Here is a 114,323-nt window from a genome sequence, read left to right on the forward strand (position 1 = left end):
TGCCATCGAACGCTTGCGTTCAGACAGCGATGCGGACGTCTCCCTCGATGCGCTCGCATCCGATGCCGGCCTCTCGCGCTTTCACTTTTGCCGCGCATTCAAGGAAAGCACCGGGCTTTCGCCTCATGCCTGGTTGCGCCAACACCGGCACGCGCAGGCGATGACCATGCTGCGCGACACGGACGAGTCGATCGTTCAGATCGCGGCGGCGCTTGGCTATTCCTCGCAGACTGCCTTCGCTGCGGCCTTCAGGAAAATGACCGGCGAGACACCGCGCGACTTTCGTAGGCACATGCGTTAGCAGCAATCGCTCTACAGTGACGGCAATCCCTCTGGGGCAGCGGCAGGACTGATCGGTTAGACCATCATCATGTCCGAACCAACAGACGGAGACTAAGGATGACCTGGAGGAACTTCGTCAGCCGGCTGCCTATCACAGCACAGCGCAGGGGCCTCACCACAGCAACTCTGTACGGTCTTTCGTTGGCTGTCCGCTTCACGTCAGCAGCGGGACGCGACGACGAAGTACCCACGCAGTCGCTGCAAATGATCAAGCCGGTAACGTCCATCATGGTCCGAACCGCTCCGCGCCTTCCCTATGAGGACCTGGCGAAGGCTGCTCAGCCGATCGTCTTTCGTCCCGGCTGGCCGCTGGGTTCGCCAGGATGCCGCGCCGGCTTGTGAGTTCTCCATGCGGGTGCCATCGATACCGGACCGCCTCCGTCCGTAAGGACTGAGACCTTTCATTTCACCTCTTCGCGTCGTCGTCGTCGCGCGCTGCACAGGCAGCGAGCGGCAGCGCGCGGACTATTGGAAGTCCAACCACGGGAGCCAACACATGCGACTAGTCATCATCGGCGCCGGCTTTGCCGGCATGTACGCCGCCCTTTCCGCAGCACGCCTGCGCGACATCAAGGGCGTTTCGCCCGACGAGCTCGAGATCGCGCTGGTTGCGCCCGAGCCGACGCTGGTGGTTCGCCCGCGGCTCTATGAGCCGAAGCCCGAAACCATGACGGCACCCCTGCTCGACGTCCTCAATGCCGTCGACGTCGTCTACGTGCAGGGCAGTGCCGAGACGGTGGACACGAAGTCTCGGATGGTGCAGGTGGCCACAGCCAAAGGCACGCGGAAGACCCTCTCCTACGATCGCCTGGTCGTTGCCACCGGCAGCCGGCTGTTCCGCCCCAATATTCCCGGACTCGCCGAGTATGGCTTCAGCGTCGATTCGCTCGAAGATGCGGTTGCCCTCGACAAGCATCTGCATGGCTTGGCCGATCGGCCTGCAGCGAGCGGCCGCGACACAGTCGTGGTCGCGGGCGGCGGCTTCACCGGAATCGAGGCGGCAACCGAAATGCCCCCGCGGCTGCGCGCGATCCTCGGTAAGGGTGCCAAGCCGCGCGTGATCATCGTCGAACGAAATCCGGCTATTGCCCCCGATATGGGCGAAGGGCCCCGCCCCGTCATCGAGGAAGCGCTGCGAAAGGTGGGCGTGGAAACTCGGGTCGGCGTGGGCGTGGCCTCGCTGGACAAATCCGGCGTCACGCTTTCAAACGGCGATCAGATCGAGACGGAGACCGTGATCTGGGCAGCGGGCATTCGGGCGGCCCCGTTGACGCAACAAATCCCCGCCGAACGCGACAATTTCGGGCGGCTGCTGGTCGATCCGTGTTTGCGCGTGCCCAAAGTGTCCGGCGTATTCGCCACCGGCGATGCCGCTCGCGCCGCCTGCGACGACGATGGCAACTATGCGCTGATGTCGTGTCAGCACGCCACGCGGATGGGCGCTTTCGCCGGCAATAACGCCGCGGCGGAGCTCCTCGGTGTTCCGACCAAACCCTATCACCAGAAGGCCTACGTCACCTGCCTCGATCTCGGCGAGGCCGGCGCGCTCTTCACCCGCGGCTGGGAGCGCACGGTGGAGATGGTCGGCGAGGTCGCCAAGAAAACCAAGCAGGAGATCAACGGCGTCTGGATCTATCCGCCCAAGCCCGAGCGTGCAGCCGCACTCGCCTCGGCCGATCCGGAGCAAGTCACCAAGCTGTAGGAGCCCGACGCAACGGGCCGCGCCTCCGGGTGAAGCGCGGTCCGTCCGGACTCCAACATCAAGATCGAACGTCAACGTCTAACAATGGAGCGTTCAAATGAACCAGATGATCCGCAGCATCAAGCAGAAGATCATCAAGAACCTGGGCACGACCTCGCGCCACGGCCGAGCCGAAACCGACGAGCTAGTTCCGTCGCGCTATGCGCTGCGAGTCGGTGAGATTGAGGTGCTCGTGATCAGCGATGGGGTGCTAACGCCGCCATCCGAGTCCATGGCGACTAACGCCGATCCGGCCGTCCGGTCAGCCTGGCTAGACAACATGTTCTTATCCCGCGACGCGTTCGATTGGGCACTGAACGAGGTCGTGGTGCGCAGCGGCGGCCAAACCATACTCATCGACGCCGGGCTGGGAGAGGAGTACCCGGACTTTCCGCGCGCGGGACAATGGGGCCAGCGACTCGAAGCCGCCGGCATCGATCTTGGCTCGGTGACCGACGTGGTGCTCACCCACATGCACTTCGATCACGTTGGCGGACTGCTCGTCGACGGCGTGAAGAAGCGGCTGCGCCCGGACCTGAGGATCCACGTGGCGGCCGCCGAGGTCAAGTTCTGGGCCTCCCCCGACTTCTCCCGCACTGCCATGCCGCCGGCACTCGCGGACTTGGCGCGGCGGGCGTCCAAGCAATTCCTCGACGAATATCACAGCCACCTACAGCCGTTCGAAGACGAGTCCAAGGTTGCGCCCGGGGTTGTCGTCCGTCGCACTGGCGGTCACACCCCTGGGCACAGCGTGGTTCGCCTGGCGTCCGGCGACGACAGGCTCATGTTCGCGGGCGACGCCATATTCCCGGTCTCGTTCGATCATCCCGAATGGCACAACGGCTTCGAGCACGACCCTGAGGAGGCGACCCGCGTCCGGCTCAAACTCTTGCGGGAGCTGGTGGCGACCGGTTCGTGGCTGGTTGCCACGCACATGCCCTTCCCGTCCATCGGCCGCGTCGCGGCCGCCGGCGAGCTCTTTCGCTGGGTGCCGGCGTGGTGGGACTACTGAGCACTTGTTGGCTCGGCACCGAACGGGGCGCGGGCTCATAGCGCAAGACGAGTTCGCGCCTCCGTTACCGATCGGAAGCGCGTCACCGATACTCCAATAGATCACCAGCACCGGCCGCGCCTCGCAAGGCGCGCGGCCGCTCACATCACAGCATCAGCAGAGTTACTCCGATGAAACACGAGACCGTGCGCGCGAACGCGTTCGCCATGCCGCTAACGAACCCGGCCTTTCCGCCGGGGCCATATCGGTTCGTCAACCGCGAATACTTTATCATCCAATACCGGACCGATCCCGATGCTTTACGCCGGATCGTGCCGGAGCCGCTGGAGCTGGCCGAGCCGGTGGTGAACTACGAATTCATCCGCATGCCTGACTCGACGGGCTTCGGCGACTACACCGAAAGCGGACAAGTCATCCCCGTGAGCTACAAGGGCCAGGCCGGCAGCTTCGTGCACCAGATGTTCCTGAACGATCATCCGCCGATTGCAGGCGGCCGCGAGCTATGGGGGTTTCCCAAGAAGCTGGCGCAGCCGAATCTCGCGGTCGAGATCGACACCCTGGTCGGCACCTTGAACTACGGCTCGGTGCGCATCGCGACCGGCACCATGGGCTACAAGCATCGGGCCCTCGACGCGGCGACCGAAGCGCGCAAACTCGCGGCGCCCAATTTCCTGCTCAAGATCATCCCGCATGTCGACGGTACGGCACGTATCTGCGAACTCGTGCGCTTTCATTGCGAGGATATCACGGTGAAGGGCGCCTGGACCGGACCTGCTGCGCTTGAGCTCTACTCCCACGCGCTCGCGCCCGTCGCCGAATTGCCCGTGTTGCAGGTGCTCTCGGCCAAGCACGTGGTCGCTGACCTGACTCTCGGCCTCGGCACGGTGGTCCACGATTATCTGTCCCCGGCTGCAGTCTCACGGCGACGCGGTACCGAATCCGAAATCTTGATCGAAGGCAACGCCGGCTGAGCCGCATGCAAGGAGTCTTGGCCATGTTGAACGTGATGCGCGAGCAAACTGAACTGCAGCAAACAAGGTCGCTGCCATACGATGTCGTCGCCCTGGTGCTGCAAGGCGGCGGCGCGCTGGGCGCCTATCAGGCTGGAGTCTACGAGGGTCTGCACGAGGCCGGCATCCGGCCGAACTGGCTGGCCGGCATCTCGATCGGTGCACTTAATGCCGCCATCATCGCCGGCTCGCCAGAAGCCGAGCGCGTGGATCGACTGCGCGAGTTCTGGGAAACCATCTGCGCCTTTTCGATCGAGTGGCCCGCCGGTGAGGGACTGGCCAATGCCCTGCCCTTTGCTTTCGATATCAACTCGGTGCGCAATGCGATGGCGGCGATGCGGGCGCTGGTGCAGGGCCAGCCAGGTTTCTTCAAGCCGCGCTTTCCGTCGCCGCTGTGGTCGCCGTTCTCGGGCGACGCTGCGACCAGCTTCTACGACACCGCACCGTTGCAGAAAACGCTGGAGCGGCTTGTCGACTTCGACCGTCTGAACTCGGGCGACGTGCGCGTTTCCGTCGGTGCGGTCAACGTCCGCTCCGGCAACCTGACCTATTTCGACACCGCCGAGCGCCGGCTGGGGCCCAGGCATTTCATGGCTTCAGGAGCGCTGCCGCCCGGATTCCCTGCAGTCGAAATCGAAGGCGAGCACTACTGGGATGGCGGTGTGGTTTCGAATACGCCTCTGTCCCGCGTGCTCTCCGGTGAACCCTGCGACACGCTGGCTTTCCAGATCGACCTTTGGTCGGCCAAGGGCCGCGTTCCCTACGACATGATGGAAGTGTCGAGCCGGCAGAAGGACATCCAGTATTCGAGCCGCACGCGCGCGGTCACCGATCAGATGCTGCGAATGCAAAAGATGCGTCAGGCGCTACAGCGGACCATCGAGAAACTGCCGGAAGCCGCAAAGCAAGACCCGGAAATCCGCGCCATCGCGGATCTGGCGCGCCATCGCTCGCACAACATCATTCACCTGATCTATCAGACCAAGCCCCATGAGGGTCATTCCAGGGACTACGAGTTCGGACTGAGCGCGATGCGCGCCCACTGGCAGAGCGGACTGGAAGACATCCGCCGCACGCTGGCCGACGGCCGTCGCCTCGACCCGCCGCCACCCGAGCTTGGCATCGTCACCCATGACATTCACCGCCGCGACTGAGCTCTCGGCCCATTCATCTCCTGCTCATCGAAAGGAAATACCATGTTGAACGGCAAGGTAGCCATCGTTACCGGATCGACCAGCGGTATCGGACTTGGCATTGCGAAGGAACTCGCCAAGCTCGGCGCTGACATCGTGCTGAACGGTTTCGGCGACGCCGGCGAGATCGAGACTATTCGCAAAGGCATCGCGCGCGAGCATGGCGTGCGCGTCATCTATGACGGCGCGGACATGTCGAAGGGCGAGGCGGTGCGTGGCCTCATCGACGCCACCATCGAGAAGTTTGGGCGGGTGGATATCCTCGTCAACAATGCCGGCATCCAGTTCACCGCGCCAGTCGATGAATTTCCGCCCGCCAAATGGCATGCCATCCTCGACATCAACCTGTCCGCGGCGTTCCACGGCATCGCGCGGGCCCTGCCGCAAATGAAAAAGCGGGGCTGGGGCCGGATCGTCAACATCGCCTCGGCGCACGGCCTCGTCGCCTCGACCCACAAGGCGGCTTACGTCGCGGCGAAACACGGCCTGGTCGGCCTCACCAAGGTGGTGGGCCTCGAGACGGCCGGGAGCGGAGTGACCTGCAACGCGATCTGCCCCGGCTGGGTGCGCACGCCACTCGTCGAAAAGCAGATCAGCGACATGGCTGCGCAGCGAGGCATCAGCCAGCAGGAAGCGACCGAGGAGCTTCTCGCCGAGAAGCAGCCCTCACTGCAATTCGCTTCTCCGGAGCAGCTTGGCGGCAGCGTCGCTTTTCTCTGTTCGGCTGCGGCAGACCAGATCACCGGCACGGCGATCTCTGTCGATGGCGGCTGGACCGCACGGTAGCCGCGAGAATGGGCAGAGCTGTCAACGGTAGGAGGACATCGTGGCGCATCCCAACAAGAAGAAGGTTATCGGCTTGTTGCTATGCCTCGGCTCCGTCGTGACCATGCTGGCCGGATGGACCTATGCCCATTCGGGCGAGACGTCGACGGACAACGCCTATATTCGTGGCGACGTCACCTCGCTCGCGCCGAAGGTTGCGGGCTACGTCACGGCAGTGGAGGTTCGGGACAACCAAGCCGTCCATAAGGGCGATGTCCTGTTCCGGATCGACGATCGGGATTACCGCACGCGGCTGGCGCAAGCCGAGGCCAATGTCGAGGCCGCGCAGGCCCGCCTCGCTAATGTCGATGCGGAGATCCCGCTTCAGGATGCGCTGATCCGGCAGGCCGAGGCGCAGAAGCGTTCGAGTATGGCCGAGATGGCTCTGGCCACCAAAGCCTCCGATCGGCGCCGCGAGCTGATCCGTACGAATGCGGTCAGCCAGGCCCAGGTTGACGAAAGCGATGCGGCGCTGTCGAAAGCTGAAGCAGCTGTCTCCGCAGCGGCCGCCACGGTGGAGGCGCAGAAGCAGCGCATCGCCGTCCTCGCCAGTCAGCGCGAGGCGGCGCTGGCCGCCGTGGCACAGGCGCGGGCCGCCCGCGACCTCGCCCAGATCGATCTCGACAATACCATTGTGCATGCGCCAGTCGACGGCGTAATCGGCAACCGCCAGGTCCGTGTGGGCCGCCTTGTCGCGCCGGGCACTTCCCTGCTCGACATCGTACCGGTCAGCGATGTGTGGGTCGTGGCGAACTTCAAGGAGACCCAGATCGAACGGATCCGGCCCGGCCAGCGCGTCCGCATCATCGTCGATAGCTATTCGGACCAGCCTCTACAAGGTGTCGTGGACAGCTTTGCGCCCGGCAGCGGCTCCGCCTTCAGCATGCTGCCGACAGACAACGCAACCGGAAACTTCGTTCGCGTCGTTCAGCGCGTGCCGGTGAAGATCCGCTTCGCAATCAATCCGTTGCCCGGCCGGCTCGTGCCCGGCCTGTCCGCGCGCGTCGACGTCGACCACGGGAGCGGCTCATGATCAAGGTCGCGTGCACCATACCAAGCCGCGGACGATCCGCCGCAGGACCCCTTCTCGTCACGGGCATTGTGATCGCCACCTTAACGGATGCCATCGCGAGCACCGTGCTGTCGCTCGGGCGTGGCTATATCATCGGCGACACCCACACCACTCCCGATGAGTTCGCCTGGCTCGATATCGGATACACAGCGCTGAAGCTGATTGGCTTCATAGCCACTCCCTGGCTGATGCAGCGTGTCGATGCGTGCCGCCTCGTCATCTGTTCAACCCTGGTCATGGGCGGGGCGTGCGGCATCACCGCCACTAGCGCCGGGCTGGACCTGCTGATCGCGCTGCGCATGGTGCAGGGCTTCTCTGGCGCCCTCCTGCTTGTCGCAGGCCAGGCGATCATTTTCCGCGCCTATCCGCGATCCCAGCAGGCAATCCTTCAGGCGTTGTTTGCGATGGGATCGGTCGTGGCACCCGCGACCGCCGCTCCGGCACTGCAGGGCTGGTTGATCGACAATCGGTCCTGGACATGGATTTTCTTCAGCGTCGTTCCGCTGGCGCTGGCGGCTGCCGGCCTGCTCCTGATCGCCGGCAACCCGCGGTCCGGTACGCTCGTCCGCCGTCCGCTTGACTGGATCGGCCTCTCATTGATCTCGATCGCACTCTTCAGTCTGACCTATGTTCTCAATCAGGGCAGTCGCTGGAACTGGTTCGAGGCGCCCGGAATCCTCTGGCTCACAGTGACCGGAGCGGCCGCGTTTCTGGCATTTCTCGGCCAGCGATTAATGGCTGGAGGTCGCGGCCTGATCGACTTCACCCCATTTCAATCGGAAGACTTTTCCTTCGCGTTCATTGTCAGTTTTGTTGCGGGCGCCGCATTGTTCGGCAGCGCGTTCCTGATTCCCTCTTTTGCCGTCTCAGTGCTGGCATTCAGGCCCACCGACGCCGGCCTCTTGTTGTTGCCAAGCGGTGCGTTCTTCGTTGGCACGCTCCTCGTCGCCGTCTTCCTGATGCAGGTTCGCCGCGTTCCGCCGGTCGCCACGGTGCCCCTTGGTATTCTGACGATCATGGTGGCGATGTGGATGTTGTCTGGCTCGGCCAGCGAAAGCGGCGCGCACGACATGATGGCTGCCGTCCTCTTGCGCGGGCTCGGACTAGGCTTCCTGTTTCTATCGATCACCCTGATTGCTTTCAGCAACCTCAACCAAGGCAACCGCGCCTCCGGCATAGGCCTCTTCAATACTGGTCGACAGCTTGGCGGCCTCATCGGCGTGGCCGTCCTCCAGACCTTGATCGAGCACAACGTCGCTGGCAACGTCACCGTGCTGGGGGCCAGTCTGACTGCCGGAGTTCCTGCAGTCAGCGAGCGGCTAAGGATGACGGCAGCATTGCTCGCCGCTGAAGGAATGGACGCACTGGCCAGCCGGGCTTCGACGTTGCTGCTGGACCGCGCGGTCATTCGTCAGTCCACCGTGATCGCCTTCGACACGGCCTTCAACGCAGTCGCCTTGCTTTTTGTCATCGCGGCGCCGGTTCTGGTTGGCGTCAAGATTGGCCTTTCGCTATACTCGAAGCTGCGCACTGTACCCCGGACGGACCCGCCTAGCATTGCCGGCCCTGTTAGTTTGCCGCCTCGCCTGGCTAATTCTCCGCATACCCCTGACTGGCGACGGTCCTGCTTGCAAGACTGAAACCCGCCAGGCGAAGAAGCAGCCAATCTTCTGCGCTTTGGGTTCGGTCGATCAGGAGCAGTCAACACGTTCCGTGAACGCGTCATCGACGTCCAAAGGAGGACGGGCGCAATCTCCGGACTTGTCCTGCTCGTTCCAGCAGCTTTGGCCATGCAGGTGGAAGTTAGCGCTGGTGAGCTTGCAACGCTCGTATGGGTCTACTCGCAATTCGATCTGATCCACGCTGTGGTTCTATTTGCGCGACGGCAAAGCGGACAAAGGCGGCAGCATCAGAGCCGTTTTCTACGTCTCAGGAGCGCTGGAGACTATTGTTCTTATTGCCACGACGACCGTTGCAACCATCCGTTGACATATCAGGCAATGGGGCTGCTGGCGAGCGCGACAAAACGGGCTTCTTGCCTTTTGCCAGCCTCGCGTCAGTGTAAATGTCAGCTTTTGCGCCAAGAGCTGCCTCCATCGACTCAAACTTTTGCGAACAAACTGCCTCTTCTGCGCTTTCGCCGGCATCCAGCCGATAGCGTCAGCGGCCGCTCGGACACGCCCTTGATGGGCCAATTTACAGCTACTATTTCGGCCTGCGGGGCTCGAGACGTGCTCGCCTTTCGTCCCGCTCGGCCGCTGTCGCAAGAACCTAGCAATGGACACAGACCACGGTACGTGGCCTAGTCGCCAGTCGGGGTAATGCGAAACTCGATAACCTCTGGCAAACCGCGCAGATGTTTAGCAAGTCTTTCTGCATTAAGCCGGTCGCGGCTCTTGATCGTCATGCGGTATTCAAACTGCCGCCCGCGTTCGCTTAACCGGGACGACAGGTTGGCGATGGTAAACCCGTGAGCGCCGATCATCTTGTGGACTTCGTCTTCACCCATGACCCGATCTCGGGCAAACCGAAGCATATGATGGGCGTAAAACTCGCTAGGCAACCGAGCCTCGATATACCTGAACAAAGGCGAGCACAATCAGAGTCGCGAGAGCACCGACAACGGCAGCAAACCAGAACCCTATTCCGACCAGAACACCGATGGCCGCGGTAACCCAAATGGACGCCGCCGTTGTCAGTCCGCGCACGGTCAGGCCCTCCTTAAAGATGACTCCCGCGCCCAGAAACCCAATGCCGGTCATGATCCCCTGCGCCATGCGCGTCGGGTCGGTTCGGATCGCATCATGTTCAAGCAACGTCATCCACTGGTGCTGATAGACGGTTACGATCATCAGAATCGCTGATGCGACGCACACCAGAGAATGGGTTCTAAACCCTGCCGGTCGACCGTGAAACGTACGCTCGAATCCAATCATCGCGCCTATGACGAGGGCACCCGTCACTCTGACGACGATCACAAATTCATCGTGCCCCATGGCTCACGCCCCGTAAAATTACATTTGTCACACGTGATGATCATATGTATAGTCCACTAATTCAAGCTGCTAAATAGGGTGCGTCAAAAGAGGATAACGTCCGAACCTCAAATCGCGTGTTACAAAATCGTTCAACGCGCAGAGACAAGGCGCGAAGTCAATCCAGCGATAGACCGCGGGCGCGACGGATCTACAGCGGGAGGAGGTATCCAGCAGAGGCGTCATGGTCCGAATCATTCAGATTTCCGATACGCATCTCAGCCCGAGCAAGCAGCACTTCGATGCAAACTGGACGCCGCTTGCGCGATGGATCGCGCATCATAAACCAGATCTCGTCATACATACCGGCGATGTAACGGTCGACGCCGCCGATCAGGAAGCCGACGCAGCCTATTGCGCAACTCAACTGGCGTCGCTCGGCGTCCCGTTCGTGGCGGTTCCGGGAAATCATGACGTCGGCGAGGTGGGCAATCTGCATCAGCCGGTGAATGAGGAGCGGCTCGATCGCTTTCGTCGACATTTCGGCGACGACTGCTGGCTACGCGATCTGGACGGGTGGCGCCTGATTGGGCTCAATTCGATGATCTTCGGCGGCGGCCCCGAGGAGGCGCGGCAAACCGAATGGCTCAAAGCCGCGATGGCCGATGCTGCTGGGCGTCGCCTTGCCTGGTTCACGCATCGGCCACTGTTCATCGAATCACCGACCGAGGGCGACACCGGTTACTGGTCGGTCAAACCGGAGCCACGCCGCGCCCTGCTCGAATTGCTGCATCGCTACCGGGTCGAGATCGTAGCCAGCGGTCATCTGCATCGCTGGCACGAGATCCGGCTAAACGGAACGCACTACGTCTGGGGGCCGGCGGCCGGCTTTCTGGTCGGTGAGAAACTGGCGCCGCCAATGGGCGGCGCCGCCCGGCTCGGCGCAGTGGTCTACGACATCGAGGGCGAGAACATCGAGGTGAGCATTCGTCCGGTGCCTGGCCTTACCGATTACTGGATCGACGACGTCGTTCATGAAGTTTATCCGCCCCGAAAAGCTGAGGACTAATCCGCGATGGCCGGCCTCACATTGCGCGGCATCCATAAGACTTTCGGCGACACGACTGTCCTCAACGACATCGATCTAGACATTGCGGACGGCGAATTTCTGACGCTAGTTGGTCCCTCCGGATGCGGCAAGTCGACGCTCCTGCGCATCATCGCCGGCCTCGAATCGCAGGACGGCGGCTCGGTGTCGATCGGCGAGACCTCAGTCGATCATCTGCGGCCTCATGAGCGCAGAATCGCCATGGTGTTCCAGAATTACGCGCTCTATCCCCACATGTCAGTGTTCGACAACATCGCGCTGCCGCTCACCATGACGCGCCTCAACCTGTTCGAGCGCCTGCCGATCATGCGTCATTTGTCTCCCCGCCGCCGGCGCGTCATGGGCGAAATTGCGCGCGAGGTGCAGGCCGTCGCCGAGCAGCTTCGCATCGAAACCTTCTTTCATCGCAGGCCTGGGCAGCTCTCGGGCGGGCAACGACAGCGCGTTGCGCTCGGCCGCGCAATGGTGCGTCACCCGCAAGCCTTCCTGATGGACGAGCCATTGTCGAACCTCGATGCCAAGCTGCGTGTGCACATGCGCGGCGAGCTGACCGAGCTCCATGCACGGCTGGGCGCGACGATGATCTACGTCACCCACGACCAAGTCGAGGCGATGACGATGTCCGATCGCCTGGCCGTGATGGATCACGGCGACATCCTCCAGCTCGGCACGCCCGCCGAAGTCTATGAGCGTCCCGCCACGACCGCGGTCGCCCAGTTCATCGGCAGTCCGGCGATCAATCTGCTCCCGGCCCGCGCCGGCCCCGGTGGCCAGGTCGAGCTTCTCGGCCGCACGCTGCCGATCGACGTTCGGAACGCTCCTGCCCCGGAATTGATGGTTGGCGTGCGCCCGGAGGCGATGCGGATCGGAGGCGGACCGTGCACGATCACCTGCCGGTTCCGCCGCCGCGAGAATCTCGGCTCGGAGAGCATTCTTCATTTCGACCTCACGGCCTCACCCGAGGTCGCAGTGCTCTGCCGGATCGACAACGACGTGCCAATCCCCGAGGGCGAGGTCACGCTCTCCTTCGAGCCGCGGGACTGTCACGTCTTCGACAACAACGGCCGACGCATCGAGGCTGACAGCCGCGCCGCGGCTGGCCGCGACTTGCGCCGCGCGAGCGAGGTCCGATGACCACCGCCGCGGTCGAGATCGCCCCGCTCGGCGCCGCGCCGCCGGCCAGCCGCCAACGCTGGATCGAGCGGTTCGCGGGGCTGGGCTTTGCCGCGCCGGCCTTCATCCTGCTGGTGCTGACAAATCTGGCGCCTCTTGCCGCCCTCGCATTCCTGAGCTTCACCAATTACGAGCTGGGCGCGCTCGACTTCTCGTTGGTCGGCCTCAAGAACTTCAACTCGGCGCTCCAGGATCCCGTGATCCGGCGTTCGGTGACCAACACCCTGCTCTATGTCGCGATCGTGGTGCCCGGCGGCGTCCTGATCTCGCTGCTGGTCGCAATCCTGATCCATCAGCGCAAGCGTACGCGCAGCCTCTATGAGGTCATCTACTTCCTCCCGGTCACCTCGACGCTCATCGCAATGGCCACGATGTGGCAGTTCTTGCTGCATCCGACCCTCGGGCTCGTCAATCAGGTCCTCAAGAGCCTGGGTTTAGGGCCGACGGCATTCCTGAGCGAGCCCGGCCTCGTCATCCCGACCCTCGCCGCGATCGGCATCTGGCAGCTCATCGGTTTCAACATGGTGCTATTCCTCGCCGGGCTCTCGGCGATCCCCAGGGATCTCTACGAGGCGCTCGACATCGACGGCGCGAGCCATCCCGTCGACCGCTTCCTCAAAGTGACGTGGCCGATGCTCGGTCCGACCACGATGTTCGTGACGGTGACGACCTTCATCACGGCCTTCAAGATCTTCGACACGGTCGCGGTGATGACCCGTGGCGGCCCCGGAGGTTCATCCGAGGTGCTGCTGTATGCGATCTATCTCGAAGGGTTTCAGTATTTTCACATGAGCTATGCGGCGACCCTCACGCTGGTCTTCCTGGCGTTCACGCTGGTGTTCTCCGTGCTGCAGACCTTCGTCCTCGACCGCCGGGTGCACTACTGATGCATCAGCCAGCCACGATCCTCCGCCCTTCCGCTCCGGTCGCGATCCGGATACGCCGCCTCGTCTCGCTCGCACTCGTGCACGCGGTGCTGATCGGCGGCGCCGTCTTCATGCTGCTGCCCTTTGTCTTCATGCTGACGAGCGCGATCAAGCCGCCAGGCGAGATCTTCGAGGCGACGTTTCGGCTCTGGCCGCGTCAGTTCTATGGATGGCAGAACTTCGATTCCGCCCTGAGCACCGCGCCGTTGCTGCGCTTCCTGCTCAACGGACTGATCGTCTGCGGCGGAATTCTCATCGTCCAGCTGCTGGTCGCAATTCCCTGCGCCTACGCGCTCGCCAAGCTGAAATTTCCGGGACGCCCGGTCCTCTTCTCGCTGGTCCTGCTCGGGCTCTGCATTCCGGTCCAGGCGCCCTCGCTCCCGCTCTACATCGCGTTCGCCGAGCTCGGCATTCTCAACACCTACCTCTCGATGATGATGCCGTTCTTCCTGTCGGTCTTCGCGATCTTCCTGTTCCGGCAGTTCTTCAAATCCTATCCGGACGAGATCATCCAAGCGGCGCGGCTCGATGGCGTCGGCGAATTCGAAATCGTCTGGCGCATCGTCGTGCCGAGCGCCTGGCCCGCCATTGCGGCGTTCTCGATCTTCTCGGTCGTGGCGCACTGGAACGACCTCTATTGGCCGCTCATCGTCGTCTCCGACACCAAGCTCGCAACACCACCGCTCGGCATGATGTATTTCGCCGATTCCGAGCTGGGCTCGAATTACGGCGCGCTGGCCGCCGGTGCCACCATCATCACCGCGCCGCTGGTGATCGCGTTCCTGATCGCGCGGCGGCATTTCATCGCCGGCATCACGATGACCGGAATCAAGTGACGTCAACCACTGCCAGGGGAGACACTGTCATGCTGCATCGCCGAGACCTCCTGAAGAGCGCCGCCGCCGTCGGGAGCACCGCGGTTTCAAGCCCGTTTCTGGCGCGCTCCGCACAGGCGCACGAAGTGACGCTGGACGTCCTCTATGCCTTCCCCGCCTTCGCGAAATTCCACGAGCCGATCGCCCAGGAATTCATGAAGCAGCGATCGGGCATCAAGGTCCAGTTCCGGGCCCCGGCGGCGAGCTATGACGAAGGTCATCAAACAATGCTGCGGCAGGCCGTCACCAACCAGCTCCCCGACGTCTATTATTCGGGTTACCATCTGCTCGCGGAGCTCGTGCGCACACTGGTGAAACGCAACCAGATCACGGAAGTCGCGCCCTTGCTGCAGAAGGAGGATGCCGCCTGGCGCAAGGCCAACTACTCCGACGGAATCCTGGCGCTCGGCGCGGTCGACGGCAATATCTACGGTCTCGCGTTCAATGCATCCCTGCCGGTCATCTATTTCAACACGCAGCTCGTGAAAGCGGCCGGCGGCGATCCCGACAAGATGCCCGACAATTGGCCCGGCATGATCGACCTGGCGGCCAACATCAAGGCCAAGGGCACCGATGTCGCCGGCATCGCCTACAACATCCATGATTGGCCGGACGACTGGCTGTTCCGCTCCCTGATCCTGCAGGGCGGCGGCCAGATGCTCGACGCATCGGAAACCGCTGCCGGTTTCGGCAACGAGACCGGGCTCAAGGCGCTCAGCCATTGCCGCAGATTCGTCGCTGACGCCAAGATGCCATTGATCGATTGGGATTCCTCGCGCCAGCAGTTCATCGCCGGGAAGATCGGCATCTTCGCGGACACGCCGGCCCGGCTGCGCCAGGTCACCGACCTGATCGGCGACAAGTTCACATTGCGAACCTGCACGTTCCCGATCGACGACAAGCAGAAGGGCGGACTGCCGACCGGCGGCAACGCGGCGATCATCACGGCAAGGGACGCCGCAAAGCAGCAGGCCGCCTGGGAGTTCCTGAAGTTCGTGAGCGGACCTGAAGCGCAGAAGATCGTGGTCGAGACCACGGGCTACATGCCGACCAATCTGCGCGCCTCGGGGCCCGAATTCCTGGCCCCGTTCTACGAAAAGAACCCGAACTTCCGCACCGTTTCGCAGCAGATCGAGCGCGCGAAGCCTTGGCAGGGTTACCCCGGCGGGCAGTCCGTGAAGATATGGCGCACCCAGCGCGAGACTGTCCACGCCGTGATGCGCGGCGAGACCACCCCCGAGGCCGGGCTCGATCGCATGGTCAGGGAAAGCAACGCCTTGATGAAGAGCTCTTAAGTACTGGATCATCGATTGCCGCAACGGCCACGTGCCGGCCGCAACGCTTCAGGAGACGGAATTACGTGTTCATCATTGCCCAGCTGAGCGATCTCCATGTGCGATCGCGCGGCAAGCTCGCTTACGGCCACGTCGATACCAACGCGATGTTTCACGACGCCATCGACGCGGTTGTGATGCTGGACCCGCGGCCTGATTGTGTCGTAGTCAGCGGCGACCTTACGGATAGCGGGCTCGCGGAGGAATACGGGATCGTCGACGCCGGCCTCGCCAGGCTGCCGATGCCTGTGTTCGTCATTCCCGGCAACCACGATAACCGCGAACAGCTCGTCCGCTCGCTCCGGCCACGCCACCATTATCTGCCGCCCGATGGCTTCATCAACTTCGTCGTGGACGATTTCCCGCTGCGGCTGATGTTCCTCGACAGCGTCGAAGCAGGACAAGGCCACGGGACCTTCTGCGCGACGCGACAGCAATGGTTGCGCGACGCACTGGCGGCCGGGGGCGGCAAGCCGACGCTCGTGATCATTCATCACCCACCGTTCCTGGTCGGAGCCGACGGGATGGACGAGCTGCGCCTCATCGGGGCCGATCCGCTCGACGCAATTATCAAGGACCATCCCGAAATCGAACGCGTGCTGTGCGGCCACTACCATCGCTCGATCACGACGCGCTATGCGGGCACGGTGGGCTATGTCGCCCCCGGCACGGCACATCAAGTGGCGCTCGACCTGCGACCCGGGCGCGCCAACCGCTTCATCATGGAGCCGCCCGGATTTGCCTTGCATTGCTGGCAGCCGGACATGGGCGTCAGCAGCCACGTGGTCCCGATCGGAAACTACGGGTGCTCGCTCGAATTCGTATCCGATCGCCAGCCCAGGACGGATCGAGATGACGGCCTTTCGACCCTGCTGGCCCGCGCGGACACGGTCGTCGACGAGGCCGCAGCCAAGCTGGTCGCGATGCAATTCTCGCCCCTGCACACCGAGCGCAAGGAAGGGCTCGACATCGTCACCGAGGCGGACCTCGCCTCCGAGGCGATCGTCGTCGCCGGCCTGAAGCGCCTGACGCCGGATGCCGGCATCCTGGCCGAGGAGAGCGGCGCAAGCCCGGGAGATCACGCCGCGCGCTGGATCATCGATCCGCTCGACGGGACGATCAACTACGCGCGCGGGCTGCCGTGGTTTTCCGTCACGGTCGCCTACGAGGTCGGCGGCGAGACCAAACTTGGCCTGATCGACGCGCCGAAGATTGGATTGAAGGCGCGCTACCTCGCCGGGGAAGGCGCGACGATCGACGGCGTGCCGGCCCGCGTCTCCTCGACGCGTTCGCTGTCGGATGCGGTCATCTCCGTGATCCTGACCTCGCATTTCACGCCCGAGGAAGTCCGGCGGACGGCGCGTGTCATCGAACTGCTCGGCGAGGTGGTGCGCGGCGTGCGTATCGTCGTTTCGGGCGCCCTTGAGACGGCGATGGTGGCCTCGGGCCGCCTCGACGGCTTTGTCTCGCTGAAGGCCGACATCGTCTCGCACGCGGCCGCGATGCCAATGGTGTGGGCCGGCGGCGGCAAGGTCACGACGCTGACTGGACGGCCGTGCCGCAACGAAGATCTCGACAAGATCACCTCCAACGGATTGATCCACGACGAGTTGCTGGCGCTTCTGCGCCAGGCGCTGCAATGACGGAACGCTATCGCGGAAACAGCTTGTCGCGGATGTAGCGAGAGGTCGGGGTCAATCTGGCGCCGCGCGGCTTCCGCCAAACCGCGCGGTCGATCTCCTTCTTGTCGCCGACCTTCAGGCGCCCCGACACCTTCTTGGCCAGGAAGATCGCATCACTCATCCGCCGGCCGGTTCCGCCCTTCTTCGCCTTCACTTCCTTCCAGAGCTTCAACGGCCCGAGCTTCAGCTTGGGCAACTCCTCCTTGATCTCGCGTCGAAGGCAGCGCCTGTCGCTCTCGCCTGCCCGCCGTCTTCCCCCCGGAAACATCCAGAGCCCGTCGCGCCTGCGCCTCACCATCAGGACGCGGCCCTTTCTCGCGACGACGAGTTTGGATGATTTCGCCATGGCCTTACGGGCAGATGATCGCCTTGATGATTCCGTCGCGCCGCGCGACCTGCTGCTCGAACGCGGCAGGCGTCTGGTCGAGCGAGAAGCTATGGGTCGCCAGCGGCGCGAGCTTGACCTGCCCAGACTGCGCGAGGGCGATGGCGCGCGGATAGACCTCAGGCATGCGGCGTGAAAACTTGATCGACAACCCCTTCCGGCGCGACTCCGCGCCGCTGAGGACATACTGGTTGTTCTCGGGAATGCCGACCAGAACGACCCGGCCGCCGATGCGCGCACAGCGTGCGGCATGCTCGAAGCCGTGCGAGGAGTCGGTCGCTTCGATGACGAGATCGACGCCGCGGCCTTCGGTGGCTTCACCGACCTCGGCGAAGCTGCGGCAGGCAACATCCGCACCGAGGTCGCACGCCAGTGCCGTGCGCTGCTCGACGGGGTCGATCGCGATGATCTTGCCGCTACCCGCGAGCCGCGCCAGCTGCACCAGCAGCAGTCCCACCGGCCCGCAGCCGAGCACCGCCACGGTCTCCTGAAGCCGCGGTCGCGCCAGATCCATGGCATGGATCGCGACACCGAGCGTCTCCAGGATCGCCGCGCCGGCGGGATCGATGCTGTCAGGCACCATATGCACGGCGGATTTCGGCACGCAGACGAATTCGGCCATTGCCCCGTTGTGAGGCGCGTAGCCCAGAAATTTTACATTTGGGCAGAGATTGGTGTGACCGCGGTGGCACCATTCGCAATGGCCGCAGGGAATGGACGGATCGACCGCCACCAGCGCCTCGGCCGAGAACCCCGCCTTGCGGGCCGAGTCCGGCGTCAGGACGCCGGAGAATTCATGTCCCAGGACGAACGGCCTGACTTGCGTCGGGCCCGTCGTTCCGCCCTCAAGATAGGAGTGCAGGTCGCTGCCGCAGACACCGACCGCCTTGACGCGAATGATGAGCTCGTCATCCGCGAGCGGCCTCGGCTCGGGAATATCGAGGACGCGGATATCACGAATGTCCTGGAGCACCGCAGCGCGCATGTCGAAGCATTCCCTCTGAGTAATTGTCTCCGTTATATTACATATGTAATCATCAGGTGACAAATGCTTTCCACTGGCTCACGGCGCACGTGCGTGGCCATCGCGCTCCCGGTACCGAAGGCGCGCTCCCCTCTACGCTACGGAAATGCCGCTATTTCTGCTTGTCGAACAGCTTCAGCGCGGCGACGGCGGTGTTCTCGTCCGTCACCAGCACCTTGCCGATCCGGCCGCGCAACACCGCCGCGATGATCGGGGCCTTGTTCAGCCCCCCGGCGATCAGCATCGAGGTCGGCACGCGCGCCAGCTTTTCCAGCGGCATCGCAATGGCGCGACTGTTGATGCCGTGATCGATGGGCCGGCCGGCCTTGTCGAGGAATTGCGCCAGCACGTCGCCGACGGCGCCCGCCGCCCGCAGCTGCTCGGCACGCACGTCCGGCGGCAGTCCATGCCGCATCAAGAGCGAGCGCGGCGTCAAATCTCCCATGCTGAGCAGCGCCAGATCGATCTTCTCGACGCTGTTCAGCACCTCCTGATAGACCTCCTGGGCCAGGAAGGTGTCGCGGGAGCGGCGGCTGCTGACGAAAATCGGCGCCGCCAGATAGCTGCACTGGGCGTGCAGCCGGTGCGCGAGCTCGCCAGCGATTTCGAAGGTGTTGAGCTCCAGCCCGCGCGACAGGCCGCCCATCATCGAGACGATCGAGAGATCAGGATAGTCCGCCGGCGTGACGTAACGGATAGTCTCGCGCAAGGTCGCCCCCCAGCCGATCCCGATGATGCGCGGGCGCTTCTGCTCGAGGAATTTGGACAAATAGGCTCCCGCCGCCATCCCGATCAGGCTGCCGGTCTGCTCGGGATTCTCCGGGCTCGGAATGACGACGACATCCTCGAGGCCGCATTCGCGGCGCAGGCGGTGCTCCAGTTCCGTGCAACTCGCAAAGGCGGAGTTGAGGCGGATATTGACGATGCCGGTCTGCCGGGCATCCGAAAGCATGCGGTTGACGCGGGCGCGGGTCAGCCCCAGCCGCTCGCCGATCTCGGCCTGGGTCAGATTCTCCATGTAGTAGAGCCAGGCGACCCGCAGGATGGTTTGATCAGTCACGGCGCAGTCCCCAGCAGCGGCCTCGAAACAAGGTCGGACGTCGGAGCATTTGAGGCGATCTTTCGTTGGCCGTCAAATCGGCGCCCTGCGGAGATCGTCATGCGGCCTTCGCGCCCGGCACGCCGTCCTCGACTACGAAGCTCGTCAGCCGCTGCACGGCGCTGCCGGCGTCCTTGACGTGGTCGAGGGCCTCGAATCCCACGGTGCAATGCCGGGCGTCGAGCTCGACCGTCGCATAGCCGCGCTTGTCGCCACGCGCATAGATGAGGTGCGGATTCTCCGCCAGCGCCTTGCGGACTCCGGCTTCGCTCGGCCCGTCCGAGGTGATCGAGGTGCCGACGAACTCGGTCGCAATGGTCGGCCCGTCCGGCCGGGCGAAGTCCTGCTTCAGATCGGCGGTGAAGAAGGCGTGGCGGTCGCCGCCGATCACGATCGGATTGCGCCGTCGCTGCGCCACGAGCGAATCAAGTAGCCGGCGGCGGGCATTGGGATAGCCGTCCCAGCCGTCCATCCAGAAACGCGCGCCGTCATCCCCTTCCCGCTTGTCCTGTGCCATCAAGGTCTGCTGCGCGACGATGGTCCATCGGCCGCGGCAGTCGCGCAGGCGCGCATCGAGCCATCGTTCCTGTTCGCGGCCCAGCATCGTTCGCGCTTCGTCCGTCCGGTCCGCGCAGTCCGTCACCCAAGTCGGCCGTCCGCCTCCGACACAGGCCGACGCCGAGCGATATTGCCGGTCGTCGAGCAGCAGCACGTCGAGCATCTCGCCGAAACGATAGTGCTCGTAGATCGTGGCCTCGGCCCCCCGTGGCTGCGCCGAGGGCGGCAACGGCATGTGCTCGTAATAGGCCTGATAGGCTGCCGCACGGATCTTCAGGAACTGAGCGGCATCGCCCACCGTGTAGGAACGATCATTGGCATAATCGTCCATCACCTCGTGGTCGTCCCAGACCGACAGCCAGGGAAAGGCGGCGTGCGCCGCCTGCAGATCGCGATCGCCCTTGTAGAGCGCGTAGCGGTTGCGGAATTCATCGAGTGTCGTCGGAATTCCGACGACGTGCTGGCGGACGTGGCGCGATCCCCAGGACTTCTCATAGATGTAGTCACCGAGATGCACGACGAGGTCGAGATCGCGCGCGGCCATGTCGCGATAGGCTGCAAAATAGCCCTGCTCGTATTGCTGGCACGATGCGAAAGCAAAGCGGAAAGGCCGTTCCGACCCCGCCGGCGCGGTGCGCGTTCGTCCGACCGGGCTGAACGCCGGACCGGCGCGGAAGCGGTACCAATAGACGCGATCCGGCAGCAAGCCCGTCGCCTCGGCATGCACCGAATGCGCAAGCTCGGCGCTCGTCCGCACGATGCCGTGGGAGGCGATGCGCGCGAACGCCTCATCCTCCGCGACCTGCCATTCGACCTCGACCGGTGCATCCCTCATGCCGCCGCCGTCGAGCGGTTGCGGCGCAAGGCGGGTCCACAGGATGACGCGATCCTGCCGCGGGCATCCGGAGGCAATCCCGAGCGTGAATGGATCTGCGCTGAATGAGACCGGCGCTCCCCGCACAAACCCGGCGGGCGCGGCCAAGGCGGCGCTCGCCAGCGATCCTACGAGAAAGCGACGGCGCGGAATCATGGGCGGGCCGGCATCGTTTCGAGCTGGCGGCGAATGCTCACGGCGAGATCCGGCCGATCGGTCGTGATCTGCCGCACCGGCTGGGCAAGCCAGTAAGCGATATCTTCCGGCTCGTTGGTCACCCATGCACCGAGCCGCTCGGGGCCGAGCAGCCTGAGGGCGACCGGCAACGCGAGCCCCAGGAGCGATTTTTCGACCGCTACGATGCAGCCGGGAATGCCAGCCAATTGCGTCAGCGCTGGCTCTAGTCCGCCCATCATCTCTGCCGAACGACGGTCGAGCGAAACGAGCACCCGCGCCTCCGGCCACAGCCGCCGCACGGTCTCGATCACGCCGGGCACGAAGCAGGTGATGACGGCACGACGCTCCAGGCCCCGGCGCTTGATCTGCTCGATCAGCCGCGCCTCGAGTCCTGAATAGGCACTTCCAAGCGCATCCGTCTTGATCTCGATGTGGAGCTCGAGCGTGGTTTCGCTGAACACGTCGAGCACCTCGTCCAGGGTCGGAATGAACTCATCGCCGGCATCGCGAAGACGCGTTGCCGTCAATTGTCGCAGGCTGCGCTCGCCGACCGGCCCGCTCTCGAATGTGGTGCGGTCGAGCAGCGGATCGTGGATCACGACCACACCGCCGTCCGCGCTCTGATGGACGTCGAACTCGACCGCATCGACGCCCTGCTTGCACAGGTTGCGGAAACCCGTCAGGCTGTTCTCCGGCCAGAGATTGCGTCCGCCGCGATGCCCGGCGATAAAAACCATGATCAGTCCCTATTTGCTGCTGTCGACGAGACCCTTGATGAACCAGCGCTGCAACAATAGGACGACCAGCACCGGCGGCAACATCGTGAGGAGCGCACCACTCATGGCGATGTTCCAGGCCGGCTCGCTGTCGGAACGCGGGATCAGGCCCTTCAACGCAATGACCGCCGTTGCCATGTCCTTGTCGGTCGTGAACAGCAACGGCCAGAGATACTGATTCCAGCCGAACAGGAACAGGATGATGGCGAGCGCCACCATGTTCGGGACGGACAGCGGCAGCAGGATGCTCCAGAAGAAGTGCAGCGGCGAGGCGCCGTCGAGCCTCGCCGCCTCGCACAGCTCCTCCGGGATCGTCAGGAAGAACTGGCGGAAAAGGAAGGTGGCGGTGGCGGAGGCGATCAGCGGCAGGATCAACCCGGGATAGGTATTGACCATGTTCCATTCCAGCGCGATCGCGACCTCATGCCCGCTGATCCAGCGCCAGAGATCGGCGACATGCAGCTTGTCCAGGAGCCATTGCAGCGGCAGCGCCGCATTTGCCACGGCTTCGAAGGTTGGCACGATCCGGACCTCGATCGGCAGCATCAGCGACATGAAAATGAGCCAGAATGCCAGCATCCTGTAGCGAAACCGGAAGTAGGTGATGGCGAAGGCCGAGAGCAGCGATACCGCGATCTTGCCGGCAGTGATGCCGAGCGCCACGATGATCGAATTGGTGAAGGTGCGGCTGAAATTGCCCTTGCTCCAGGCCAGTTGCAGATTGTCGAAGAACTGGCCTCCCGGCAGCCATGGCAGCGGCACCTTCTGCACCTCGGCCACCGTGAGCGAGCCGGCCACGAACGCGAAATACAGCGGTATGCAGACCGTGAGCGCGCCCGCGATCAGGATCGCGTGACAGAGCACGTTGAGGACCGGTGAGCGTTCCACCATGCGGCTAGACCCCGTAATTGACCTTGCGATCGAAGTAGCGGAATTGCAGCAGCGTGCAGATCAGCGCAAAGCTCATCAAGAGAACCGACTGTGCCGCCGAAGAGCCGAGATCGAGATTGACGAAGCCGTCGACGAAGACCTTGTAGACCAGAATGTTGGTCGCACCGGCCGGGCCGCCTTTGGTCACGGCATCGATGATGGCGAAGGTTTCGAAGAAGCCATAGATGAAGTTCATCACCGTGAGGAAGAAGATGGTAGGCCCGAGCATCGGCAGCGCGATCGAAACGAAGCGGCGGATCAGTCCCGCGCCGTCCACGGCGGCCGCCTCCATCAGCGATACCGGCACTGCGAGCAGACCGACCACCAGGAAGATATAATCGTAGCAGATGTGCTTCCATGACGCGGCCAGCGTCACCAGAATCAGCGCATCGGTGGGATTGAGGTTGGGGTCCCACACAATGCCGAGCCGGTGCAGCACCTGCGCCAGCGGGCCGACCGCCGGATTGAACAGGAAGGCCCACAGGATGCCGGCGATCGCAGGCGCAATGGCATAAGGCAGCAGGATCATGGTGCGATAGACCGAGCGGCCGCGCACGATCCTGTCGGTGGCGAAGGCCAGCACCAGGGCGCTGCCCAAGGTGAGCACGTTCTGCGCCACCGTGAACCAGAACGTCATCGCGATCGATTGGCGGTAATCGCTGCTCGCGAGCAGCGTCCTGAAATTGTCGAACCAGACGAACTGGACGCTGGTTCCGAAGGGATCGCTGAGCAGAACGGACTGCATCAGCGCCCGCAGCGACGGAATGAAGAAGAAGAACAGCAGGATCAGCAATTGCGGCAGCAACAGCAGCGTCGGCAGGCCGGGACCGTCGCCGAAATTGGCCCGCTTCAGTCCGGCCTCCTCGCGCCGCTGCGTCTTTCCGGACCTGCGCGAGCTGCCAGCGGCTGCCGACGGCACGCCGCCCCCGTGCCTTGGTTGAAGCACAGGGGCGCGCGCGTCACGCCACGGGATGGACAGGCGCAGCGTCATGGACGCTCGGTTTCCGGAGTCTTCCCGGCATTCAGCTTTTCGAACTGCCGCAGGATCTCGTTACCCCGCTTGACTGCGTCATCCATGGCCTGCTGCGGCTGCTTCTGGCCGGCGAACACCGCCTCGACCTCCTGGCGCTGGGCCAACATCGTCTGCACGAAGTTGCCGAAGCGAAAGCCGCGCGAGTTCTCGTTCGGCGTGCCGCGCGAGAGCTGCAGCACCGCGATCTCCCTGGTCGGATGATCCTTGTAATAGCCCCGCTCCCGTGCGAGCGCATAGGCGCGGTTGGTGGCGGGAACATAGCCGGTTGCGCCATGCCACCAGACCTGGGTTTCCGGCTGCGCGACGAAATCCAGAAAGGCCGCGACGGCCTCGTATCGCTCGGGCGTGTGGCCCTTCATGACCCAGATGGCCCCGCCCCCGATGGTGCTGTTGAGCGGCGGATCGATGTCGCTCTCGTGCGGCAGGAAGGTGGCGCTCCAGTTGATGGTCGCATTGCGCTCGATGTTGCCGTGCGATGCGGTCGAATTCACGAAGGTCGAACACCGGCCCGACGTGAACAATTGTTCGGGACTGAAGCCCTGGCCTGCGATCTGCATCACCCCGTCATCAAGCCATTTCTTGAGCCGCGCGACTTGTGACACCACCTTCGTCTTGTTGTAGACGAATTCGGTGCCGAGCCCGTCGAATCCGTTTGCCAAAGTGCCGTAGGGCTGATTGTTGATGGCGCTGTAGTTCTCGAGCAGGCTCCAGTAGAAATCGCCGGGCAGCACCGTGCCGCACTCGCTGATCCCCTTGGACTTAATGGCATAGAGCTGCTTCTCCAGCTCCTGCCAAGTCTCGGCCGGCTTGTCGAAACCGGCCTTCTGGAAGTGATCCTTGTTGTACCAGAAGATCGGCGTCGACGAGTTGAAGGGCATCGCGGACATTCGGCCCTTGTAGCTCCAGAAGCTTGCCACAGGTTTGATGAAGTCCGAGAAGTCGATCTTGTAACCCTTTTGCTCCACCAAATCCTGCACGGGGACAATGGCTCCTGAGAGCAACATCGTCATGTAACCGCGTTCGGCGATCTGCACCATTTCGGGCGGCCGCTTGGCGCGATAGGCGGCGATCACCCCGTTCGTCACCTCATCATAGTTCCCCTTGGCGACGGCGACGACCGTGTACTTGTCCTGCGACTTGTTAAATTTCTCGACCAGCTCATTGAGTCGGTCGCCGAGGACGCCACTCATGGCGTGCCACCACTGGACCTCGACCCGCGCCTGCGCCGGACCAACCAATGCCAGCGCGCCGAACAAGGCCGCAATGAATGCGACTTTCCTACCCATGGCAGCCCTCCCTCGCCGGGCCAAAAGGCCCGATCTATACATTTGTATTCCTATCATGACATATGTGTCGACATGATGAAAGTGGGCGTACGCCCTCTCCTTCGGAGTGCCGGCGTCGGAGGTCAGCAGTGCCAAACGGATCCAGTTTGCAAAGGGAGCTACGACGCGTATCGAATTGCCCGGCCGACCTTCTGCAGGGCTTCGAAGGTTCCAAAGCGCCGGTCGGCCCAAGGAGCCAGGGCAACCTGGGGCCGATGGATCTCTCCCAAGACCGACATCTCCTGCATCGCCTCGCCGAGATTGGAATGGTCGCCGGAGGCAACCGATCCCAGCATCGCGGAGCCGAGCAGGACGGCCTCCGGGGACGCCGACGCGGCGACCGTCAGCCCCGTCATATCGGCGAGCACCTGTCGCACGAGGCGGCTCCTCCCGGCACCGCCGCTGACCACGATGGTATCGACCGCAATGCCCTTGTTCTGCTGGGCGCGAACGATCTGCCTCGCCCCGCAGCCGAGACCGCACAGCCCGGCAAGATAAAGCGACAGCAGACTCTCCAGATCCGAGCGCATATCGAGCCCGGCGATCAGTGCACGCGCGTCAGGATCCGCGAACGGCGCGCGATTGCCGAGGAATTCGGGGACGACATGAACCTCGCCGACCAACTGCGGAATCATTCCGGCACCGCCGCGGGATTCGCTTTCGGAGGCCAGCCAATCGGCAAGCGTCTGCTGCTTCTGGCGTGCAGCCTGCGTCGCTTGCGCGGAATGCGGATGCATCTGCAACAGATGCTCGATAGCAGCGCCGGCGGCGGACTGCCCCCCTTCATTGAGCCAGAGCCCGGGTACCATGGCCGAGAAATAGGGTCCCCACACGCCGGGGACGAAGGACGGAGCCGACGTGGTCGTCATGGTACAGGCGGAGGTTCCGAACACATAGGCCATGCGCGTCAGCACCGTGCCCGCCGTACCGCGCGCGCCCACCGTTCCGACGCCGCCAGCATGGGCGTCGATAAGGCCGGCGGCGACCGCCGTACCCGCAATGAGGCCGAGATCGGCCGCGGCCTTCGCCGTCAGGCCCGCCGCCAATCTCGTTCCCCCGGGCACGATCTCGGTGCCGATCCTGCGAAACTGCTCGTCCGCGAGCACGCCGAGGCCGACCTTGCGGAAGAATTGATCGTCCCAACGGTTTTCGTGACCCAGATAGGTCCACTTGCATGTCACGGTACATGTGGAGCGAGACAGGCTCCCTGTCGCCCGCCAGGTGAGAAAGTCGGTCAAGTCCATGAACTGCCACGCATGGCAGAACGTGTCTGGCATGTTTTCGGCGAGCCACAACAGTTTCGGCGTCTCCATCTCAGGTGAGATCATTCCGCCGACATAGTCGAGAACTTTTTCGCCCGTCTGGTTGATGCGGCGCGCCTGATCGGCGGCGCGGTGATCCATCCATACGATGACGTTGCGGGCGGGATCGCCGGACGGTCCGACGGGCAGCGGCGCGCCGCCCTCGCCCAGCACCACCAGCGAGCAGGTCGCGTCGAAGCCGATGCCGGCGATGCTGTCGGGCGCGACACCGGCCTGCGCCACCGCGCCGCGCACGCCGCGGCATACGGCACGCCAGATATCCTCGCTCGAGTGCTCGACGACGTCGCCGGCCTCCCGCCAAAGGGCGATGGGTGCGCTGTCACTCGCAAGGAGCTTGCCTGAGCGATCGAACACGCCGGCCCGTGCGCTGCCGGTGCCGACATCGATGCCGAGAAAATGGCGCTCATCGGATTGCTTTGTCATCTGGATCGCCGGTCGTAGAATGCTAGAGATCGTTGCTCTGCGGCAGAATGACGAGGTCGCGAATGGTGACGTTTCTCGGACGAGTCAGCATGAAGAGCACGGCCTGCGCGACTTCCACCGGCTGCATCAGGCCGCCGGCTGCCATCTCCTCCTCGATCTTCGCCTTGGGCCAGTCCTTGATCAGCGCGGTCACGACCGGACCGGGCGCAACGGCGCCGACGCGCAAACCATGTTTGGCGACCTGCCGGCGCAGCGTATGCACGAAGGCCTGCACGGCGTGCTTGGACGCGGTGTAGATCGGTTCCCAGACGACGGGGACAAGACCCGCGATCGAACTGGTGACGATGATGTCGCCGCTCTTGCGCTCGACCATGTGCGGCAGCACCGCATGCACCGACCGGAACAGCGCATTGATGTTCAAATTGAGCATGCGGTCCCAGGCGTCAGGATCGCCGCCAAGCACCTCACCGCCAACATAGGCGCCTGCGTTGGCATGAAAGATGTCCAGCCGGCCCGCCTTCTCCAGCACCTGCGGCATCATGCCTTGCATCCTGACGGGATCGGTCAGGTCGATGCATAACGGAATCGCCTGGTCGCCCAGCTCCGCGCAGGCTTTGGTCAGCGCCTCCGCCGCCCGATCAACCAGCACCACCCGCGCGCCGGCCCCGATCATTGTTCTGGCACATTCGAGACCGATGCCCGACGCGGCGCCGGTGATCGCGGCAACTTTTCCTGCAAGTTCTTGGGCCAAGTCTTGTCCTTTTCTTGTTTGAGTTCTTCAAGCTCGGCCATGGGACAGGCGTGAGCGCCGTGCCAGCGAATCGACGATGACCGCAATAGCAAGGACCGCGCCCGTGATCATGTACCGTAGCGACGAGGAGAGATCGAGCAGCGTGAGGCCGCTCGCGATGGACTGGATGACGATGACACCGAGCAGTGCAGAATAGGCGCTGCCGCGGCCGCCGAACAGACTGGTGCCACCGATGACCGCCGCGGCGATCGCGTTGAGGTTCACGTCCCCGGTCCCGGCCTGCTGACTGGACGATGCCAGCCGCGCAGCGGCCAGAATGCCGCCGGCGGCCGCCAGCGTAGAGCACAGCACGAAAGCGGTCAGATAAACCCGGCGAACGTTGATACCGGCCCGGCGGGCCGCCTCGCGATTGCCGCCCACCGCAGACATCGAGCGGCCCCATTTGGTCCGCGTCAACGCGTAGTTCATGACCATGCACAGGCCGACGAACAGGCCGAACATCCAGGGGATCCCGCGCCCCAGATTGAGATAATAGACGACGAATTCGAGCACGATGGTGACCAGCAGCGCCTTCAGCATCATGCGGCCGGGCGAACTGGCCGATAGCCCTGCCTGCCGCCGGCGCGCCGCCGTACGGTAGCCCGTCACAAACATCACCAGGCTCGCGGCTGCCGCCAGCACGTAGGATACGATTGGCGGCATGACGAGCATCTGCCCGAAACTGACCAGCGGTGATCCGTACGGAAGGTTGATCGAGCCCGAGGAGCCGAGCAGATACAGCTGCAGACCGAGCCATCCCAGCAGACCCGCCAGCGTCGAGACGAAGCTCGGCATTCCCAGGCGATTGAACAGAAACGCATAGAGCGCGCCGATGGCAGCGCCCAACGCCAACGCCGTGACGATCGCCACGGCGACCGGCCAATCCTGGCTGACCCAGAGCACGCCGACGAGCGCCGATGCAAACCCGCTCACCGAGCCGACCGAGAGATCGATCTCGCCGACCATCAGGATGCAGACGATGCCGAGCGAGATCACGCCCACCGTCGAGCAATCGAACAGCAAGTTGACCAGATTGTTCGGCGCGAGAAAAACAGGGTTGAGACTCTCGAAGGCCGTGCAGATCACAATGAGCCCGACGACCACCGGCAGCGAACCGAGGTCGCCTGATCGCACGCGGTCCACAAAGGCGCTGATCGTGTTGCCGAGCTTGTCCGCGTGCTTGACCCGCTCGTCACTGCGGTCGAGCAGCCGCGCCGACGAAACCTGTTGCGTGTCGTCGGTCATCGCCTAAGCTCCGGCGACTGATGGGCACGGCGCCGGCTGCCGCGGCGTGAGACCGAGTTTTCGTCCGCCCCGGTGATCGCGGTGACGAGATCCTGATTGGAAGCGTCGGGCTCGAACTCGCCGTTGTTGCGGCCGAGACGCAGCACCGCGATCCGATCGGCGACCGCGCGGACGTCCTCCATGTTGTGGCTGATCATAATGACGCCGAGACCTCGGGCGCGCACGCGCTCGACGAGGTCGAGCACCTCGGCGGTCTGAGCGACGCCAAGTGCCGCGGTTGGCTCGTCGAGCAGGATCAGCTTCGGCTCGGTGAGCAGCGAACGTGCGATCGCCACAGTCTGGCGCTGTCCGCCGGACAGCGAGGCGACCGGCTCACGTACGCTGGGGATCCGCGCCGACAATTCGTTGAGCAGCGTCCAGGCGCGGAGCTCCATGGAGACCTCGTCGAGCCGCATCGGATTGAGTTCGCGGCCAAGGAAGATATTTGCGACCACATCGAGATTCTCGCAGAGCGCCAGGTCCTGGAAAACCGTGGCGATGCCGAGGCCGAGTGCGGTGGCCGGATCGGACAGAACGACAGGTTCACCGCCGAAGGCGATCGTTCCAGAGGACGGTTGGTGCACGCCGGCCAGGATCTTCACCAGCGTGGATTTTCCCGCACCGTTGTCGCCCACGAGCGCGACGACCTCGCCGGCATGCACGTCGAGATCGACATTGGTCAGTGCGGACACGGCGCCGAAATGCTTTGAGATTCCGCGAAGACTCAAGACCGGCTTGCGCATTCCGCCCTGCGTCGAATCCGAGATCGTGGTCATGTGTCAGTCCGCCCTCTCGTTGCCCGTCCCGGCCGCGGCGAGCGGCCGGGACGAACGCGGTTACTGCGTGATGCCGAGCTTCTTGCAGCCCGCGGCATATCGCCCCGTGCAGAGTTGATCGGCGGTCTGAATCTTTTTGTCGATGATTTCCGCCTTCAGGTTCTCCTGCGTGACGACCGCCGGCACGAACAGCTTCGATGGCGCATTGAAGAGCGTGGTTTCCGCGTTGGGCGCCTCGCCGGAGAGGAACTTCACCGCCGCCTCGGCCGCCGCAGCGGCCACGATCTCGCTGGGCTTGGAGATCGTGTTGTACTGGTCGCCGGCGATGATGAGCTGAAGCGCGGCGATCGTCGCATCGTTACCCGTCACCGGCGGCACCGGATCGACGCCCGCGGCCTTGAAAGCGGCGATTGCGCCGCCGCCCGTGCCGTCATTGGCGGCCACGACGCCAAGGATCTTCTTGCCGAAACGGGTGATCTGGCCGCTCGTCCATTGTTGAGCCTTCGGGGGCGCCCAGTCCGGCGTGTCGTATTCGGCGAGAATGGGATAGCCGCTCTTGTCGAGGCCGGCATGGATGCCTTTCTTGATGAGTCCCGCTGCCGCATCGGTCGGTGAACCATTGATTTCAAGCACACCCTCGCCCTCTTTCGCCGTGACATTGGCCGCCTTGAGATGCTTGACGAGCGATTCGGAGATCGCCTTGCCAATGGCTTCATTGTCAAAGGACACATAAAAATCGACCTTAGCATCGGGGACCGGCCGGTCGTAGGCGATAACCTTGATACCCTGCGATTGTGCCATCTTGACCAGGGAGGCTGCGGCGGTCGAATCGACCGGATCGAGTACGATCACCTTGGCGCCCTGCGAGATTGCCGAGTTGAACTGCTGTTGCTGCCGCGCGGCATCCGCACTGGCGTTCTGGTAGATCACCTTGCAGCTCTCGCAGAGCTTCTTCATCTCTGCGGCGAAGCCCGGATAGTCATGTTGCTCGTAGCGCGTGGAGGCCTGGTCGGGCATCAGGAAAGCAACCGTCGCGTCCTTCAACTCCGCGGCCTGCGAGAGCGTGGCCGTCGTGCCCAGCATCGACAGAGCCAGGGCGAGCGTGCCTGTATGTTTCGGCGAGAACCTTTTCATTCGGAGTTTCCTTTCAGAACTAGAGTGCTGTGGTTGATCCTTGAAGATGGGCCTTCGCGGCTCCCGTCCCGGCGACGATGAGTGCCGGGGGCTCTGAAGCCGCACGGAATTCCTGGACAAGCGATTCCTGTCGCGGGCTGCCATCGGCATGCCCGCGTCATTCTTCCCGTTTTGGTCTCCTCCTTGCTTTTTTCGCCGGCTAGGCCGCGCGTGCCGTATCGATGTTCTGCGCGAGCAATCGCCTGAAGCGCGAAGGCGGCATACCTTTCTCGGCCAAAAACTGCCGATTGAAGTTGGAGAGATTGTTGAAGCCGACCTCGAAGCAGATGTCGGTGATGGAAGCCTGCTCGTCGCTCATCAGGATCTGACAGGCGAGATTGACGCGCAGGCGCTTGACGTATTGCACCAGCGACATGCCCGTGTGCCGGCGGAAGGAGCGCGAAAACGCGCTTGGCGACTGGCCGGCGATTGCCGCGAGCTCAGATTCACCAAAAGGCTGCGTCAGGTTCTGTCGGATGAAGGCGAGCGCCTTATTCATGCCCGCAGACATGTATCCAGACGGGTCGGGCAGATAGTTCGGGCTGGAAAGCGGACGCACATTGCGAGCGCGGCTGAGGGTTCCCAGGATCATCAGGAACAGTTCGATCCGGCGCACACCGTTCGCGGTCACGATCTCCTCCATCAGCGGAGAGATCTTGTCGCTCGTGCTGCGCGTAAAGAGCGCGCCGCGCCGGGAGAAATCCAGCAGCGCGGCGAGGCCCGACAGCTCCGGCATGACCTTCATCAGGTCGCCGATGAACTCTTCGCTGAACTGGAGGACGCGCCCGCGTAGCGGGATGGTGTTTCCGGCCGGCACATCACTCACCCAATTGTGCGGCAGATTGGGGCCGGTGAGCACGAGATTGCCCGGCTCGAACTCGCCGATGAAGTCGCCGACGAAATAGCGACCGCTGGTCGTCACAACCTGGTGGAGCTCGTATTCGGGATGGAAATGCCAGCGGACGGTGTGGAATGGGTAGCCGTGCGACCACGCCTTGAACGACTCGCCGCGCCGTATCTGGACAACTTCCAGGTCCGGTTCCATATCCGCTCCCTTCAGGCCAGTGCGGTTTGCAATGAGCCGCACCTGTTCCCTTATTGGCTGAATTTGCTTCAGCGCTTCCTCTCGCCCGAGATCGTAGCGAGCGGTATCTGGACCCGCCACCACGATTTCAATGTGCGACTGATACTTTTTTGACATGCATTGCGGCCCCGCGGGCATGTCGCGGCTGGGATTGCGCAGACGGATCAATTAGATCGGGCAATTCGGGCTATCAAGCCGCCGAATTCTCGTGCCACAACCGGAGGCCCTGCTGTCAAAAGCGCATGATGGCTGTATCCGGATCCTTGTTGGTCCGTCGGTGCACACGTCATCCACACGCAGCCCACCTCAGAAATTGAACATTCTGAATTCTTCAATCCATGCCCGAGGCGCTTGAGGCTACCTTGGCCAAAAGGATCGGTGCTAATCAACCCCTGTGGCCCGGACCTATCGGTGTCGAAGACTCTGAGTGCCCGACCTTTATGTACGATCAAGCGCGCGAAATTTCTCCATCAATGAAGAGACAATGGCTTTCAGATCTCTGCCGGGATAAGCCGAGCTCGCTGGCCGGCCCGCCTCTCAGCGCGACGGACGGAGAACAGTTCGACCAAATACGCTAAACTGCGCTATCCTCGCCACCCGCACTACTCCCACTCAATCATTCAGGATGATCTTTCGTCGTTGATCCAAAAGCACAAGTCCTCCATCTGACGGACAAATCCTGACGGTATACCCGCCAAAAATTCTTTCGGCTGAGTGACTCTGCAGGCGTAATCGCTAACGCTCGCACCGCCGCGGCATAGTTTCATATACCGTCAGATATCGGGAAAGCGCTGGTTCGCTACGTGCCATGAGCTGCCTTTCGCCGATAACCAGTTTGACCCGAAGCAAACAGGCTATGACTTGGTGCGTCGAGCAAAATATGCCTCAATCTTCTCCTTCACTCCTTCGGCGGGTGCCTCCCTGAATTTGACGGTGCTGGGATGAAGAGGGTGCCATGAAGGTGCGCGTGCGAGCCAAGTTTCAGCAGAGGGTTCAAACTTCGATGGATCATCGAGGCTGCCGACGGTAAGCAGCAGCAAATGCGGCCTTGTCGGCCAATGTGCGGAAATTTGACTGCCACAATGATTGCAGAACCCTCTCCGGAACAAACGTCCACTTTCTGCAACGGTTTCGAAGAAGGCTGGCTCTGACTTCAGATAGCGAAACCTGTCGCTCGCCATCATGATGAAGGCGGAGAATGCTGTGCCGCTTGATCGTTGGCAATCCCGGCAGTGACACATCAACTGAACAATCGGAACGTCTGTGCATTCATAGCGAACCTTTTCACACGCGCATCCGCCGGTCAGCATTTTCATCTTTCCGTTCACTGAAGGAGTTGATGTAAGATACGTAAGGAGGGATCGGTCAATGACGAGCTCCGGTTTTACTCCAGCAGACCCATCCCGCCCTATGACGCCGAGAGCCGCTTCTCGACCTTCTACGGCTTGGGTCTCACACCTGAATGCGTTTTGCACCAAAGACTGCTGGCGTGTGGCTTGCTTTCGACGCCTGCCCTTCTGTCCATCGGATGCGCCGCGCATTGCGAACGATAGCCGATCGCTCTACGGTGGCCTAACCGAGCGCGACTAAAAGCGTTTCGCCCGTCGCAACCAGCGATCGTTTGCCGGAACCGTCCTCCGCAAACAATTCTGCCCGAGCAAAGGTCTGCTTGCGTCCGGCGCGAACCGTCGCGCCTTTCGCGATAAAACCGCGACCGACCGCGGGCCTCAAACAGTTCATGGAGAAATGCGATGCTGTCACGGGCCCGATGAGAGTCGCGGCGGCAAATCCGCAGGCCGTGTCGAGCAGCGCCGCGATCGCCCCAGCATGCAGATGACCGGCATATTGTGTGAGATCATCGCTCCATGGCATTCGGAGCTCCGCCTCTCCGTCGGAGGCCAACACGACTTCGAACCTGAAAAGCCGATTTAAGTTTGCGGCAGCGTTCGCTGCCGTGAGTTCTTGGAGGTTCATTGCCGGGCCGCCTGTCATCGGTGTCTCCTTTACCAACATATCTCTTGCTCGACTTGACGAGCCCGGTGGGGGGCCTGCTCATCGGCAAACCGATCTGTTCTTTGCTCGAGCGCGCATCTCCGAAAGCGGCAAGACGTCCGAAGGGCCACTGTCTCCTCCAGATAATTTACCTCGAGACGATCGCGAGCCCCCCAGTGTGACATGCAGCTGCAACTACCTACGATGCAAATTTGCTCTGGCCGCAGGTACCGCCGGCGCGAACAAGGTTGCCACGCTCCGTCTTTTTGATCCCGTATGGGGAGGCCTGCGATTTCGTGTCTGCGCAGGCATCGGCCGGGGACGCCGACGCCGTGAGGACCAAAATCAGCCGGATGAAGTGTCACAACCAGCTGCTCTAAATCGTCCTGCCTTGAGAACGCCCGACAAGGTCAGAAAGGGAACGAGCATGTCGAAGAATATTCTTGTCATTGGCGGAGGTTTTGCCGGCTTTTGGGCCGCGATGGCAGCCCGGCGAGTTGCGAAATCGGCAGCGGATATCACTGTTGTTTCGAGAGAGCCAAGGCTGGAAATAAGGCCGCGACTGTACGAAGCCAGGCCAGACACTCTCGCAGTTGATGTTCTTCCATACCTGAACAAGGTCGACGTGAACTTCGTTCGTGGAGAGGCGGTCGGGCTGGACACGACTGCGAAGATCGTATCGCTCGATGACGCAACCTGCCTCACCTACGATCGCCTGATTGTCGCCACAGGCAGTCGAATGTGTCGTCCGCCAGTGCCTGGCGCCGCAGAGGCTTATTCCGTCGACACTCAAGCAGAAGCAATGGCTTTCGATCGGCGTCTGAACGAGCTCGCCCGCGACAAGAAAGACCCCACCCTCGTCGTCGTTGGTGCGGGCTTTACGGGCATCGAACTTTCGCTTGAGTTGCGCGACCGATTCGTGGCGCACGGCGCAGCCGAGGCTGCTGAGCGGATTCATATCGTCTTGATTGACCGCTCGGACGTGGTCGGACCCGAGCTTGGGCCTGGGCCACGTTCGGAGATCGAGCGTGCCTTGCAGTCTGCGCGGATCGAGCTCCGACTTGGCGCGACAATCACGGCGCTGGCTTCAAACCGTGTAAGCTTTGTGGACGGCAGCGCTCTTTCAGCGGACGCCATCGTGCTCGCGACGGGCATGAGAGCCTCGCCGTTCACGGATAATGTTCCCGGCGAGCGGGATGAGCTCGGCCGGATCGTCGTCGACGCAGAGCTCCGGGCTCCCGGCGCGCCGGATGTGTTCGTCGCAGGCGACGCTGCGGCGGCCGACACTGGAGATGGACACCGGGCTCTGCAATCCTGCCAACACGCGCTGCAGATTGGGCGGGTTGCCGGGGAGAACGCCGCGCGGGACCTGCTTGGGATGCCCGCTGTGCCGTATTCTCAACTAAACTATGTCACCTGCCTGGACCTCGGTCGATGGGGCGCGATCAGGACACAGGGCTGGGATCGGCGAGTTGAACTGACTGGCGCTGAGGGCAAGGCCCTGAAGCGAAAAATCAATACCAAGCTCATCTATCCACCAGCTGATGGCGGGGCTGAAGCTTTGCTTGCAAGCTCGACCATCGATATCGTTAAACGCTATGCGATCGACGGGTCGCGATAACATACGGACGCTTTCAAAGTCGAGTTCCGCCCGGATCCAGATTCCAGGCCATAAAGAGGCCGCCACCTGAGGCGGCCTTGGCTTGTATGGGTGGCTGCCTCCGAAAACGGCTTGGTCGGCTCTTCTTTTCATCTCCGGGACATCGCACCGATATATCGGTCGTTGTATCCGCAATCATTATTCATGCGACCAGTGGCGGCGGTCACGACCATTTACTCACAACGGGCGGCATTGCAAGTAACAGGATCACCTCAACCCATCCAAGAAAGGGATTGCGCGAGGAACGTAGATCCGCCGCTCCGCCGCCACTGCCCGTGCGCTATCACGACGCGCTCTGGCTGCCAGTTCAACACCTTCGCGCGCGCCTTGCGAGCGAGCCGACGGTCGAGAAATGACAGACGAAGGTCGAGCGGCGCTCGCGCACCAGTAAGTGCAGTGATGCCCGACAGACGCGCAAGGCATCGTTGCCATGGCTTCCATTTAGCTTTGAGGTAATCCTCGCCAAAGGCCTGAACGAGGTCGCCGAAAATCGCAGTACCAGATGCTTTGTGGAAGAATGCGAGCTCGTCCAGCAACGGCGAACCGCGAAACCAGGCCTGATCGATGTCACGGCTCCAGGCGGCCGGCGGCTGATCTGTCAGGCCGCGTTCGAAGGCCAGGTCGGGTCGCTTGTCGATCGTTGACGCTGGCCCCCAAAGATGAGCTTGCGGGAAGGATTCCTGCCACCGTGAGAGGAAGAGGTGGTGAAGCCTGTTCGGGCTGACGAGATGGTGCACGGGACCAAGGCTGGCCAGTTCCGCGCGCAGCTCTTCATTGAGGTCGATCGGCGACCAGACCCAGAGATCACCGTTTGAAAGTCTGACGATAACCATGCGGGTGGGATACGGAAATCCGTGGAAGCTCACGTCCGCCCCATCCGCTATCCAGATGTTGTCGGCTATCGATTGAAGCATCGCCGTGCTTCCAGAAGCATTAAACGGTGAGTGAGGTCTCGAGCCAGTATGTCAAGGACGTGCTGGCACGCCATCCCGTGGGAGAGCTCTCGTCCCGCTCAGCCGAGAACTCCGCATAGCCATTCAGTCGTTCGAGCTCTCCTGTTCCCGAATCGCCCACGATCTCCCAACGGCCGCGCACGACCGGGCCCGGCTCCATGGCCCCCTCGGCCTTTAGCAGAAATGATCCCCTCAGGCCCCCGATTGAGCCTGTGATGCGCTCATAGCAGATCAAGGTGCCCGTGCCGTCGGGACGTTCGAGCCTCAAGTGCGTGGCCCTCCCTTCGCCGACGATACCACCGATAAACTTTTCCACCAGGCGTGTCTCGACAATGGCAAGGCCGCTCGCGTCCGCCTCGTTGAGAACCGACCTCTCGTATTTTTCGACCTCGACCTTGCTCGCTACCGTGCGAGGCTCGCAGCTCCCCTGTCCGGCCGCCAAGCCGCCCTGAGACCTCGGAGTGGATCGCAAAGCGCCTTCGAGAGCAATCGTCGCTTCCCAGGCTCTTACTGTCGAGTATTCGGCGAGCACACGCAAAGCCTCGTGCATCTCGGCTGCTGTGATGCCTGCCCGAAGCGCCATCCAAACGTGCGCTGCAAAGGCCTGTCCGAGAGTACCGCTCACAATATCGATCGCAAAACTGGCAAACAGGCGCTCGCGGTGGTCCAGGCCGGGTCGTGCCCAAAGCTCAGACGATTGTCTTTCGATTGCAAGGGCAAGCTTGGGATCGGCAGATCTGAGTGCTTCAAGAGCATGTGCCGGGTATGGCGCTGCAAGATGAGGCGATGGACGGCGTGCTGCATGGCTGTCGGGGCTATGGCCGAGTTCTGCAACCACCTCCGCCAGTCGCTCGAATGCCCGCGAAGCCGGATTGAGACCGGCCGCTGGCGCCACATGACGCAACAGCTCGCGCAGGTCTTCAACACACATCCCGGCCTTGCTCAAGGCCATGGCGACATGCAGCTCGAACGGGAGGCCAAGCTCGTGCACCGCAACATCTCCAGCAATAAGCAGGCACGCCTTTTCACGCATTGAGAGCTGCGACGACGACCAGATGCTGCGAGCGGCCTCAAGACCCATGGATCCGAAAACAGGATCAAGCCGCAGGACACGGTCGGGGGACACTAGCTCCATAACGCACTCCTTGTCGTTGATGTGACGGGGTTCACAACGGTCTTCGATTAGTAGATGCCCGGCAACAATCGGGCCGTGCGAACTCGATAGGTCCGGTATTGCTCACCAAACGCGCCGATCAACAGGGCTTCTTCGGCATCCATCCGCGCGATCAGCGGCATGACTGTCGCCGCTGCCAGCAACACGCCCGCAAGTGAGCGGAAGGCAAGGGCCCAGCCCAGGACACATAGAAGCATGCCGAGATAACTGGGATGACGGATCCAGCGATAGGGCCCGGTGGTGACGAGACGGTGTTCTGGCTGGATCGCGACAAGTCCACTGAAGCGATTCCCAAGGACGAATACGGGCCACAGCCTCAGCCCTCCGCCCATCGTATAGATAACCACGCCACACCAGCGCGTTGTGTCGCCGTCAATCGTACCCCAGTCCAATCGGTCCGTGAGAGCCGGTAGCCAGCCGATCAGAATGCCAAGGGCCGCGAAAGCGGCAAGGACCCAGCGGTTTGACCGATCCTCACGCACGCCCGGGCTTAAATTGCCGGCGGTGAACATGGATGCGATCGTCAGCACGACCGTGACCACTGTCAGCACGGTGAGGGGTGCATGGGAAAAGAACGGGCGCAGCCCACCCCACCCCAGAATGGCCAGGGCGATAAACGCGGCCGTTCCCAGCCCTGCCGCGATGAGAAGGAGCAGCGAGTGCATATTGCTCATCTGGATCCGCTGTGAGGACGATCGAGCCTGCATTCGTCAGACTTGCCTCGTTGGTTGACTGCTCCCCCGGACTCCCGAGAGGACTGCGCACAGCGCCAGCACCAACGCCAACAATGTCAGCGCCGCACTCGCCGCGTGCCCATATTCCCATTGCAGGCGGACTACGCCGAGATTTGCCGGTATTTCGGTCCAATTCCGTGTGAGGGCGTTCATCGGATAGATAAAGCACCAGAAGATGACCTGGGCACCAATGAGCAAGGCAAGCGCTCCCAGCGAAAGCCAGCGCGCGACGGGAATGTCCCACATAGCGATGGCGTGGCCGAGCGTGCAGCCAACCGCGATGACGATCGCGACACCAAAGAGCGCCCAGCCATCATAAGCCCTTTGCATCGTCATGTAGTCGACCGACGACATCTTCAATTTGTTGAACATTTCAAAGAAGTGGGCGCCTTCCGGGATGAGGTAGATGGCGACCGAGATAACGGTCGTGATTCCAAGCAGGTCGGTCCCATATCTCCCTTGGCCGTTGGCATCCTCAGGCATCGTGGGGCCCTTTACTGTTGGCAACATGCGTCAGCTTGTCCGGATTCCGAACGACATAAACCCTGCCGATCCTGCCGCTCACGATCTCGAGGGCGATGGTGAGAAGTTCTCCATTTGCCAAAGTTGCCACGCATCCAGGGAGCCCGTTGATCATCGCAGGACGCAGGTCGACAACGGGCTGCACCCGCTTGCGCGCCAGACCGGCGAAAAGCGCAACAATCCTGGCGCGTCCGACAATCGGATTGAGAGCGGCTCGTCGCTTGCCGCCACCATCCGTGTACAGCACGGCGTCGTTTGAGAGGATATTCGCCAGGCCATCGACATTTCCGGTCCGATAGGCTGTCATGAACGCCTGGAGGATTTCATTTCCTTTGTCAGGTTCAACCTCGAATCGTGGTCGCGACTCCCGGATGTGCGCACGCGCCCGCGCGGCGAGTTGCCGGCACGTTACCTGATTGCGTCCGAGCAGCCGGGCAACCTCATCGAACTCGACATCAAAGACGTCATGCAACAGAAAGGCGGCCCGCTCGAGCGGTGACAGCCGTTCCAGGGCCAACATCAATCCGATGGATAAATCGGAGGCATAGTCGCTCGCCGTCTCCGCCCCCAGGGTCTCGGCATCCAGCACGGGCTCCGGCAACCATGGGCCGACATAGGTCTCGCGCTTTGCGCGGGCGGATTTCATCTGATCAAGACAGATGCGAGTGACGACCTTTGCCAGGAACGCTCGCGGCGACTCGACCCTCGCCCTGTCGGTACCGTGCCATCGAAGGTAGGCTTCCTGCACAGCATCCTCGGCTTCAGTCAACGAGCCAAGCATCCGGTAGGCCAAACCGGTCAAATAACGACGGTGCTTTTCGAACTGGTCTGCAGCCCTGCGCCCGCTCTCTTCAGGCGAGCTTTGCTCCTGTAAGGCGTCCGTCATGGTGCACTCCCGAGAAGTGATCGAGCTGAAACTCAGTTGGCCTGGGGTTCGTCTGGATGGTGAGCGCGCGCTCCTATGGCAAGGCGGTTGAAGGCATTGATGAGCGCGATTGCAACGGAGAGCGCGATGATCTCATTCTGCGAGAAGCATCGCTGCACTTCTTCGAACACTTCATCGGGCGCGTGAGTTTCTGCAATCCGCGTCAAGCTCTCCGTCCACGCAAGCGCCGCCCGCTCCAGGTCCGAGAACAGCGCCGACTCGCGCCAGGCGTCCAACAGGAGAAGCCGGGTAGGACTCTCGCCGTGCTTGAACGCCTCGCCGCTGTGCATGTGCAGACAGAAATTGCACCCGTTGATCTGGGAAGCTCTCACCTTGACCAGTGCGACCAGCTTCGGATCGAGAAGGCTCGCCGCCCATTGATTGGCGGCGCGCATAGCCTCAATGCCCTCATTCGGGCTTGCAAGATTGATGCGGGGTTTCATTTGGCGGCCTCCTTGACTGTCTAATGACAAAGAGACGACCGACGGCATCGATCGTGACATGTGCATTGCCTGGAAAAAACAGGGCTGCTTTGCAAAACGTTCCAGGCTCATGCGGACTGCCAGGAGCCGCTTCGCTTCTCCTCCGGCAACGCCGTCATCTTTGCCAGCGAAGCTCGATTGCAGCGTGTTAACGGATATCGTGCCGGGATCCAGCCCGTTGGAGATCGATCTTCCTCTGGCGAATTGCCAGGCCGTTTCGGCCACCCGCCGGCCAAGGAACCTGGCCGTGTCCAGGTCTGATCGGGTCGGAGCCAGATCCGGACCCTGATCCACGTTGGATTGGGCTCCTGCTCCAAGCCAGAATCCAAGCCGGTTCCGCTCTTCGTCGGATCCCTGAGATGAGTTGTTGGCGGGAGGAAGCCCCAGATTGATCCAATGCACCCCATGTTGGGCGGCAAATAGCGATAGCTGTACAAGATTCGAGAGCTTGTCTCCGGAACGGGCTCCAGAATTGGTAAAACTTGCAGCAAGCTTTCCGGACCAGGCGAAGCCCTTGGCCAGGACCGGCCGGGACGTGGCTTCCTGAAACGCCTTAAATTCCGCCGACGCACTTCCCATATAGGTCGGTGCACTGAATATGATGGCTTCGCACACCTCAAGATCGATCCACCGCTGCTGCGCTTCGGTTACGTCCATGAGCAGCGCGTGGACACCTCGAAGTTCTGCAGCTCCGTCTCGTACTGCTTCCGCTTGTTTTTTCGTGTGGCCGAAGCCGCTGTGATAGACGACAGCGACCTTGATTGTCGAATGCATTACAATCACCTCTTCCTGGCGTACAGACTGTTCAAGTACGCCGCCCTGCCGCGCTGCTTTCGTGAATGTCATTGACGTGTTTCGGCGGTTGACATTCTGCCGGCGATACTGATCAGACTGTCGCTTCTGGGTCCGGTTGCGCGACATGATCTACTGACCGGGGGCACCGCGTGGCGCGAGTAACGCTTCAGGATCTGCAAATCTCGCTGGCCGACCAGCCAGGTTCGCAGCAACAGCCTCGATATGATCCGGGGAGCCGATCAGGGCGTGTTGCTCCCGTCTCTCGCTCGCAAGACCGACACCTGCATCACAAGCAACGGCTTCGTTCAGGAGCCGCTTCGCAGCGCGGATTGCGAACGGGCTCCGGGTGGCGATTTCACGTGCGGTCTTCATAGCCGCGGCCTGAGGATTATCGACCACATGCGTGACGAGTCTGTAAGAAAGAGCCTCTTCGGGACTGAAGATTCGACCGGTATAGGTCAGCTCCCTGACGACATCTTCCGCAGCAAGGTGACGCATCAGCTGCGTGCCCGACATGTCGGGCACGAGGCCCCACTTCGACTCGAGCACCGCCAGTTTGGTTCCCGGCGCCACGTACCGAATATCCGCGCCGAGAGCGATCTGGAATCCGCCACCGAATGCCAGGCCATGAACTGCCGCGATCACCGGCACGGGAAGCTGCCGCCATAACCAGACGACATGTTGAGCCCAGTTGGCGATGCCGTGGGACGCTTGAGTAAGATCCGCAAACGGCAGCAAGCTTTCGCCTCGAGAAATTGCATCGAGCCGTTCGACATCCAGGCCAGCGCAGAAGGCACGGCCTTCGCCGGACAGCACGACTGCTCGAACTGTTCTGTCGCGACTGAGCCGCTCACCGGCCTCTGCGAGGGCCATGAACATGGAGGGATCCAGAGCGTTCATCTTTTCGGGACGATTCATGCGCACGTCAGCAACATTCTCCTCTACGGCAATGGTCACGCGATCGTCCATCATTCGGGCATCTCCGCGCTGGTACAATTCAAGCTAACTTCCTCGATGGACGAAACGATCGCGACAAGGGAACCGCCCGACCAACAAAGGGGAACAGCGCGGTGAGTATGCCCTCACCGGATGCTCTCTCTCGACCGCTGTTGACCCGTCTTATCCATCAAAAACACTGACGAGGTGGACGCAGGTGCCGTGACACGCCCTCGCAAAATTTTGTCAGGCAGCGAACCCAAAAGCGCGCTCTGTCAGCACCAATCCTACAGTCAAAGGAGGGACCATCGACCCAAGGCTGTTGGCGCGTGCAATTCAGCCCCTTTGACCAGATAATTAGTCTATGCTAATCATTAGTCGCAACTTATAATTTGCTTGGATGCGGTTTGGCGGGCGGACAAGGTCTCCTCCCCCGATTGCAGGCGTCAGAGCTTAGCCATGGTCAAAGATAGTGCGCAGCTTGCCGCCCTAGGGGATCCCACGCGAAGGCGAATATTCGAACTCGTGGGAACGCGGCCTCGCACTGTCGCTGAAATCACTCGAGAACTAACTGTCTCGCAGTCAGCCGTCTCCCAGCACCTCAAGGTTCTGCGCGAATCCCGTCTGGTTCGTGCCGAGCCGAAAGGTGCCAGCAACGTTTATCACATTGACCCGGCCGGGCTCGGCCAGATGCGCGCCTGGCTCGACCGGTTCTGGAGCAACACGTTGGCGGCTTACAAGGTAGCTGTCGAGAAATCATGAGAGGACTAGCATGAGCAGACACATATCGGCCGCACCCATCAAACAATCAATCGTGGTTGATGCCCCTATCGAGCGTGCGTTCAAGGTTTTCACTGAAGACTTCGGCAGCTTCAAACCACGCGAGCACAATTTGCTTTCTGTTCCCATAGCAGAGACGGTATTCGAGCCACGTGTGGGCGGTCACGTTTATGATCGGGGTATCGATGGCAGCGAGTGCCGCTGGGCGCGTGTGTTGGCTTTCGAGCCGCCTAATCGTGTGCTTCTGAGCTGGGACATCAGCCCACGTTGGCAACTCGAGACCAATCCCGACAAGACCAGTGAGTGGGAGGTGCGGTTCATCGCCGAGACGCAAAACCGGACCCGCCTGGAGCTTGAGCATCGTCACCTCGAACGCCATGGCGAAGGTTGGGAAGGCGTCCGCGAAGGCGTCAAGGGCGATCAGGGTTGGCCCCTCTATCTGAAAAGGTACCGCCAGCGGATCGACGGTGAGGCTTGATGCTCGCCTTCTCCCTGCGTCCCTATCATAATTGCGGAGGCCCTCATGGCAGCTTATTCGTTGAGTGTTATCGGAGTACTTCTCCTCTGCCTCATATCCAAATTGCTGGCGATTCATTCGGGATCGTCCAAAGGCAGGGCGGGCGTCCTCTCCGGACCTGTCCTGCCGGCCGACGACGAAAACTTGTTGTACCGGATTGATCGCGTGCACATGAACACGGTGGAGGCGCTGCCACCTTTTGTGGTCCCAGCCGTTCTGGCCATGATGGTAGGAGTCAGACCCGGTACACTTGCGACGCTCGTATGGATCTACGTTGCGATTCGTCTGATACACGTTGTGGTCTATTTGCGCGGCGGCAAAGCTGCCAAAGGCGGCAGCATCAGAACCATTCTCTATGTTTCGGGAGCGCTCGTAACTGTTATTCTCATTGCCACGACCACCGTCGCAGCTATCCGCTGAAGAACAGTGGGGCTACTGAGACCGCGACAGATTCGGCTACTTGCTCTCCTCGCATTCGTCCAGCTGTCCGCTTTTCGCCAAGAGCTGCCTCCTTCCACCCGGGCCACCCAAGCTTCGACCTTTGTGTACGCTGCAATGCGCCACTGTACTCATTTGTCGCAAGCAGGATGAAACTCCAACTGCGATACGATAATGTGGAACTCACCAATTTTGAGAGTGCTCGTCTATGAAAGGTGGAGAAACTGCCCCACCCAAACTTGCGCAAAACCACGCCATAGACGTCCTTCCTACTACTCCCACTCAATCGTCCCCGGCGGCTTGCTGGTCACGTCATACACCACCCGGTTGACGCCCTTCACCTCGTTGATGATGCGCGTGGCGGTCTCGCCCAGAAACTTCATGTCGAACTGGTAGAAGTCCGCGGTCATGCCGTCGGTGGAGGTGACGGCGCGGAGGCCCACGACGTAGTCGTAGGTGCGGCCGTCGCCCATGACGCCGACCGTCTTCACGGGGAGCAGCACGGCAAAGGCCTGCCAGATCTCGTCATAGAGGCCGTGCTTCCTGATCTGGTCGATGTAGACGGCATCGGCCTTGCGCAGGATGTCGAGCTTGTCGCGCGTGATGTCGCCGGGGCAGCGGATGGCAAGTCCCGGGCCCGGGAAGGGATGGCGGCCGACGAAGATTTCGGGCAGGCCGAGCTCGCGCCCGAGCTTGCGGACCTCGTCCTTGAACAGCTCGCGCAAGGGCTCGACGAGCTTCATGTTCATGCGCTCAGGGAGACCGCCGACATTGTGGTGCGACTTGATGGTGACCGAGGGGCCGCCGGTGAAGGAGACGCTCTCGATCACGTCGGGGTAGAGCGTGCCCTGCGCCAGGAAGTCGGCGCCGCCGATCTTCTTGGCCTCAGCCTCGAACACCTCGATGAAGAGGCGGCCGATGGTCTTGCGCTTAGTTTCGGGATCGGTGACGCCTTCGAGCTCGCCGAGGAACTGCTTGGACGCGTCCACGTGCACGAGCGGGATGTTGTAGTGGTGGCGAAACAGGTCGACCACGGTTTTGGCTTCGTCGAGACGCAGCAGACCATGATCGACGAACACGCAGGTGAGCTGGTCGCCGATGGCCTCATGGATCAAGACGGCCGCGACGGCGGAATCGACACCGCCGGACAGGCCGCAGATCACCTTGCCCTTGCCGACCTGCTGGCGGATCTTTGCGATCTCCTCCTCGCGGAAGGCGCGCATGGTCCAGTCCCCGGTGAGGCCGGCGATCTTGCGGACGAAATTGCGGATCAGCTTGGCGCCGTCGGGCGTGTGCACCACTTCGGGATGGAACATCAGGCCGTAATATTTGCGCGTCTCGTCCTGGATGATCGCGAAGGGCGCGTTCGGCGAGGTGCCGGCGACGGAGAAGCCCGGCGGCATCCTGGTGATGCGGTCGCCATGGCTCATCCAGACCTGGTTCTTGCTGCCTGATGACCAGACGTCCGCGAACAGCTGGCTCTCGGCCTTGACCTCGACGTCGGCGCGACCGAATTCGCGGTGATGGCCGCCCTCGACCTCGCCGCCGAGCTGCGCCGCCATGGTCATCTGGCCGTAGCAGATGCCCATCACGGGCACGCCGGAATCGAAGATGAGCTGCGGGGCGCGGGGCGAGCCGGCTTCATGCACCGATTCAGGGCCGCCGGAGAGAATCACCGCTTTCGGCTTCATCTCTTTGAAAGCCTGTTCGGCCTTGTTGAACGGGACGATCTCGCAATAGACGCCGTCCTCGCGCACCCGACGCGCGATCAGCTGCGTCACCTGGCTGCCGAAGTCGACGATGAGAATCTTGTCGTGCGCCGAGGCCACCGAGGGCGTCGACGCGGAGCGGTCGTTCTGTGCTGCTGTCATGGCAAGCCAATACGCGATGAGCCCCCTGCCCGCAACCGCGGCCGTAGGCGCTCCCACATGCTTCTTTGGGCATGGACAAAGCTATATAGGTAAGTATTATTGACCTAATTGGCCCATCGCTTGAATCAAGGGCTATCAGGGAGAACGCCATGTCCAGATTTCATCAGCCATCACAGCTTGTCACGCTCGGCCGGACCTGGGTCGAGGCCTGGAACGCGCGCGACCTCGAGCGCGTGCTGACGCTCTATGATGAGGACGCCGTGATGACCTCGGACCGAATCCCCGCGATGGGGTTCGACGCCAGCGGCACGGTGCGCGGCAAGGAGAGTTTACGCGCGTATTGGGGCAAGGCACTCGGATTGCTACCGGAGCTGCACTTCTCGCTGATCGATGTGTTCGTCAGCCCTGACAGCGTCATGGTGTTTTACCAGAACGAGCGCGGCAAGAAGATCTGCGAATATCTGCGGGTGAATGATGCGGGGCTGATCGTGCAGGGCTCGGCGAACCATCTGCCGCATTGAGAACTCTCGTCCCATCCGCCACTGTCATTCCTCCGACAGCGGAGAATCCAGTACGCCGCGGCTCCTCCGCATTACGGCATGGCCTCTGGAGTCCTGGATCGCCCGCTTCGCGGGCGATGAGACGGAGACTGCGGCGCGTACGTGCGCTAACACAGGCGCTGCCGGCTCTGAATTCAAGGACTCCTCTCCATGAAACTCCCCACCTCGCCATTCACCGTCACCGACTGGAGCAAGGTCGAAGCCACCATACATCCCGGCGAGACCGGCGAAGCAAAATGGCGCACCCTGAACATCGGTGATCTCAGGGTGCGGATGGTCGAATATTCGGCGGGCTATCTCGCCGATCACTGGTGCGATCGCGGCCATGTGCTTTACGTGCTCGCCGGCGAGCTCGACAGCGAATTGCGCGACGGGCGCAGGTTCAAGCTGACGCCGGGCATGAGCTACCAGGTCTCGGATTTCGGCGACGCCGCGCATCGCTCGTCGACGGCGGTGGGCGCAACGCTCTTCATTGTCGACTGACGGAACTATCCTTCCCGCGGCCGTGTGCAGCGCAAAATAGCAAACGGCGCGCGGCTCGCTGTCAGCGCGCGGCGCCTTGAAGTCGCCCCAAAAAATCTCTAGATTGTGATCATCGATCCTTGGCCGAACGACTGGGCCGCTCCGTCTCATTTCCAATGGGCGAGCACGTTTCAGGTATTTCTCCAAAATCGACCAATCGGGACGTGGGCGCAAACCATGCGCATTTGTCCCCCTGAGTGCATCGTCACAAAGAAGGAAATGACTATGGCAATGGGTACCGTGAAGTGGTTCAACAATCAAAAGGGCTTTGGCTTCATCCAGCCTGACAACGGCGACAAGGACGTCTTCGTTCACATCAGCGCCGTCGAGCGCGCCGGCCTCAGCACCCTCAACGAGGGCCAGAAGGTCTCGTTCGACATCGTCGCGGACCGCCGCAGCGGCAAGTCCTCGGCCGACAACCTCCGCGCCGGCTAGTCAGCCGCGCACGATCTGACCACGGACGTACCGGTTAGAATCGTTGAACTCGAAGACCCCGCGACCGGGATACGGTTCGCGGGGTTTTTGTTTGCGCTGTCATTCCGGGACGCCCCCAGGGCGAGCCCCGGAATGACGGCGGAGCGAGATCAGCCGACCTTCTTCAGAACCGAGACGAAAAACCCGTCCGTCCCCGTACGGCGCGGGGTCATCAGCCAGCCCTCGTCGGATTGCAGCGCGGCTTGCGCAAACTGCTCGGCCTTGTCCCAAAGCACGCTGGCGGTCTGCTCGGGCGGAAGGGCCGAAAACTCCGGATGCTTGGCGATGAAGGCCCTCACCTGCTCGTTGTTCTCTTCTGACAGCACCGAGCAGGTGATGTAGGCGATGCGGCCGCCGGCCTTCACCAGCGGAACGGCGCGCTCCAGCACCTCGGCCTGGTCTTTCAGGCGGATCTCCAGCGCACCCGGCCGCATGCGCCATTTGGCATCGGGGTTACGGCGCCAGGTCCCGGTTCCCGTGCAAGGCGCGTCGATCACGACGAGGTCGGCAGTCGCGCTGATATCGGCAAGCGGATCGGCTTCGCCCTTGGGCGTGCGGACATCGGCATTGTGGACGCCGGCGCGCGACAGGCGTTCGTGGATCGGCATCAGCTGGCGCTTGTCGCGATCGGTGGCAATGAGCCGGCCCTTGCCCTGCATCAGCGCGGCGAGCGCCAGTGTCTTGCCGCCGGCCCCGGCGCAGAGATCGATCACCTGCTCACCCGGTTTGGCCGCGGTGAACAGGGCCGCAAGCTGCGATCCTTCATCCTGCACCTCAACGCCGCCCTTGATGAAATCCTCTTCCGCCTGAATGCCGGGATTGCGCGCATCGGCCGACAGCTCGATGCGCAGGCCGTTTGGCGACCATGGCGTCGGTTTCGCATGAAGATGAGCAAGCGCCTTCAGCACCTTGTCGCGATTGGACTTTAGCGTGTTGACGCGCAGGTCGAGCGGCGCCCGGCTTGCCATCGCCATCGCCTCGGCGATGCGGTCATCGCCGAACACTTTGGCCAGATGCGAATCGAGCCATTCCGGATAGTCGCCGGCGATCGAGGCCGGTGCATGCTTCAGCGAGCGTTGGCTGAGCGCGGCCTGCTCCGCCTCCGTCAAAGGCGCCGGTGCGAAGCGGCTGCCGTCGAACAAGGCGGCCATGGTCGCGGTATCCATGTCGCGCTCGAGGCGGAGCATGCCGATCAGGCGCGCGCGGGCGGTATCGGAATCCATCAAATAGGCGCTCGAGGAAAAGCGGCGCAACACGTCCCAGACGAGGCCTGCGATGGCGGCGCGGTCGCCGGAGCCGGCAAAGCGGTGCGCGGTGCCCCACTCCTTCAGCGCCTTCGCCGCAGGCACGCGGTCGCGTTCGATGGTGTCGATCAGTTCGATGGCTGCGGACAGCCGGGCAGCGGGAGTCATTTGAGTCTTTCAGATCAGGATTGGCGCACCAGCGCCTAGATCAGCAGCAGGATTTTCAGTGCGAAGTAGACCCACATCGCCAGCAGCACGAGCACGCCGGCGAGCCAGATCGACGAGCGCTGGCCGAGATCGTTCGACGTGATGAACACGCCGGCATGGGCAAAGCGCGTCACCACGAACACCCAGGACATCAGCACGATGAAAAGGTCGGCGTGGCGCAAGGGCAGTGCCAGTGCGATCAGCGCATAGAACAGCACCGGCAGTTCGAACTGGTTGCGGTAGCAATTGGCGGTTTGCGTGGCGCCCTTGGGCCAATTGGGCTCGCCGAGCGCAATGTCGCGGATCTTGGTCTCGCCCGAGACCAGCGCTTTGCGGCGGGCGAACACCATGCCGATCAGGAGGGCGAAGGTGAGCCCGATCTGCACGAAGACAGGCAACAAAGCCATTTGAACTGACATCGGAACTTTCCCGTGAGGCGGCATGCCGCGGACCGTCAATAGCCGCGACTGCTCGCCCTGACAATCGGCGAGTTGAACCGGCGTTCCCGCTTCGGCGACCAACTGCTGATACTTGAAGCGATTTTGGCCCCTCAAGTCCGGCGGCGGCGCCGCCCAGAGCGCGACATGAATACCCTGTCCAATCTTTGGAGCGAAGCCGCCGACGGCGAGCTCGGCATCTGGATGTCGGCGCTGTCGGGCATCGCCGCGGCCCTCGCCGTGGCGCTGGCGATGACCGTCTACTTCCGCCTGTCCTACCGGACCTGGCGCGACGTCGTCAGGCATGGCCTCGCAACGCTCGCTGCCGTCGCCCTGTTCGGTTTCGCCGCTTACGACATGCGCCACGCCGCGCTGGCCTATCTCGGCCTCAACCCCTCCAAGCCCGCGGTCGAGTTCGAGATCCGCATGCCCCGGGAGACGCTGACGGCCGTCAGCGGCAGCCAGATCGAGCTGCACACCGACCGCAACCAGACGCTGGCGCTGGTCGACGGCGTGACCGAACTTGCCGACGGACGCGCGGTGCTACGCGGCGCGGTCGCCCTCAACTACCGCACCGCCGACCGGGTGCTGGTCCTGAACCTGCCCGGCAAAGGCACGTTCGAGTTTCGCCTGCGCCTCTCCGCCGAGCCGCATCCCAGCGAGCAGTTCGGCCCCTGGCACCTCGCCGACCGCATCACCCCCTCGGTCGCAAGCGGCGCCGCGCCGCAGGACGCTTACACGATCCGCTATCGCGTGCTTTAAACTTTGTTTCATCACGGTTCTTGTGCGCGCGTCATCGTTCCGACGTTTCGCCGGACGATACTTTGCCTATGTCCGAATTTCGCCTCACCCAGATTTCCGACACGCATCTCGGCCGGCGCTTTCCCGGCCTGATCGCCAACTTCCAGGCGATCAGCGAGCATATCGACGCGAGCAGGCCTGATCTCGTCATCAACACCGGCGACGTATCCTTCGACGGGCCGATCAGCCGCGACGACGTCGAGTTCGCGAAAAGCCTGCACGACGCCCTGCCCGTTGCCTGCCGCTACATTCCGGGCAATCACGACATCGGCGACAATCCGACCGCACTCGGGCCTGCGCCGAAACCGCCGGTGACCGAAGCCCACCGCCGGCAATTCCGCGACATCATCGGCGAAGACCATTGGTCGTTCGAGGCTGCCGGCTGGTGCTTCATCGGCCTCAACTCGCTGGTGATGAATTCTGGCCTCGCCTTCGAGGCCGAGCAATTCGACTGGCTCTCGGCCGAAATCTCACGCGCGAACAGAAAACAAGTCGCGCTGTTCATCCACAAGCCGCTGTTTCTCCACCGGCCCGATGACGCCGAGACGCCGGAGACCTCGATCCGTTACGTGCCGCAGCCGGCGCGTGCGCGCCTGATCGAGATGCTGGGCAGCGCGGACCTCCGCCTCATCGCCAGCGGCCATGTGCATCAGCGCCGCGACTTCACGTTCCGCCACGTCAGGCACGTCTGGGCACCGTCGGCCGGCTTCAAGATTAACGACGCGCGCCAGGACCGGATCGCGATCAAGGAGACCGGCCTCGTCGAGTACCGCTTTTCACCCGACAGTTTTGAAGTCCGCCACATCCGCGCGGCTGGTCAAGTCGATGTCGATATCGAAGAGCTCTTCGCCCAGATGGGCGGCGAGCAGTGAGCGCACACGCTCAAGCGACGCTCTTGAGATCCTGCTGGATCGCAGCGAGTAACGATTGCAGCGCTTCGCTGGTGACTTCTGGAGGCGCCGCCCCATCGACCGGCACGATCTTCGCGGGCTCGGCCGTCTTGAGCGACCGATTGGGAAAACGCGGCGGCGGCTTTGGCATGGCGGGGGCTGCGAACTCGCCCTCCTCCTCGCTGTGCACGAACTTGCCGTGAATGACGTCGTCGTGGCGGCCCATGACATACATGGCCACCCAATAGCCGGCCGCCAGAAGAATAACGCAGAAAATACCGATCTCTAACATCGCAGCACCTGAAATATGCGCGATGATTCAATGCCTTCGCCCGGACGTCAATCAACCCTCGTTCACACTCCGCCCTTTAGGGGCGAGTGTGGCCGATCGGTGACTCTTTGTTAACCATTGACGCCCGGGGCGCGGCGTCGGAGCAACTGGATGGCGCTCCAGGCCTGTCGGAGACGCAGCAGGCCTTGAAAGCTAAGCCTTATCCCCCCCGACCCGGACCAGCTGCTTGCCGAAATTGGCCCCCTTCAGCAGCCCGATGAAGGCAGCCGGGGCACTCTCCAGGCCCTCGGTGACGAATTCCTTGTACTTCACCTTGCCATCGCGGACCCAGGTCGACATGTCGCGCAGGAAGTCGCCATGGCGCGAGGCGAAGTCGGAGACGATGAAGCCGCGGAAGGTCAGCCGCTTGGTGAGGATGTTGCGCATCATCGCAGCGGCCCATTTGGGGGGCTTGGCCTCGGTATCGTTATAGTGGGCGATCAGGCCGCAGACCGGCACCCGCGCGAAGGGATTGAGCAGCGGGAAGAGCGCCTCGAACACGGCGCCGCCGACATTCTCGAAATAGACGTCGATGCCATCAGGGCAGGCATCCTTCAGCTTGGCCGCAAGATCGGGATCGCGGTGATCGATGCAGGCTTCGAAGCCGAGCTCCTTCACCACGTAGTCGCACTTGTCCTTGCCGCCGGCGATGCCCACGGCACGTGCGCCCTTGATCCTCGCGATCTGGCCGACGGCCGAGCCGACAGCGCCGGAGGCGCCGGCAACGACAACGGTCTCGCCGGCTTGCGGCTTGCCGATGTCGAGCAGGCCCGTATACGCGGTCATGCCGGGCATGCCGAGCACACCGATGGAGGTCGAGATCGGCCCGAGCTTGGGATCGACCTTGATGAGCCCCTTGCCGTTCGAGATCGCATGCGTCTGCCAGCCGGTGCGCGCACGGACGATGTCGCCGACCGCGAAATCGGAATTGTTGGAGGCTACGACCTCGCTCACCGCCTCGCCTTCCATCACGCCGCCAACCGGCACCGGGGCGGCATAGGACGGCCCTTCGCTCATGCGTCCGCGCATGTAGGGATCGAGGGACAGCCAAACGGTGCGCAGCAGGACATCACCCGCGCCGGCCGAGGGAATCGCGAATTCCTCGAGACGAAAATCCGACGGCTTGGGTTCCCCGACGGGGCGTGCGGCGAGAACGATGCGTTTTGCTTGGGCCATGATGGTTCCTCCGGATCTGTTTGTGGGCATGATTTAGAGGCAGCGTGGCGGCGAAGCAAACGCTCGCTCGATTAAGGCTTTGGTCGCGAATGCAAACTAAAATTGCGCAGCGTTTCCATGATCAAAGAGCCTAACCGGTGCCAGAGCTTTCCGTCCCGTCCGACCATCGCCGAGAGATCGGCGCGAAGGGCGGGCTCAGCCTGCGCTGGCGCGTCCTGGCCGGCAACCTGATCACGAGCCTTTTGGCCATCGCCTTCGCCGGCGCGGTCGCCTGGGGCGGATGGGGCGACCTGCGCAAGCGGGAAGCGGCCGCGCGCTCGCTTGATGCCTTCGAGCTGGTGATGAAAGCGAACAGCCTGATTCCGGTCGAACGCACCGCCTGGTATGCGGCCGCGACTCCCGCCGAGCCGGCCACGCCCGAGAAGTTGTCGGCGCTCGACAAGACCATCGCCAACACGGACGCTGCCATCGATGCGGCCAAGGCGGCCATTCGCGCGGCGGAGCTGCCGACGCGATCGGTCGAAGCCGCCGAGCAGATCTTGCAAAAGACCCGTAGCGTCGGACGCCAGGCCGCGGCCTTGCCCAAGTCGCAACGTCCCGCCGATAGCCAGACGGCGATCGTGGACGGCCTTGCGCGCTCCGTCGACGCGCTTACGGCTGCGACGAGCGAAGCCTTGATCAGCCTGTCACGCACCGGCAGCGACATCGAGAACCTGCTGCCATCGGCCGCGCTGGCGCAGAGCGCGCAAAGCATGCGCACCATCAACGGCGCGCGTGCCGCCGTGCTCGGCCTGTTCGCCCGCAATCAGCCTCTGTCGGCAGCCCAGCGCGTCGAGGTGACCGAATTGTCGGGTCAGGTCGCGCTGATCTGGACCCAGATCGAGCAAGGCGTTCACAATGCCGGCGATGCGCCGGTGCTCGTGAACGTCGCCAACCAGGTGCGCGCAAAACTGATGAGCGAAGGCGAGCCGCGTTTCCAGGAATTGGTCGCGGCGGCCCGCGAGGGGCGCCCCAGCCCGATCAGCGAGGCCGAATGGCCGCGCTGGCTCGCTCCCGTCCTGAACAGCGTGCTCGGTCTGCGTGACGCCGCCCTGACCTTTGCCCACGAGGCCAACAATACGGCGATCGGGCAAGCGCAGACGCGCCTGATCTGGGCGCTGGCGGCCCTGCTGGTCGTGCTGATCGCCTCGGTCGCCGTCGTCATCGCCGTGATGCGCCAGGTGATCAGCCCACTGGTGCGGCTGACCGGCGCGACCCTGCGGCTTGCTGACGGCGAGCTCGACGTCGCGATCCCCGACGGGCATCGCAAGGACGAGATCGGCACCATGGCCGGCGCGCTGCAGATTTTCAAGGATGCGCTGGTCGCGAAAAAGCGCGCCGACGCGGATGCGGCGCGTAACGCCGAAGCGCAGATCGAGCGCGGCCGTCGCGTCAACGTCATCACGCGCGATTTCGAGACCGTGATCGGCGAGATCGTCAGCACCGTCTCCTCGGCCGCGACCGAGCTTGAGGGGTCGGCCGGCACCCTGAACACCACGGCGGATCGCTCGCAGACGCTGACGACGGCCGTCGCGGCAGCCTCCGAAGAAGCATCGGCCAATGTGCAATCGGTGGCCACCGCGACGGAAGAGCTCACCTCGTCGGTCAACGAGATCAGCCGTCAGGTGCAGGAATCCGCGCGCGTGGCCGGCGATGCCGTCGAGCAGGCCCGCCGCACCAACGACCGCGTCGGCGAATTGTCACAGGCCGCGAGCCGGATCGGCGACGTCATCGAACTCATCAACTCGATCGCGGGTCAGACCAACCTTTTGGCGCTGAACGCGACCATCGAGGCCGCGCGCGCCGGCGATGCCGGTCGCGGCTTCGCGGTGGTCGCCTCGGAAGTGAAGGCGCTGGCGCAGCAGACCGCGAAAGCGACCGAGGAAATCCAGCAGCAGATCGGAAGCGTGCAGGCGGCGACGCAGGAATCCGTCGGCGCCATCAAGGCGATCAGCGAGACGATCGAGCGACTTTCGGAGATATCCTCGACGATTGCCGCGGCCGTCGAGGAACAGGGCGCAGCCACGCAGGAGATCGCGCGAAACGTGCAGCAGGCGGCGCACGGCACCCAGCAGGTCTCCGTCAACATCAACGACGTCCAGCAGGGCGCCAGCGAAACCGGCTCGGCCTCGTCCCAGGTGCTGACCGCCGCCCAGTTGCTGGCCTCGGATTCGAGCCGCCTCAAGCTCGAGGTCGGGAAATTTCTCGAAGCCGTACGCGCGGCCTGAGGCCGCGCGCAACTAGCCGCCGCCCGGATAGTTCGGGCTCTCGCGCGTGATGGTCACGTCGTGGACGTGGCTTTCGCGCAGGCCCGCGCCGGTGATACGGACGAACTGCGCCTTGTCGTGCAGCTCCTTCATGTCCTTGGCGCCGACATAGCCCATCGCCGCGCGCAAGCCACCGGCGAGCTGGTGCATGACGTTGCCGACCGGTCCCTTGTACGGTACCTGGCCCTCGATGCCTTCGGGCACGAGCTTGAGCGAGTCCTTGATGTCCTGCTGGAAGTAGCGGTCGGCCGAGCCCCGCGCCATTGCGCCGACCGAGCCCATGCCGCGATAGGCCTTGTAGGAGCGGCCCTGCCACAGGAAAACTTCGCCTGGGGTTTCGTCTGTGCCGGCGAGCAGCGAGCCGACCATCGCAATGTCGGCGCCGGCGGCGAGCGCCTTGGCCAGGTCCCCTGAGAACTTGATGCCGCCGTCGGCGATGACCGGGATGTCCGACTTCTTCGCCGCCTCGACCGCATCCATGATCGCGGTGAGCTGGGGCACGCCGACGCCGGCAACGATGCGCGTGGTGCAGATCGAGCCCGGGCCGATACCGACCTTGATGCAGTCCGCGCCCGCATCGATCAGCGCCTGCGCGCCGTCTGATGTCGCGACGTTGCCGGCAACGACCTGCACGGAGTTGGACAGGCGCTTGATGCGGTTGACCGCATGCAGCACGTGGCGGGAATGGCCGTGCGCGGTGTCGACGACGACGAGGTCGACGCCGGCATCGATCAGCCGTTCGGTGCGCTCGAACCCGGTATCGCCGACGGTGGTGGCGGCGGCGACGCGCAGGCGGCCCTGAGCATCCTTGCAGGCGAGCGGATGGGCGACGGCCTTCTCCATGTCCTTGACGGTGATCAGACCGACGCAGCGATACTGGTCGTCGACGACCAGCAGCTTCTCGATCCGGTGCTGATGCAGCATCCGCCGCGCTTCGTCCTGGCTGACATTCTCGCGCACCGTGACGAGGCCTTCGTGCGTCATCAGCTCGGAGACCTTTTGCCGGCGGTCGGTGGCAAAGCGCACGTCGCGGTTGGTCAGGATGCCGACCAGCTTGCCGGGCGTATTCTTGCCGGCGCCGGTGACGACGGGAATGCCGGAGATGCCGTGGTCGCTCATCAACTTGAGTGCATCGTCGAGCGAGGCCTCGGGGCTGATGGTAAGCGGGTTCACCACCATGCCCGACTCATAGCGCTTGACCTGCCGGACCTGGGCGGCCTGGCCTTCAGGATCGAAATTGCGGTGGATGACGCCGAGGCCGCCGGCCTGCGCCATGGCGATCGCCATGCGGGCCTCGGTGACGGTGTCCATGGCGGAGGCCATGATCGGGATGTTGAGCGGGATGGCGCGGGTGACGCGAGAGCGGATGTCGACCTCGCCCGGCATGACGTCCGACAGGCCCGGCTTCAACAGCACGTCGTCGAACGTAAAGGCTTCGCGGATGCCCTGAAGTTGCACCGTGGCCATATGCCAACTCCTTCCTGCGGCCGTGCCGCAAATGACGATGGATGAGCGCCGCCCTCGGCGTACCTTGCGGCATCGCCCTGAAGAATCGGAGCCCATCGGTGGGGTTGACGCGGGTCGATAGCACGGCCGCGTGACGAATCAAAGCAAATCGGACCGCCGGCCAGCCATGCACAGGTATTATTAGGTAAATTCCGCGGGAAAAGGCCGGCGGCGGCCCATCCAATCCGCCGTCATTCCGGGGCGCGACGAAGTCGCGAGCCCGGAATCCATCCCGCAGCTATGCCGGCGGCCCAATGGATTCCGGGCTCACGCCACGTGGCGCGCCCCGGAATGACTGAAAGAGCGAGCGCAAAATCTAGGTGCTATGCGTTGATCTGCAATGGTCCGACGCTAGCGGCGATGATAAGCCGCAATCCTCGCCCTTTCCGCCCCATTTCCAGTACCAATCGCTCATGGTCGACAAGCAACGCATCATTCCGCTGATCGTGGCCACCGCCTTGTTCATGGAGAACATGGACTCGACCGTGATCGCCACCTCGCTGCCGGCGATCGCGGCCGACATCGGCACCAGCCCGCTGACGCTCAAGCTTGCGATCACCTCCTACCTCTTGTCGCTCGCGGTGTTCATTCCGGCGAGCGGCTGGACCGCGGACAGGTTCGGCGCGCGCATGGTGTTCGCGATCGCGGTCGGCGTGTTCATGATCGGCTCGGTCGGCTGCGCGCTGTCGGGTTCGGTCACCGACTTCGTGTTCGCGCGCATCCTGCAAGGCATGGGCGGCGCCATGATGACGCCGGTCGGGCGTCTCGTGCTGCTCCGCTCGGTCGACAAGAGCGCGCTGGTCAACGCCATGGCCTGGGTGACGGTCCCTGCACTGATCGGTCCCGTGATCGGGCCGCCGCTTGGTGGCTTCATCACCACCTACGCGTCGTGGCACTGGATCTTCCTGATCAACATCCCGATCGGCCTGCTCGGCATCTTCATGGCGCTGCGCTTCATCGATCCCATCAAGAGCGAGACGCAGGAGAAGTTCGATCTCTACGGCATGATGCTCGCGGGCCTCGGGCTTGCCGGCATCGCGTTCGGCCTCTCGGTCGCCGGCCTCAATCTCCTGCCCTGGAGCACGGTGGCGGCTCTCGTCCTTGGCGGGGCGATCTCGATGACGCTGTATGTCCTGCATGCGCGCCGCACGGGCTCGCCGGTGCTGGACTTCTCGCTGCTGAAGCTTCCGACGTTGCGCGCGGCGGTGTTCGGCGGTTTCATGTTCCGGCTCGGCATCGGCGCGCTGCCCTTCCTGCTCCCGCTCCTGATGCAGATCGGCTTCGGGCTGTCGCCGTTCCATTCCGGCCTCGTCACCTTCGCTTCCTCGCTCGGCGCGATGGGCATGAAGACGCTGGCTGCGCGCCTGATCCGCACCTTCGGTTTCCGTAACCTCATGACGGTGAACGCGATCGTCAGCGCGTTCTTCCTCGGCGTCTGCGCGCTGTTCACGGTGACGACGCCGCTTCTGATCATCATGGTGATCCTGGTGGTCGGCGGCTTCTTCCGCTCGCTCGAGTTCACCGCGATCAACACGGTGGCCTATGCCGACGTCGAGAGTCCGCAGATGAGCCGCGCCACGACCCTCGTCAGCGTCAACCAGCAGCTCGCGGTCTCCGCCGGCGTCGCGGTCGGCGCGGCTTGCGTCGAGACGACGATGTGGTTCAGCCATGTCGACGAGCTCAACGCCACGGTGTTCGCGCCCGCCTTCATCGTGGTGGCGCTGACTTCGGCGGCATCGAGCTGGTTCTTCTGGCAGATGCCCAGCGATGCCGGCCACGAGATCTCCGGCCGGAAGGCGGTGGAGATCGCAAGCCGCAAGGGGGCCGGCAAGGGTGCGGCCAAGGCCGCCGTCAAGACGGCGACCGAAGATACCCAGGACGTGCGGGACCAGCGGTTGGGGTAGAAGGCTACGACTGCTGCGGCACCAGGGCATACCCGACGCCGCGCACCGTCGTGATCGGCGCCGGCGCCCCGTCGAGCTGCATCTTGCGGCGCAGCCGCACGATCAGATTGTCGACCGTGTGCTCGCTGATCTCGCGAGGATCGCGATTCGAGATCACGTCGAGCAGGAAATCACGGCTCAGCGGCTGCGTCATGTGAGACGCGAGCGCGACGAGGATGTTGAACTCCCCCGACGTCAACTTGACCATGCTTCCGTCGGGACGAAACAGTTCGCGGCGGACCGGATCGAGAATCCAGCCGTCAAAGGTGACGACCTTTTCCTTGGTCCGCCGCAAGACGCTGCGGATGCGGGCCAGGAGCGTGCGCAGATTGATCGGCTTGGAGACGTAGTCGTCCCCGCCTGCGTCGAGCCCAGAGAGCATGTCGGCTTCGGAATCCCGGCTGGTGACGAAGATCAGGCCGCATTGTTCGCCGAGCCGCAGCTCACGCGCCAACGCGATGCCGTCGGCATCCGGCAGATTGATGTCGAGCAGGACGATGTCGGGCCTCAGGGTGGCCAGACCGGCGCGCAGCTCCGCGCCGGTCGCCACGCCGTGAGCGGTCATGCCCTCTCCGGTCAGGAACGAGGTCAGCATCAGCCGGATATCCGGCGCATCTTCAACCACGAGCACGCTGATCGACATCACTTTCCCCAAACTCACACGTGCCGGCCGCACTTGCCGGGGTGCCACGCCCGCCAGCGCCCTGCTCTCTCAACACGAGATCGATCTGCCTGCGCAGCGCATTGACGGCGTCATCCCGGTCACGAAGCCCCGCGAGCACGGCGCGCCCGGCAATCATCGCGTCATCGGCGCTCGCTGCAAGCTCCGACATGCGCAGATTGGCTGCGCTTCCCTTGATGCGGTGGGCGATGCCCACGAGCTCCTTCGGAGTCAAATCGCTTCGCGCCAGCGCGCGGTCCAGCTCCGGCAGACTATCCGCAAACAGCTCCTGAAATTCGTCGATGCGGTCCCGCCCGAACACCTCCTCGAGCGTGAACGCGCCGTCGGCAGTTTCCGGCGCAAGGAATGCCTCGATCTTCCAGACGACCTCTTCCGGCGACAGCGTTGCTGCAATGACCAAATCGGCGCCCTCATCCAGCAGGCGAGCGCCCTCTTCAGGCGCAGAAGCGCCGATGACGAAGATGCGCTTGCCCTCGTGCTGGGCTCGCGAACGCAGCGCCTGAACCAAACCGGGCGGCGGGGCGACCGCGACGATCGCGGCGAACTCGCGCGCCGCCAGCATGGCACCGGCGGCATCGAACGAGCCGGCGGGAAAGACGCGAAACCCGAGATGCCGAAGCGGGTCGTGGATCGCCTTGCTGCCCTCGCCCACCACCAGGACGTCACTGCCGACGTTGAGAAGGGCGCCGGGCCCGGCGACGGGCCAGTGCCTGGTCGTCAGCGCGGCCTCGATCGTACGATGCAGAGCCGCAACGTCGATCGGCTTGGCCAGATGCCCGTCCATGCCGGCCGCACGACAGGCTTCGACATCTTCCGTCATGACGTTGGCGGTCAGGGCGACGATCGGAACCTGGCTTTGCGGCGAGGCCAGCGCGCGAATTCGCCGCGTGGCCTCCAGACCGTCGACATCGGGCATCTGCACGTCCATGAGCACGGCGTCAAAGCGCGCGCTGCGCACGAGTTCGATCGCCTGCTCACCCGACTTGACCAGCGCAGTCCTGTGGCCTGCCCGCTCCAGAATGCCACGCGCAACCTCGGCGTTGATCTTGATATCCTCGACCAGCAACAGGTTCAACGGCCTGACCGGCGGCAACGCCGTGTCCACCGCATCACGAGCAGGTGGACCATCGGCCGGCGGTAGCGGCAACGAGAACCGAAAGTGGCTGCCGCGCCCCGGCGTGCTCTCGGCTTCGATCTGTCCCTTCATGCCTTCGACGAGGCGCTTGCAAATCGCAAGGCCCAGGCCCGTGCCGCCGAAGCGCCGGCGGATCGAAGCGTCGCCCTGCTCGAACGATTGAAACAGGCGCGCCTGTTGTTCAGGCGCGATTCCGATGCCTGTATCCGTAACGCAGAACGTGACGAGCATCTCGTCCTGCGATCCAGACGTGGTCACTTCGATGGTGACCCCGCCGCGGCTGGTGAATTTCAGGGCGTTGCCGATCAGGTTGAAGAGAATCTGTCGCAAGCGCGACTGATCGCCAAGCACCCATCGCGGCAAAGCCGGCGCAAGCACGAGCTGGAGCGTCAGGCCTTTCTCATGGGCGCGCGGCGACATCAGGTTGACGATTTCGCGCAGAGCTTGCCGGACATCGAACGGTGCACGTTCGTAGATATCGGCCTGCCGCTCGAGCTTCGAGATGTCGAGGATATCGTCCAGGATCTTGAGCAGGCCTTGCGCCGAGGAGCGGATGGTCGACACGCGCCGCCGCTGGGCGAGCGACAACGGATCATCCAGCGCCAGTTGCGCCATGCCGAGGATTCCGTTCATGGGCGTGCGGATCTCGTGGCTCATGACCGCCAGGAAGTCGGCCTTGACGCTCGCAGCGGCTTCTGCCGCATCCTTGGCTTCGCGCAGATCGAGGTTGACTTGCCGTTCGCGCGCGATGCGCAGATATTCCTCGCGCCGCAGCCGATTGAACTGCGTGCGCGCCACCGCGCCAACGACGTAGCCGACCAGCACGACCAGCATGATGATCGTCAGATCAAGCGAGCTTTCCGGATCGGGCCTGAGCACCGCCCAGAACACCAGGCTGATGATGGGCGCATAGGCGCTCATCAACGCGACCCAGCGAAATCGCCCGGGGATGCACAGGTTGAGCGCGATCGCAATCAACGGCAGCAACAATCCGCCGTGACGGGTCAGGCTCGGATGGTTGAAGACCAGCGCGTTGAGCGTGAAGAACGCAAACTGGTGCGCGTAGGTGACCGCGACGATGCGCGCATAGCGGCTCGTCCGCAGCACGGCGATCACCGCGGCAACGGCCGACAGCGCGATCAGGAGCCGGACCTCGCTGAAATAGGCCAGGCGCGGCCCGGTCAGCATCATGAAATCCAGCGGCACGAAGGACAGGCTTGCCGCCGTCTCGGCGAGAATGCACAGCAGAGACATGGCGCGGGCCGACTGCCAGACGCTCTCCGAGAACGCCTCCTCTGTCGCGCCGTCGCGGAATTCGCCGGTTGGCCCAATGAGCCCGCGAAGGTCGAATTCTACCGCGGACATTCCGGCCAATCTCCTCGCTCGCCAATCACGTCCATCCTTTGCAGGAGCGCCCCACGTTCGTCCAGAGCCAATTCCGCCTGGGCCCTCGCAGCGCGCCTGCGATCAACCTCCGTTGATGGTGGTTTCCGACACCTTACCGTACGAGACCCCTCGATCCCGGACACGTCCGATGTCGCGTCAATTATGGCGACCGACGTTTGGTCGGTGGCCCTGTCAACGGTCCATCGAAGACCGGCGGCAGGGACCGGGAGACGGGTTGGGGAGACGTATGATTTTCTCTGGTCGCGATACATTCGCGCGCGGCGGTTTGCGCCGATTGGCAACACGAATTGATCTCGCCAATTGGCGCTCTGCCCTCAGCCGTTTCAAGGACGCGTTCTCGGCAGCGGCACGGACCATGGCATGCATGGCCGGGTTGCTCGTTCTCGCCCAGGCGATCGGCTTCGGCTCGGCTCTTGCGGCGACCACCTGTGCCGACATCAATGGCGGCGCCTTCAACGTGAGCGGCGCTGATCATCAATCCAGCACGGTGTCGCTGACCGCGGGCGACATCATCACGTTGAATTACACTTTCATCGTCGACACGACATTCTTTCACGGCATCGAACTCGGCGTCGGCGGACACTACGCCGACGGATCCGGCAGCGTCTCGGGTGCGCTGCACGTCACGGTGACCACAACGGGCACGCAGAGCTTCAGCTGGCGCTCGCTGAGCGAAGGCATCCCGTCGCAGATCGACGTCACGGTGGCCTGCACCGCCGCGGTCCTTCCCGGCCCCGTGGTGACCAGCGCCAGTCCGGCGTCGGGCCCCATCGCCGGCCAGCAAAGGACTGTCGTCACCGGCCAGAACCTCACCGGCGCGACCTCGGTCAAGTTCGGCGGCGTCAACGTGCTCCGCTTCACCGTGTTGAGCGCGACGCAGATCTCGGTGGTGACGCCGCCGCATGCGGTCGGCGCAGTCGACGTCACGGTGACGACGCCGCTCGGCTCGGGCACGGGCATGGCGATCTATCGCTATGCCGCCCTGCCGGATCCGACCATGGATCCGACCGTGAAAGCGATGGTCGACTTTCAGGTCCACACCGTGCAGGTGATGGGTCAGCAACAGATGGACAACGTGCAGGACCGGCTGACCGAGTTGCACAATGACGAGGTGCCCCTGCTCAGCAACCGGGCCGCCTTCGCGCAGATGCCGGCCTCGCAGCGACAATATGGGCTGCCGACGGACCCTGCAGCGAATGCTGGCCCCGCATCCGATGCGACGTCGCCTCGTCAGACACCGAAAGATGGACAAGCCGCGCCGATGACAGCGGCCCCCGATTCGTCGCTGCGCTATTTTACCGCCGGCGCGCTGCAATTCGGCCGGGATACCACCTATGCCGACGCCAAATACAACGTGTCCTCATCCGGCATGACCGCTGGGGTCGACACGCGCCTCACCCGGAATGTGAAAGCCGGCGTCGCCGTCGGCTTCGGTATCGATCATGCGACGATCGGCAGCAACGGCTCGCGCATCGATGCCAATGTCTGGTCGGCGCAGGCCTATGCCAGCTACCGCGTGGCGCCGCTCTGGTTCATCGATGGTGTGCTCGGCTATGCGGCAGGCCGGCTCGCAAATTATCGTTACGACAGCACCGCCTTGGCGTTCGGCTCGGGCGAGCGGTCCGCCGGCGATCTGTTCGGCTCGCTGTCGATCAACCACGAGATCAAGGTCGATTGCTGGAAGATCGCGCCCTATGCCCGGCTCGACCTGCAATGGATCCGGCTCGACGGCTACGCCGAGACCGGTGCAGGCATCTACAATTTGACCTTCAACCGGACCTCGGCCGTCGATGCCGCCGGCGTACTCGGGGGCCGCTTCAGCCATGTGACGGACACCTCGGCCGGCGCGCTCAAATCGACCCTCGAGCTCGCCTATCGCCACAGCTTCAGCGGCGCCTACACGCAGATCGCCTATTACAGTTTCGATGCTGCGACGACCTACGGCCTTTTCGGTCTGGCAGAGAAGCACGATCAGGCCCTGATCGGCCTCGGTCTCGAGCTGCAGGTAAACAAGTCGCTGAGCATCAGCGCCCGGTTCGACGAACTGATCGCGAACCAGGCGAGAAGTGAGCGCGGCCGCGCGCAAGTCAAGTTCGCTTTCTGACGACGCGCGTGAGCAGGGATTCCGGAGACCAAACATGATCGCGACAAGCAAGTCAGCCCGAGCAAGCTCAACGGCGCGACCAGCCCAAGAGGAAACGGCCTGGCTCCTGGCTGTAGCCGCCGCCTTCCTGGTCGTTCACATCGTCGCCCTGACGATCTCGGAGCGCGCCTCCGCGAGCCGGACGGTCGCGGGACAATCGGCGATATCAGAACTATGCGACTAACACGCCGCGAAGAGCGAGGCGACTACGCCTCGCGGCTGGTACCGCCGCGAAACCCTGTCGCCAGCACGTAGCGCTCCGAGGAATCCTGCCGGCTTGCCGCAGGCTTGACGTGGCGCACGGTGGCGAAGTCGCGCTTGAGCTGGGCGAGCAGATCGGCATCGGCGCCGCTCTGGAACGTTTTGGCCAGGAACGTGCCGCCGGGCTTGAGCACGTCGCAAGCAAACGCCGCCGCCGTTTCGACCAAGCCGACGATGCGGAGCTGGTCGGTCTTGCGATGGCCCGTAGTGTTGGCGGCCATGTCGGACATGACCACGTCGGCACCGCCGCCCAGCATCGCGGTGAGTTTTGCCGGTACGTCATTGTCCATGAAATCGAGCTGCGCGAAGTCGACGCCGGGAATCTCCGGCATCTCCAAGAGGTCGATCGCAACGACCTTGCCCTTGCCTTCCGTCGATCCGACGCGCTTGGCGGCGATCTGGCTCCAGCCGCCCGGCGCGGCGCCGAGATCGACCACCGCCATGCCAGGCTTCAGCAGCCGAAACTTGTCGTCGATCTCCAGGAGCTTGAATGCCGCGCGCGAGCGATAGCCGGCCGCCTTAGCCTTGGCGACATAGGGATCGTTGAGCTGCCGCTCCAGCCACAGCTTCGAGGACAGCTTGCGCTTGCCGCCGGTCTTGACCTGGACGTGCAAGCGGCCGGTGGTGTCTTTCGCCATCTCACCAGCTCCCGAGTGCGCCGTCCTCGCGCATCATCTCGACCAGCATGCCCTCGCGCAGGCCGCGGTCGGCGACGCGCAAGCGCGGCAGCGGAAACGCGCGCCTGATCGCGTCGAGGATGGCGCAGCCGGCCAGCACGAGATCGGCGCGCTCGACGCTGATGCAGCTGTTGTTCGCGCGCTCCTCATAGCTCATGCCGAGCAGCTTGTTGATGGTCGCGGTGATGTCGGCATCGTTCATCCAGATGCTGTCGATGCGGCGGCGATCGTAGCGCGCCAGATTGAGATGGATGCCGGCGAGCGTCGTCACCGTCCCGGACGTGCCGAGCAGATGCATGTCGGTCAGATCGCGGCCGTGCTGCTCCGCGAAAGGCGCGACATGGCTGGCGACCTCCCGCTCCATCGCGGCATAGATCTCCGCCGTCACGTCACGGCCGCCGAACTGCTCGGCCAGCGTGACCACACCGTACGGGATCGACATCCAAGCCTTGATGCGCGGCTCCGGATTTTGCGCGTCGCGCTCGATCCGCACCAGCTCGGTCGAGCCGCCGCCGATATCGAACAGGATGGCGCCGCGCCCCCTGGGGTCGACCAGCGGCGAGCAGCCGAGCATGGCGAGCGAGGCTTCCGTCTCGCGGTCGATCACCTCGAGCTCGATGCCGGTCTCGGCAGCGACGCGGCTGCGGAAATCTTCCGCATTCGAGGCGGCGCGGCAGGCTTCGGTGGCGATCAGCCGCAGCCGCTTCGCCTTGCGCAGGTTGATCTTGTCGCGGCAGATGCTGAGCGCGGCGATGGCGCGATCGATCGCGGCCTCGCTGATGTTCCCTGTGGCCGAGACGCCCTCGCCGAGCCGGATGATGCGCGAGAAGGAATCGACCACGCGAAAGCCGTCGCTCGTCGGACAGGCGATCAGCAGCCGGCAATTGTTGGTGCCGAGGTCGAGCGCCGCATAGACGCCGGTTCCCGACGCCTGCACGGGGACGGCAGGCCCGGTGGCCAACGCCACCGCCGCCATCGACCCCTCCAGCTCACCGTGCGGCCCATGGCCGTCGCGGAGCCGCGTGTGGTCATTCATACAAACTGTCTTTCCGAGGCCGCTGGGGCCGGTCAGGAATTGCTTTTTCGCCTGAAACATTAGCAGCGCGGCAGGCCTGCGCAACAACGCATCACATGGGACCATGCCCATTCGTGCGTTGTCGTGAACGGGTCCGTGGGCTATCTCAAGGGGGTCCGGCCCCTCCAGGCGCCCCGCGAAATCGCGCAATTGCCGGCTTTTCAGGTCGATTCCATGCAAGAACACACTAAATCGTCCACGCTCGAAAACGTTATTGCACTGCAAAAATATGGCGTCGGGCAACCGGTCCGCCGCAAGGAGGACGACACGCTGGTGCGGGGCAAAGGCCGCTACACCGACGATTTCAACCTGCCAGGCCAGGCCTACGCCGTGATCGTCCGCTCGACCCATGCCCATGGCGTGATCCGCGGCATCGGTGTCGACGCCGCCAAGGCGATGCCGGGCGTGCTGGGGGTCTGGACCGGCAAGGACCTCGATGCCGCCGGCTATGGCCCCTTCACCTGCGGCCTTCCGCTGAAGAGCCGCGACGGCTCGCCCCTGTTCCAGACCAACCGCCAGCCGCTGGCGACCGACAAGGTCCGCTTCGTCGGCGATCCCGTCGCCTTCGTGGTCGCCGAGACGCTGGCCCAGGCACGCGATGCCGGTGAAGCGGTCGAGCTCGACATCGAGCCGCTGCCGGCGGTGACCGACCCAGTGGAAGCCGCCAATCCCGGCGCGCCGCAGCTTTACGACCACATCCCGAACAATGTCGCGCTCGACTATCACTATGGCGACACGGACAAGGTCAACGCGGCCTTTGCCAGCGCCGCCCATGTCACCAGGATCGACATCGAGAACACCCGCGTCGCCGTGGTGTCGATGGAGCCGCGCGTCGGGCTCGCCTCCTATGACAAGAAGACCGAGCGCTACACCATCCAGATGCCGACGCAGGGCGTCGCGGGCAACCGCGCCAACCTCGCCAAGAACCTGAAGGTGCCGAACGAGAAGGTGCGCATCCTCACCGCCAATGTCGGCGGCTCCTTCGGCATGAAGAACGTCAACTATCCCGAATACATGTGCATCCTGTACGCGGCGAAGGCGCTGGGCCGCCCGGTGAAGTGGCTGGACGAGCGTTCGACCAGCTTCCTCTCCGACAGCCACGGCCGTGCGCAGAAGATTCACGCCGAGCTCGCGCTCGACGCCGAGGGGCATTTCCTCGCGGCCAGGCTGTCCGGCTACGGCAATCTCGGCGCCTACATCACCGGCGTCGCGCCGAGCCCGCTCTCGCTCAACACCGGCAAGAACTTCTCCAGCGTTTACCGCACGCCGCTGATGGCGGTCGACATCAAGACGGTGCTGACCAATACAACGCTGATGGGCGCCTATCGTGGCGCCGGCCGACCCGAGGCGAACTATTACATGGAGCGGCTGATCGACCGCGCCGCCGACGAGATGGGCATCAACCGCCTGACGTTGCGCAAGCGCAATTTCATCAAGCCGAACCAGATGCCGTTCGCGGCCTCCTCCGGCGTCACCTATGACAGCGGCGACTTCCAAGCCGTTTTCAACAAGGCGCTCGAGATCTCCGACCACGAGAACTTCGTCAAGCGGAAGAAGGAGAGCAAGAAGGCCGGCAAGCTGCGCGGCATCGCGGTCGGCTCGTACCTGGAGGTCACCGCGCCGCCGAGCCCCGAACTCGGCAAGATCGTGTTCGACCCTGACGGCACCGTGCAGCTCATCACCGGCACGCTCGATTACGGGCAGGGCCACGCCACACCGTTCGCGCAGGTGCTGTGCGCGCAGCTCGGCATTCCCTTCGAAAGCGTCAAGCTGGTGCAGGGAGACAGCGACATCGTCCATGCCGGGAACGGCACCGGCGGCTCGCGCTCGATCACCGCGAGCGGCATGGCGATCGTCGAGGCGTCCAAGCTCGTGATCGAGAAGGGCAAGCGCGCCGCGGCGCATATGCTGGAGGCGTCCGAGGCCGATATCGAATTCGCAGGCGGCAGCTTCACGATTGCCGGTACCGACCGCAGCATCGACATCATGGAGCTCGCCAAGAAGCTCCATGATGGCAAGGTGCCAGACGGCGTGCCTGACTCACTCGACGTCGACCACACCAGCGAACCGGTACCGTCAGCGTTCCCGAACGGCTGCCACGTCGCCGAGGTCGAGATCGATCCTGAGACCGGAGTGGTGGAGATCGTGCGTTATAGCGCGGTCAACGACTTCGGCACGGTGATCAACCCGATGCTGGTCGCGGGTCAGCTCCATGGCGGCGTCGTGCAGGGCATCGGCCAGGCACTGATGGAGCACATCCGCTACGACGAGAGCGGCCAGCCGATCACGGGCTCGCTGATGGATTACGCCCTGCCGCGCGCGGGCGACGTGCCCAATATGACAGTCGGCGACCACCCGGTGCCGGCCACGACCAACCCGCTTGGCAGCAAGGGCTGCGGCGAAGCCGGCTGCGCCGGCAGCCTGTCGACGGTGGTGAACGCGGTGCTCGATGCGCTCTCCGAATATGGCGTCAAGCACATCGACATGCCGCTGACCCCGGAGCGCGTGTGGCGGGCGATCCAGGATGCGAAGGGGAAGGCAGCTTAATCGGCGCGCTTCTGCCTCCACAACAACGCTGTCATCGCCCGGCTCCACCGGGCGATCAGTACTGCGAGACGGTCGTGATTGACTGAGAGGCTGCGGCGTACTGGATGCCCCGCCTTCGCGGGGCATGACAGCATCTTTGGGACCGCGAGCTTGCCTCCAGGCTGGCGCCTACGCCGCCGCTTGCTCCCGCGGCTGATAGATCGCAGTGTGCTGGCAATGTGCGATCGGCGTCGCGCCGTTGGCGACGACCAGCGCATCGAGTTCGACGAAGCGGTGGCCTTTCTTCTCGTAATTTGCGACGACTTTCGCGCGCGCAGTAATCTCGTCCCCGATGCGGACGGCGGACAAAAGCTGCATGCGGCTGCCGACGTGGATCCACGGGCCGAGAATGGTGTTGTCGACCAGCACGCGGTTCATCACGCGTTGGATCAGGCCGGGATGGCCCAGTCCTTCGCGCGCGAAAATCGGATCGGTCTCCCTGATATCGGCGAGATAATCAGTTGCCGCCTGCGCGGCCCAGCGGCGCGGCGCCGTGCCGAGCCATTTGCCGACCTGGAAGATTTCAGGGCTGACCGGTTTGCGCTCGGCCACCGCGGGCACCGCGACATAGTCGCTCAGCGACACCGCCGGAGCGACCGCCGGCAGCGACGCAGTCCCCGTGGCGCAAAGCTCGGTGCGACTGAACACCTCGATCGTCAGTAGCCCATTGTGCTCGGTCGCATCCACATCGGCCGCCTCGCCGTCATAGACCGGCTTGATGAAGCGGGCCTCGACCAACCCGCGGGAGAGGAAATCACGACCCCAGCGGGCGACCGGCACGTGCATCATGTAGGCGAAGACGTCGACGCCGGGGACCAACCCGCCTTCAAATCCGAAGCGGCGTGCCACCGTGTCGTCATGCATCTTGTTCTCGGACTGCTTGGCGGTGTTGTAGGCCTCGACACGCCAGGTTTCGAGCCGGCTCGGCATGGGATCATCTTCCCTATTCTCGTTGTTTCGGACCCGATCGTAGGCTCCGGGGAACACGGGTCAATCCCCTCGCCTTTGCGGCCCGAATGGGGTACCACGCCGCCAATGACCGACACTCCCATCCGCATCTATGTCGACGCCGACGCCTGCCCGGTGAAGGACGAAATCTACCGCGTGGCGCTCCGCCACGGCGTGCCCGTGAGCGTCGTCGCCGGCAACTTCATCCGCGTGCCACAGGATCCGCTGATCGAGCGTATCGCCGCCGGCTCCGGGATGGACGCCGCCGACGACTGGATCGCCGAGCGGGCGAGGCCCGGCGACGTGGTCGTCACGTCGGACATTCCGCTGGCAAGCCGCTGCGTGAAAGCGGGCGCGGAGGTGATCGCACCGAACGGCAAGCTGTTCACCGAAGAAACGATCGGCATGACGCTGGCGGTCCGCAATCTGATGACCGATCTGCGCTCGGCCGGCGAAGTGACCGGTGGTCCGCGCTCGTTCTCGCCGCGCGACCGCTCCGCCTTTCTCTCGGCGCTCGACCAGACGCTGCGCCGGATCCATCGCCGCCGCGCCGATCAGGCCGCCACGAGCCAGAATTTGAGTCAAGGCTAGTCATGGCACCGCCGCTGATCCAACTCAAAGACATCAGGCTGACCTTCGGCGGCACGCCGCTGCTGTCGGGCGTCGAGCTCAATGTCGCTCCATACGAGCGCGTCTGCCTGATCGGCCGCAACGGCTCCGGCAAGTCGACGCTGCTGAAGATCGCGGCCGGCCTCGTCGAGCCGGACGGCGGCACGCGCTTCGTGCAGCCCGGCGCCACCGTTCGTTACCTGCCGCAGGAGCCGGACTTCGGCGAGCACAAGACCACGCTGAGCTATGTCGAATCCGGCCTCGCGCCGGGCGACGACCAGCATCAAGCGCGCTATCTGCTGGAGCAGCTTGGCCTCACCGGCGAGGAGAACCCGCACAACCTCTCGGGCGGCGAAGCGCGGCGCGCGGCGCTGGCCTATGTACTGGCACCCTCGCCCGACATCCTGCTGCTGGACGAGCCGACCAACCATCTCGATCTCTCCACCATCGAATGGCTGGAACAGGAGCTCGACTCCCGGCGCAGTGCGCTTGTGATCATCAGCCACGACCGCCGCTTCCTCACCAATCTCTCGCGTTCGACGGCCTGGCTCGACCGCGGCAAGATCAAGCAGATCGACCGCGGCTTTGCCTCGTTCGAGAGCTGGCGCGACGAGGTGCTCGCGGAGGAGGAACGCGACCAGCACAAGCTCGATCGCAAGATCGTCGATGAGGAGCACTGGCTGCGGCACGGCGTTTCCGGACGGCGCAAGCGCAACGTCAAGCGGCTCGCCAATCTGCATGCGCTGCGCGACCAGCGCCGCAACTATCGCGGCACCGCCGGCACCGCCAGCCTCGCCGCGGCCGAAGCCGAACAATCCGGCAAGCTGGTGATCGAGGCGAAGGGCATCACCAAGGCCTATGGCGACCGCGTGATCGTCGACAAATTCTCCACGCGCATCCAGCGCGGCGACCGGCTCGGCATTATCGGCCCGAACGGCGCCGGCAAGACCACGCTCGTCAACCTGCTCACCGGCGGGACGCAGCCGGATTCCGGCACGGTACGGCTCGGCGCCAATCTGGAGATGGCGACGCTCGACCAGCATCGCGAAAGTCTCGACCCCAAATCGACGCTGGCGGAAGCCCTGACCGGAGGTCGCGGCGACCACGTCATGGTCGGCGGCAAGCCGAAGCACGTCGTCGGCTACATGAAGGACTTCCTGTTCGGGCAGGAGCAGCGCGGCACACCGCTCGAGGTGCTCTCAGGCGGTGAGCGCGGCCGGCTGATGCTGGCGCGCGCGCTGGCAAAGCCCTCGAACCTGCTGGTGCTGGACGAGCCGACCAACGATCTCGATCTGGAAACCCTAGACGTGCTCGAGGAGATGCTCGGTGATTACGAGGGCACCGTCATCCTGATCAGCCATGACCGCGACTTCCTCGACCGCGTCGTCACGTCGGTGATTGCGCCCGAAGGCAACGGCAAGTGGATCGAATATGCCGGCGGCTACAGCGACATGCTGGCGCAGCGCGGCGCCGATTTGAAGCGCGAGACCGCAAAGGCACCGGTCCCCGCCGAGAAGAAAGAGGAACGCATCGCTGCTCCCGTCGCCGCGTCGAAGCGCAAGTTGAGCTTCAACGAGAAGCACGCGCTGGAGACGCTGCCGAAGAAGATGGAGACGCTGCAGGCCGAGATCGCGAAACTGCAGCGCGTGCTTGATGATCCCAACCTCTATGCCAGGGATCGCAAGAAATTCGACGACACCTCCGCGGCCATCGCCAAGGCGCATGAGGAACTCTCCGCCGCCGAAGAACGCTGGCTCGAACTTGAAATGCTTCGCGAAGAAATAGAGCAGGCCTAATCATGACAACGACTCTCGCCGCAAAAATCGCCCGTGAATACGGCACGCCCTGCGCCGTCATCGACATGGACCGGGTCGAGCGCAACATCGCGCGGATCCAGAAGGCCTGCGACGACGCCGGTATCGCCAACCGCCCGCACATCAAGACGCACAAGAACCCGACGCTGGCCAAGATGCAGGTCGCAGCCGGCGCCAAGGGCATCACCTGCCAGAAGATCGGCGAGGCCGAGATCATGGCCAATGCCGGCATCGATGACATCCTGATCAGCTACAACCTGCTCGGCGAAGAGAAGATGGCTCGCCTTGGTGCGCTGAATGCCAAAACCAACATGACGGTCGCCGCCGACAATTCGACCGTCGTTGCCGGCCTGCCCAAGGCCGCCGCGGCGTCGGGCCGCCCGCTCTCGGTCGTGGTCGAATGCGACACCGGACGCAAGCGCGCGGGCGTCGAGACGCCAGCCGAGGCGATCGCGCTGGCGCGCGAGATCGCCGGCTCGAAGGGGCTGGAATTCGCCGGCTTCATGCTCTATCCGACCGAGAGCGGATGGGCTGACGCACAGAAGTTTTACGATGAAGCGCTCGCCGGCGTGCGCGCGCACGGGCTGGATGCCAAGATCGTCTCGACCGGCGGCACGCCGAACCTCGTCAATATCGGCAAGCTCAGGGGCGGCACCGAGCATCGCTTCGGCACCTACATCTACAATGACCGCATGCAGGTCGCCGCCGGCGTCGCGACCTGGGACGACTGCGCCCTGCACATCTATTCGACAGTGGTCAGCCGTGCCGCGCCCGAGCGCGGCATTCTCGATGCCGGCTCGAAGACGCTGACGACGGACACCGGCGGCCTCGACGGCCACGGGCTGATCCTGGAGCACCCCGAAGCCAAAATCGCGAAGTTCGCCGAGGAGCACGGCTTCCTCGATCTCTCCCGCAGCAACACACGGCCAAACGTCGGCGACGTGGTCCGGATCGTGCCGAACCACGTCTGCGTCGTCGTCAACATGATGGACGAGGTTCTGATGGTCCGCGGCGAGGAGATCATCGGCACGCTGCCGGTGGCGGCCCGCGGGAAGCTGCGCTAGGCGCGAATAAGAGCCTGTAGCTCCCGATCGAGCCCCTCGCGGAACAGGTTGATCGGTCGGGCCAGCCGCCCGGCCGGAGGACGGTGCACCAACCATGCCCGAACGGCGGGATTGAAGTCCCGCGCAGCGACCGGCTTGAGTTGCTTGCGAAATGCACTGCGCTTCAATGCGAGGGGCGTCACCAGCCCGACGCCGAGGCCCCGCGCCACGAGCGACAGGCGAAGCTCGCTGTCGAGCGCCTCCACGGCGACCGTGAACGGCAAATGCTCGGCATCGAAGCGGCGCTTCAGCGTGTCGCGGAATCCGCAGCCGTCCTGGTTGATGACCCATGAGAGCTGCGACAGGCGCTCGAGATCGACGGTGCGAGGGATCTTGGTATCGCGCGCGACGACGAACACCACGGGCTGTGCACCGAGATCGTCAGAGACGAGATCAGCAGGCGGCACGGCCCCGTCGGGCAGGCAGATCGCGGCGGCATCCAGCTCGTTGCGGCTGACCCGCTCGACCTGGTTGGGTGACCAGCCCGAGACGACGCGTACGCTCAGCGCAGGAAATTCGGCACGCACGGCATCGAGTGGCGCACTGAGCCCGGCTTCGGAGAGAAACGGCGTGAGGCCGAGCCTGAACTCGCCGCGCACCACGCCGTCATTGGCAACGCCAGCCTTGAGATCGTCGAGCATTCTGAGCAAGCGTCGGCCCTGCTCATAGGCCTCGTGTCCTGCGGCAGTCGGCTTCAGCGGCTTCGAGAGGCGGTCCAGCAATTGCGTGCCCAGCATCTCCTCCAGATTCTGGATGCGCCGCGTCACGCCGGGTTGAGTGAGGTTGAGACGGGTCGAGGCCGCGACGATCGATCCGGTCTCGACGACCGCGACGAAGGCGACGAGGTCATGGGTATTCATGAGAAACTCGCATATTCTTTATAGGCTTAATTGAATTGTAGCATATTGTACCTCCCGCTTAAAGAGGACCACGCATTCCATTCGCGAGGTCCCATGACCATCTCCGAAACCACCAGGCTTGCATCACCCAAGCATCTCGCCGAACGATCCCTGATCGGGCTTGGCTCGATCACCACCGGCGTCGTCGTCACCAATTTGTTCGCGCCGCAGATTCTGGTTGGCCTGATCGGCCGGTCCCTGGCCATGACCGCGGTTCAGGCCGGCCTCGTCAGCACGTTGACCCTGCTCGGCTATGCGCTCGGCCTGGTGTTGCTCGTGCCGCTGGTCGATCTCGTCGAGAATCGGCGCCTGATCCTGCGCACGCTCGGCTGCGCAATCTTCGCGGCACTGGCAACGGCATTGGCGCCGACACCCTCGCTGCTATTGCTCGCCACCTTCGTTCTCGGAGCGTCCTGCGCGGCGATCCAAATGATCGTTCCTCTCGTGGCCTCGATGGTAGCGCCGGAACGCCGCGGCCAGGCGATCGGCGAGGTGATGGGCGGCTTGATGATCGGCATCCTGTTGTCGCGGCCGGCCGCGAGCCTGATTGCCGATCTTTCGAGCTGGCGCGCGTATTATCTCGCCTCAGCTATTCTGATGACGCTGCTTGCCGGCGCACTCGGTCGCTATCTGCCGACGCTGCAGCCAGCGGCCCGCCTCGGCTACGTCGACTTGCTCCGCTCTTTCCCAAAGCTGCTACGGGACGAGCCTGTGCTGCGCGTGCGCGCCTGGACAGCTTCCCTGGTCATGGCGTCTTTCACCGCATTCTGGTCCGCCGTTGCGCTGCGCCTGCCCGATGCACCCTTCACGCTCGATGCCAAGGGCATCGCGGCTTTCGCGCTGATCGGCGTTGCGGGCGTCGCGGCGACGCCGATCGCCGGCCGTTGGGGAGACAAGGGGTGGGCGAGACCGATGTTCTTCGCCGCTCACCTGTGCATCATCGGCTCACTTGCCCTTTGCGCCTGGGCGGGCGTGATCGAGTCCCGCAGTGCTGCGCTGATGGTGATGAGCCTCGGCACCATCCTGCTGGACGTCGGCATCACCGCCGACCAGACGCTTGGGCGTCGCGCCGTCAATTTGCTGCGCCCCGAGGCGCGCGGCCGGATCAACGGCCTGTTCGTCGCGCTGTTCTTCGTCGGTGGAGGCGTCGGCTCCGCGGCGGCCTCACTGGCCTGGAGCTATGCGGGTTGGACCGCCGTCTGCGCCATCGCGGCGGGCTTCGGTTTGCTTGGCCTGCTCACCGATCTTTTGACCAGGACAGGCACGTCATGATCGGGATGACGCCAGCCACGCCAAAGCGCCCCTGCCCGCAGCAACCCCCGTCGCGAACGACGCCTGGAGCAGATAGCCCCCAGTCGGAGCTTCCCAGTCCAGCATCTCGCCGGCCGCGAACATGCCGGGCAATTTGCGGAGCATGAAGTGCTCGTCGAGCTCGCCGAACTCAATCCCGCCCGCGGTCGAGATCGCCCGCTCGATCGGCGCGGTGCCGGTGAGCCCAACCGGAATCGCATTCACCAGATGCGCCAGCTCCGCCGGTGAGAGCGATGCCAGCGGCCGGCCGGATGCGATGGCCGCCTCCTGCATCAGGCCGATACCGACCGGTGACAATTGCACCGCCTTGCGCAGGAAATTCGCCAGGGATTGCTTGCCGCGCGTGCCCGACAATCGTGTCGTCAGCGCATCCGTGCCGAGATCGGGCCGCAATGCGATCGTCAATGTCGCCTGCCCCAGAGCCAGCACCGCTTCGCGCAATTCCGCCGACAGCGCGTAGATCGCGCCGCCCTCGATCCCGCCCCGGGTGATCATGGCTTCGCCACGCACCGTATGTGCACCGATCGTCAGCGCCACGCCCTTGAGCGGCTGCCCCTCGAACCGGTCGCGGAAGACGTCGGACCAGGAGACTGTGAAGCCCGAATTCGCCGGCCGGAGCTTCGAGATGATAATGCCTTTCGCGGCGAGCAAATCAACCCACGCGCCATCCGAGCCCAGCCGCGGCCAGCTCGCACCACCGAGCGCCAGCAGGCTTGCGGCGGCGGCGATGGCTCGCGGACCATCCGGTGTCTGAAATTGCAGGCGACCGGTCTCGTCCCAGCCGGTCCAGCGATGCCGGAACGCGAATTGCGCGCCTGACACATCAAGGCGCCGAAGCCAGGCGCGCAGCAAGGGCGAGGCCTTGAAGCTTTTTGGAAACACTCGTCCGCTGCTGCCGACAAAGGTCAGCTGCCCCAAGCCCGCGCTCCAGTCGCGCAACGCATCAGGCGGAAACGCCTCGACCGCGGCGCGCAGATGCGGCATTGCCTGCCGGTAGCGGAGAAGGAAATCCGCCAGCGGCTCGCTATGGGTGAGATTGAGCCCGCCGCGGCCGGCCATCAGGAATTTGCGACCTGCCGACGGCATGGCGTCGTAGATGGTGACGCGGGCACCGCCCTGCGCCAGCACCTCCGCCGCCATCAGCCCGGCGGGACCGGCACCGATGACGGCGACATCGTTCAGAGCTTGATCCCCGCCCGTGCCGCGGCCTGCGCCACGTATTTCTGCGTCTGCTCGAAAGCGCCGGCGAGCGCCTTCGCCTTGGACATGTCGCTGATCTCGGCAAAATGCGCGGCGATCGCGTCCGGCGTCCATTCGGACTCCGGCAGGTTGATGCCTTCGCTCTCGAGAATCTTGATCACCGCGAAGGAGCCGGCGCCGGCGCCCATGATGGTGCGGGTCGGCGCGTCCTCGCTGAGCATGTACTCGACCGCGGGCGTGATCGCGTTCGGCTTCATCAATTGCAGCGCCTGCGGCGGCAGCAGCTCTTCCGTCATGCGGGTTGCCGCCGTCGGCGAGATGATGTTGACGCGGATATTGTTCTTGCGCCCCTCTTCCGCGAGCACGTTCATCAGGCCGACCATGCCCGATTTGGCGGCGCCGTAATTGGCCTGGCCGAAATTGCCGTAGAGGCCGGAGGAGGAGGTCGTCAGGACGATGCGGCCGTAATTGAGGTCGCGCATGCCGGCCCAGACCGCCTTGCAGCAATAGAACGTGCCGACGAGATGCACGTCCAGCACCTTCTGGAAATCAGCCGCTTCCATTTTGCCGAACGACTTGTCGCGCAGGATGCCGGCATTGGCACACATGATGTCGACGCTGCCCCACTCCTTGGTGGCGCGCTCGACCATCGCCGTGACCTGTTCGAAATTCGACACGTCGGCGCCATCCGCCATCGCGGTGCCGCCGGCTTTGCGGATCTCCTCGACCACGGCTTCAGCCGGCGAGAGCGAGGCGCCGGTGCCGTCGCGCGCGCCGCCGAAATCGTTGACAACGACCTTCGCGCCGCGGCTCGCGAGACCCAACGCGTGTGCGCGTCCGAGACCATTGCCCGCGCCGGTGACGATGGCGACGCGTCCGTCGAACCTGATTGCCATTGATTACATCCTGTTCTTCTCTTCCCTTCTCCCCTTGTGGGGGAAGGTGGCGCGTAAGCGCCGGATGAGGGGTATCTCGCCACAGCCGAGTTCGCGGAGAGAGACCCTCACCCGGCTTCGCGTTCCGCGAAGCCACCTCTCCCACAAGGGGAGAGGGTGACACCGCGCGATTTGAACAGCTTTTTGAGCAGTGATGGCTTGCCGGGTCAAGCCCGGGACCAACGCCTCAAGTCAGGCGATATAGATCAGGCCGAGCCAGTCCGCGACCAGCGCGGGCTTGTCCTCGCCTTCGATCTCCACGGTCACGTTGGTGCGGGACTGCAGTTCGCCTGGTTTGCGCAGCTTGGCTTCGGCCAGCACAAAGCGGCCGCGGACGCGCCCGCCCGAGCGTACCGGCGAGATGAAGCGCAGCTTGTCGAAGCCGTAATTGACGCCCATCGTGGTGCCCGCAATCGCCGGCATCACTTCGTAGGACATCACCGACAACATCGACATGGTCAGGAAACCGTGCGCGATGGTGGTGCCGAACGCCGTCTCCTTGGCCCTCTCGGGATCGACATGGATGAACTGGTGATCCTCGGTCACATCAGCGAAGGTGTCGATGCGGGGCTGGTCGATCAGGTGCCAGGACGACACGCCGATCTCCTTGCCGACCATCGCCTGATAGGATTCCAGCGTGATCGGCGGCTTCTTCCAGATTTGGTTCACTTAAGTCTCACTCCGTGTTTTCGGCAGCTCCGGAAAATCCTCTTCACGGAATTCCCGGCCGCGCAGCGGATCGTTGCGATCATCGTCGCGTTCGAGCCGTCGTAGCTGCACACGGCGGATTTTGCCAGAGATCGTCTTCGGCAATTCGGTGACGATTTCGAGCCGGCGGATGCGCTTGAAGGGCGCAAGGCGCGTGTGCAGGTGCTTGAAAATCGAGAGCGCCGTCTCCGGGGTCCGCTCCGCGCCAGCGATCAGCAGCACGAATGCCTTGGGGATCGCCAGCCGGATCGGATCGGGGCTCGGCACCACGGCGGCCTCGGCAACGAGTTCATGCTCGAGCAGCACGCTCTCAAGCTCGAACGGGCTGATCCGGTAGTCCGATGACTTGAACACGTCGTCGGAGCGACCGACGAAGGTGAGATAGCCATCCTCATCTTCGAACACGACGTCGCCGCTGCGATAAAGCTCGCCCTCGGCGCCCGACAGCTTGCCGTCGTCGCCCTGATAGCCCTGCATCAGGCCGGCGGGCCTGTCAGCACCCAGCAGCAGCGCCACCTCGCCTTCCTTCGCCGGATGGCCATCGGCATCGCTGACCTGCACGCGATAGCCCGGCAGCGGCCGGCCCATCGAGCCGACCTTGATCTTTTGTCCCGGCGAATTGCCGGCAAGCGCGGTCGTTTCGGTCTGGCCATAGCCATCGCGGATGGTGAGTCCCCAGGCGGCCTGCACCTGATCGATCACCTCAGGATTGAGCGGCTCGCCGGCGCCGCAGACTTCGCGCAAGGCAACTTTGAACGAGGCCAGGTTCTCCTGGATGAACAGCCGCCAGACCGTCGGCGGCGCGCACAGCGTCGTGACGCCGCAGCGCCCGATGGTGGCGAGCAGAGCCTTGGCATCGAAGCGCGGCTGATTGACCACGAACACGGTGGCGCCCGCATTCCAGGGCGCGAAGAAACAGCTCCAGGCATGCTTGGCCCAGCCGGGCGAGGAGATGTTGAGATGGATGTCTCCGGGCTGCAGCCCGATCCAGTACATGGTCGAGAGATGCCCGACCGGATAGCTGCGCTGGCTATGTCGCACCAGCTTTGGCTTTGCCGTCGTGCCCGAGGTGAAATAGAGCAGCATCGGGTCGTCGGCATGGGTCGGACCGTCGGGTGTGAAGCTTTCCGGGGTCTTCGCTGCCTCATCATAGGACAACCAGCCGTCGAACGGTTCGCCGACAACCACGCGCACCACGCCATCGACACCAAGGCTTGCGAATTTCGCGACCTGGTCCTGCGCGGCAACGACCGCCTTTGCCTTACCGCGATCGAGCCGATCACGCAGCTCGTCCGCGGTGAGCAGCGTGGTCGCGGGTATCACGACAACGCCCAGCTTCATCGCCGCGAGCATCGTCTCCCACAGCGGCACGACATTGCCGAGCAGCAGCAGCAGATGATCGCCGCGCTTCAGGCCCCGGGCACGCAGGAAGTTCGCGACCTGGTTGGAGCGCTTTGAGAGCGCCGCGAAGGACAATTTGGTCTGCTTGTCCTGGGCCGCATCAACAATCCAGAGCGCGGGCCGATCCTTGCTGTCCGCATTCGTCGCCAGCTCGGCGTCGAACCAGTCGAGCGCCCAGTTGAAGGGGACCGGATCGGGCCAGCGGAAATCCCTGACCGCTGTCTCGTAATCCGTGCGGTGAACGAGAAGAAACGCGCGCGCGTCCTGAAATGTCGTCATTAAGCTTTCCCGGCTAGTCCCCTAACGTGCTTGATAATTCCGGAAAAATCCACCCCGCCCTGGCCGGCTGCGTCGAAAGACTGATAGATCTCCTGCGCATGCTTGCCGAGCGGCGTCGCCGCGCCGGCGGCTTTGGCGGCGTCCTGCGCCAGGGTCAGATCCTTCACCATCAGCGCCGAAGCGAAGCCTGGCTTGTAGTCGTTGTTGGCCGGCGAGGTCGGCACCGGGCCCGGAACCGGGCAATAGGAGGTCAGCGACCAGCACTGGCCCGACGAGGTCGAGGCGACGTCGAACAGCGCCTGGTACGAGAGCCCGAGCTTTTCGCCGAGTGCAAAAGCTTCGCTCACGGCGATCATGGAAATGCCGAGGATCATGTTGTTGCAGATTTTTGCCGCCTGACCCGCGCCGGCGCCGCCGCAATGGACGATCTTCTTGCCCATGTTTTCCAGCACCGGCTTCGCCGCGGCGAACGCGTTCTCCTCGCCGCCGCACATGAAGGTGAGCGTCGCGCCCTTGGCGCCGCCGGTGCCGCCGGAGACCGGCGCGTCGACCGAGAGCACGCCGTGCTTGGCCGCGAGCGAATGTGCCTGCCTGGCGCTCTCGACATCGATGGTGGAGCTGTCAATGATCAACGCGCCTTTGGTCATGGCGGGAAGGACTTCATTCCACACGCCGAGCACGTGTTTGCCGGCCGGCAGCATGGTGACGACGACATCGGCTCCCTTCGCCGCTCCCGCGGCGCTGTCCGCGACGCCGGCGCCATCGGCCTTGGCCTGATTGCGGGAGGCTTCGACGAGATCGAAGGCCACCACCTTGTGGCCGGCCTTGACGAGGTTGGCGGCCATCGGGCCGCCCATGTTGCCGAGACCGATGAATGCGATCGTGGCCATTGTCGTTTCCTCCGCTTGTGACCTTGATTAGTTGAACTTGAGCTCGTCGGCACCGATCTCCGCGAGATATGGCGCCAGCATTTGCGGCGTGACATCCTCGATCCGTGGCGGCGACCAGGAGGGACTGCGATCCTTGTCGATTACGGCGGCGCGCACGCCCTCGCGAAAGTCATCGCTGCGGAACACTTCCAGCGCGGCGCGATATTCGCGCACCAGACATTCCTCCAGGCTCGAAGAGGCCCGCGCGAGCCGCAAGAGCTTCAGCGTCACCACCATGCCGCGCGGGGATTTTTCGTTGAGCGTCTTCAGCGTGGCCAGCGCGAAGTCCGAGCCGTCGCGCTTGAGCGCGGCGAAGATGTCCTCCATGCGATCGAAGCCGAACAGCGCGTCGATCAGAGGCTCCTGGGCGGCGACCGGCCCCGCCCTCTCCCCAGTCGCAAAGCCGTTGATCAGCTTGGTGACCTCGGATGCCATCACGCCCTGACCAACCCTGGTCAGCGCCTCGCGCAGCTCCGGCCATTTGGCTGCAGGCACTACCGCATCCGCGAACTTCGCATAGATCGCGTCAGGCCCGTTCATCGTCTGGCCAGTCAAGCCAAAATAGGTGCCGATCTCGCCCGGCGAGCGAGACAATAAATAGGTGCCTCCGACATCGGGGAAGAAGCCGAGCCCGACCTCGGGCATCGCCAGCTTGGTGCGATCCGTCACGACACGATGGCTCGCATGCGCGGACAAGCCGACGCCGCCGCCCATGACGATGCCGTCCATGAAGGCGACATAGGGCTTCGGAAACATCTTGATCCGGGCATTGAGGATGTACTCCTCGCGCCACAGGATCTTGCCGAGATCGCCGCCAGCCTTCGAACTCTCCCAGAGCGTGCGAATGTCGCCGCCGGCGCACAGGCCGCGCTCGCCGGAGCCCTCCAGCAGGACTACGGCAACGGCGGGATCAGATTCGAAACGGTCGAGCGCCTTGTCGATGTCGCGAAACATCTCCAGCGTCACCGCATTGATCGCCTTCGGACGGTTGAGCCTGATGACGCCGACCGCGCCCTCGACGCGGGCGACGAGATCGCCCTCTTCCGCACCACTCATCGCGCGCCCTCGATCAATTTGCGCGCCACGATGAGCCGCATGACTTCGTTGGTGCCTTCGAGGATCTGGTGCACGCGCAGATCGCGCACGATCTTCTCGATGCCGTATTCGCTGAGGTAACCGTAGCCGCCATGCAGCTGCAGCGCATGGTTGGCGACTTCGAAGCCGACATCGGTGCCGAAGCGCTTGGCCATGGCGCACAGCATGGTGGCGTCCGGATCCTTGCGGTCGAGCGCGGCAGCCGCACGCCACAGGAAGGTGCGCGCGGCCTCCAGTTCGATCGCCATGTCGGCAAGGCGGAACTGCAGCGCCTGGAATTCATCGAGACGCTTTCCAAATGCCTTGCGCTCCTTCATGTACGTGCGCGCCTTCTCAAGCGCGGTCTGCGCGCCGCCGAGCGAGCACGCAGTGATGTTGAGGCGTCCGCCATCCAGGCCGGCCATCGCGATCTTGAAGCCGACGCCCTCTTCGCTCAGCCTGTTTGCAACAGGCACGCGGGCGTGCTCGAACATCACCGCGCGAGTTGGCTGCGCATTCCAGCCCATCTTGCGCTCATTCGCACCGAAGGAGACGCCAGGCGTCTTGCCATCGATGACGAGGGTCGAGATGCCGCCGGGGCCATCGCCGCCGGTGCGTACCATCGCAACCAGGAGATCAGTGCCTCCGGCGCCCGAGATGAACTGCTTCTGACCGTTAAGGACGTAGTGATCGCCGTCGCGCACGGCGCGCGTGCGCAGCGCAGCAGCATCGGAGCCGGCACCGGGCTCGGTCAGGCAGTAGCTCGCGATTAGCTCCATCGAACAGAGCTTCGGCAACCATTGATGGCGCTGGGTGTCGCTGCCGAAGGCATCGATCATCCAGCTCGCCATGTTGTGGATGGAGATGAAGGCCGAGGTGGTCGGACAGCCCGTCGCCAGCGCCTCGAAGATCAGCGCCGCGTCGAACCGGCTCATCGCGGATCCGCCGACGTCGTCGCGGATGTAGATGCCGCCCATCCCGAGTGCGGCAGCCTCGCGCATCACGGCGACGGGAAAATGCTTCTCCTCGTCCCAGCGCAGCGCGTGCGGCGCGATCTTTTCTGCCGCAAACGCCACCGCCATGTCGCGAACCGCGACCTGATCCTCATTCAGAGCGAACTGCATCCTGCCGCTACCCTCTTGCCCCATCGTCATTGCGAGCCACCGGGTCCGCGCGATGCGCGGCCCGACGACAGGCTCCGCGAAGCAATCCAGACTGCCTCAGCCGAAAGTCTCTGGATTGCTTCGTCGCTACGCTCCTCGCAATGACGGGCTGGGCTATAGTCTTACTTCATCGTCGGGATCGAGAACTCCGCACCTTCCTTGACGCCTGACGGCCAGCGCGAGGTCACCGTCTTGGTCTTGGTGTAGAAGCGAACCGAATCCGGGCCGTGCTGGTTGAGATCGCCGAAGCCCGACTTCTTCCAGCCGCCGAAGGTGTAATAGGCGATCGGCACGGGGATCGGCACGTTGATGCCGACCATGCCCACGTTGACCTTGGCCGCGAAGTCGCGGGCGGCGTCGCCATCGCGGGTGAAGATGGCCACGCCGTTGCCGTAGTCATGCTCGGACGGCAGCGCCAGCGCTTCCTTGTAGTCATGCGCGCGCACGACCGAGAGCACGGGCCCGAATATCTCTTCCTTGTAGATCCGCATGTCCTTGGTGACGTTGTCGAACAGCGAACCGCCGAGATAGAAGCCGTTCTCATAACCCTGCATCTTGAAGCCGCGGCCATCCACGGCAAGCGTCGCGCCTTCCTTGATGCCGATGTCGATGTAGCTCTTGACCTTCTCGACCGCCTCGCGCGTGACCAGCGGACCGTAGTCGGCCGACGGATCGATCGAAGTGCCGATCTTGAGGCTCTCGACCCGCGGGATCAGCTTGTCCATCAGGCGGTCGGCGGTAGTCTTGCCGACGGGCACCGCAACCGAGACAGCCATGCAGCGTTCGCCGGCCGAGCCGTAGCCGGCGCCGATCAGCGCGTCGACGGCCTGATCCATGTCGGCATCCGGCATGATGATGGCGTGGTTCTTGGCGCCACCGAAACACTGGCAACGCTTGCCGGTCTGGGCGGCGCGCTCATAGATGTACTGCGCGATCGGCGTCGAGCCGACGAAGCCGATGGCCTTGATATCAGGGTCGTCGAGAATGGCATCGACCGCTTCCTTGTCGCCATTGACGACGTTGAGGATACCGGCCGGCAGGCCCGCCTCGATCATCAGCTCGGCAAGCTTCATCGGCACGCCGGGATCGCGCTCCGACGGCTTGAGGATGAAGGCGTTGCCGCAGGCGATCGCGGGCGCGAATTTCCACATCGGGATCATGGCCGGGAAGTTGAACGGCGTGATGCCGGCGACGACGCCGAGCGGCTGGCGCATCGAATAGATATCGATGCCGGGGCCGGCGCCCTCGGTGTACTCGCCCTTCATCAGGTGCGGGATGCCGCAGGCGAATTCGGCGACCTCGAGGCCGCGCTGGATGTCACCCTTGGCGTCCGGCACGGTCTTGCCGTGCTCGCGCGCGAGCAGCTCGGCCAGCTTGTCGTAATCGCGCTGCACCAGCTCGAGGAATTTCATCATGACGCGGGCGCGCCGCTGCGGGTTGGTCGCGGCCCATTCCGGCTGCGCGGCACGCGCGTTCTCGACCGCGGCGCGGACTTCGGCCTTGGATGCCAGCGCGACCTTGGCCTGGACGTCACCGGTCATCGGCTCGAAGACGTCGGCGGTGCGGCCCGAGGTGCCCTTGACCTCCTTGCCACCGATGAAATGTCCGATTGAACGCATGGAATGATCTCCTTCAGGCCGAGCTTGAACGCTTTGACAAATCCTATTGACCTGCATTTTATAGGATTCAAGTCTGAGATAATGCACCATAGATGTGCGAAAATGCTGGATCAAGGCGCTATCGATTGGGACGACTTTCGCTTCGTGCTGGCCATCGTGCGGGGCGGCTCGGTGTCGGCTGCGGCAAAGCAGCTCGGCGTCGATCATGCCACCGTGATCCGGCGCGTCGACCGGCTGGAGAAGCATCTCTCGGCCAAGCTGTTTGACCGGCGCAAGACCGGCTATCTCCTCACCGAAGCCGGCCAGCGCGTTGCCGACAGCGCGGAGACGATGGAATCCACCATCGTCGCCAACCAGGAGCAGGTCGGCGGCTCGGTGGCACGGTTGACCGGAACGGTGCGGATCGGCGCGCCCGACGGGTTCGGCACCGCCTTTCTCGCTCCGCGCCTCGCCCCCTTCGCCGATCGATATCCCGATCTCGACCTGCAACTTGTGGCGACCGCGCGGCTGTTCAGCCTTTCCAAGCGCGAGGCCGACATCGCCATCAGCCTGACCATGCCGAAGGAAGGCCGCATCGTTGGCCGCAAGCTGCTGGACTACCGTCTGGGGCTGTATGCCGCCCCGGCCTATCTCGACCGGTTTCCTGAGATCACCTCGCGGCAGGATCTGCTGCAGCACCGTTTCGTCGGCTACATCGAGGAGTTGCTGTTCACGCCGGAACTCGACTATCTGCCCCAAGTCTCGCCGCGTATCTCCGCCCGCTTCCGCAGCGCCAATCTGATCGCGCAGCTCAACGCCACGCTCTCAGGCTTCGGGATCGCGGTGCTGCCGCACTTCATGGCGAGCGACTATCCGCAGCTCGTGGCCGTGCTGCCGGAGGAGATCTCGATCATCAGGACGTTCTGGATGCTGATGCATGCCGACAGCAAGGACCTCGCCCGGATTCGGGCCGTGGCGGACTACATCGGAGAGATCGTGGAACGCGAGCGGGCGTTGTTTGCGGGGCGGTAGCACCGGTGCTTTAGGGGGGCAAAGCGAAGCGTGCCCGCCGAATCTTTGTAATCGTGAAAAGAACGTGGGCACGGCGCTCGCGCGCCTTTCCCAACCCTACGGCAGCTTTGCCTTCTTCGCCGCCGCAACCTTCGGCGCGCGCTTTCCCCCATCCAGCGCGCTGTCCCTGCCCGCCTTCAGCAGCTCGTCCGACAGCTCGCCGGAGCCGGCAATGCGCGCCAGCAGCATGGTGCCAGCCATCGTCGCCAACGTCGCGATCGCCTGCTTGCGGGCCGCTTTGCGCGGCAAATTCGGAATGAAATCAGTCAGCATCTCGATCATCTCGTCGAGCTTGCCGGCAAAGGCCTTGCGCGTCTTGGGGCTCTCGCGGGCGATCTCGGCGCCGAGCGCGGGGATCGAGCAGCCATGGCCGGGATTGTCCCGATGCAGCGTCGAGAGATAGGTCTCGACGATTTGAACGAGCTGCTTCTCGGGCGCGACCTGGTCGGACTGCTTGCGCCAGTGTTCCATGGAGCGGTCCATGGCGTAGGCAAAGGCCTCGATCACAAGCGCCTCGCGCGAATCGAAATGCGCATAGAAGCCACCATGGGTCAGTCCCGCCTCCTTCATGAGGTCGGCGACGCCGATGCCATGAGCGCCCTTTTCGCGCAGCCGCACGGACGCCTTCCTCACGATCCGGTCGTGGGTTTCCTGCTTGTGTTCCGGGGAATAGCGCATGCTGCTCTCATTGGATGTCGGAAATCATTCAATAGCACGGATATCGCCATGGCGGCGCATTAATTCCCGGTAAAATTGTTGCCGATCATGGAAAAGGTTGCAGTTGCATGGACCGCGAGTGCCCCCTTACCGTCGCGAACGAAGCCTTCGGTGTAGCTGGCCTGGCGCCCGAGCTTGATGACCCTGCCTTCGGCCGAGATCAGTCCTGATCGGACCGACAGCGGACGCAGGAAAGTCATTTTCAGATCGAGCGTCACGGAGGACTGCCCGGCCTCCAGGCGAGTCGAAATGGCGCAGCCCATGGCGGTGTCTAGGAGCGCGGCGGCTGTTGCCCCGTGCAGAAGCCCGATGGTGTTTTCAAGATCCTCGCGCGGCTCCAGTTCCATCACGATCCGGCCCGGCTCGACGACCGCCATGACGAAGCCGATCAGCTTGGCAAAGGGCGGCGGCGGCAGCCGGCCGTCCCGGATACCATGCATGGCGTCGATGCCTGACAACCCCATGGCCAATTTCGCGACCGGCATGGGCGCTTGCCAATCCACCACCCGCTCGCGCCTTCGCGCCGGTGAAAACAGGTCGAGTTGATCGGCGTCGGTCATCAGCCATTCCTTTGCATGATATTCATCATACTATGCTGCGGACTTCGTTCTGGCAACTCCATCCCGGCGGCTTGACAAGAGAGGCATTTCGGCACGGAAGTAATCCCGACCGCGGCGCTGGCGCGCCCGCCCACGAAAGTTTCGAGATCTCGGATGGAAATGCTCAACAACCACTGTGGCGTGACGCGCGATGCGCGCGGCGTCGTCCATGTTGCGATCTGCAATGCCGGCTCGCTGAACATTCTGGGTTCGCCCGTGATCGACGCGGTGCGGGACGGGCTGCAAAAGCTCGCCGCCGACCGCAGCATCCGCGTCGCGGTGCTGCGCGGACAAAGCGAGAAGAGCATGATCGGCGGCGCCGACATCAAGGAGATGGCCAGGCTCGACCAGAACTCTGCCGAAGCCTTCATCAGCCGCCTGCGCGATCTCTGCGAAGCGGTGCGGCAATTCCCTGCCCCGATGATTGCACGCATGCCCGGCTGGTGCCTCGGCGGCGGGCTCGAGGTCGCGGCGGCCTGCGACTTCCGCGTTGCCGCGGATGATGCGCATTTCGGCATGCCGGAGGTCCGCGTCGGCATTCCCTCGGTGATCCACGCAGCGCTGCTGCCGCGCCTGATCGGCTGGGCTCGGGCGCGCTGGCTGGTGATGACGGCGGAGAACGTCGACGCGCCGACGGCGCTGGCCTGGGGCCTGGTCGACAAGGTGGCGCCGGCCGGCGGCCTCGATGCCGAGATCGAGCACCTCGTGACGGCGCTGCTCGAATGCGGCCCCGAGGCGCTGCGGTCGCAGAAAGCGCTGCTGCGGCAATGGGAGGAACTGCCGTTGACTGAATCGGTGAACCTCAGCGTCAAGGTGTTCGGCGAGGCATTCCTGACCGACGAGCCGACGCGGCTGATGCAGGCGTTTGTGAACCGCAAGCGGTAGAGCGTCTGGAAGCCAGGAAGATTCCTCAAAGACGGTGTCATGCCCCGCGCAGTCGGGGCATCCAGTACGCCGCGGCTTCTCGGCTCCAGCGCAACGGTCTCTGGAATACTGGATTGCCCGCTTTCGCGGGGAATGACAGCGAGTGTGCGGCAATCACCGCTCATGATCCGCGACTCGGTCACCATCACCGCCTGCCTTCAAACGACCAATTCTCATCCGACTCACGACATTTTCTCATGCCGGACGCGGTTGCATTTTTTGCGGCGCATCATATGATGACCATAATCCAACATATTCTCGCAGGGAGCCTTGCCATGGCTGAAGCCGCCGATCCTGTCGTCATCGTCTCCGCCGCCCGCACCCCGCTCGGCCGCTTCATGGGTGAGCTCTCGCCGCTTGCCGCGCACAAGCTCGGATCGCATGTGATCAATGCGGCGCTGGAGCGCGCCAGGCTTGCCCCCGAGAAGGTCGATGAGGTCTTCATGGGCTGCGTGCTGCCGGCAGGACAAGGCCAGGCGCCGGCGCGTCAAGCGGCGCGTTCCGCGGGACTTCCGGACGCGACCGGCGCCACCACCGTCAACAAGGTCTGCGGCTCCGGAATGAAGGCGACCATGCTGGCGCACGACGTCATTCGCGCCGGCTCCGCCGAGATCGTCGTCTCCGGCGGCATGGAGAGCATGAGCAACGCGCCCTACCTGCTCGCGAAAGCGCGCGGCGGTTATCGCGCCGGTCATGACCGTATCATCGACCACATGATGATGGATGGTCTTGAAGACGCCTACGAGACCGGCCGCTCCATGGGAGATTTCGGCGAGGCCACGGCTGAAGCCTATCAATTCACCCGCAAGGACCAGGACGCCTATGCGATGGAAACGCTGAGCCGCGCGCGCAGAGCGGTCGAGGGCGGGGCGTTCAAGGCCGAGATCGCGCCGGTCACGCTGACCGAGAAGGCCGGCCCGCGTGTGATCGCCAATGACGAGCATCCGCTGAAGGTCGATCCCGCCAAGATTCCGGGATTGAAGCCGGCGTTCCGCGCCAACGGCACCATCACGCCGGCCGCCTCTTCCGCCAATGCCGATGGCGCGGCCGCGCTGGTGCTGGCGAAGCGTTCGCTCGCCGACCGCAATGGCCTGCCTGCCATCGCCGAGATCAAGGGCCACGCCACCCACAGCCAGGAACCGCAATGGTTCACGACCGCGCCGATCCCGGCGATCCGCAAGTTGCTCGACAAGGTCGGCTGGAGCGCAGGTGACGTCGATCTGTTCGAGATCAATGAGGCCTTTGCCGTGGTGGCGATGGCGGCGCAACGCGATCTCTGCATTCCCCGCGATAAACTCAACATCAATGGCGGCGCCTGCGCGCTCGGCCATCCCATCGGTGCCACCGGCGCGCGGCTGATCGTGACGCTGTTGCACGCACTCGAAGCCAACAACCTCAAGCGCGGCGTCGCGGCGCTTTGCATCGGTGGCGGCGAGGCCACCGCGATTGCGGTCGAGCGTCTCGCGCACTAGGCGCCGACACGTCCTAAAATGAGGGAAGTCTGTCATTTCAGACTTCCCGCTTCCGTGCCAGACTGCAACCATGACGCTGGGCCTCCCGCAGCCCGCCAACCTGATTGAGGGGCAATGATCTCGAACTGGCTTTCGGCTGTGCTCGGCCGCCGCAATATTCACTATGGCTGGGTGATGGTCGGCGTGACCTTCTTCGCCGCCTTGATCAGCGCCGGCACGGTCGGCGCGCCCGGCGTGTTCATCGTGCCGCTCCAGAAGGAGTTCGGCTGGAGCACGGCCGAAATCTCGTCCGCGCTCTCGATCCGCTTCATCCTGTTCGGCTTGATGGCGCCGTTCGCAGCCGCCCTCCTCAACCGCTATGGCCTGCGCAACGTCACGCTGACCGCGCAGCTCATCGTCGTCTCCGCGCTCGTACTCTCGCTGGGCATGACGCAGGTCTGGCAGCTCGTGGCACTTTGGGGCGTGGTGATCGGCATCGGCACCGGCATGACCGCACTGGTATTGGGCGCGACCATCGCAACGCGCTGGTTCGCGGCGCGGCGCGGCCTCGTCATCGGCGTGATGACCGCGAGCGTCGCCACCGGCCAGCTCGTGTTCCTGCCGCTGCTGGCGAGCCTGACCGAACGCTTCGGCTGGCGCCTCGCGCTTGGCTTCGTCTGCATCATGCTCGGCGTCTCCGCCACCGCCGTGGCGCTCGTCATGCGCGACCGCCCGAGCGATCTCGGCTTGCGCCCCTTCGGCGATGAGGGCACCGAGCCGCTGCCCGCACCGCCCGTGACGCATGGCTCGATCACATCGGTTGCGCTGGGCACGTTGCGCGACGCTTCGAAGTCGAGCGCGTTCTGGATCCTGTTTGCGACCTTCTTCGTCTGCGGCGCCTCGACCAACGGCCTCGTGCAGGTGCATCTGATTCCGATGTGCCTCGATTTCGGCATCCCCCAAGTTCAGGCCGCAAGCCTGCTGGCGGCGATGGGCATCTTCGATTTCTTCGGCACCATCATGTCGGGATGGCTGTCGGACCGATATGACAACCGCTTCCTGCTGTTCTGGTACTACGGCCTGCGCGGGCTCTCGCTGATCTTCCTGCCTTTCAGCGATTTCTCGTTCTATGGCCTGTCGATCTTCGCGATGTTCTACGGTCTCGACTGGATCGCCACCGTGCCGCCGACGGTGCGCCTCACCGCGCAGAAGTTCGGGCCCGAGCGCGCCAATCTGGTGTTCGGCTGGATCTTTGCCGGCCACCAGCTCGGCGCCGGCACTGCCGCATTCGGGGCGGGCCTGTCGCGGACGCTGCTGCAAAGCTACCTACCCGCCTTCTTCGTCGCCGGCGCGCTCTGCGTGTTCGCCTCGCTGATCGTGCTGGCCCTGTCGCGACAGCCGAAGCCGCAGGCAAAGCCGGCGATGGCTTAGGAGCCGTCGCTTCGCTCGCACTGACCGAGCAAGCTGCATCGTCGTTGCCACGCCTGTCGCACGCGTCGCTGAAGGCACGCCTTCGCGCTCTCGCGGCTAATTTCGCCCGAGCTTTGCGTTCTGGTTTCGCACCCCTCTGGACAAAGGGTGCAGGGAAGGCCGGGCGCCGGCAGGCACCCGCGGTCCCGTGTGCAAAACAACGCGCACGGGTTGGACTACAGGTGATGCCGGAACGCCCGGCCTTCCCTGCGCAATGGCTTTACGGCTTATGTCGCGCTCTCCCCGGGGAGCGATGCACTATTGCCCCCGTCGCCTTGCAGATGACTGACGTGTGCATCCGGTTGGAGAGCCCACATCACCACAAGAGTTGACGCACAGACACCGGGCGTCAGGACCACACGATTTTGCCGTCCGCGCACATCCCCACCCCGCACCCCGATGGCTGGCGTGCGCTCACCATCGAGGCCGAACGAGGACGCTGTCAGCGCCGTGTCGTACCGCGCTCATGCCGCTCACGGAGCACCCCATGGGGAATCCCGCCCTGCAGCCTGGAATGCGCGCCGACGCCGTCGCGGCCACCGCCTCCCTGCCCCGTCTCGTGACGATCGCGAAACGCCCTTTGGCGGGCGGGATGCGCGCAATATGCGCCATATCCGAATTTCGGTAAACAGGAATATTTCTGCGCAGAGGGGTTGACATGGTGTGTTGCCCGACGCCTCTCGCTCCACGTTCATCGCCCGTCAGGCTTCGCCTCCTTGTTCAACTCGATCGCGACCTCCGACATCCAGGATCCCGGCGCTTCCATCAGGAACGACTGATGATTGGCCTTGGTCTGGATCGTCACCAGCGCGGCCACCGTGTTTCCTTCGATCCGTGCTTCGATCAAGCCGTCCTTGTTCGTGCCGTAGACTTTGCCGCCCTGGCGGTATTCGCTCTCGAACCAGTTGCCCGAGAGCTCCGTGCCGTTCTGCTCGATGTTCGCGGACAGAACCATTTTGTAGGCATCACTGGCGCAGCGCAGGTCGAGGCTCACGGAACGTCCGGGCCTGGTGATGTTGTACGCCACCTTGCAACGGACCTTCTCGCGCGGGCCATCCGAGGGCTTCATCGAACCTGTGCCGGACCATGTGCCGCCCAGACCGTCGAATACAGGCTCCGCAGACGCCGGGTTGAGGCTCACAAGCGCCAGGCAGGCCGCGCCTGCGCCGAGACGTGCGGCCCGAGAGTTCAATCGCATGTTGTCAATCCTGATCGATGAAATCCTGTCACCTCCTAAGCGGAGACGGGGCGCAAGATGTTGGCGAAGATGTTGAGAGATATTGCGGGACATTGTCCCGGTGTTGCCGATAGACTTCGCGACGCAAACGTGGACAATGAGCCTCAAGCGCTTCGCGCGCGCAGTGCACACCAAGATGCGCCAGAGGAAACAAGATGCCGACCGCCTTCCCGTCGCCCGTCCCCGCCATCCCGACCGTTCCCTTGACCGATCACCTACGCGATGCGTTGCGTGCGATCGTGGGCGAGAAAGGCCTTATCGAGGACGAGCACGGCAAGCAGCCCTTCGTGACGGACTGGCGCGGCTTGCTGGTCGGCGGCGCCGGCGCTGTGGTTCGTCCTGGCAGCACGGAGGAAGTCTCGAAAGTGGTGCGGCTCTGCCATCAGCACGGCATCGCGATCGTGCCCCAGGGTGGCAACACCGGGCTGATGGGCGGCGCCACGCCGTGGCCCGCGCACACCGGCATCGTGCTGTCGCTGGGGCGGATGAACCGCGTGCTGGACGTCGATCCCGTCGGTTACGCGATGACGGTCGAGGCGGGCTGCGTGCTGCAGACGCTTCAGGAGACCGCGGCGGCGCATGACAGGTTCCTGCCGCTCAGTCTTGGCGCCCAGGGCTCATGCATGATCGGCGGCAATCTCTCGACCAATGCCGGTGGCGTACAGGTGCTGCGCTATGGCAATGCCCGCAATCTCGTCCTCGGGCTCGAGGTCGTGCTGCCCAACGGCGACGTCTGGGACGGATTGCGCGCGTTGAAGAAGGACAACACCGGCTACGATCTCAAGCATCTCTTCATGGGCGCCGAAGGCACGCTCGGCGTCATCACCAAGGCGGTCCTCAAGCTGTGGCCGGCGCCGAAAGACATCAGCACCGCGTGGCTGGCTGTCCGCGACCCACGCGCGGCGCTGGAGATCCTGTCCGAAGCCCATGCGGCATCCGAGGACAATGTCGGCTCCTGCGAGCTGATGAGCCGCGCCGCCATCGACATGGTGATGCGCCACATTCCCGGCGTCCAGGATCCACTGAAGGCGGACACGCCGTGGTACCTGCTGCTGGAATGGTCGTCAGCGCGGGCGCGCCGGGGCAGCACTGAAGGCATGTCCGAGAAGCTGGAGCAGTTTCTCGCCGACCAGCTCGAGGCCGGCCGCGTGCTCGACGCGGCGATCGCGCACGCCGGGCATCAATCGCGCAACATGTGGCGCATCCGCGAAGCCGTCGCCGAGGCGTCGCGGGCGGAGGGACCGGGGATCAGCTACGACGTGTCGGTGGCGATCTCCAGAATTCCAGATTTCATCGCCAAGGGGCTGAAGGCCGTGCTCGAGATTCTCCCGAGCATCCGCCCCTATCCGCTGGGGCATATCGGCGACGGCAATCTGCATTTCTCGTTCATGGGCCCCATCGGCATGGATCAGCAGATGCTGAACCAATACACGGCCGCGATCACGCGAGCCGTCAACGATCTCGTCACCTCCATGGGCGGCTCGATCTCAGCCGAGCACGGCATCGGCATCGACAAGCTCGACGAGCTCAGCCACTACCGCTCGAAGACCGAGCTCGACATCATGCGCACCATCAAGCGCGCGCTCGATCCGCAAAACATCATGAACCCCGGGAAAGTGCTGCGGGTGTGAGAATGCTGCACACCCGCACCGCCTCCTCAGCCGTGCGGATTCACGACCGTGTAGCCCCGCAGCGAACGCGCGTGCATGCGCGTCGCGTGACCGCCCGAATTGGCGTCATACGCCATCCACATGTCGCCACCGAGTGACTGCTCCAGCACGAAGACATGCCCGTGGCGCGCTGCGACCATCCCCGGCGCCGGCGCCGTCCGCGGAAAGCGCAGCCAGTTGGACGCGAGATTCAACTCCGGCACGACGTGACCGAACACGCGGATCGCAGCGCCGCAGCCACAAAAAGACGACGGACAACCGGCCGGACGACCACCAATGACGCGATCACCGGAGACGCTGATCGTGCTGGCGGTGTTGCCGGCATCGGTCACCGTCATCTGTGTTGCGCGATACGCCTGTAATGCCTGCCTGGGAGAACGCCCACGGCGCGTCTGCGCGTACGAGAAGTCGCACGGCATGGTGACGTTGCACTCGGCGGCCTGAAGACTGCGATAGGGCCGCGCTTCCGCGGCGACGGAGCTGATGACAATAAAAACGCACGCCGAAAGAACTCGGTTGATCATTGCAGGACTCTGGGTTGGAGGGTCCTGCCCCGCTCAGCAACAACCACTATCGGTTTGGCTGAAATGGGCCTGAACAACGGCGAAAAGAGGTTTCCCTTGTGCGGGATTTAACCTGGGTTAACTTCCGGCACGTGGGCGGCTGCGCTTCTACGGCCGGATCGTCATGCTCTCCGGCGGTCCCGCTTTGCGCAGTGGCTCGGCCAGCCGCGCGAACTCGCACAGCAGCGAGCGCGTCTTGCGGGGATCGATGATCTCCTCGACCCAGAATTTTTCGGCCGAGCGGAACGGCGAGCGCAGCTTATTGAGCCGCTGCTGGATCTCATCGAGTTTGGCGGCCTTGTCCTCGGCCGCGTCGATGTCGGCGCGATAGGCAGCCTCGATGCCGCCTTCGAGCGGGAGCGAGCCCCAATAGGCCGATGGCCAGGCGTAGCGGATCGAGAAGCGGTCGGCCGGCTGATGCACGACGCCAGCGACGCCGAAGGCGTTGCGCAGGATCACCGTGCACCAGGGCACCGTGGTCTGGTTGACTGCGGCCATGGCGCGGACGCCGTGGCGGATCGTTGCCGCCTTCTCGGCATCGAGGCCGATCATGAAGCCAGGGCAGTCCATGAGATAGACGATCGGCAGATGGAAGGTTTCGGCGAAGTCCACCCAGCGCACCACCTTCTGGCAGGCATCGGCCGTCCAGGAGCCGCCATAGTGGAAACTGTCGCTGGCGAGCAGCATCACCGCCCTGCCCTCGAGCCGCGCCAGGCCCACGATGATGGGCTTGCCGAAGTTCTTGGCGACCTCGAAGAACGAACCCTCGTCGACGACGGACTCGATGATCGGCCGGATCTTGTAGACCTGCTTGCGGTTGCGCGGCACTGCGTTGATCAGCGCCTCGTCGCTGCGCTCCGGATTGTCGGTACAGGGCAAGGTCGGCGGCAGCTCGTAAACCGACGACGGTAGGTAAGACAGGAAGCGTCGCGCGCAGGCAAACGCCTCCTCTTCCGTCTCGACGGCGTGATCGATCGCGCCGGCGCGGGTCTGGATGTCCGCGCCGCCTAGCTCCTCCTTCGAGAGATCCTGCCCCAGCGCCTTCACCACCGGCGGGCCCGCGACGAACATCGCGGACTTGCGGGTCATGATGGAATAGTGGCTCGATGCAAGACGTGCAGCACCTAGCCCTGCAACCGAGCCGAGGCCGAGCGCGACCACGGGCACGCGCGACAAATTCTCGGTCGTGAACCGGTACCAGCGGGTGCCGCCGATTCCTCCAGGCAGATTCGCCGCGCCCTTGGTCTCGATGGTCTTGACCGAGCCACCGCCGCCCGAGCCCTCGATGATGCGGATGATGGGCAGACGGAAGTCGTGCGCCATCTCCTCCGCCATTAAGGGCTTGGCCGAGATCGACGCATCGGCGGAGCCGCCGCGCACGGTGAAGTCATCGCCGACCACGACCACAGTGCGACCGTCGACGCGCGCGCGGCCGAACACGCAGTTCGCCGGCGTCACCTTCTGCAACTCACCGGTGGAGTCGTACTCACCGATGCCGGAGACGGCACCGATCTCGTGGAAAGTCCCCTTGTCGATCAGTCCGTCGATGCGTTCCCGAACTGTCAGCCGGCCCTGGTCATGCTGTCGCTTGACCTTGTCAACGCCGCCCATCTCCCGCGCGAAGGCTTCGCGCCGGGCGAGCTCGTCGAGTTCCGGCTTCCAGTTCATTCACTCCCTCCGAATGGATCGGCTTGTTATTGTTGTGCACGGCCATTGCGACCGGTTTACGCGAAATGCGGTTGTTGAAGACGTCGCCTTCCGCGCCTTCCACCAAGCTGCCGAGCGAGCGGCCGAGTTCGAGCATCAGCGGCGCGACTTCCGCATGCAGACGCTGCTCGTCATACATCGCGGACAACAGACCGATCGTGATGACCACGAAGGTCTGATACTGCGGTGCCCAGATCGGCACCGCGAGGCCGTTGATGTGCGGGCTCCACAAGCCGCAGGCGACGACATAGCCGCGCTCGCGCAGCGACTGCCTGTTGGCCTCGATGCGGGGCTTGAGGATCTTTGCAGCCTCAGGCGCTTCCCGCTCCATCTCGGCAATGAAGGCATCGCCGACTTCCGGCGAGAGGGCTGCCGTGTAGGCCGCGCCCGCCGCGGTCGAGGCCATCGAGATGCGGCTGCCGGTGCCCTCGTGCAGGCCGAGCGCAGAGGCCGACCGCGCGAACTGGAGATAGACCAGATGGAAGCGATCGGGCACGACGAAGCCGACCGTGCCTGGAAGCTGCTCGGCGACTTCCTGCAACCGCTGGCGGATCATGCTGCGAAGCTGCGCACCCTTCATCATCGAGGCGCTCATCGCCACCGCGCTGGGGCCGATGCGATATTTCTGATCGCGCGGCAAATAGACCAGCTGTCCCATGCGCGTCAGCGTGTGCGTGAGGCGCGACACCGTCGAGCGCGGCAGGCCGCAGCGATTCGAAATCTCGAGATTGCCGAGCCGCGCTTCATGGCCCTCGAAGCATCGCAACACGTCGAACGCGCGCGACACCACCTGGATGACATCACCCTCACCGGCATCGCCAGCGAGCGCACCTTGCCTGCTTAACCGCTCCGAACGTCGTCCCATGATCCCTACCGTTTGTTCCGCTCTGCGGAATTAAATTCCACTTGCAGATGACGCTACCTCAGGCATTTTGCGACGACAACAAAAAGGCGATGGCATGCCAGAAATTAAGATCGTGACGGAGGTCGCCGGTCGGGTCTGCGCAACTCCCGTGCAAGTTGGAGGAACCGTCGCCGATGGCGATGAGATTGTGCTGGTTGAAGCGATGAAGATGGAGATACCGGTGCCTTCTCCTGCATCGGGCACGCTCAAATCACTCCTCGTTGACATCGACGACCTCGTCGCCGAAGGCCAGACGATCGCGATCGTCGCGAGTTAAGCTCGCGCCGCCCGCAGCTTTCTTGCCCGCGACAATCTGAAACAGACGATATCGAGATGACGATCGGCATCTTGCGTTCGGACGTCACGCGGACGGGCACGCTGGTATCGACGGGTTGCGCGTGTCCCGATTGCGTTGCACAAGGATGCGATGATAGCGCAACCGCCGCCCGCATCTGCCTGGACCCGCTCGAAGCCGCCGCTGCTGCGGTTTCTCGATACTTGCCTCAATGAATTCTCCGCCGAGACGTCAGGCGCGGTGGCCGACTACATTCCCGAGCTGAGCAAGGCCGACCCTGCCTATTTCGGCATCAGCCTCGCGACGCTCGACGGCCATGTCTACGAGGTCGGCGACTCCAGGGTCCCCTTCACCATCCAGTCCATGTCGAAGCCGTTCGTGTTCGCGCTGGCGCTGGACCTGCTCGGCGCGGGCAAGGTCGAGAGTGCGATCGGCGTCGAGCCGTCGGGCGATCCCTTCAACTCGATCCGGCTCAATTCGGAGAACCATCCGTTCAATCCGATGGTCAATGCCGGCGCGATCGCCTGCACCGGGCTGATCTACGACAGCAAGGGCCCGGAGGCCTTCGAGCAGATCCGGCTCGCGCTCGGCCGGTTCGCGGGGCGCGACCTCGCCGTCGACGAGGCGGTCTACGCGTCCGAGAGCCAGACCGGCGATCGCAACCGCGCCATCGGCTATCTGCTCAAGACCAACGCGGTGATCTCGGACAACGTCGCCGGCGTGCTCGATGTCTATTTCCGGCAATGCGCGGTGCTGGTCACCGCGCGCGACATCGCAGTGATGGCGGCAACGCTTGCCAATCGCGGGATCAACCCGGTGACCGGCGAGCAGGTGCTGACGCCTTACGCGATCTCGCGCACGCTGTCGGTGATGACGTCGTCGGGCATGTACGACTATGCCGGCGAATGGATCTACCGCATCGGCATCCCCGCCAAGAGCGGCGTCGGCGGCGGCATCCTGGCGGCGCTCCCCGCCCGCCTCGGCCTCGGCAGCTACTCGCCGAAACTCGACAAGCACGGCAACAGCGTGCGTGGCATCAAGGTCTGCGAGGCGCTGTCGTCACATTATGACCTGCATATGCTCAACCGCAGCGACGACGCCCGCAACGCCGTCATTGCCGACTACGACATCGGCAAGAGCCCGTCACGCCGCGTCCGCCGCCAGCAGGAGCGCGACATCCTCGTCGCGCACGAGCAGGCGGTGCGGGTGATCGAGCTGGTCGGCGTGTTGTCGCTCTCGGCCGTCGACTACGTCTCGCGTCGGCTTGCGGGGCGAGCGCGGCCGCAAATCGTCGTGTTCGACCTGCACCGCGTCACGTCGACCACGCGCGCCGGCGCCCGGCTCATCGCCGAAGCCTTCGAAGAGCTCGCCGCGCTTGATGTAACCGTGGTGATTTCAGGCGTCCGCCGCGCCTCCAGGGAGTGGGACAGCCTGCGGGAATGGACCGCGGAGCTGAAGAACGTTCGCGACTTCTACCTGCTCGACACCGCCATCGAATGGGCAGAAGACCAGATCGTTTACCGCTATGGCGGCTCGATCGATTTTCATGAGACCACCGAGCTGTCGGAGCAGCCGCTGCTTGACGGCCTCGGCGAGGAAGAGTTGATCGACCTTGCCTCGATTTGCACCATCAGGACCTATCAATCCGGCGTAAAGATCATCACCACGGGCGATCCCGCCGATGCGCTGTTCTTCCTGCGCAGCGGCGCGGTGCATGTCACCCTACCGGACGGCGTCAGGCTGGCGACGCTCACTGCCGGCATGGCCTTCGGCGAGATGGCCCTGATCGAGACCATCCGCTCCGCCGACGTGTTCGCGGATATGGCGGCGACCGCGTTCGTGGTCCCTCTGAAAGAATTCGAGCGCTTCCGCAAGCAGCACCCGGGCGCCTCCGAGCGGATCATGCGCAACCTGGCGCAACTATTGGCCGATCGACTGATCGTCGCCAACACCAAGGTCGACATCCTGACGTCGACTTAGTGGTCTCATCCCCGAGTGCTCGTCATGCCCGGGATTGTCCCGGACATCCACGTTCTTTTCGCGCGGTAAGGAGTGGATGGCCGGGACAAGCCCGGCCATGACGGCGCGGAAACTGACGGTGCCCCAAATGCGCCTCGCACTCTACCGGCTTGCCGCCTCGCTGATCCGTCGCTTGATCTTGGCGGCGCTGGCCTTGAGCAATTCGGACGGTTGCTGACCGGTGGCAGTGCACAGGCAGGCCCAATAATAGATGACATCGCCGAGCTCTTCGACGAGACCCGCCTTGTCGAGCCAGTCGTCACGCAGCAGCTTCTTGATGTGCTCGGCGACCTCGCCGGCTTCACCGGCAAGGCCAAGCCCGAGATAGGACAGCCGTTCGTTCGAGGGATGTTCATCGACTTTCGCTGTTATCGCGGCCCAAGCCGCATATTCATCGATCGTCATGACCATTCCTCGCTCGCCCAAGCTTTGGATCAGCCCACCACTTCGGTGACGGGCTGGAGATCAATCTCGAATGTCTCCAGGAACTTTGACGTCATGATGTAGAATCCGACCGAGAGCTGCAGCTCGACGAGTGCCGCGGGCGTCAGCCTGGCGGCGATCGCCTTGAAGGTCGCATCGGTCGGCTTCTTGAGCTTGACGATCTCGTCGGTGAAAGCCAGCGCAGCGCGCTGGGTCTCGTCGAAGCAGGTTGCGGCCTGCCAGTTTTCGAGCGCCTCGTTCTGCGCGTCGGTGACGCCGACATTCTTGCCGATGCGCTTGTGCGCGATGACCTCGTACGGCGCTTCGCACAGAATGCCGGTACGTGTGATCGCGAGCTCGCGCACGACAGGATCGAGCTCGCCCTTGTGCCTGATGGCACCGCCGAGCCGGCAGTACTGCTCAAAATAGCTCGGCGAATGCGCCATCATGCGGAAGATGTTGGCGTTTCGATTTTTGTCGAGGATTTCGCGGGTGCGGTCGGACGCCTTGGATGGGTCGCTGTAGTCGATGCGGGCCATGATTTGCCTTGAGTTTTCCTGAGGCTTTTGATGCTTATTGTCGTTGTCGCGCTAAGTTCCCTCGAACTCTAATTGCGGGCGGACGCAGGAGCAACATCATCGAGTCAAATTGCCGCCGCATTGCTGATCGACCTTGGCACAGTCGATATTCGCCGCGTGGGGACACATTGCGGTGAATACTCGAAGTGGGGTGTTCCGAGTAAAAACAATTGGCCGTCTGCGCGCTCACCACGCAACGATGAGTCACGCCCAAGTCTAGGGAGATAACGGCATGAAGGAAGCCACCAAGGGGGCAGCCTCGGGAGCGCTCGCGCATATGCTGGCGGTGACGGCGATGCTCGTCATCGCCAGCATCTTGTTCTACGGGCGCTAGTCAGGGTTCTTCAGTTTTCGTCATTCCGGGGTGGCTCTCGCACAGGCCAGGCCCAGAATACCCGTTCCAGGCTCGGTCCCTTGGACCGCCCCCGAATGACGGATCCCGTTACGGTTCCTTCGTGAAGTACGGCACGAGCTTGCCGGCAAAAGGCCTGAAGCTCGCGGTGACGGCATCGCCGATCGACAGTCCGTTCTCGCCATGGGCCATCATGCGAAAGCCCTCGGCGCAATCGACCAGCAGGATGTTGTAGGGCACGTGGGCGCGCGTCTCCGGCGTGGCGGCCCGGCAGACCAGCGAGGCCGCGTAGACCGTGCCCCTGCCGCTGGCGCGCTCCTCGCGCGGACCTCCCGTTCCACACGCCGCACAAAAGGCACGATGGAAGTACTGCACATGACCGCACGCGGTGCAGGTCTGAAAAACGATGGCCTCTTCGCCACCGGTCCAGTCCGCAAGATCCTCGCTCATCGCACCCGCTCCAGAAACATGCTGACATGGGACGACAGCACGCCGCCGTCGCCGTGCAGCAGCGCGATCGAGGCGTCACGCACCTGACGATTCGACGCCCGCTCCGTCACTTGCAAGTGGGCCTCGACCAGATGCGCCATGGCGCCGCCGACGCCGCAATGGCCGTAGCTGAGCAGGCCGCCATGGGTGTTCAGCGGCATCGCGCCGTCGCGGCTGAAATGACCGGCACGCACCCGTGCTGCCGCCTCGCCGCGGCCGGCAAGGCCGAGGTCTTCCAGCAGCATCGCGAGCGTGATGGTAAAACTGTCGTAGATCGCGGCGTAGCGCACGTCGGAGATCGCGAGGCCCGTGGCCTCCTTCGCGCGCGCGAAGGAGATCTCAGCGCCGAGTTCGCTCAAGTCCGGCGCCGCCGTGACATGCTGATGGGTGTGCGCCTGGGCACAGCCGCGGATACGCACCCCCGCCTCTCCGGTCCGCTCGCGGCTGACGACGAAAGCCGCACCGCCGTCGGACACCGGACAGCAGTCGAGCAGCTTGAGCGGCATCGCCACCGGCTTCGAGGCCATGACGTCGGCAACCGTGATCGGATCATGGAATTGCGCACCAGGATGCGTGCAGGCGTGCGCACGCATCAGCACCGCGAATTCGGCGAGATCCTCGTCGGTCACGCCGTATTCGTGCATGTATCTGCTGGCGACGAGGCCGTAATAAGCGGGAATGGTCGGCCCGAGCGGCACCTCGTACTCAGGATGCCCCACCTGTGCCAGCGCCTGGATCGAGGCATCGCGGCTCTGTCCGGTCAGGCGATTCTCGCCGGCGACGACGAGCACGTTGCGCGCAACGCCCGCTTCGACGAGATGGTGGGCGAGCATCGTCATCGTGAGGCCCGTGGCGCCGCCGACCTGCACAGCATGAGCGTAAGACGGGCGGATGCCAAAATGCTCGGCGAACACGGTCGCCAGCATGATGTGCGGCGAGACCGTGGAATAGCCGCAGAGGATGCCGTCGATCTCGGCCCGCTTCAGCCCGGCATCGTCGAGCGCGAGTTGGGCAGCCGTGCTCATCAGGTCAAGCGAGGATGAGCCTTCGTGCTTGCCGAACGGCGTGAGGCCGACGCCGGTGATGAAGCTCATGAATCCCCCTACTCCGCCGCCGGCCGCGTGACGCCGTCGCGGATCATGGCGGCGATCTCGTCAGGGGCGTAGCCGATCTCGCGCAGGATCTCCGCGCCGTGCTCGTTGAGGCGCGGCGCCAGGCGCACCGGCTCGGCCTGGCTGTCCGACCAGGTCGCCGTGACCTTCATGCTGCGGATCGGACCTTCGGTCGGATGGTTGACGACCGGAAAGAAGCCGGTCGCCTCCAGATGATCGTCGTGCAGGATCGAGGCGAGATCGTGCATCGGCATCACGGGCACGTCGGCCTTGGTGAGCAGCTCGATCCATTCGGCGGTGGTGCGCGTCTCGAAAATGCGCGCAAGCTCGGCATAGACGACGTCGATATTGGCGGCGCGGCCGGCGAAGGTCGCGAATTTGGAATCGGCGCGCAGGTCGTCGCGTCCCGTCGCCTTGAAGAAGTTCTCCCACTGCTTGTCGTTGTAGACGATGACGCTGAGATAGCCGTCCGAGGTCTTGTAAGGCCTGCGGTCGCGCGAAAGATGGCGAGCATAGCCGCCCTTGTCGAGCGGCGGCTCGAAGGTCAGCCCGCCCATGTGGTCGCCCATGACGAAGCCGGCCATGGTCTCGAACATCGGAATATCGACGCGCTGACCGCGCCCGGTGCGGTCGCGATGCACGAGGCTGGCGCAGATCGCGCCGACGGCGGTCAAGCCGACGATGCGATCGACCAGCGCGTTCGGCACGTAGCGCGGCACGCCGTCACCGGTCTGCGCCAGCAGCGCAGGCAGCCCGGTCGCGCCCTGGATCAAATCGTCATAGGCGGGCTTGGCGGCATAGGGCCCGTCCTGGCCGAAGCCGAACACGCCTGCATAGACGAGACGCGGGTTGATTGCGGAGACGACGTCATAGCCGAGCTGAAGCCGCGCCATCGCCTGCGGCCGGACGTTGTAGACGAGCACGTCGGCATCCTTCAGCAGCCGCAGCACGGCCTCGCGCCCCGCCGGCTTCTTCAAATCGAGGCAGATCGAGCGCTTGCTGCGGTTGGTGTTGAGGAACACCGGACCCATGCCCGCATGCCGCATCGGGCCGATCAGGCGGGTGACATCGCCATCGAGCGATTCCACCTTGACGACTTCGGCACCGTAATCGCCGAGCATCTGGGTCGCATAGGGACCCATCAGCACGGTGGTCATGTCGACGACCTTGATGCCCTTCAACGGCCCCATCCGTTCGCTCCCGATTGCGCGGGCTCGAGATGCGGCTCCGCGATTTCGGTCCAGCTAAGGGCAGCGACGCCGGACGCGCAAGGGCGGCCGGCGTATGGCCGCATGCGCAGGGCCGATACTGCCGCTATTTCTTCTGACGGGATTCGCGGATCTTCATGAGACGGTCGAGCTCGTCGTTCTGCTGGTTGATGCGATCGGCGATGCGCGACTCGTTCTGCTCGCCGGAGGCGGCAGCAGCCTGCTCGATCAGCTGGCGGATGTTGTCCTCAAGGATCGCGATGCGATCGTTGAGGGCCTCCAGCGACAGTGAATCTTCGTAGTCAGTGCTCATGATGCATTCCCTGCAAATCAATCAGGAGCATTAAGGCGGGCCGGAACCGGCCCACCATGATCTAGCGCAAGAAACGTAGGGTGGATTAGCCGCTGGCATAATCCACCAAGTTGGTTAAGCGAACGCGGAAGCGTGGTGGGTTACGCTCCGCTAACCCACCCTACAAGACCTACTTCAACGGCTCCAGCACGGAGACGTAGTTGGCGACCGCAGCGCCGCCCATGTTGAAGATGCCGCCGAGTTTTGCGTTCTTGAGCTGCATACCCTCGGGCGCCTGCCCCGCAAGCTGCATCGCGGTCATCACATGCATGGAGACGCCGGTGGCGCCGATCGGATGGCCCTTGGCCTTCAACCCGCCGGACGGATTGACCGGCAGCTTGCCGTCCTTGAGGGTCCAGCCTTCCTTGATGGCGCGGGCGCCCTGCCCCTTCGGCGTCAGGCCCATGGCTTCGTACTCGATCAGTTCGGCGACGGTGAAGCAGTCGTGGGTCTCGACGAAGGAGAGATCGTTGAGCGTCACCCCTGCCTTTTCCAGCGCGCGCTGCCAGGCAACCGTGCAGCCCTCGAACTGGAGGATGTCGCGCTTGCTCATCGGCAGGAAGTCCTGGGCGTGCGCGGTGGCGCGGAAGCCGATCGACTTAGCCATGCCCTTGGCAGTCTCGGCATCGGCGAGCACCAGGGCGGCGGCGCCGTCGGAGACCAGCGAGCAATCGGTGCGCTTCAGGGGGCCGGCGACATAAGGGTTCTTCTCGCTCTCCGCGCGGCAGAAGTCGAAGCCAAAATCCTTGCGCATCTGCGCGAAGGGATTGGCGACGCCGTTCTTGTGGTTCTTGGCCGCGATCAGCGCCAGCGCATCGGACTGGTCGCCGTATTTCTGGAAATAGGAGCTGGCGATCTTGCCGAACACGCCGGCGAAGCCGCCGACGGTGTCGCCGTCCTCGGGCAAATAGGACGCCTTGAGCAGGTTCTTGCCGATCTCAGGTCCCGGGGTGCGGGTCATCTGCTCGACGCCGACTACCAGCACGATCTTCGCAGCGCCTGCGGCAATCGCGCGCAGGCCCTGGTGCACGGCCGCCGAGCCGGTCGCGCAGGCGTTCTCGACCCGGGTGGCCGGCTTGAAGCGCAGCTTCGGGTCGGCCTGGAGCACCAGGGAGGCGGTAAAATCCTGCGCCGAGAAGCCGGCGTTGAAATGGCCGAGCACGATCTCGTCGACGTCGGAGGCCGAAATGCCGGCATCGGCCATCGCCTCGTTGGCGACTCGGGTGACGAGGCTTTCGACGGTTTCAGTGTCGAACTTGCCGAACGGCGTGTGCGCCCATCCGACGATGCTGGCGGTCATGGTCTTTTCTCCCTGGAGTCTCTTACCTGAGCTAAGTCTTAGCCCAGGGATGGCAAGACTTCACGCAGGTTTAAGCGCGTGAAGGGTGCGCTGGCAGATGGCAGTTATGCCGGCCCAGTTCCCGGCCCGGATCTCCGCCGTCGGGCACAGCCAGGAGCCGCCAACCGCGACCACATTGGGCTCGGCGAGCCAGGTTGCCGCATTGGCTTCGCCGACCCCGCCGGTCGGGCAGAACCGCACGTTCGGAAACGGACCGCCAAGCGAGCGCAGCCCCTTGATGCCGCCGGCCTGCTCGGCCGGGAAGAACTTTGCGACATCGAAGCCGTAGGACAGCGCCATCATCAGCTCGGAGGCGGTGGCAATGCCCGGCGCAAACGGCAGGGAGCTGTCGGTGGCGGCCTTGAGGAGATCGGGGGTCAGGCCTGGGCTGATGCCGAAGGCAACGCCGAGCTTCTCGACCCGGGTGAAGTCGGCCGGATTAAGAATGGTGCCGATGCCGACGACCGCGTCGGGCACTTCGGACATGATCGCTCGGGCCGCCTCGATCGCAATGGGGGTGCGCAGGGTCACCTCCAGCGTGCGCACACCGCCCGCCACCAAGGCTTGCGCCAGCGGCACGGCATCCTGGATGCGCTCGATGGTGAGGACGGGGATGACGGTCGCGGCCTTGAACAGCGCGACGAGGTGGTTCTGTTGGGCAGCAGTGGTCATCTTGGCTTTCGTTTCACTTGGTGGCCTGACGCGTGGTTGCCGGCCGGTGCCGCTTCTTCGGCGGCATGGCATAGCCCGGAATGATGGCGCCGGGATAGCAGATCACGAGGCTGGCGAGGCGGTGCCCGGCCTGAGCGGCCTCGCCCGGATCGGAACCCGTGAGGCGGGCTGCGATATAGGCCGCCGCAAAACTGTCACCAGCCGCCGTAGTGTCAACGACCGGTTTGCTCATGGGTTCGGCCCGGGCCTCGCCGGTCCCGCCGGGAAAGCGGAGCAGGCTGACGGGCTCGGCGAGCCGGAACACCAGTTCGGGCGTCGGAATGCGCGCCATCAATTGCTCACGGCTTTCGCCGGGATAGAGCGCGAGCAGATCTTCGGTCGAGGTCAGCACGATGTCGGCGGCCGCAAAGGCCACGGCGAACACCTCGCGCGCGACATCGCGATCAGGCCAGCCGCGCGCGCGAAAATTGGTGTCGAATACGAAGCGAGTGCCGAGCAGGCGCGCGCGCTTGATCGCCGCGAACAGGCGTTCGCGGCCGGGCGCATCGTAGATCGAGAGCGTGATCGCGGAGAGATAGACGATGTCGTAGCTCATCAGCGAGTTGAGCAGCTCGTCCGTCTCCGGCAGGCTCATCAGCTGCCGTGCCGCCGCACTGTCCCGCCAGTGGAAGAACTGGCGTTCACCCTTTCCGTCCGTCTGGATCATGTAGATGCCTGGCAGCTTGCCGGGCAGCCGCACCACGCGCCGCGTGCCGACCCCCTCGGCATTCCAGGCCGCGATCATCTCCTCGCTCAGGGCGTCATCGCCGAGCGCGGTGAGATAGTCGACCTTGACCTCGAGCCGCGCCAGGTAAACCGCCGTGTTGAGGGTGTCCCCGCCAAAGCCGCGCGAGTACAGGCCACCGCCCTGCCCGGCCTGCCCACCTTGAGCCTGCCGAAGCTCGACCATGCACTCGCCGATGCAAGCCACGCTCGCCATCGTCATATCCACGCTGTTCATCCGACAACTCAGGCGACGAAATTGCCGCCGAGTTCGTCTTCGATGTGAATGCGGATGATATCGTCGAAATTCTTCTCGGCGGTGGTGAAGCCGAGCTCGAGGGCTCGCTTGGGGTTGAAGTTGCGCGGCCAGCCGCCGACGATTCCGACGATGAAGGGATCTGGCTCCCGCTTGATGCGGGCTGCGACCTTCTCGCCGGCAACACGCTTCAGGGCCGCGATCTGCTCGCCGACCGTCGCGGACAGGCCGGGCATCGTCAGGTTACGGCGCGGACCGACGGTCGCGAGGTCCATGGTGCCGGCGTGCAGCAGGAAGCCGACGGCCGAGCGCGGCGTCGCGTGCCAGTGGCGGACGTCCTCGGACACCGGGAGGATCGCCTCCTTGCCGGCCAGCGGCTCGCGCAGGATGTTGGAGAAGAAGCCCGATGCCGCCTTGTTGGGCAGGCCGGGCCGGATGCAGATCGTCGGCAGGCGGATGCCGATGCCATCGAGAAAGCCGCGACGGGAATAATCGGCCAGCAGCAGTTCGCCGATCGCCTTCTGGGTGCCGTAGCTCAAGAGCGGGGTGTGGAAGAACTCGTCGCCGATCGCGTCCGGGAACGGGGCGCCAAACACCGCGATCGAGGATGTGAACACCACGCGCGGCTTGTAGCCGCCGCCGACGAGGCGGATGCCATCCAGCAGCATCCGCGTGCCATCGAGGTTGATGCGGTAGCCCTTGTCGAAATCGAGTTCGGCTTCGCCCGAGACGATCGCAGCGAGATGGAAGATCACGTCGGGACGACCTGCAATCAGCTTCTCGGCCGCACCCGGCACGGCGAAATCGCCCGAGACGGTTTCGACGGCAAAACCGGCCTTTTCCGGCTTCTTGGGCTCGACCACGTCATGCATGGTCAACTTGGTGATGTCGCTCATGCCGAGCCGGCCGTCGCGCAACAGCCGTTCACACAATTTGCGACCAACCATGCCGGCCGCGCCCAGAACCAGAATGTGCAAGAGCCTACTCCTTCTTATTGGCCGGAACGCGCCGCTCTTGAAACGTATTGGCGCGTTCTCAGGCAGGCCCCGCTGGTCACTCCTTCACGGCGCCGGTCATCGCCGACACATAGTACTCTACGAAGAAGGAATAAAGGATAACTACGGGGACCGAGCCAGTCAGGGCCGCCGCCATCAGCGCGCCCCAATGATAGACGTCGCCGTTAACGAGCTCGGTGATGGCGCCGACCGGAATGGTCTTGTTCTCCGAGGATGAGATGAAGGTCAGCGCGTAGATAAACTCGTTCCAGGACAGGGTGAAGGCGAAGATGCCGGCCGAGATCACTCCCGGCAGGGACAGCGGCAGCGTGATCTTGACCAGGATCTGCAGCCGCGTCGCCCCGTCGATCAGCGCGCATTCCTCCAGCTCATAGGGAATGGTGCGGAAATAGCCCATCAGCAGCCAGGTGCAGAACGGGATCAGGAAGGTCGGATAGGTCAGGATCAGCGCGAGATTGCCGTCGAACAGGCCCAGCTGGAACACGATCGCCGCCAGCGGAATGAACAGGATCGAGGGCGGGACCAGATAGCCGAGGAAGATCGCAAGGCCGACATAGCGCGAGCCCTTGTAGCGCAGACGCTCGATCGCGTAGGCCGCGCAGACACTGGCGAACAGCGAGATGAAGGTCGAGGACACCGAGACGATGACGGTGTTCCACATCCACTGCGGATAGTCGGTCTCGAGGAACAGTTTGTGGATATGCTCGAGCGTCGGATGCGCGATCAGGAACGGATTGTACTTCTCGTAGTCGTACATCTCCGCATCGGGTTTGAACGTCGTCACCGCCATCCAGTAGAACGGAAACAGCAGGAAGAAGATGATCAGGCCGAGCGGGAGGTAGACCCGGAGAAACTTCCGCGGGAAGCTTTCCAGATAGTCCATTCCGACGCTTTGGTCGTCCACGGTGGTCATGGGTCAGTCCCTCCCGCCCTGCTGCCAGCGAGAGCGCTGAAGCCCGAAGAAGCTGAGCAGGATCGCGGCGACCAGGAACGGGATCATCGCATTCGAGATCGCCGCGCCCTCGCCCAGATTGCCGCCGGTGATGGCGCGCTGGAACGACAGCGTCGCCATCAGGTGCGTGGCGTTGATCGGCCCGCCGCGCGTGATGGTGTAGATCAGCTGGAAGTCGGTGAACGTCATCAGCACCGAGAACGTCATCACGACCGCGATGATCGGCGACAGCATCGGCAGCGTGATGTGGCGGAAGCGCTGCATGTTGGTGGCGCCGTCGAGGTTTGCGGCCTCGTAGAGCGACGGCGAGATGGTCTGCAATCCCGCCAGCAGCGTGATGGCGACAAATGGCACGCCGCGCCAGATGTTGGCGAGCACGACCGACCAGCGCGCATTCCAGGGATCGCCGAGGAAATCGATGTAGTGATTCAAGAGGCCCGCTTTGATCAGCACCCAGGAGATGATCGAGAACTGGCTGTCATAGATCCACCAGAAGGCGATCGCCGACAGCACGGTCGGCACCACGAACGGCAACAGCACGATGGCGCGCATCATCGACTTGAAGGGCAGCCGCTCGTTGAGCAGCAGGGCCAGGTAGAGTCCGATCGCGAACTTCACGATGCTGGCGAATACCGTATAGAAGATGGTGTTGAACACCGACAGCCAGAACACCGAGTCCTTGGACAGCGAGACGAAGTTCTGGAAGCCGATGAAGCGGCCGACGCCGCCGATCTTGGTGTCGGTCATGCCGAGCCAGAAGCCGAGCGCCAGCGGGTAGGCCAGGAACAGGATCAGGATGGCGATCGCCGGCACCATGAACATGGCGCCGAGAAAATTCCGGCTTTCGAATGCCCTCCTCCAAAGGCTGCTGCGCTTGACCTGCGCCGCGACGGGCTCGGCAATGACGGCCATGTCGGACTCCCTCACAGAACGACGACGGCGGCGCCCAGCGAACTGGACGCCGCCGCGCTAGCGGATCAGACTTGGTAGTAGCGCTTGGCGCGCTCGGCGGCGCGTTTGGCGGCTTCCTGCGGCGTGGCCGAGCCGGAGGCGGCTTCGGCGAACATGTCGACCACGACGAAGTCGCCCATGACCGCGGCCGAGGCGTAGCCGAGATCGCCGGCATAGCCGTTGTCCAGGCAGCGCTTGAGGCAGTCGCGGTACGGCGTGATCTTGGGATCGGAGGTCCAGACCGGGTTGTCGTTGTAGGCCGGCAGCGGCGGCGAGACGTAGCCGTTGGAGGCGACCTCCCAGGCGTCGTAGTTCTCCTTGTCCATCATGAACTTGATGTATTCCTTGACCGCCTTCGGATACTTCGAGTGCTTGTAGCCGTAGTAGACCAGGATGTTCTGCTGTTCGGTCGGCTTGCCCACGGGGCCGATCGGCATCGGCGCGTGGTCCATGTCCTTGGCGATCTCCTGTTGCTTGGGATCAGGGGAGTTCTTGCCGACGGTCCAGATCGAGATGCCGTTCAGGGTGAGACTGAGCTCGCCATTGAGGAAGGCCTTGTTGTTGTTCGAGTCGTTCCAGGACAGCACGCCCGGAATGAACGTCGCATAGAGCTGCTTGACGTATTCGAGCGCAGCGATCGTCTCCGGAGAATCGAGCACGACCTCGTTCTTCTCGTTGACGACCTTGCCGCCGAACGCCCACAGCGCCCATTGGCACCAGCCGTTGGCGTCACCCGTGGCATGACCGAGCGCGAAGCCGGCCGGGGTGTTGTTCTTCTTCAGCGCCTGGCAGAGCTTGAGGAAGCCATCGGTGTCCTTCGGGAACTGCTCGAAGCCCGCGGCTTTCACGTGGCTGATGCGATAGTTCAGGCAGCCACCGGTCGCGCCTTGCGGAATCGCGATCCAGCCATTGCCCTTCTTGCCGTACTTCTCCGCCACCGGATACCAGCCGCCATACTGGGCTCCGAGATATTGGGCGACATCGGTGACGTCGATCAGCTTCTCCGGGAATTTGTGGGGGTCGTCGAGCGTGCCGATGATGAGGTCGGGACCGGCGCCGACATTGGCGGCAACGGCCGCCTTCGGACGGATGTCCTCCCAGCTCTCGGCTTCCAGCTTCACCTTGACGCCGGTCTTCTCGGAGAACTTCTTGGTCTGCTCGGCGAATTTGTCGAACTCGGCCTGGATAAACTGCTTCCAGCGCAGCACGCGGATGGAGGCATTCGGCTCCGGCGTGTTGGTCCACTCCGCAGCTCGGACCGGGACGATGCCCGGGCCGGCCAGCAAGGCTGCGCCGCCCAGGCCGGCTTTAAGCACACTGCGCCTGTCGAAATCGCTCATCGTTCTCTCCCTGAATTTTATTTGTATTTGGCAGTCTAAAGTTAAGTCACGCAGCTACATGCGCTTACCCGTCGCCTCGTCAAACAGATGAACCACCGACGGGTCCGGCTTCAGCCGCACCTTGTCGCCCGGGTTGAACTGGTGACGCTCGCGGAACACCGCCACGACCTGCTCACCGCCCACCTTGGCGAACACCTGCGTCTCCGAACCGGTCGGCTCGACCACGACGATCTCGGCCTCGGCGCCGTCATCGGCGATGGTGAAATGCTCGGGCCGCACACCGTAGACCGCGGGACGGCCGTCGGAGTTCGCCGGCGCCGATTTGAGCGGCAGCTTGACGCCGTTCGGACCTTCGAAGGTGGCAACGCCGTTCACGCGTACATGGCCCTTGAGGAAATTCATGGCGGGCGAGCCGATGAAGCCGGCAACGAACTGGTTGTCCGGCTTGTCGTACAGCTCGAGCGGCGTGCCCATCTGCTCGACAATGCCGTCATGCATCACGACGATCTTGTCGGCCATGGTCATGGCCTCGATCTGGTCATGCGTGACGTAGACGGTCGTGGTCTTGAGCCGCTGGTGCAGCTCCTTGATCTCGGTGCGCATGGCGACGCGCAGCTTGGCGTCGAGGTTCGACAAGGGCTCGTCGAACAGGAACACCTGGGGATCGCGCACGATGGCGCGGCCCATGGCGACGCGCTGGCGCTGGCCGCCGGAGAGCTGGCGCGGATAGCGATCGAGCAGCGGCGACAGCGCGAGGATCTCGGCGGCGCGCTTGACGCGCTTGTTGATCTCGTCGGAGCCGGCATTCCGCAGCTTCAGCGAGAAGCCCATGTTCTCGGCGACCGTCATGTGCGGGTAAAGCGCGTAGTTCTGGAACACCATCGCAATGTCCCGCTCCTTCGGCTGGACATTGTTGACGACGCGATCGCCGATCGAGATCGTGCCGGAGGTGATGTTCTCGAGGCCCGCGAGCATGCGCAGAAGCGTCGACTTGCCGCAGCCGGAGGGGCCAACCAGGACGACGAACTGGCCGTCCTCGATCGGGATCGACACGCCGTGCAGGACTTCAAAATTGCCGAACGATTTCCGCACGTCGCGGATTTGCACAGACGACATCTAGCTCCCTCCTCCGACTTAGACAGCGCAACTGTCGCGCCGCCACCGTCTTGTTTTTCTGAACTTCGCCGACCCGAAGCCTCTGTTAACAGGCGACATTGTCGGCAGTTTGTGCGGGTTTGGCAATTTGTCTTTGGTTAGTCGTTGCTGGTAGCGCTGTCAACGTTCCTTTGTTTGCGAGAGTGACTGTGTTAAGAGCAACAAATGGGACGAAAGCGCACCAAGTCTGGCAAGATTCGGCTGGCGGAAGTCGCCGAGCTCGCCGGCGTCAGCCCGATCACGGCGTCGCGCTTCTTCCGCAATCCCGAAGCACTGTCGGTTGCCAAGCGGACGCGGGTCGAAAGCGCGGCCCGGGAGCTCGGCTATGTGCCTAACCTTGCGGCCCGCGCGCTGGCCTCGCAGCGCACCGAGGTCATCGGTGTCCTGATTCCGTCACTGACCAACAACGTATTCTCCGACGTGCTGCGCGGCATCTATGACGCCTCCGAAGGCAGCCGCTACTCGATCCAGCTGTCCAATACGCGCTACTCCATCCTCCAGGAGGAGAAATTGCTGCGTTTGTTTCTGGCGCAGAAGCCGGCGGGACTGATCGTCACGGGGATCGACCAGACCGCAGAATCGCGCGCGATGCTGGAGGCCGCCGACTGCCCGATCGTCCAGATCATGGAGATCGGGCCCGACCCGGTCGACATGATGATCGGCTTTTCCCACTATGATGCGGCCCGCGCAGCGATTGCGCATCTGTTTGACCAGGGGCATCGCAAGATCGGCTTCGTCGGCGCGCGCATGGATCCGCGGGTGCAGCGCCGGCTCGACGGCTATGTCGCTGCCATGAAGGACGCCGGGCTCTACGATCCAAGATTGATCGTGACCACGGCGACGCCGACCTCGGTGACGCTCGGCGGCGCGCTGTTCGCCGATCTGATCGCACGCGAAAGCGATATCGACGCGGTGTTTTGCGCCAATGACGACCTCGCGCTCGGCGTTCTCTTCGAGTGCCGGCGCCGGGACATCGCCGTCCCCGAGCAGATCGCGATCGTCGGTTTCAACGACCTCGAATTCATGGCCTCCGCGGTGCCGACGCTGACGAGCGTACGGACCAACCGCTATGAGATGGGCAGCACGGCTGCCACGATGCTGATCGAGGCGATCGAAGGCAAGCGCCCGGAACAGCCCGTGCTCGATCTCGGCTTTACGGTGATGGAGCGGCAGAGTTCGCATGCGCCGCGGCCCCCGACCGGCCCGCGGACCGGCGACTGGGCGTCGATCGTACAAAATGATAGCGTTACCAACGACCCATGAGTAGTATCGCAATTGTGAGGAAACGTTCGCCAGCAGGCGGGCCGTTGTTACCTGCTCGCGCCGCCGGGCAGCGCACCGATCGACTTTCCCGACGTCGGCCCGTGCGTTTGCATTGAAGGAGAAACCAATGACAAAAACACCAACCAACGGGCATGCGCCCGCCGGCAACGGCACCCGCCGCCACCTTCGCTCGCAGGAATGGTTCAACAACCCGCATAATCCGGGCATGACCGCGCTCTATATGGAGCGCTATCTCAACTTCGGCCTCACCCGCGCCGAACTGCAATCCGGCAAGCCGATCATCGGCATCGCCCAGACCGGCAACGACCTGTCCCCCTGCAACCGCCATCATCTCGAGCTGGCCCACCGCGTTCGCGAGGGCATCCGCGAGGCGGGCGGCATTGCCATGGAATTCCCGACTCACCCCATTCAGGAAACCGGCAAGCGCCCGACCGCGGCGCTGGACCGCAACCTCGCTTATCTCGGCCTCGTCGAAGTGCTCTACGGCTACCCGCTCGACGGCGTGGTGCTGACCACCGGCTGCGACAAGACCACGCCGGCCTGCATGATGGCGGCCGCGACCGTCAATCTGCCCGCGATCGTGCTGTCAGGCGGCCCAATGCTCAACGGCTGGCACAACGGCGAGCGCACGGGCTCCGGCACCATCGTGTGGAAATCGCGCGAGCGGCTCGCCGCCGGTGAGATCGACTATGAAGAGTTCATGGAGATCGTGGCCTCCTCGGCGCCCTCGGTCGGCCATTGCAACACCATGGGTACCGCCTCGACCATGAACGGGCTTGCCGAAGCCCTCGGTTTCTCGCTGCCGGGGTGCGCGGCCATTCCCGCCCCCTACCGCGAACGTGGCCAGATCGCCTACGAGACGGGAAAACGCATCGTCGACATGGTCTGGGAAGACCTCAAGCCGTCGGACATCCTGACCCGCAAGGCGTTCGAAAACTGCATCGTCATCAACTCGGCGATCGGCGGCTCGACCAACGCGCCGATCCACATCAACGCCCTCGCCCGCCATATCGGCGTGGAGCTGTCGATCGAGGATTGGCA

The 114,323-nt window shown here is 63.8% G+C and carries 106 protein-coding genes and 1 pseudogene (2 of these 107 cut by a window edge); 41 read left to right on the forward strand and 66 right to left on the reverse strand.

Annotated features, from left to right (window positions below; translation table 11 throughout):
- The 9 genes from X265_RS23175 to X265_RS23215 form a co-directional block, all read left to right on the forward strand.
- Positions 1–301, forward strand: partial view of a helix-turn-helix transcriptional regulator gene (locus X265_RS23175; protein WP_244659302.1) — the end only. Its footprint begins 680 nt before the window's first position; only the last 301 of its 981 coding nucleotides appear in the window; its start codon lies off the left edge, out of view; its stop codon occupies positions 299–301.
- 98 nt (positions 302–399) lie between these two features.
- Positions 400–684 carry a hypothetical protein gene (locus tag X265_RS23180; RefSeq protein WP_128966895.1) on the forward strand — a complete coding sequence of 95 codons (285 nt, stop codon included), beginning with the start codon at positions 400–402 and terminating at the stop codon, positions 682–684.
- Positions 685–838: 154 nt separating this feature from the next.
- The gene (locus X265_RS23185) at positions 839–2,044 is read left to right on the forward strand and encodes an NAD(P)/FAD-dependent oxidoreductase (RefSeq protein WP_128966896.1); all 1,206 of its coding nucleotides are present in this window, start codon (positions 839–841) and stop codon (positions 2,042–2,044) included.
- A gap of 97 nt (positions 2,045–2,141) precedes the next feature.
- Entirely contained in the window at positions 2,142–3,095 is a 954-nt protein-coding gene (locus X265_RS23190) for an MBL fold metallo-hydrolase (RefSeq protein ID WP_128966897.1), read from the forward strand.
- Between the two features lie 170 nt (positions 3,096–3,265).
- Positions 3,266–4,066 carry an acetoacetate decarboxylase gene (locus X265_RS23195; protein ID WP_128966898.1) on the forward strand — a complete coding sequence of 267 codons (801 nt, stop codon included), beginning with the start codon at positions 3,266–3,268 and terminating at the stop codon, positions 4,064–4,066.
- Positions 4,067–4,089: 23 nt separating this feature from the next.
- Positions 4,090–5,259: a patatin-like phospholipase family protein gene (locus X265_RS23200; RefSeq protein ID WP_128966899.1), complete on the forward strand. Its 1,170-nt coding sequence runs from the start codon at positions 4,090–4,092 to the stop codon at positions 5,257–5,259.
- A 42-nt stretch (positions 5,260–5,301) separates the two neighbouring features.
- Positions 5,302–6,084, forward strand: coding sequence for a 3-hydroxybutyrate dehydrogenase (locus tag X265_RS23205; protein WP_128966900.1), 783 nt, complete (start codon positions 5,302–5,304; stop codon positions 6,082–6,084).
- 40 nt (positions 6,085–6,124) lie between these two features.
- Complete coding sequence (locus X265_RS23210) at positions 6,125–7,156, forward strand: HlyD family secretion protein (protein WP_244659301.1); 1,032 nt, start codon at positions 6,125–6,127, stop codon at positions 7,154–7,156.
- Positions 7,153–8,835 carry an MFS transporter gene (locus X265_RS23215; RefSeq protein ID WP_128966901.1) on the forward strand — a complete coding sequence of 561 codons (1,683 nt, stop codon included), beginning with the start codon at positions 7,153–7,155 and terminating at the stop codon, positions 8,833–8,835. The genes X265_RS23210 and X265_RS23215 overlap by 4 nt, the downstream gene beginning before the upstream one ends.
- A gap of 662 nt (positions 8,836–9,497) precedes the next feature.
- Here the strand turns inward: X265_RS23215 and X265_RS41470 are convergent.
- A complete protein-coding gene (locus X265_RS41470) occupies positions 9,498–9,704 on the reverse strand; it encodes a hypothetical protein (RefSeq protein ID WP_244659300.1) in 207 nt (68 codons plus the stop codon).
- A 46-nt stretch (positions 9,705–9,750) separates the two neighbouring features.
- Positions 9,751–10,191, reverse strand: coding sequence for an MgtC/SapB family protein (locus X265_RS41475; RefSeq protein WP_244659299.1), 441 nt, complete (start codon positions 10,189–10,191; stop codon positions 9,751–9,753).
- Between the two features lie 223 nt (positions 10,192–10,414).
- Here X265_RS41475 and X265_RS23225 point away from each other — a divergent pair, with 223 nt between their 5' ends.
- The 6 genes from X265_RS23225 (at position 10,415) to X265_RS40690 (ending at position 17,229) form a co-directional block, all read left to right on the forward strand.
- Positions 10,415–11,239 (forward strand): metallophosphoesterase family protein, encoded by an 825-nt coding sequence (locus tag X265_RS23225; RefSeq protein WP_128966902.1) that lies wholly within the window; start codon positions 10,415–10,417, stop codon positions 11,237–11,239.
- Between the two features lie 6 nt (positions 11,240–11,245).
- Positions 11,246–12,412, forward strand: a complete 1,167-nt coding sequence (locus X265_RS23230) for an ABC transporter ATP-binding protein (RefSeq protein ID WP_128966903.1) — start codon at positions 11,246–11,248, stop codon at positions 12,410–12,412.
- Complete coding sequence (locus tag X265_RS23235) at positions 12,409–13,338, forward strand: carbohydrate ABC transporter permease (RefSeq protein ID WP_128966904.1); 930 nt, start codon at positions 12,409–12,411, stop codon at positions 13,336–13,338. Before X265_RS23230 ends, X265_RS23235 begins: the two co-directional genes overlap by 4 nt.
- Positions 13,338–14,213, forward strand: a complete 876-nt coding sequence (locus tag X265_RS23240; RefSeq protein ID WP_128966905.1) for a carbohydrate ABC transporter permease — start codon at positions 13,338–13,340, stop codon at positions 14,211–14,213. Before X265_RS23235 ends, X265_RS23240 begins: the two co-directional genes overlap by 1 nt.
- 29 nt (positions 14,214–14,242) lie before the next feature.
- Entirely contained in the window at positions 14,243–15,547 is a 1,305-nt protein-coding gene (locus X265_RS23245) for an ABC transporter substrate-binding protein (protein ID WP_128966906.1), read from the forward strand.
- 65 nt (positions 15,548–15,612) lie between these two features.
- Positions 15,613–17,229 (forward strand): inositol monophosphatase family protein, encoded by a 1,617-nt coding sequence (locus X265_RS40690; protein ID WP_244659298.1) that lies wholly within the window; start codon positions 15,613–15,615, stop codon positions 17,227–17,229.
- 7 nt (positions 17,230–17,236) lie between these two features.
- Here X265_RS40690 and X265_RS23255 read toward each other — a convergent pair whose 3' ends face one another.
- The 16 genes from X265_RS23255 to X265_RS23330 all read right to left on the reverse strand — a co-directional run bounded on the left by X265_RS23255 (position 17,237) and on the right by X265_RS23330 (position 34,293).
- On the reverse strand, positions 17,237–17,614 hold the full coding sequence (locus X265_RS23255; RefSeq protein WP_128966907.1) for an NUDIX hydrolase: 378 nt from the start codon (positions 17,612–17,614) through the stop codon (positions 17,237–17,239).
- A gap of 4 nt (positions 17,615–17,618) precedes the next feature.
- Positions 17,619–18,638, reverse strand: a complete 1,020-nt coding sequence (locus X265_RS23260) for a zinc-dependent alcohol dehydrogenase (protein ID WP_128966908.1) — start codon at positions 18,636–18,638, stop codon at positions 17,619–17,621.
- Positions 18,639–18,789: 151 nt separating this feature from the next.
- Entirely contained in the window at positions 18,790–19,737 is a 948-nt protein-coding gene (locus X265_RS23265; protein ID WP_208764256.1) for a sugar-binding transcriptional regulator, read from the reverse strand.
- 97 nt (positions 19,738–19,834) lie between these two features.
- Entirely contained in the window at positions 19,835–21,316 is a 1,482-nt protein-coding gene (locus X265_RS23270) for an alkaline phosphatase D family protein (protein ID WP_208764257.1), read from the reverse strand.
- Between the two features lie 44 nt (positions 21,317–21,360).
- Positions 21,361–22,122 (reverse strand): glycerophosphodiester phosphodiesterase family protein, encoded by a 762-nt coding sequence (locus X265_RS23275; protein WP_128966910.1) that lies wholly within the window; start codon positions 22,120–22,122, stop codon positions 21,361–21,363.
- A gap of 9 nt (positions 22,123–22,131) precedes the next feature.
- Positions 22,132–23,052: an ABC transporter permease subunit gene (locus X265_RS23280; RefSeq protein WP_128966911.1), complete on the reverse strand. Its 921-nt coding sequence runs from the start codon at positions 23,050–23,052 to the stop codon at positions 22,132–22,134.
- A gap of 4 nt (positions 23,053–23,056) precedes the next feature.
- Complete coding sequence (locus X265_RS23285) at positions 23,057–24,082, reverse strand: ABC transporter permease subunit (protein WP_128966912.1); 1,026 nt, start codon at positions 24,080–24,082, stop codon at positions 23,057–23,059.
- Positions 24,079–25,410: an extracellular solute-binding protein gene (locus X265_RS23290; protein ID WP_128966913.1), complete on the reverse strand. Its 1,332-nt coding sequence runs from the start codon at positions 25,408–25,410 to the stop codon at positions 24,079–24,081. Before X265_RS23290 ends, X265_RS23285 begins: the two co-directional genes overlap by 4 nt.
- A 158-nt stretch (positions 25,411–25,568) precedes the next feature.
- Entirely contained in the window at positions 25,569–27,194 is a 1,626-nt protein-coding gene (locus X265_RS23295; RefSeq protein ID WP_128966914.1) for an FGGY-family carbohydrate kinase, read from the reverse strand.
- A 22-nt stretch (positions 27,195–27,216) separates the two neighbouring features.
- Complete coding sequence (locus tag X265_RS23300; protein WP_128966915.1) at positions 27,217–27,945, reverse strand: SDR family oxidoreductase; 729 nt, start codon at positions 27,943–27,945, stop codon at positions 27,217–27,219.
- Positions 27,946–27,972: 27 nt separating this feature from the next.
- On the reverse strand, positions 27,973–29,229 hold the full coding sequence (locus tag X265_RS23305; protein ID WP_128966916.1) for a sugar ABC transporter permease: 1,257 nt from the start codon (positions 29,227–29,229) through the stop codon (positions 27,973–27,975).
- Positions 29,226–30,044, reverse strand: a complete 819-nt coding sequence (locus X265_RS23310) for an ATP-binding cassette domain-containing protein (RefSeq protein WP_164938748.1) — start codon at positions 30,042–30,044, stop codon at positions 29,226–29,228. The genes X265_RS23305 and X265_RS23310 overlap by 4 nt, the downstream gene beginning before the upstream one ends.
- Positions 30,045–30,104: 60 nt before the next feature.
- Positions 30,105–31,178: an ABC transporter substrate-binding protein gene (locus tag X265_RS23315; RefSeq protein ID WP_128966917.1), complete on the reverse strand. Its 1,074-nt coding sequence runs from the start codon at positions 31,176–31,178 to the stop codon at positions 30,105–30,107.
- Positions 31,179–31,377: 199 nt separating this feature from the next.
- Positions 31,378–32,262, reverse strand: coding sequence for an AraC family transcriptional regulator (locus X265_RS23320; RefSeq protein ID WP_128969377.1), 885 nt, complete (start codon positions 32,260–32,262; stop codon positions 31,378–31,380).
- Positions 32,263–33,155: 893 nt separating this feature from the next.
- Positions 33,156–33,617 carry a GFA family protein gene (locus X265_RS23325; protein WP_164938749.1) on the reverse strand — a complete coding sequence of 154 codons (462 nt, stop codon included), beginning with the start codon at positions 33,615–33,617 and terminating at the stop codon, positions 33,156–33,158.
- A gap of 256 nt (positions 33,618–33,873) precedes the next feature.
- Positions 33,874–34,293: a PaaI family thioesterase gene (locus tag X265_RS23330; RefSeq protein WP_128966919.1), complete on the reverse strand. Its 420-nt coding sequence runs from the start codon at positions 34,291–34,293 to the stop codon at positions 33,874–33,876.
- A gap of 427 nt (positions 34,294–34,720) precedes the next feature.
- On the opposite strand from X265_RS23330, the gene X265_RS23335 reads away from it, so the two are divergent.
- Positions 34,721–35,914, forward strand: a complete 1,194-nt coding sequence (locus tag X265_RS23335) for an NAD(P)/FAD-dependent oxidoreductase (protein WP_128966920.1) — start codon at positions 34,721–34,723, stop codon at positions 35,912–35,914.
- 251 nt (positions 35,915–36,165) lie between these two features.
- On the opposite strand, the gene X265_RS23340 is transcribed toward X265_RS23335, so the two are convergent.
- The 8 genes and pseudogenes from X265_RS23340 to X265_RS23370 form a co-directional block, all read right to left on the reverse strand.
- Complete coding sequence (locus X265_RS23340) at positions 36,166–36,867, reverse strand: DUF4336 domain-containing protein (protein WP_128966921.1); 702 nt, start codon at positions 36,865–36,867, stop codon at positions 36,166–36,168.
- Positions 36,868–36,886: 19 nt separating this feature from the next.
- Complete coding sequence (locus tag X265_RS23345; RefSeq protein WP_128966922.1) at positions 36,887–38,041, reverse strand: DUF3224 domain-containing protein; 1,155 nt, start codon at positions 38,039–38,041, stop codon at positions 36,887–36,889.
- Positions 38,042–38,088: 47 nt separating this feature from the next.
- Positions 38,089–38,754 (reverse strand): methyltransferase family protein, encoded by a 666-nt coding sequence (locus X265_RS23350; protein ID WP_208764258.1) that lies wholly within the window; start codon positions 38,752–38,754, stop codon positions 38,089–38,091.
- 36 nt (positions 38,755–38,790) lie between these two features.
- Complete coding sequence (locus tag X265_RS23355; RefSeq protein ID WP_128966923.1) at positions 38,791–39,297, reverse strand: hypothetical protein; 507 nt, start codon at positions 39,295–39,297, stop codon at positions 38,791–38,793.
- Positions 39,290–40,222: a sigma-70 family RNA polymerase sigma factor gene (locus tag X265_RS23360; RefSeq protein WP_128966924.1), complete on the reverse strand. Its 933-nt coding sequence runs from the start codon at positions 40,220–40,222 to the stop codon at positions 39,290–39,292. Before X265_RS23360 ends, X265_RS23355 begins: the two co-directional genes overlap by 8 nt.
- 32 nt (positions 40,223–40,254) lie before the next feature.
- The gene (locus tag X265_RS40975; RefSeq protein WP_167506285.1) at positions 40,255–40,704 is read right to left on the reverse strand and encodes a carboxymuconolactone decarboxylase family protein; all 450 of its coding nucleotides are present in this window, start codon (positions 40,702–40,704) and stop codon (positions 40,255–40,257) included.
- A 513-nt stretch (positions 40,705–41,217) separates the two neighbouring features.
- Positions 41,218–41,664, reverse strand: a pseudogene (locus tag X265_RS42100) (flavodoxin family protein); the annotation flags it as partial.
- Positions 41,665–41,667: 3 nt separating this feature from the next.
- Positions 41,668–42,507 (reverse strand): crotonase/enoyl-CoA hydratase family protein, encoded by an 840-nt coding sequence (locus X265_RS23370; RefSeq protein ID WP_128969379.1) that lies wholly within the window; start codon positions 42,505–42,507, stop codon positions 41,668–41,670.
- A gap of 426 nt (positions 42,508–42,933) precedes the next feature.
- On the opposite strand from X265_RS23370, the gene X265_RS23375 reads away from it, so the two are divergent.
- Genes X265_RS23375 through X265_RS23385 form a run of 3 tightly spaced genes read left to right on the forward strand, consistent with a single transcriptional unit; the run spans position 42,934 to position 44,191 of the window.
- The gene (locus tag X265_RS23375; protein ID WP_128966926.1) at positions 42,934–43,236 is read left to right on the forward strand and encodes an ArsR/SmtB family transcription factor; all 303 of its coding nucleotides are present in this window, start codon (positions 42,934–42,936) and stop codon (positions 43,234–43,236) included.
- Positions 43,237–43,246: 10 nt separating this feature from the next.
- Positions 43,247–43,732, forward strand: a complete 486-nt coding sequence (locus X265_RS23380) for an SRPBCC family protein (RefSeq protein ID WP_128966927.1) — start codon at positions 43,247–43,249, stop codon at positions 43,730–43,732.
- Between the two features lie 45 nt (positions 43,733–43,777).
- Positions 43,778–44,191, forward strand: a complete 414-nt coding sequence (locus X265_RS23385; RefSeq protein WP_128966928.1) for an MAPEG family protein — start codon at positions 43,778–43,780, stop codon at positions 44,189–44,191.
- 290 nt (positions 44,192–44,481) lie between these two features.
- Here X265_RS23385 and guaA read toward each other — a convergent pair whose 3' ends face one another.
- Positions 44,482–46,080, reverse strand: coding sequence for a glutamine-hydrolyzing GMP synthase (guaA, locus tag X265_RS23390; RefSeq protein ID WP_164938750.1), 1,599 nt, complete (start codon positions 46,078–46,080; stop codon positions 44,482–44,484).
- A gap of 149 nt (positions 46,081–46,229) precedes the next feature.
- Between guaA and X265_RS23395 the strand changes: the two genes are divergently transcribed.
- From X265_RS23395 to X265_RS23405, 3 genes are all read left to right on the forward strand, one after another.
- On the forward strand, positions 46,230–46,601 hold the full coding sequence (locus tag X265_RS23395; RefSeq protein WP_128966930.1) for a nuclear transport factor 2 family protein: 372 nt from the start codon (positions 46,230–46,232) through the stop codon (positions 46,599–46,601).
- Positions 46,602–46,790: 189 nt separating this feature from the next.
- Complete coding sequence (locus X265_RS23400; protein WP_128966931.1) at positions 46,791–47,123, forward strand: DHCW motif cupin fold protein; 333 nt, start codon at positions 46,791–46,793, stop codon at positions 47,121–47,123.
- Between the two features lie 264 nt (positions 47,124–47,387).
- Positions 47,388–47,597 (forward strand): cold-shock protein, encoded by a 210-nt coding sequence (locus X265_RS23405; protein WP_045000506.1) that lies wholly within the window; start codon positions 47,388–47,390, stop codon positions 47,595–47,597.
- 149 nt (positions 47,598–47,746) lie between these two features.
- On the opposite strand, the gene X265_RS23410 is transcribed toward X265_RS23405, so the two are convergent.
- Positions 47,747–49,048 carry an RsmB/NOP family class I SAM-dependent RNA methyltransferase gene (locus X265_RS23410; protein WP_128966932.1) on the reverse strand — a complete coding sequence of 434 codons (1,302 nt, stop codon included), beginning with the start codon at positions 49,046–49,048 and terminating at the stop codon, positions 47,747–47,749.
- A 35-nt stretch (positions 49,049–49,083) separates the two neighbouring features.
- On the reverse strand, positions 49,084–49,506 hold the full coding sequence (locus tag X265_RS23415; protein ID WP_128966933.1) for an MAPEG family protein: 423 nt from the start codon (positions 49,504–49,506) through the stop codon (positions 49,084–49,086).
- Between the two features lie 165 nt (positions 49,507–49,671).
- Here X265_RS23415 and X265_RS23420 point away from each other — a divergent pair, with 165 nt between their 5' ends.
- A complete protein-coding gene (locus X265_RS23420) occupies positions 49,672–50,286 on the forward strand; it encodes an acriflavin resistance protein (protein WP_128966934.1) in 615 nt (204 codons plus the stop codon).
- 68 nt (positions 50,287–50,354) lie between these two features.
- Positions 50,355–51,197: a metallophosphoesterase family protein gene (locus tag X265_RS23425; protein WP_128966935.1), complete on the forward strand. Its 843-nt coding sequence runs from the start codon at positions 50,355–50,357 to the stop codon at positions 51,195–51,197.
- A gap of 10 nt (positions 51,198–51,207) precedes the next feature.
- On the opposite strand, the gene X265_RS23430 is transcribed toward X265_RS23425, so the two are convergent.
- Together X265_RS23430 and X265_RS23435 are read right to left on the reverse strand one after the other, a co-directional pair.
- Complete coding sequence (locus tag X265_RS23430; RefSeq protein WP_128966936.1) at positions 51,208–51,507, reverse strand: hypothetical protein; 300 nt, start codon at positions 51,505–51,507, stop codon at positions 51,208–51,210.
- A 192-nt stretch (positions 51,508–51,699) separates the two neighbouring features.
- Positions 51,700–52,722, reverse strand: a complete 1,023-nt coding sequence (locus X265_RS23435) for an NADP-dependent oxidoreductase (protein ID WP_164938751.1) — start codon at positions 52,720–52,722, stop codon at positions 51,700–51,702.
- 137 nt (positions 52,723–52,859) lie between these two features.
- Between X265_RS23435 and X265_RS23440 the strand changes: the two genes are divergently transcribed.
- Positions 52,860–54,989, forward strand: coding sequence for a methyl-accepting chemotaxis protein (locus tag X265_RS23440; protein WP_128966938.1), 2,130 nt, complete (start codon positions 52,860–52,862; stop codon positions 54,987–54,989).
- A 12-nt stretch (positions 54,990–55,001) separates the two neighbouring features.
- On the opposite strand, the gene guaB is transcribed toward X265_RS23440, so the two are convergent.
- Positions 55,002–56,495 (reverse strand): IMP dehydrogenase, encoded by a 1,494-nt coding sequence (guaB, locus tag X265_RS23445; RefSeq protein ID WP_128966939.1) that lies wholly within the window; start codon positions 56,493–56,495, stop codon positions 55,002–55,004.
- Positions 56,496–56,947: 452 nt separating this feature from the next.
- Here guaB and X265_RS23450 point away from each other — a divergent pair, with 452 nt between their 5' ends.
- On the forward strand, positions 56,948–58,438 hold the full coding sequence (locus tag X265_RS23450; protein WP_128966940.1) for an MFS transporter: 1,491 nt from the start codon (positions 56,948–56,950) through the stop codon (positions 58,436–58,438).
- Between the two features lie 4 nt (positions 58,439–58,442).
- Here X265_RS23450 and X265_RS23455 read toward each other — a convergent pair whose 3' ends face one another.
- On the reverse strand, positions 58,443–59,120 hold the full coding sequence (locus tag X265_RS23455) for a response regulator transcription factor (RefSeq protein ID WP_128966941.1): 678 nt from the start codon (positions 59,118–59,120) through the stop codon (positions 58,443–58,445).
- Entirely contained in the window at positions 59,095–61,659 is a 2,565-nt protein-coding gene (locus X265_RS23460; RefSeq protein WP_128966942.1) for an ATP-binding protein, read from the reverse strand. The genes X265_RS23455 and X265_RS23460 overlap by 26 nt, the downstream gene beginning before the upstream one ends.
- A gap of 406 nt (positions 61,660–62,065) precedes the next feature.
- Between X265_RS23460 and X265_RS23465 the strand changes: the two genes are divergently transcribed.
- Positions 62,066–63,805 (forward strand): autotransporter family protein, encoded by a 1,740-nt coding sequence (locus X265_RS23465; RefSeq protein WP_164938752.1) that lies wholly within the window; start codon positions 62,066–62,068, stop codon positions 63,803–63,805.
- 245 nt (positions 63,806–64,050) lie between these two features.
- On the opposite strand, the gene X265_RS23470 is transcribed toward X265_RS23465, so the two are convergent.
- Together X265_RS23470 and X265_RS23475 are read right to left on the reverse strand one after the other, a co-directional pair.
- A complete protein-coding gene (locus tag X265_RS23470) occupies positions 64,051–64,743 on the reverse strand; it encodes an RlmE family RNA methyltransferase (RefSeq protein ID WP_128966944.1) in 693 nt (230 codons plus the stop codon).
- A 1-nt stretch (position 64,744) separates the two neighbouring features.
- Complete coding sequence (locus X265_RS23475; RefSeq protein WP_128966945.1) at positions 64,745–65,818, reverse strand: Ppx/GppA phosphatase family protein; 1,074 nt, start codon at positions 65,816–65,818, stop codon at positions 64,745–64,747.
- Between the two features lie 213 nt (positions 65,819–66,031).
- Between X265_RS23475 and X265_RS23480 the strand changes: the two genes are divergently transcribed.
- The gene (locus X265_RS23480; RefSeq protein WP_128966946.1) at positions 66,032–68,404 is read left to right on the forward strand and encodes a xanthine dehydrogenase family protein molybdopterin-binding subunit; all 2,373 of its coding nucleotides are present in this window, start codon (positions 66,032–66,034) and stop codon (positions 68,402–68,404) included.
- Positions 68,405–68,572: 168 nt separating this feature from the next.
- On the opposite strand, the gene X265_RS23485 is transcribed toward X265_RS23480, so the two are convergent.
- The gene (locus X265_RS23485) at positions 68,573–69,373 is read right to left on the reverse strand and encodes a hypothetical protein (RefSeq protein ID WP_128966947.1); all 801 of its coding nucleotides are present in this window, start codon (positions 69,371–69,373) and stop codon (positions 68,573–68,575) included.
- A 105-nt stretch (positions 69,374–69,478) separates the two neighbouring features.
- Here X265_RS23485 and X265_RS23490 point away from each other — a divergent pair, with 105 nt between their 5' ends.
- From X265_RS23490 to X265_RS23500, 3 genes are read left to right on the forward strand one after another with little or no spacing between them, the layout of a single operon-like run.
- Positions 69,479–69,982: a YaiI/YqxD family protein gene (locus X265_RS23490; protein WP_128966948.1), complete on the forward strand. Its 504-nt coding sequence runs from the start codon at positions 69,479–69,481 to the stop codon at positions 69,980–69,982.
- Between the two features lie 2 nt (positions 69,983–69,984).
- Positions 69,985–71,796 carry an ABC-F family ATP-binding cassette domain-containing protein gene (locus X265_RS23495; RefSeq protein ID WP_128966949.1) on the forward strand — a complete coding sequence of 604 codons (1,812 nt, stop codon included), beginning with the start codon at positions 69,985–69,987 and terminating at the stop codon, positions 71,794–71,796.
- 2 nt (positions 71,797–71,798) lie between these two features.
- Entirely contained in the window at positions 71,799–72,878 is a 1,080-nt protein-coding gene (locus X265_RS23500) for a D-TA family PLP-dependent enzyme (RefSeq protein ID WP_128966950.1), read from the forward strand.
- On the opposite strand, the gene X265_RS23505 is transcribed toward X265_RS23500, so the two are convergent.
- On the reverse strand, positions 72,875–73,777 hold the full coding sequence (locus X265_RS23505) for a LysR family transcriptional regulator (protein WP_128966951.1): 903 nt from the start codon (positions 73,775–73,777) through the stop codon (positions 72,875–72,877). The two genes, X265_RS23500 and X265_RS23505, sit on opposite strands and share 4 nt — an antisense overlap.
- 93 nt (positions 73,778–73,870) lie before the next feature.
- On the opposite strand from X265_RS23505, the gene X265_RS23510 reads away from it, so the two are divergent.
- Positions 73,871–75,088 (forward strand): MFS transporter, encoded by a 1,218-nt coding sequence (locus X265_RS23510; protein WP_128966952.1) that lies wholly within the window; start codon positions 73,871–73,873, stop codon positions 75,086–75,088.
- Here the strand turns inward: X265_RS23510 and X265_RS23515 are convergent.
- The 8 genes from X265_RS23515 to X265_RS23550 form a co-directional block, all read right to left on the reverse strand.
- Positions 75,083–76,267 carry a TIGR03862 family flavoprotein gene (locus tag X265_RS23515; RefSeq protein WP_244659297.1) on the reverse strand — a complete coding sequence of 395 codons (1,185 nt, stop codon included), beginning with the start codon at positions 76,265–76,267 and terminating at the stop codon, positions 75,083–75,085. The two genes, X265_RS23510 and X265_RS23515, sit on opposite strands and share 6 nt — an antisense overlap.
- Positions 76,268–76,305: 38 nt before the next feature.
- On the reverse strand, positions 76,306–77,223 hold the full coding sequence (locus X265_RS23520; protein WP_128966953.1) for an SDR family NAD(P)-dependent oxidoreductase: 918 nt from the start codon (positions 77,221–77,223) through the stop codon (positions 76,306–76,308).
- A gap of 231 nt (positions 77,224–77,454) precedes the next feature.
- Positions 77,455–77,931 (reverse strand): MaoC family dehydratase, encoded by a 477-nt coding sequence (locus tag X265_RS23525; RefSeq protein WP_128966954.1) that lies wholly within the window; start codon positions 77,929–77,931, stop codon positions 77,455–77,457.
- Positions 77,932–79,650 carry an AMP-binding protein gene (locus X265_RS23530; RefSeq protein WP_128966955.1) on the reverse strand — a complete coding sequence of 573 codons (1,719 nt, stop codon included), beginning with the start codon at positions 79,648–79,650 and terminating at the stop codon, positions 77,932–77,934.
- Positions 79,650–80,540 carry a 3-hydroxyisobutyrate dehydrogenase gene (mmsB, locus tag X265_RS23535; protein ID WP_128966956.1) on the reverse strand — a complete coding sequence of 297 codons (891 nt, stop codon included), beginning with the start codon at positions 80,538–80,540 and terminating at the stop codon, positions 79,650–79,652. Before mmsB ends, X265_RS23530 begins: the two co-directional genes overlap by 1 nt.
- Before the next feature lie 27 nt (positions 80,541–80,567).
- A complete protein-coding gene (locus X265_RS23540) occupies positions 80,568–81,635 on the reverse strand; it encodes an enoyl-CoA hydratase/isomerase family protein (protein ID WP_128966957.1) in 1,068 nt (355 codons plus the stop codon).
- Positions 81,632–82,777: an isobutyryl-CoA dehydrogenase gene (locus X265_RS23545; RefSeq protein ID WP_128966958.1), complete on the reverse strand. Its 1,146-nt coding sequence runs from the start codon at positions 82,775–82,777 to the stop codon at positions 81,632–81,634. The genes X265_RS23540 and X265_RS23545 overlap by 4 nt, the downstream gene beginning before the upstream one ends.
- 161 nt (positions 82,778–82,938) lie before the next feature.
- Positions 82,939–84,435 (reverse strand): CoA-acylating methylmalonate-semialdehyde dehydrogenase, encoded by a 1,497-nt coding sequence (locus X265_RS23550; RefSeq protein WP_128966959.1) that lies wholly within the window; start codon positions 84,433–84,435, stop codon positions 82,939–82,941.
- Between the two features lie 102 nt (positions 84,436–84,537).
- Between X265_RS23550 and X265_RS23555 the strand changes: the two genes are divergently transcribed.
- On the forward strand, positions 84,538–85,446 hold the full coding sequence (locus X265_RS23555) for a LysR family transcriptional regulator (RefSeq protein ID WP_128966960.1): 909 nt from the start codon (positions 84,538–84,540) through the stop codon (positions 85,444–85,446).
- A 96-nt stretch (positions 85,447–85,542) separates the two neighbouring features.
- Here X265_RS23555 and X265_RS23560 read toward each other — a convergent pair whose 3' ends face one another.
- Both X265_RS23560 and X265_RS23565 read right to left on the reverse strand, forming a co-directional pair.
- Positions 85,543–86,163, reverse strand: a complete 621-nt coding sequence (locus X265_RS23560; protein WP_128966961.1) for a TetR/AcrR family transcriptional regulator — start codon at positions 86,161–86,163, stop codon at positions 85,543–85,545.
- A 59-nt stretch (positions 86,164–86,222) separates the two neighbouring features.
- The gene (locus tag X265_RS23565; protein WP_128966962.1) at positions 86,223–86,762 is read right to left on the reverse strand and encodes a PaaI family thioesterase; all 540 of its coding nucleotides are present in this window, start codon (positions 86,760–86,762) and stop codon (positions 86,223–86,225) included.
- A gap of 153 nt (positions 86,763–86,915) precedes the next feature.
- On the opposite strand from X265_RS23565, the gene X265_RS23570 reads away from it, so the two are divergent.
- From X265_RS23570 to X265_RS23580, 3 genes are all read left to right on the forward strand, one after another.
- The gene (locus tag X265_RS23570) at positions 86,916–87,686 is read left to right on the forward strand and encodes an enoyl-CoA hydratase (protein ID WP_128966963.1); all 771 of its coding nucleotides are present in this window, start codon (positions 86,916–86,918) and stop codon (positions 87,684–87,686) included.
- Positions 87,687–88,000: 314 nt separating this feature from the next.
- On the forward strand, positions 88,001–89,197 hold the full coding sequence (locus X265_RS23575) for an acetyl-CoA C-acyltransferase (protein ID WP_128966964.1): 1,197 nt from the start codon (positions 88,001–88,003) through the stop codon (positions 89,195–89,197).
- Between the two features lie 114 nt (positions 89,198–89,311).
- Entirely contained in the window at positions 89,312–90,607 is a 1,296-nt protein-coding gene (locus tag X265_RS23580) for an MFS transporter (protein WP_128966965.1), read from the forward strand.
- Between the two features lie 730 nt (positions 90,608–91,337).
- Here X265_RS23580 and X265_RS23590 read toward each other — a convergent pair.
- Entirely contained in the window at positions 91,338–91,844 is a 507-nt protein-coding gene (locus X265_RS23590) for a hypothetical protein (protein ID WP_128966966.1), read from the reverse strand.
- A gap of 194 nt (positions 91,845–92,038) precedes the next feature.
- Here X265_RS23590 and X265_RS23595 point away from each other — a divergent pair, with 194 nt between their 5' ends.
- Positions 92,039–93,514 (forward strand): FAD-binding oxidoreductase, encoded by a 1,476-nt coding sequence (locus X265_RS23595; RefSeq protein ID WP_128966967.1) that lies wholly within the window; start codon positions 92,039–92,041, stop codon positions 93,512–93,514.
- 26 nt (positions 93,515–93,540) lie between these two features.
- On the opposite strand, the gene X265_RS23600 is transcribed toward X265_RS23595, so the two are convergent.
- From X265_RS23600 to X265_RS23610, 3 genes are all read right to left on the reverse strand, one after another.
- On the reverse strand, positions 93,541–94,077 hold the full coding sequence (locus X265_RS23600) for a hypothetical protein (RefSeq protein WP_128966968.1): 537 nt from the start codon (positions 94,075–94,077) through the stop codon (positions 93,541–93,543).
- Between the two features lie 147 nt (positions 94,078–94,224).
- Positions 94,225–95,784, reverse strand: a complete 1,560-nt coding sequence (locus X265_RS23605; protein ID WP_128966969.1) for an acyl-CoA carboxylase subunit beta — start codon at positions 95,782–95,784, stop codon at positions 94,225–94,227.
- Positions 95,714–96,688, reverse strand: a complete 975-nt coding sequence (locus X265_RS23610; RefSeq protein ID WP_128966970.1) for an IclR family transcriptional regulator — start codon at positions 96,686–96,688, stop codon at positions 95,714–95,716. The genes X265_RS23605 and X265_RS23610 overlap by 71 nt, the downstream gene beginning before the upstream one ends.
- A gap of 94 nt (positions 96,689–96,782) precedes the next feature.
- Between X265_RS23610 and X265_RS23615 the strand changes: the two genes are divergently transcribed.
- Both X265_RS23615 and glsA read left to right on the forward strand, forming a co-directional pair.
- Positions 96,783–97,004 carry an acyl-CoA carboxylase biotin carboxyl carrier protein subunit gene (locus X265_RS23615; RefSeq protein ID WP_128966971.1) on the forward strand — a complete coding sequence of 74 codons (222 nt, stop codon included), beginning with the start codon at positions 96,783–96,785 and terminating at the stop codon, positions 97,002–97,004.
- A 150-nt stretch (positions 97,005–97,154) separates the two neighbouring features.
- Positions 97,155–99,002 carry a glutaminase A gene (gene glsA, locus X265_RS23620; protein ID WP_128966972.1) on the forward strand — a complete coding sequence of 616 codons (1,848 nt, stop codon included), beginning with the start codon at positions 97,155–97,157 and terminating at the stop codon, positions 99,000–99,002.
- A 141-nt stretch (positions 99,003–99,143) separates the two neighbouring features.
- Here glsA and X265_RS23625 read toward each other — a convergent pair whose 3' ends face one another.
- The 14 genes from X265_RS23625 to X265_RS23690 all read right to left on the reverse strand — a co-directional run bounded on the left by X265_RS23625 (position 99,144) and on the right by X265_RS23690 (position 111,959).
- Positions 99,144–99,446 (reverse strand): nucleoside triphosphate pyrophosphohydrolase family protein, encoded by a 303-nt coding sequence (locus X265_RS23625; RefSeq protein WP_164938753.1) that lies wholly within the window; start codon positions 99,444–99,446, stop codon positions 99,144–99,146.
- 29 nt (positions 99,447–99,475) lie between these two features.
- On the reverse strand, positions 99,476–100,003 hold the full coding sequence (locus X265_RS23630) for a carboxymuconolactone decarboxylase family protein (protein WP_128966974.1): 528 nt from the start codon (positions 100,001–100,003) through the stop codon (positions 99,476–99,478).
- A gap of 481 nt (positions 100,004–100,484) precedes the next feature.
- Positions 100,485–100,844, reverse strand: coding sequence for a Zn-ribbon domain-containing OB-fold protein (locus X265_RS23635; RefSeq protein ID WP_128966975.1), 360 nt, complete (start codon positions 100,842–100,844; stop codon positions 100,485–100,487).
- A complete protein-coding gene (locus X265_RS23640) occupies positions 100,841–101,977 on the reverse strand; it encodes a thiolase family protein (RefSeq protein WP_128966976.1) in 1,137 nt (378 codons plus the stop codon). Before X265_RS23640 ends, X265_RS23635 begins: the two co-directional genes overlap by 4 nt.
- An 8-nt stretch (positions 101,978–101,985) precedes the next feature.
- A complete protein-coding gene (locus X265_RS23645) occupies positions 101,986–103,185 on the reverse strand; it encodes a CaiB/BaiF CoA transferase family protein (protein WP_128966977.1) in 1,200 nt (399 codons plus the stop codon).
- Positions 103,186–103,309: 124 nt separating this feature from the next.
- Complete coding sequence (locus X265_RS23650; RefSeq protein ID WP_128966978.1) at positions 103,310–103,516, reverse strand: hypothetical protein; 207 nt, start codon at positions 103,514–103,516, stop codon at positions 103,310–103,312.
- A gap of 169 nt (positions 103,517–103,685) precedes the next feature.
- Positions 103,686–104,855 carry an acetyl-CoA acetyltransferase gene (locus tag X265_RS23655; protein WP_128966979.1) on the reverse strand — a complete coding sequence of 390 codons (1,170 nt, stop codon included), beginning with the start codon at positions 104,853–104,855 and terminating at the stop codon, positions 103,686–103,688.
- Between the two features lie 60 nt (positions 104,856–104,915).
- Positions 104,916–105,566 (reverse strand): bifunctional 4-hydroxy-2-oxoglutarate aldolase/2-dehydro-3-deoxy-phosphogluconate aldolase, encoded by a 651-nt coding sequence (eda, locus tag X265_RS23660; RefSeq protein ID WP_164938754.1) that lies wholly within the window; start codon positions 105,564–105,566, stop codon positions 104,916–104,918.
- 13 nt (positions 105,567–105,579) lie between these two features.
- Entirely contained in the window at positions 105,580–106,545 is a 966-nt protein-coding gene (locus tag X265_RS23665; protein WP_164939038.1) for a sugar kinase, read from the reverse strand.
- A gap of 29 nt (positions 106,546–106,574) precedes the next feature.
- A complete protein-coding gene (gene denD / locus X265_RS23670) occupies positions 106,575–107,561 on the reverse strand; it encodes a D-erythronate dehydrogenase (protein WP_128966982.1) in 987 nt (328 codons plus the stop codon).
- Between the two features lie 76 nt (positions 107,562–107,637).
- Entirely contained in the window at positions 107,638–108,513 is an 876-nt protein-coding gene (locus X265_RS23675; protein ID WP_128966983.1) for a carbohydrate ABC transporter permease, read from the reverse strand.
- Positions 108,514–108,516: 3 nt separating this feature from the next.
- Complete coding sequence (locus X265_RS23680; protein WP_128966984.1) at positions 108,517–109,464, reverse strand: carbohydrate ABC transporter permease; 948 nt, start codon at positions 109,462–109,464, stop codon at positions 108,517–108,519.
- A gap of 65 nt (positions 109,465–109,529) precedes the next feature.
- A complete protein-coding gene (locus X265_RS23685; RefSeq protein ID WP_128966985.1) occupies positions 109,530–110,843 on the reverse strand; it encodes an ABC transporter substrate-binding protein in 1,314 nt (437 codons plus the stop codon).
- A 54-nt stretch (positions 110,844–110,897) separates the two neighbouring features.
- On the reverse strand, positions 110,898–111,959 hold the full coding sequence (locus tag X265_RS23690; protein ID WP_128966986.1) for an ABC transporter ATP-binding protein: 1,062 nt from the start codon (positions 111,957–111,959) through the stop codon (positions 110,898–110,900).
- 204 nt (positions 111,960–112,163) lie between these two features.
- On the opposite strand from X265_RS23690, the gene gntR reads away from it, so the two are divergent.
- Both gntR and X265_RS23700 read left to right on the forward strand, forming a co-directional pair.
- Positions 112,164–113,261 carry an HTH-type transcriptional regulator GntR gene (gene gntR, locus X265_RS23695; RefSeq protein WP_244659296.1) on the forward strand — a complete coding sequence of 366 codons (1,098 nt, stop codon included), beginning with the start codon at positions 112,164–112,166 and terminating at the stop codon, positions 113,259–113,261.
- A 127-nt stretch (positions 113,262–113,388) separates the two neighbouring features.
- Positions 113,389–114,323 carry the 5' portion of an IlvD/Edd family dehydratase gene (locus X265_RS23700; RefSeq protein WP_128966987.1) on the forward strand. 895 nt of this gene lie beyond the right edge of the window, so 935 of the gene's 1,830 nt are visible here — the first part of the coding sequence; its start codon is at positions 113,389–113,391; the stop codon falls past the right edge of the window.

It is taken from the genome of Bradyrhizobium guangdongense, assembly GCF_004114975.1.
Lineage (GTDB): Bacteria > Pseudomonadota > Alphaproteobacteria > Rhizobiales > Xanthobacteraceae > Bradyrhizobium > Bradyrhizobium guangdongense.

Excerpts from the sequence above, each read along its gene's own strand:
- X265_RS23180 (WP_128966895.1), top strand. The coding sequence starts at position 400 with ATGACCTGGAGGAACTTCGTCAGCCGGCTGCCTATCACAGCACAGCGC.
- X265_RS23185 (WP_128966896.1), top strand. The coding sequence starts at position 839 with ATGCGACTAGTCATCATCGGCGCCGGCTTTGCCGGCATGTACGCCGCC.
- X265_RS23190 (WP_128966897.1), top strand. The coding sequence starts at position 2,142 with ATGAACCAGATGATCCGCAGCATCAAGCAGAAGATCATCAAGAACCTG.
- X265_RS23195 (WP_128966898.1), top strand. The coding sequence starts at position 3,266 with ATGAAACACGAGACCGTGCGCGCGAACGCGTTCGCCATGCCGCTAACG.
- X265_RS23200 (WP_128966899.1), top strand. The coding sequence starts at position 4,090 with ATGTTGAACGTGATGCGCGAGCAAACTGAACTGCAGCAAACAAGGTCG.
- X265_RS23205 (WP_128966900.1), top strand. The coding sequence starts at position 5,302 with ATGTTGAACGGCAAGGTAGCCATCGTTACCGGATCGACCAGCGGTATC.
- X265_RS23215 (WP_128966901.1), top strand. The coding sequence starts at position 7,153 with ATGATCAAGGTCGCGTGCACCATACCAAGCCGCGGACGATCCGCCGCA.
- X265_RS41470 (WP_244659300.1), bottom strand. The coding sequence starts at position 9,704 with ATGGGTGAAGACGAAGTCCACAAGATGATCGGCGCTCACGGGTTTACC.
- X265_RS41475 (WP_244659299.1), bottom strand. The coding sequence starts at position 10,191 with ATGGGGCACGATGAATTTGTGATCGTCGTCAGAGTGACGGGTGCCCTC.
- X265_RS23225 (WP_128966902.1), top strand. The coding sequence starts at position 10,415 with ATGGTCCGAATCATTCAGATTTCCGATACGCATCTCAGCCCGAGCAAG.
- X265_RS23230 (WP_128966903.1), top strand. The coding sequence starts at position 11,246 with ATGGCCGGCCTCACATTGCGCGGCATCCATAAGACTTTCGGCGACACG.
- X265_RS23235 (WP_128966904.1), top strand. The coding sequence starts at position 12,409 with ATGACCACCGCCGCGGTCGAGATCGCCCCGCTCGGCGCCGCGCCGCCG.
- X265_RS23240 (WP_128966905.1), top strand. The coding sequence starts at position 13,338 with ATGCATCAGCCAGCCACGATCCTCCGCCCTTCCGCTCCGGTCGCGATC.
- X265_RS23245 (WP_128966906.1), top strand. The coding sequence starts at position 14,243 with ATGCTGCATCGCCGAGACCTCCTGAAGAGCGCCGCCGCCGTCGGGAGC.
- X265_RS23255 (WP_128966907.1), bottom strand. The coding sequence starts at position 17,614 with ATGGCGAAATCATCCAAACTCGTCGTCGCGAGAAAGGGCCGCGTCCTG.
- X265_RS23260 (WP_128966908.1), bottom strand. The coding sequence starts at position 18,638 with ATGCGCGCTGCGGTGCTCCAGGACATTCGTGATATCCGCGTCCTCGAT.
- X265_RS23275 (WP_128966910.1), bottom strand. The coding sequence starts at position 22,122 with ATGGTTTTTATCGCCGGGCATCGCGGCGGACGCAATCTCTGGCCGGAG.
- X265_RS23280 (WP_128966911.1), bottom strand. The coding sequence starts at position 23,052 with ATGGTGGAACGCTCACCGGTCCTCAACGTGCTCTGTCACGCGATCCTG.
- X265_RS23285 (WP_128966912.1), bottom strand. The coding sequence starts at position 24,082 with ATGACGCTGCGCCTGTCCATCCCGTGGCGTGACGCGCGCGCCCCTGTG.
- X265_RS23290 (WP_128966913.1), bottom strand. The coding sequence starts at position 25,410 with ATGGGTAGGAAAGTCGCATTCATTGCGGCCTTGTTCGGCGCGCTGGCA.
- X265_RS23295 (WP_128966914.1), bottom strand. The coding sequence starts at position 27,194 with ATGACAAAGCAATCCGATGAGCGCCATTTTCTCGGCATCGATGTCGGC.
- X265_RS23305 (WP_128966916.1), bottom strand. The coding sequence starts at position 29,229 with ATGACCGACGACACGCAACAGGTTTCGTCGGCGCGGCTGCTCGACCGC.
- X265_RS23310 (WP_164938748.1), bottom strand. The coding sequence starts at position 30,044 with ATGACCACGATCTCGGATTCGACGCAGGGCGGAATGCGCAAGCCGGTC.
- X265_RS23315 (WP_128966917.1), bottom strand. The coding sequence starts at position 31,178 with ATGAAAAGGTTCTCGCCGAAACATACAGGCACGCTCGCCCTGGCTCTG.
- X265_RS23320 (WP_128969377.1), bottom strand. The coding sequence starts at position 32,262 with ATGGAACCGGACCTGGAAGTTGTCCAGATACGGCGCGGCGAGTCGTTC.
- X265_RS23325 (WP_164938749.1), bottom strand. The coding sequence starts at position 33,617 with ATGAAAATGCTGACCGGCGGATGCGCGTGTGAAAAGGTTCGCTATGAA.
- X265_RS23330 (WP_128966919.1), bottom strand. The coding sequence starts at position 34,293 with ATGACAGGCGGCCCGGCAATGAACCTCCAAGAACTCACGGCAGCGAAC.
- X265_RS23335 (WP_128966920.1), top strand. The coding sequence starts at position 34,721 with ATGTCGAAGAATATTCTTGTCATTGGCGGAGGTTTTGCCGGCTTTTGG.
- X265_RS23340 (WP_128966921.1), bottom strand. The coding sequence starts at position 36,867 with ATGCTTCAATCGATAGCCGACAACATCTGGATAGCGGATGGGGCGGAC.
- X265_RS23345 (WP_128966922.1), bottom strand. The coding sequence starts at position 38,041 with ATGGAGCTAGTGTCCCCCGACCGTGTCCTGCGGCTTGATCCTGTTTTC.
- X265_RS23350 (WP_208764258.1), bottom strand. The coding sequence starts at position 38,754 with ATGAGCAATATGCACTCGCTGCTCCTTCTCATCGCGGCAGGGCTGGGA.
- X265_RS23355 (WP_128966923.1), bottom strand. The coding sequence starts at position 39,297 with ATGCCTGAGGATGCCAACGGCCAAGGGAGATATGGGACCGACCTGCTT.
- X265_RS23360 (WP_128966924.1), bottom strand. The coding sequence starts at position 40,222 with ATGACGGACGCCTTACAGGAGCAAAGCTCGCCTGAAGAGAGCGGGCGC.
- X265_RS40975 (WP_167506285.1), bottom strand. The coding sequence starts at position 40,704 with ATGAAACCCCGCATCAATCTTGCAAGCCCGAATGAGGGCATTGAGGCT.
- X265_RS23370 (WP_128969379.1), bottom strand. The coding sequence starts at position 42,507 with ATGGACGATCGCGTGACCATTGCCGTAGAGGAGAATGTTGCTGACGTG.
- X265_RS23375 (WP_128966926.1), top strand. The coding sequence starts at position 42,934 with ATGGTCAAAGATAGTGCGCAGCTTGCCGCCCTAGGGGATCCCACGCGA.
- X265_RS23380 (WP_128966927.1), top strand. The coding sequence starts at position 43,247 with ATGAGCAGACACATATCGGCCGCACCCATCAAACAATCAATCGTGGTT.
- X265_RS23385 (WP_128966928.1), top strand. The coding sequence starts at position 43,778 with ATGGCAGCTTATTCGTTGAGTGTTATCGGAGTACTTCTCCTCTGCCTC.
- guaA (WP_164938750.1), bottom strand. The coding sequence starts at position 46,080 with ATGACAGCAGCACAGAACGACCGCTCCGCGTCGACGCCCTCGGTGGCC.
- X265_RS23395 (WP_128966930.1), top strand. The coding sequence starts at position 46,230 with ATGTCCAGATTTCATCAGCCATCACAGCTTGTCACGCTCGGCCGGACC.
- X265_RS23400 (WP_128966931.1), top strand. The coding sequence starts at position 46,791 with ATGAAACTCCCCACCTCGCCATTCACCGTCACCGACTGGAGCAAGGTC.
- X265_RS23405 (WP_045000506.1), top strand. The coding sequence starts at position 47,388 with ATGGCAATGGGTACCGTGAAGTGGTTCAACAATCAAAAGGGCTTTGGC.
- X265_RS23410 (WP_128966932.1), bottom strand. The coding sequence starts at position 49,048 with ATGACTCCCGCTGCCCGGCTGTCCGCAGCCATCGAACTGATCGACACC.
- X265_RS23415 (WP_128966933.1), bottom strand. The coding sequence starts at position 49,506 with ATGTCAGTTCAAATGGCTTTGTTGCCTGTCTTCGTGCAGATCGGGCTC.
- X265_RS23420 (WP_128966934.1), top strand. The coding sequence starts at position 49,672 with ATGAATACCCTGTCCAATCTTTGGAGCGAAGCCGCCGACGGCGAGCTC.
- X265_RS23425 (WP_128966935.1), top strand. The coding sequence starts at position 50,355 with ATGTCCGAATTTCGCCTCACCCAGATTTCCGACACGCATCTCGGCCGG.
- X265_RS23430 (WP_128966936.1), bottom strand. The coding sequence starts at position 51,507 with ATGTTAGAGATCGGTATTTTCTGCGTTATTCTTCTGGCGGCCGGCTAT.
- X265_RS23435 (WP_164938751.1), bottom strand. The coding sequence starts at position 52,722 with ATGGCCCAAGCAAAACGCATCGTTCTCGCCGCACGCCCCGTCGGGGAA.
- guaB (WP_128966939.1), bottom strand. The coding sequence starts at position 56,495 with ATGGCCACGGTGCAACTTCAGGGCATCCGCGAAGCCTTTACGTTCGAC.
- X265_RS23450 (WP_128966940.1), top strand. The coding sequence starts at position 56,948 with ATGGTCGACAAGCAACGCATCATTCCGCTGATCGTGGCCACCGCCTTG.
- X265_RS23455 (WP_128966941.1), bottom strand. The coding sequence starts at position 59,120 with ATGTCGATCAGCGTGCTCGTGGTTGAAGATGCGCCGGATATCCGGCTG.
- X265_RS23460 (WP_128966942.1), bottom strand. The coding sequence starts at position 61,659 with ATGTCCGCGGTAGAATTCGACCTTCGCGGGCTCATTGGGCCAACCGGC.
- X265_RS23465 (WP_164938752.1), top strand. The coding sequence starts at position 62,066 with ATGGCCGGGTTGCTCGTTCTCGCCCAGGCGATCGGCTTCGGCTCGGCT.
- X265_RS23470 (WP_128966944.1), bottom strand. The coding sequence starts at position 64,743 with ATGGCGAAAGACACCACCGGCCGCTTGCACGTCCAGGTCAAGACCGGC.
- X265_RS23475 (WP_128966945.1), bottom strand. The coding sequence starts at position 65,818 with ATGAATGACCACACGCGGCTCCGCGACGGCCATGGGCCGCACGGTGAG.
- X265_RS23480 (WP_128966946.1), top strand. The coding sequence starts at position 66,032 with ATGCAAGAACACACTAAATCGTCCACGCTCGAAAACGTTATTGCACTG.
- X265_RS23485 (WP_128966947.1), bottom strand. The coding sequence starts at position 69,373 with ATGCCGAGCCGGCTCGAAACCTGGCGTGTCGAGGCCTACAACACCGCC.
- X265_RS23490 (WP_128966948.1), top strand. The coding sequence starts at position 69,479 with ATGACCGACACTCCCATCCGCATCTATGTCGACGCCGACGCCTGCCCG.
- X265_RS23495 (WP_128966949.1), top strand. The coding sequence starts at position 69,985 with ATGGCACCGCCGCTGATCCAACTCAAAGACATCAGGCTGACCTTCGGC.
- X265_RS23500 (WP_128966950.1), top strand. The coding sequence starts at position 71,799 with ATGACAACGACTCTCGCCGCAAAAATCGCCCGTGAATACGGCACGCCC.
- X265_RS23505 (WP_128966951.1), bottom strand. The coding sequence starts at position 73,777 with ATGAATACCCATGACCTCGTCGCCTTCGTCGCGGTCGTCGAGACCGGA.
- X265_RS23510 (WP_128966952.1), top strand. The coding sequence starts at position 73,871 with ATGACCATCTCCGAAACCACCAGGCTTGCATCACCCAAGCATCTCGCC.
- X265_RS23515 (WP_244659297.1), bottom strand. The coding sequence starts at position 76,267 with ATGGCGGCGGAGGTGCTGGCGCAGGGCGGTGCCCGCGTCACCATCTAC.
- X265_RS23520 (WP_128966953.1), bottom strand. The coding sequence starts at position 77,223 with ATGGCAATCAGGTTCGACGGACGCGTCGCCATCGTCACCGGCGCGGGC.
- X265_RS23530 (WP_128966955.1), bottom strand. The coding sequence starts at position 79,650 with ATGACGACATTTCAGGACGCGCGCGCGTTTCTTCTCGTTCACCGCACG.
- mmsB (WP_128966956.1), bottom strand. The coding sequence starts at position 80,540 with ATGGCCACGATCGCATTCATCGGTCTCGGCAACATGGGCGGCCCGATG.
- X265_RS23540 (WP_128966957.1), bottom strand. The coding sequence starts at position 81,635 with ATGAGTGGTGCGGAAGAGGGCGATCTCGTCGCCCGCGTCGAGGGCGCG.
- X265_RS23545 (WP_128966958.1), bottom strand. The coding sequence starts at position 82,777 with ATGCAGTTCGCTCTGAATGAGGATCAGGTCGCGGTTCGCGACATGGCG.
- X265_RS23550 (WP_128966959.1), bottom strand. The coding sequence starts at position 84,435 with ATGCGTTCAATCGGACATTTCATCGGTGGCAAGGAGGTCAAGGGCACC.
- X265_RS23555 (WP_128966960.1), top strand. The coding sequence starts at position 84,538 with ATGCTGGATCAAGGCGCTATCGATTGGGACGACTTTCGCTTCGTGCTG.
- X265_RS23560 (WP_128966961.1), bottom strand. The coding sequence starts at position 86,163 with ATGCGCTATTCCCCGGAACACAAGCAGGAAACCCACGACCGGATCGTG.
- X265_RS23565 (WP_128966962.1), bottom strand. The coding sequence starts at position 86,762 with ATGACCGACGCCGATCAACTCGACCTGTTTTCACCGGCGCGAAGGCGC.
- X265_RS23570 (WP_128966963.1), top strand. The coding sequence starts at position 86,916 with ATGGAAATGCTCAACAACCACTGTGGCGTGACGCGCGATGCGCGCGGC.
- X265_RS23575 (WP_128966964.1), top strand. The coding sequence starts at position 88,001 with ATGGCTGAAGCCGCCGATCCTGTCGTCATCGTCTCCGCCGCCCGCACC.
- X265_RS23580 (WP_128966965.1), top strand. The coding sequence starts at position 89,312 with ATGATCTCGAACTGGCTTTCGGCTGTGCTCGGCCGCCGCAATATTCAC.
- X265_RS23590 (WP_128966966.1), bottom strand. The coding sequence starts at position 91,844 with ATGCGATTGAACTCTCGGGCCGCACGTCTCGGCGCAGGCGCGGCCTGC.
- X265_RS23595 (WP_128966967.1), top strand. The coding sequence starts at position 92,039 with ATGCCGACCGCCTTCCCGTCGCCCGTCCCCGCCATCCCGACCGTTCCC.
- X265_RS23600 (WP_128966968.1), bottom strand. The coding sequence starts at position 94,077 with ATGATCAACCGAGTTCTTTCGGCGTGCGTTTTTATTGTCATCAGCTCC.
- X265_RS23605 (WP_128966969.1), bottom strand. The coding sequence starts at position 95,784 with ATGAACTGGAAGCCGGAACTCGACGAGCTCGCCCGGCGCGAAGCCTTC.
- X265_RS23610 (WP_128966970.1), bottom strand. The coding sequence starts at position 96,688 with ATGGGACGACGTTCGGAGCGGTTAAGCAGGCAAGGTGCGCTCGCTGGC.
- X265_RS23615 (WP_128966971.1), top strand. The coding sequence starts at position 96,783 with ATGCCAGAAATTAAGATCGTGACGGAGGTCGCCGGTCGGGTCTGCGCA.
- glsA (WP_128966972.1), top strand. The coding sequence starts at position 97,155 with ATGATAGCGCAACCGCCGCCCGCATCTGCCTGGACCCGCTCGAAGCCG.
- X265_RS23625 (WP_164938753.1), bottom strand. The coding sequence starts at position 99,446 with ATGACGATCGATGAATATGCGGCTTGGGCCGCGATAACAGCGAAAGTC.
- X265_RS23630 (WP_128966974.1), bottom strand. The coding sequence starts at position 100,003 with ATGGCCCGCATCGACTACAGCGACCCATCCAAGGCGTCCGACCGCACC.
- X265_RS23635 (WP_128966975.1), bottom strand. The coding sequence starts at position 100,844 with ATGAGCGAGGATCTTGCGGACTGGACCGGTGGCGAAGAGGCCATCGTT.
- X265_RS23640 (WP_128966976.1), bottom strand. The coding sequence starts at position 101,977 with ATGAGCTTCATCACCGGCGTCGGCCTCACGCCGTTCGGCAAGCACGAA.
- X265_RS23645 (WP_128966977.1), bottom strand. The coding sequence starts at position 103,185 with ATGGGGCCGTTGAAGGGCATCAAGGTCGTCGACATGACCACCGTGCTG.
- X265_RS23650 (WP_128966978.1), bottom strand. The coding sequence starts at position 103,516 with ATGAGCACTGACTACGAAGATTCACTGTCGCTGGAGGCCCTCAACGAT.
- X265_RS23655 (WP_128966979.1), bottom strand. The coding sequence starts at position 104,855 with ATGACCGCCAGCATCGTCGGATGGGCGCACACGCCGTTCGGCAAGTTC.
- eda (WP_164938754.1), bottom strand. The coding sequence starts at position 105,566 with ATGACCACTGCTGCCCAACAGAACCACCTCGTCGCGCTGTTCAAGGCC.
- X265_RS23665 (WP_164939038.1), bottom strand. The coding sequence starts at position 106,545 with ATGGCGAGCGTGGCTTGCATCGGCGAGTGCATGGTCGAGCTTCGGCAG.
- X265_RS23675 (WP_128966983.1), bottom strand. The coding sequence starts at position 108,513 with ATGACCACCGTGGACGACCAAAGCGTCGGAATGGACTATCTGGAAAGC.
- X265_RS23680 (WP_128966984.1), bottom strand. The coding sequence starts at position 109,464 with ATGGCCGTCATTGCCGAGCCCGTCGCGGCGCAGGTCAAGCGCAGCAGC.
- X265_RS23685 (WP_128966985.1), bottom strand. The coding sequence starts at position 110,843 with ATGAGCGATTTCGACAGGCGCAGTGTGCTTAAAGCCGGCCTGGGCGGC.
- X265_RS23690 (WP_128966986.1), bottom strand. The coding sequence starts at position 111,959 with ATGTCGTCTGTGCAAATCCGCGACGTGCGGAAATCGTTCGGCAATTTT.
- gntR (WP_244659296.1), top strand. The coding sequence starts at position 112,164 with ATGGGACGAAAGCGCACCAAGTCTGGCAAGATTCGGCTGGCGGAAGTC.